The 104937-nt window shown below is 67.9% G+C and carries 133 protein-coding genes and 1 tRNA gene (1 of these 134 only partly in view); 84 read left to right on the forward strand and 50 right to left on the reverse strand.

The window, feature by feature from the left end; translation table 11 throughout:
- Positions 1–104 precede the first annotated feature (104 nt).
- The 5 genes from ACTIEF_RS13555 to ACTIEF_RS13575 all read right to left on the reverse strand — a co-directional run bounded on the left by ACTIEF_RS13555 (position 105) and on the right by ACTIEF_RS13575 (position 4758).
- Positions 105–1142 (reverse strand): hypothetical protein, encoded by a 1038-nt coding sequence (locus ACTIEF_RS13555; RefSeq protein WP_439472679.1) that lies wholly within the window; start codon positions 1140–1142, stop codon positions 105–107.
- 73 nt (positions 1143–1215) lie between these two features.
- Positions 1216–2586 carry a hypothetical protein gene (locus tag ACTIEF_RS13560; RefSeq protein ID WP_439472680.1) on the reverse strand — a complete coding sequence of 457 codons (1371 nt, stop codon included), beginning with the start codon at positions 2584–2586 and terminating at the stop codon, positions 1216–1218.
- A 118-nt stretch (positions 2587–2704) separates the two neighbouring features.
- Positions 2705–3733 carry a L,D-transpeptidase family protein gene (locus tag ACTIEF_RS13565; protein ID WP_439472681.1) on the reverse strand — a complete coding sequence of 343 codons (1029 nt, stop codon included), beginning with the start codon at positions 3731–3733 and terminating at the stop codon, positions 2705–2707.
- 75 nt (positions 3734–3808) lie between these two features.
- Entirely contained in the window at positions 3809–4576 is a 768-nt protein-coding gene (locus ACTIEF_RS13570; RefSeq protein ID WP_439472682.1) for an SGNH/GDSL hydrolase family protein, read from the reverse strand.
- Between the two features lie 14 nt (positions 4577–4590).
- The gene (locus tag ACTIEF_RS13575) at positions 4591–4758 is read right to left on the reverse strand and encodes a hypothetical protein (protein WP_439472683.1); all 168 of its coding nucleotides are present in this window, start codon (positions 4756–4758) and stop codon (positions 4591–4593) included.
- A 151-nt stretch (positions 4759–4909) separates the two neighbouring features.
- On the opposite strand from ACTIEF_RS13575, the gene ACTIEF_RS13580 reads away from it, so the two are divergent.
- From ACTIEF_RS13580 to ACTIEF_RS13590, 3 genes are all read left to right on the forward strand, one after another.
- A complete protein-coding gene (locus tag ACTIEF_RS13580; RefSeq protein WP_439472684.1) occupies positions 4910–6061 on the forward strand; it encodes a GNAT family N-acetyltransferase in 1152 nt (383 codons plus the stop codon).
- An 8-nt stretch (positions 6062–6069) separates the two neighbouring features.
- Positions 6070–6990 carry a cupin-like domain-containing protein gene (locus ACTIEF_RS13585; RefSeq protein ID WP_439472685.1) on the forward strand — a complete coding sequence of 307 codons (921 nt, stop codon included), beginning with the start codon at positions 6070–6072 and terminating at the stop codon, positions 6988–6990.
- Positions 6991–7134: 144 nt separating this feature from the next.
- Positions 7135–8028: a GIN domain-containing protein gene (locus ACTIEF_RS13590; protein WP_439472686.1), complete on the forward strand. Its 894-nt coding sequence runs from the start codon at positions 7135–7137 to the stop codon at positions 8026–8028.
- A gap of 141 nt (positions 8029–8169) precedes the next feature.
- Here the strand turns inward: ACTIEF_RS13590 and ACTIEF_RS13595 are convergent, their stop codons facing one another.
- Complete coding sequence (locus tag ACTIEF_RS13595; protein ID WP_439472687.1) at positions 8170–8922, reverse strand: porin; 753 nt, start codon at positions 8920–8922, stop codon at positions 8170–8172.
- A gap of 276 nt (positions 8923–9198) precedes the next feature.
- Positions 9199–9972 (reverse strand): porin, encoded by a 774-nt coding sequence (locus ACTIEF_RS13600; protein ID WP_439472688.1) that lies wholly within the window; start codon positions 9970–9972, stop codon positions 9199–9201.
- 247 nt (positions 9973–10219) lie between these two features.
- Between ACTIEF_RS13600 and ACTIEF_RS13605 the strand changes: the two genes are divergently transcribed.
- The gene (locus ACTIEF_RS13605; protein WP_439472689.1) at positions 10220–10801 is read left to right on the forward strand and encodes a hypothetical protein; all 582 of its coding nucleotides are present in this window, start codon (positions 10220–10222) and stop codon (positions 10799–10801) included.
- Here ACTIEF_RS13605 and ACTIEF_RS13610 read toward each other — a convergent pair.
- Positions 10798–11496 (reverse strand): hypothetical protein, encoded by a 699-nt coding sequence (locus tag ACTIEF_RS13610; RefSeq protein ID WP_439472690.1) that lies wholly within the window; start codon positions 11494–11496, stop codon positions 10798–10800. The two genes, ACTIEF_RS13605 and ACTIEF_RS13610, sit on opposite strands and share 4 nt — an antisense overlap.
- A 347-nt stretch (positions 11497–11843) precedes the next feature.
- Between ACTIEF_RS13610 and rpsJ the strand changes: the two genes are divergently transcribed.
- The 30 genes from rpsJ (at position 11844) to ACTIEF_RS13760 (ending at position 28908) form a co-directional block, all read left to right on the forward strand.
- A complete protein-coding gene (rpsJ, locus tag ACTIEF_RS13615; protein WP_003164367.1) occupies positions 11844–12149 on the forward strand; it encodes a 30S ribosomal protein S10 in 306 nt (101 codons plus the stop codon).
- A gap of 20 nt (positions 12150–12169) precedes the next feature.
- On the forward strand, positions 12170–12925 hold the full coding sequence (gene rplC, locus ACTIEF_RS13620) for a 50S ribosomal protein L3 (protein WP_439472691.1): 756 nt from the start codon (positions 12170–12172) through the stop codon (positions 12923–12925).
- Positions 12925–13563 (forward strand): 50S ribosomal protein L4, encoded by a 639-nt coding sequence (rplD, locus tag ACTIEF_RS13625; protein WP_439472692.1) that lies wholly within the window; start codon positions 12925–12927, stop codon positions 13561–13563. The genes rplC and rplD overlap by 1 nt, the downstream gene beginning before the upstream one ends.
- Complete coding sequence (locus ACTIEF_RS13630; protein ID WP_141626254.1) at positions 13563–13868, forward strand: 50S ribosomal protein L23; 306 nt, start codon at positions 13563–13565, stop codon at positions 13866–13868. Before rplD ends, ACTIEF_RS13630 begins: the two co-directional genes overlap by 1 nt.
- A gap of 4 nt (positions 13869–13872) precedes the next feature.
- Positions 13873–14706, forward strand: coding sequence for a 50S ribosomal protein L2 (gene rplB / locus ACTIEF_RS13635; protein ID WP_439472693.1), 834 nt, complete (start codon positions 13873–13875; stop codon positions 14704–14706).
- A gap of 3 nt (positions 14707–14709) precedes the next feature.
- Complete coding sequence (gene rpsS, locus ACTIEF_RS13640; RefSeq protein WP_439472694.1) at positions 14710–14988, forward strand: 30S ribosomal protein S19; 279 nt, start codon at positions 14710–14712, stop codon at positions 14986–14988.
- A 3-nt stretch (positions 14989–14991) separates the two neighbouring features.
- Positions 14992–15372: a 50S ribosomal protein L22 gene (gene rplV, locus ACTIEF_RS13645; RefSeq protein WP_092309758.1), complete on the forward strand. Its 381-nt coding sequence runs from the start codon at positions 14992–14994 to the stop codon at positions 15370–15372.
- Complete coding sequence (gene rpsC / locus ACTIEF_RS13650) at positions 15372–16130, forward strand: 30S ribosomal protein S3 (RefSeq protein ID WP_439472695.1); 759 nt, start codon at positions 15372–15374, stop codon at positions 16128–16130. The genes rplV and rpsC overlap by 1 nt, the downstream gene beginning before the upstream one ends.
- Before the next feature lie 3 nt (positions 16131–16133).
- Positions 16134–16574, forward strand: a complete 441-nt coding sequence (gene rplP, locus ACTIEF_RS13655) for a 50S ribosomal protein L16 (RefSeq protein ID WP_141626259.1) — start codon at positions 16134–16136, stop codon at positions 16572–16574.
- Complete coding sequence (rpmC, locus tag ACTIEF_RS13660; RefSeq protein ID WP_183203627.1) at positions 16574–16771, forward strand: 50S ribosomal protein L29; 198 nt, start codon at positions 16574–16576, stop codon at positions 16769–16771. Before rplP ends, rpmC begins: the two co-directional genes overlap by 1 nt.
- 9 nt (positions 16772–16780) lie before the next feature.
- Positions 16781–17032 carry a 30S ribosomal protein S17 gene (rpsQ, locus tag ACTIEF_RS13665; RefSeq protein ID WP_141626261.1) on the forward strand — a complete coding sequence of 84 codons (252 nt, stop codon included), beginning with the start codon at positions 16781–16783 and terminating at the stop codon, positions 17030–17032.
- Between the two features lie 18 nt (positions 17033–17050).
- On the forward strand, positions 17051–17419 hold the full coding sequence (gene rplN / locus ACTIEF_RS13670; RefSeq protein WP_055832151.1) for a 50S ribosomal protein L14: 369 nt from the start codon (positions 17051–17053) through the stop codon (positions 17417–17419).
- 2 nt (positions 17420–17421) lie between these two features.
- Positions 17422–17730, forward strand: coding sequence for a 50S ribosomal protein L24 (gene rplX, locus ACTIEF_RS13675; RefSeq protein ID WP_439472696.1), 309 nt, complete (start codon positions 17422–17424; stop codon positions 17728–17730).
- The gene (gene rplE / locus ACTIEF_RS13680; RefSeq protein ID WP_439472697.1) at positions 17730–18290 is read left to right on the forward strand and encodes a 50S ribosomal protein L5; all 561 of its coding nucleotides are present in this window, start codon (positions 17730–17732) and stop codon (positions 18288–18290) included. Before rplX ends, rplE begins: the two co-directional genes overlap by 1 nt.
- Before the next feature lie 19 nt (positions 18291–18309).
- Positions 18310–18615: a 30S ribosomal protein S14 gene (gene rpsN / locus ACTIEF_RS13685; RefSeq protein WP_291837526.1), complete on the forward strand. Its 306-nt coding sequence runs from the start codon at positions 18310–18312 to the stop codon at positions 18613–18615.
- 15 nt (positions 18616–18630) lie between these two features.
- Entirely contained in the window at positions 18631–19029 is a 399-nt protein-coding gene (gene rpsH / locus ACTIEF_RS13690; RefSeq protein ID WP_141626265.1) for a 30S ribosomal protein S8, read from the forward strand.
- A gap of 1 nt (position 19030) precedes the next feature.
- A complete protein-coding gene (gene rplF, locus ACTIEF_RS13695; RefSeq protein WP_439472698.1) occupies positions 19031–19564 on the forward strand; it encodes a 50S ribosomal protein L6 in 534 nt (177 codons plus the stop codon).
- A 3-nt stretch (positions 19565–19567) separates the two neighbouring features.
- Positions 19568–19924 carry a 50S ribosomal protein L18 gene (rplR, locus tag ACTIEF_RS13700; protein ID WP_439472699.1) on the forward strand — a complete coding sequence of 119 codons (357 nt, stop codon included), beginning with the start codon at positions 19568–19570 and terminating at the stop codon, positions 19922–19924.
- Positions 19925–19936: 12 nt separating this feature from the next.
- On the forward strand, positions 19937–20548 hold the full coding sequence (rpsE, locus tag ACTIEF_RS13705) for a 30S ribosomal protein S5 (RefSeq protein ID WP_439472700.1): 612 nt from the start codon (positions 19937–19939) through the stop codon (positions 20546–20548).
- A gap of 3 nt (positions 20549–20551) precedes the next feature.
- Complete coding sequence (gene rpmD, locus ACTIEF_RS13710; RefSeq protein ID WP_439472701.1) at positions 20552–20749, forward strand: 50S ribosomal protein L30; 198 nt, start codon at positions 20552–20554, stop codon at positions 20747–20749.
- Positions 20750–20975: 226 nt separating this feature from the next.
- Complete coding sequence (rplO, locus tag ACTIEF_RS13715) at positions 20976–21566, forward strand: 50S ribosomal protein L15 (protein ID WP_439472702.1); 591 nt, start codon at positions 20976–20978, stop codon at positions 21564–21566.
- 105 nt (positions 21567–21671) lie between these two features.
- The gene (secY, locus tag ACTIEF_RS13720) at positions 21672–23060 is read left to right on the forward strand and encodes a preprotein translocase subunit SecY (RefSeq protein ID WP_439472703.1); all 1389 of its coding nucleotides are present in this window, start codon (positions 21672–21674) and stop codon (positions 23058–23060) included.
- 21 nt (positions 23061–23081) lie between these two features.
- The gene (locus ACTIEF_RS13725) at positions 23082–23642 is read left to right on the forward strand and encodes an adenylate kinase (RefSeq protein ID WP_439472704.1); all 561 of its coding nucleotides are present in this window, start codon (positions 23082–23084) and stop codon (positions 23640–23642) included.
- Between the two features lie 81 nt (positions 23643–23723).
- Positions 23724–24452, forward strand: a complete 729-nt coding sequence (locus ACTIEF_RS13730; RefSeq protein WP_439472705.1) for an energy transducer TonB — start codon at positions 23724–23726, stop codon at positions 24450–24452.
- Positions 24453–24545: 93 nt separating this feature from the next.
- Positions 24546–25319: a TonB family protein gene (locus ACTIEF_RS13735; protein ID WP_439472706.1), complete on the forward strand. Its 774-nt coding sequence runs from the start codon at positions 24546–24548 to the stop codon at positions 25317–25319.
- 121 nt (positions 25320–25440) lie between these two features.
- Entirely contained in the window at positions 25441–25809 is a 369-nt protein-coding gene (rpsM, locus tag ACTIEF_RS13740; protein ID WP_331046916.1) for a 30S ribosomal protein S13, read from the forward strand.
- A 10-nt stretch (positions 25810–25819) separates the two neighbouring features.
- Positions 25820–26209, forward strand: a complete 390-nt coding sequence (gene rpsK, locus ACTIEF_RS13745) for a 30S ribosomal protein S11 (RefSeq protein WP_439472707.1) — start codon at positions 25820–25822, stop codon at positions 26207–26209.
- Between the two features lie 85 nt (positions 26210–26294).
- Positions 26295–27314 (forward strand): DNA-directed RNA polymerase subunit alpha, encoded by a 1020-nt coding sequence (locus ACTIEF_RS13750; protein WP_439472708.1) that lies wholly within the window; start codon positions 26295–26297, stop codon positions 27312–27314.
- A 107-nt stretch (positions 27315–27421) separates the two neighbouring features.
- Complete coding sequence (gene rplQ, locus ACTIEF_RS13755; RefSeq protein ID WP_141626277.1) at positions 27422–27841, forward strand: 50S ribosomal protein L17; 420 nt, start codon at positions 27422–27424, stop codon at positions 27839–27841.
- A 188-nt stretch (positions 27842–28029) separates the two neighbouring features.
- Positions 28030–28908, forward strand: coding sequence for a hypothetical protein (locus tag ACTIEF_RS13760; protein ID WP_439472709.1), 879 nt, complete (start codon positions 28030–28032; stop codon positions 28906–28908).
- Here the strand turns inward: ACTIEF_RS13760 and ACTIEF_RS13765 are convergent.
- Entirely contained in the window at positions 28880–29740 is an 861-nt protein-coding gene (locus tag ACTIEF_RS13765) for a hypothetical protein (protein ID WP_439472710.1), read from the reverse strand. The two genes, ACTIEF_RS13760 and ACTIEF_RS13765, sit on opposite strands and share 29 nt — an antisense overlap.
- Positions 29730–30638 (reverse strand): ABC transporter ATP-binding protein, encoded by a 909-nt coding sequence (locus tag ACTIEF_RS13770; protein WP_439472711.1) that lies wholly within the window; start codon positions 30636–30638, stop codon positions 29730–29732. The genes ACTIEF_RS13765 and ACTIEF_RS13770 overlap by 11 nt, the downstream gene beginning before the upstream one ends.
- A gap of 136 nt (positions 30639–30774) precedes the next feature.
- Between ACTIEF_RS13770 and ACTIEF_RS13775 the strand changes: the two genes are divergently transcribed.
- The 3 genes from ACTIEF_RS13775 to ACTIEF_RS13785 all read left to right on the forward strand — a co-directional run bounded on the left by ACTIEF_RS13775 (position 30775) and on the right by ACTIEF_RS13785 (position 34868).
- On the forward strand, positions 30775–32028 hold the full coding sequence (locus ACTIEF_RS13775; RefSeq protein ID WP_439472712.1) for an ectonucleotide pyrophosphatase/phosphodiesterase: 1254 nt from the start codon (positions 30775–30777) through the stop codon (positions 32026–32028).
- A gap of 80 nt (positions 32029–32108) precedes the next feature.
- A complete protein-coding gene (locus ACTIEF_RS13780) occupies positions 32109–33419 on the forward strand; it encodes a TCR/Tet family MFS transporter (RefSeq protein WP_439472713.1) in 1311 nt (436 codons plus the stop codon).
- Between the two features lie 75 nt (positions 33420–33494).
- Positions 33495–34868: a trypsin-like peptidase domain-containing protein gene (locus ACTIEF_RS13785; RefSeq protein WP_439472714.1), complete on the forward strand. Its 1374-nt coding sequence runs from the start codon at positions 33495–33497 to the stop codon at positions 34866–34868.
- Here the strand turns inward: ACTIEF_RS13785 and ACTIEF_RS13790 are convergent.
- Entirely contained in the window at positions 34865–35284 is a 420-nt protein-coding gene (locus ACTIEF_RS13790) for a VOC family protein (protein WP_439472715.1), read from the reverse strand. The two genes, ACTIEF_RS13785 and ACTIEF_RS13790, sit on opposite strands and share 4 nt — an antisense overlap.
- A gap of 71 nt (positions 35285–35355) precedes the next feature.
- Here ACTIEF_RS13790 and ACTIEF_RS13795 point away from each other — a divergent pair, with 71 nt between their 5' ends.
- The 5 genes from ACTIEF_RS13795 to ACTIEF_RS13815 all read left to right on the forward strand — a co-directional run bounded on the left by ACTIEF_RS13795 (position 35356) and on the right by ACTIEF_RS13815 (position 39172).
- Positions 35356–36660: a replication-associated recombination protein A gene (locus ACTIEF_RS13795; protein WP_439472716.1), complete on the forward strand. Its 1305-nt coding sequence runs from the start codon at positions 35356–35358 to the stop codon at positions 36658–36660.
- Positions 36661–36786: 126 nt separating this feature from the next.
- The gene (locus tag ACTIEF_RS13800) at positions 36787–37236 is read left to right on the forward strand and encodes a hypothetical protein (RefSeq protein WP_439472717.1); all 450 of its coding nucleotides are present in this window, start codon (positions 36787–36789) and stop codon (positions 37234–37236) included.
- Between the two features lie 58 nt (positions 37237–37294).
- A complete protein-coding gene (locus ACTIEF_RS13805; protein ID WP_439472718.1) occupies positions 37295–37714 on the forward strand; it encodes a hypothetical protein in 420 nt (139 codons plus the stop codon).
- On the forward strand, positions 37711–38436 hold the full coding sequence (locus ACTIEF_RS13810) for an RluA family pseudouridine synthase (RefSeq protein WP_439472719.1): 726 nt from the start codon (positions 37711–37713) through the stop codon (positions 38434–38436). Before ACTIEF_RS13805 ends, ACTIEF_RS13810 begins: the two co-directional genes overlap by 4 nt.
- A gap of 232 nt (positions 38437–38668) precedes the next feature.
- Entirely contained in the window at positions 38669–39172 is a 504-nt protein-coding gene (locus tag ACTIEF_RS13815; RefSeq protein WP_439472720.1) for a CC0125/CC1285 family lipoprotein, read from the forward strand.
- A gap of 79 nt (positions 39173–39251) precedes the next feature.
- Here the strand turns inward: ACTIEF_RS13815 and ACTIEF_RS13820 are convergent, their stop codons facing one another.
- A complete protein-coding gene (locus ACTIEF_RS13820) occupies positions 39252–40478 on the reverse strand; it encodes a hypothetical protein (RefSeq protein ID WP_439472721.1) in 1227 nt (408 codons plus the stop codon).
- Positions 40479–40662: 184 nt separating this feature from the next.
- Here ACTIEF_RS13820 and ACTIEF_RS13825 point away from each other — a divergent pair, with 184 nt between their 5' ends.
- Complete coding sequence (locus ACTIEF_RS13825) at positions 40663–41028, forward strand: hypothetical protein (RefSeq protein ID WP_439472722.1); 366 nt, start codon at positions 40663–40665, stop codon at positions 41026–41028.
- Positions 41029–41037: 9 nt separating this feature from the next.
- On the opposite strand, the gene ACTIEF_RS13830 is transcribed toward ACTIEF_RS13825, so the two are convergent.
- Positions 41038–41382 carry a hypothetical protein gene (locus ACTIEF_RS13830; RefSeq protein ID WP_439472723.1) on the reverse strand — a complete coding sequence of 115 codons (345 nt, stop codon included), beginning with the start codon at positions 41380–41382 and terminating at the stop codon, positions 41038–41040.
- 47 nt (positions 41383–41429) lie between these two features.
- On the opposite strand from ACTIEF_RS13830, the gene crcB reads away from it, so the two are divergent.
- From crcB to ACTIEF_RS13860, 6 genes are all read left to right on the forward strand, one after another.
- Positions 41430–41816 carry a fluoride efflux transporter CrcB gene (gene crcB / locus ACTIEF_RS13835; RefSeq protein ID WP_439472724.1) on the forward strand — a complete coding sequence of 129 codons (387 nt, stop codon included), beginning with the start codon at positions 41430–41432 and terminating at the stop codon, positions 41814–41816.
- A gap of 8 nt (positions 41817–41824) precedes the next feature.
- Positions 41825–42871, forward strand: coding sequence for an RluA family pseudouridine synthase (locus ACTIEF_RS13840; RefSeq protein ID WP_439472932.1), 1047 nt, complete (start codon positions 41825–41827; stop codon positions 42869–42871).
- Positions 42868–43536 carry an HAD-IA family hydrolase gene (locus tag ACTIEF_RS13845; RefSeq protein ID WP_439472725.1) on the forward strand — a complete coding sequence of 223 codons (669 nt, stop codon included), beginning with the start codon at positions 42868–42870 and terminating at the stop codon, positions 43534–43536. Before ACTIEF_RS13840 ends, ACTIEF_RS13845 begins: the two co-directional genes overlap by 4 nt.
- A 14-nt stretch (positions 43537–43550) precedes the next feature.
- Positions 43551–44315, forward strand: a complete 765-nt coding sequence (locus ACTIEF_RS13850) for an ATP12 family chaperone protein (protein WP_439472726.1) — start codon at positions 43551–43553, stop codon at positions 44313–44315.
- A 139-nt stretch (positions 44316–44454) separates the two neighbouring features.
- A complete protein-coding gene (locus ACTIEF_RS13855) occupies positions 44455–44904 on the forward strand; it encodes a hypothetical protein (RefSeq protein WP_439472727.1) in 450 nt (149 codons plus the stop codon).
- On the forward strand, positions 44901–45191 hold the full coding sequence (locus tag ACTIEF_RS13860) for a winged helix-turn-helix domain-containing protein (protein WP_439472728.1): 291 nt from the start codon (positions 44901–44903) through the stop codon (positions 45189–45191). The genes ACTIEF_RS13855 and ACTIEF_RS13860 overlap by 4 nt, the downstream gene beginning before the upstream one ends.
- 172 nt (positions 45192–45363) lie before the next feature.
- Here the strand turns inward: ACTIEF_RS13860 and ACTIEF_RS13865 are convergent, their stop codons facing one another.
- Complete coding sequence (locus ACTIEF_RS13865; protein ID WP_439472729.1) at positions 45364–46068, reverse strand: hypothetical protein; 705 nt, start codon at positions 46066–46068, stop codon at positions 45364–45366.
- Positions 46069–46259: 191 nt separating this feature from the next.
- Between ACTIEF_RS13865 and ACTIEF_RS13870 the strand changes: the two genes are divergently transcribed.
- The 3 genes from ACTIEF_RS13870 (at position 46260) to ACTIEF_RS13880 (ending at position 47457) form a co-directional block, all read left to right on the forward strand.
- Entirely contained in the window at positions 46260–46457 is a 198-nt protein-coding gene (locus ACTIEF_RS13870) for a hypothetical protein (protein ID WP_439472730.1), read from the forward strand.
- A gap of 300 nt (positions 46458–46757) precedes the next feature.
- Positions 46758–47093 (forward strand): GIY-YIG nuclease family protein, encoded by a 336-nt coding sequence (locus ACTIEF_RS13875; RefSeq protein WP_439472731.1) that lies wholly within the window; start codon positions 46758–46760, stop codon positions 47091–47093.
- 82 nt (positions 47094–47175) lie between these two features.
- The gene (locus ACTIEF_RS13880; protein WP_439472732.1) at positions 47176–47457 is read left to right on the forward strand and encodes a hypothetical protein; all 282 of its coding nucleotides are present in this window, start codon (positions 47176–47178) and stop codon (positions 47455–47457) included.
- A gap of 33 nt (positions 47458–47490) precedes the next feature.
- Here the strand turns inward: ACTIEF_RS13880 and ACTIEF_RS13885 are convergent, their stop codons facing one another.
- Both ACTIEF_RS13885 and ACTIEF_RS13890 read right to left on the reverse strand, forming a co-directional pair.
- Complete coding sequence (locus ACTIEF_RS13885; protein ID WP_439472733.1) at positions 47491–48153, reverse strand: hypothetical protein; 663 nt, start codon at positions 48151–48153, stop codon at positions 47491–47493.
- Positions 48154–48588: 435 nt separating this feature from the next.
- Entirely contained in the window at positions 48589–48984 is a 396-nt protein-coding gene (locus tag ACTIEF_RS13890) for a MerR family DNA-binding protein (RefSeq protein ID WP_439472734.1), read from the reverse strand.
- A gap of 70 nt (positions 48985–49054) precedes the next feature.
- Here ACTIEF_RS13890 and ACTIEF_RS13895 point away from each other — a divergent pair, with 70 nt between their 5' ends.
- Both ACTIEF_RS13895 and ACTIEF_RS13900 read left to right on the forward strand, forming a co-directional pair.
- A complete protein-coding gene (locus ACTIEF_RS13895; protein WP_439472735.1) occupies positions 49055–49798 on the forward strand; it encodes a MauE/DoxX family redox-associated membrane protein in 744 nt (247 codons plus the stop codon).
- An 87-nt stretch (positions 49799–49885) separates the two neighbouring features.
- Positions 49886–50131, forward strand: coding sequence for a hypothetical protein (locus ACTIEF_RS13900; protein WP_439472736.1), 246 nt, complete (start codon positions 49886–49888; stop codon positions 50129–50131).
- On the opposite strand, the gene ACTIEF_RS13905 is transcribed toward ACTIEF_RS13900, so the two are convergent.
- Complete coding sequence (locus ACTIEF_RS13905; RefSeq protein WP_439472737.1) at positions 50132–50581, reverse strand: MarR family winged helix-turn-helix transcriptional regulator; 450 nt, start codon at positions 50579–50581, stop codon at positions 50132–50134.
- A 79-nt stretch (positions 50582–50660) separates the two neighbouring features.
- Between ACTIEF_RS13905 and ACTIEF_RS13910 the strand changes: the two genes are divergently transcribed.
- Positions 50661–51338: a glutathione S-transferase family protein gene (locus ACTIEF_RS13910; RefSeq protein ID WP_439472738.1), complete on the forward strand. Its 678-nt coding sequence runs from the start codon at positions 50661–50663 to the stop codon at positions 51336–51338.
- A gap of 1 nt (position 51339) precedes the next feature.
- Complete coding sequence (locus ACTIEF_RS13915) at positions 51340–51870, forward strand: dihydrofolate reductase family protein (RefSeq protein ID WP_439472739.1); 531 nt, start codon at positions 51340–51342, stop codon at positions 51868–51870.
- On the opposite strand, the gene ACTIEF_RS13920 is transcribed toward ACTIEF_RS13915, so the two are convergent.
- Together ACTIEF_RS13920 and ACTIEF_RS13925 are read right to left on the reverse strand one after the other, a co-directional pair.
- A complete protein-coding gene (locus ACTIEF_RS13920; protein WP_439472740.1) occupies positions 51867–52622 on the reverse strand; it encodes a pseudouridine synthase in 756 nt (251 codons plus the stop codon). The genes ACTIEF_RS13915 and ACTIEF_RS13920 overlap by 4 nt on opposite strands.
- Before the next feature lie 28 nt (positions 52623–52650).
- Complete coding sequence (locus tag ACTIEF_RS13925) at positions 52651–53286, reverse strand: DUF938 domain-containing protein (RefSeq protein ID WP_439472741.1); 636 nt, start codon at positions 53284–53286, stop codon at positions 52651–52653.
- Positions 53287–53495: 209 nt separating this feature from the next.
- Here ACTIEF_RS13925 and ACTIEF_RS13930 point away from each other — a divergent pair, with 209 nt between their 5' ends.
- On the forward strand, positions 53496–55340 hold the full coding sequence (locus ACTIEF_RS13930) for a phosphoenolpyruvate carboxykinase (GTP) (RefSeq protein WP_439472742.1): 1845 nt from the start codon (positions 53496–53498) through the stop codon (positions 55338–55340).
- A gap of 56 nt (positions 55341–55396) precedes the next feature.
- Positions 55397–56434, forward strand: a complete 1038-nt coding sequence (locus ACTIEF_RS13935; protein WP_439472743.1) for an NAD(P)/FAD-dependent oxidoreductase — start codon at positions 55397–55399, stop codon at positions 56432–56434.
- Here the strand turns inward: ACTIEF_RS13935 and ACTIEF_RS13940 are convergent.
- Entirely contained in the window at positions 56403–57143 is a 741-nt protein-coding gene (locus tag ACTIEF_RS13940; RefSeq protein WP_439472744.1) for a TonB family protein, read from the reverse strand. The genes ACTIEF_RS13935 and ACTIEF_RS13940 overlap by 32 nt on opposite strands.
- A 172-nt stretch (positions 57144–57315) precedes the next feature.
- On the opposite strand from ACTIEF_RS13940, the gene ACTIEF_RS13945 reads away from it, so the two are divergent.
- Positions 57316–58122 carry a transglycosylase SLT domain-containing protein gene (locus ACTIEF_RS13945; protein WP_439472745.1) on the forward strand — a complete coding sequence of 269 codons (807 nt, stop codon included), beginning with the start codon at positions 57316–57318 and terminating at the stop codon, positions 58120–58122.
- 78 nt (positions 58123–58200) lie between these two features.
- Positions 58201–59343 (forward strand): DUF2336 domain-containing protein, encoded by a 1143-nt coding sequence (locus ACTIEF_RS13950; protein ID WP_439472746.1) that lies wholly within the window; start codon positions 58201–58203, stop codon positions 59341–59343.
- 20 nt (positions 59344–59363) lie between these two features.
- Here the strand turns inward: ACTIEF_RS13950 and ACTIEF_RS13955 are convergent, their stop codons facing one another.
- From ACTIEF_RS13955 to ACTIEF_RS13970, 4 genes are all read right to left on the reverse strand, one after another.
- On the reverse strand, positions 59364–59999 hold the full coding sequence (locus ACTIEF_RS13955) for a DUF4145 domain-containing protein (RefSeq protein ID WP_439472747.1): 636 nt from the start codon (positions 59997–59999) through the stop codon (positions 59364–59366).
- A 69-nt stretch (positions 60000–60068) separates the two neighbouring features.
- Positions 60069–60545 carry an Hpt domain-containing protein gene (locus tag ACTIEF_RS13960; protein ID WP_439472748.1) on the reverse strand — a complete coding sequence of 159 codons (477 nt, stop codon included), beginning with the start codon at positions 60543–60545 and terminating at the stop codon, positions 60069–60071.
- Positions 60546–60612: 67 nt separating this feature from the next.
- Positions 60613–61395 (reverse strand): NAD kinase, encoded by a 783-nt coding sequence (locus ACTIEF_RS13965; protein ID WP_439472749.1) that lies wholly within the window; start codon positions 61393–61395, stop codon positions 60613–60615.
- Between the two features lie 31 nt (positions 61396–61426).
- Positions 61427–62572: a DUF2336 domain-containing protein gene (locus ACTIEF_RS13970; protein ID WP_439472750.1), complete on the reverse strand. Its 1146-nt coding sequence runs from the start codon at positions 62570–62572 to the stop codon at positions 61427–61429.
- Between the two features lie 160 nt (positions 62573–62732).
- Here ACTIEF_RS13970 and ACTIEF_RS13975 point away from each other — a divergent pair, with 160 nt between their 5' ends.
- The 4 genes from ACTIEF_RS13975 to ACTIEF_RS13990 all read left to right on the forward strand — a co-directional run bounded on the left by ACTIEF_RS13975 (position 62733) and on the right by ACTIEF_RS13990 (position 68743).
- Positions 62733–63497 (forward strand): class II aldolase/adducin family protein, encoded by a 765-nt coding sequence (locus ACTIEF_RS13975; protein WP_439472751.1) that lies wholly within the window; start codon positions 62733–62735, stop codon positions 63495–63497.
- The gene (locus ACTIEF_RS13980; protein WP_439472752.1) at positions 63494–64276 is read left to right on the forward strand and encodes a hypothetical protein; all 783 of its coding nucleotides are present in this window, start codon (positions 63494–63496) and stop codon (positions 64274–64276) included. Before ACTIEF_RS13975 ends, ACTIEF_RS13980 begins: the two co-directional genes overlap by 4 nt.
- 103 nt (positions 64277–64379) lie before the next feature.
- Entirely contained in the window at positions 64380–65513 is a 1134-nt protein-coding gene (locus tag ACTIEF_RS13985; protein WP_439472753.1) for an efflux RND transporter periplasmic adaptor subunit, read from the forward strand.
- The gene (locus ACTIEF_RS13990) at positions 65513–68743 is read left to right on the forward strand and encodes an efflux RND transporter permease subunit (RefSeq protein ID WP_439472933.1); all 3231 of its coding nucleotides are present in this window, start codon (positions 65513–65515) and stop codon (positions 68741–68743) included. Before ACTIEF_RS13985 ends, ACTIEF_RS13990 begins: the two co-directional genes overlap by 1 nt.
- A 3-nt stretch (positions 68744–68746) precedes the next feature.
- Here ACTIEF_RS13990 and ACTIEF_RS13995 read toward each other — a convergent pair whose 3' ends face one another.
- Both ACTIEF_RS13995 and ACTIEF_RS14000 read right to left on the reverse strand, forming a co-directional pair.
- On the reverse strand, positions 68747–69484 hold the full coding sequence (locus ACTIEF_RS13995; protein WP_439472754.1) for a metallophosphoesterase family protein: 738 nt from the start codon (positions 69482–69484) through the stop codon (positions 68747–68749).
- On the reverse strand, positions 69481–70005 hold the full coding sequence (locus tag ACTIEF_RS14000) for a c-type cytochrome (RefSeq protein ID WP_439472755.1): 525 nt from the start codon (positions 70003–70005) through the stop codon (positions 69481–69483). Before ACTIEF_RS14000 ends, ACTIEF_RS13995 begins: the two co-directional genes overlap by 4 nt.
- 155 nt (positions 70006–70160) lie before the next feature.
- On the opposite strand from ACTIEF_RS14000, the gene ACTIEF_RS14005 reads away from it, so the two are divergent.
- The 3 genes from ACTIEF_RS14005 to ACTIEF_RS14015 all read left to right on the forward strand — a co-directional run bounded on the left by ACTIEF_RS14005 (position 70161) and on the right by ACTIEF_RS14015 (position 72881).
- Positions 70161–70427: a FeoA family protein gene (locus ACTIEF_RS14005; RefSeq protein WP_439472756.1), complete on the forward strand. Its 267-nt coding sequence runs from the start codon at positions 70161–70163 to the stop codon at positions 70425–70427.
- Positions 70427–72310, forward strand: coding sequence for a ferrous iron transporter B (gene feoB / locus ACTIEF_RS14010; RefSeq protein ID WP_439472757.1), 1884 nt, complete (start codon positions 70427–70429; stop codon positions 72308–72310). Before ACTIEF_RS14005 ends, feoB begins: the two co-directional genes overlap by 1 nt.
- A gap of 88 nt (positions 72311–72398) precedes the next feature.
- Positions 72399–72881, forward strand: a complete 483-nt coding sequence (locus ACTIEF_RS14015; protein WP_439472758.1) for a hypothetical protein — start codon at positions 72399–72401, stop codon at positions 72879–72881.
- Positions 72882–72892: 11 nt separating this feature from the next.
- Here the strand turns inward: ACTIEF_RS14015 and ACTIEF_RS14020 are convergent.
- Positions 72893–72968 (reverse strand) — tRNA-Thr (locus tag ACTIEF_RS14020).
- Between the two features lie 61 nt (positions 72969–73029).
- On the opposite strand from ACTIEF_RS14020, the gene ACTIEF_RS14025 reads away from it, so the two are divergent.
- The gene (locus tag ACTIEF_RS14025; protein ID WP_439472759.1) at positions 73030–73383 is read left to right on the forward strand and encodes a DMT family protein; all 354 of its coding nucleotides are present in this window, start codon (positions 73030–73032) and stop codon (positions 73381–73383) included.
- Here ACTIEF_RS14025 and ACTIEF_RS14030 read toward each other — a convergent pair.
- Complete coding sequence (locus tag ACTIEF_RS14030) at positions 73380–73814, reverse strand: HIT family protein (RefSeq protein ID WP_439472760.1); 435 nt, start codon at positions 73812–73814, stop codon at positions 73380–73382. The two genes, ACTIEF_RS14025 and ACTIEF_RS14030, sit on opposite strands and share 4 nt — an antisense overlap.
- 101 nt (positions 73815–73915) lie before the next feature.
- On the opposite strand from ACTIEF_RS14030, the gene ACTIEF_RS14035 reads away from it, so the two are divergent.
- Positions 73916–74272, forward strand: a complete 357-nt coding sequence (locus ACTIEF_RS14035) for a phage holin family protein (RefSeq protein ID WP_439472761.1) — start codon at positions 73916–73918, stop codon at positions 74270–74272.
- On the opposite strand, the gene ACTIEF_RS14040 is transcribed toward ACTIEF_RS14035, so the two are convergent.
- The 3 genes from ACTIEF_RS14040 to ACTIEF_RS14050 form a co-directional block, all read right to left on the reverse strand.
- Positions 74269–75420 carry a GNAT family N-acetyltransferase gene (locus tag ACTIEF_RS14040; RefSeq protein WP_439472762.1) on the reverse strand — a complete coding sequence of 384 codons (1152 nt, stop codon included), beginning with the start codon at positions 75418–75420 and terminating at the stop codon, positions 74269–74271. The genes ACTIEF_RS14035 and ACTIEF_RS14040 overlap by 4 nt on opposite strands.
- 172 nt (positions 75421–75592) lie before the next feature.
- Positions 75593–76051: a RidA family protein gene (locus ACTIEF_RS14045; protein ID WP_439472763.1), complete on the reverse strand. Its 459-nt coding sequence runs from the start codon at positions 76049–76051 to the stop codon at positions 75593–75595.
- Between the two features lie 147 nt (positions 76052–76198).
- A complete protein-coding gene (locus ACTIEF_RS14050) occupies positions 76199–77443 on the reverse strand; it encodes a DNA polymerase IV (protein ID WP_439472764.1) in 1245 nt (414 codons plus the stop codon).
- A gap of 312 nt (positions 77444–77755) precedes the next feature.
- Between ACTIEF_RS14050 and ACTIEF_RS14055 the strand changes: the two genes are divergently transcribed.
- From ACTIEF_RS14055 to ACTIEF_RS14070, 4 genes are all read left to right on the forward strand, one after another.
- Entirely contained in the window at positions 77756–78109 is a 354-nt protein-coding gene (locus tag ACTIEF_RS14055; RefSeq protein ID WP_439472765.1) for a hypothetical protein, read from the forward strand.
- 205 nt (positions 78110–78314) lie between these two features.
- Positions 78315–78680 carry a response regulator gene (locus tag ACTIEF_RS14060; RefSeq protein WP_291838517.1) on the forward strand — a complete coding sequence of 122 codons (366 nt, stop codon included), beginning with the start codon at positions 78315–78317 and terminating at the stop codon, positions 78678–78680.
- Between the two features lie 6 nt (positions 78681–78686).
- Positions 78687–80051, forward strand: coding sequence for a PleD family two-component system response regulator (locus ACTIEF_RS14065; protein ID WP_439472766.1), 1365 nt, complete (start codon positions 78687–78689; stop codon positions 80049–80051).
- A 124-nt stretch (positions 80052–80175) separates the two neighbouring features.
- Entirely contained in the window at positions 80176–80424 is a 249-nt protein-coding gene (locus tag ACTIEF_RS14070) for a hypothetical protein (protein WP_439472767.1), read from the forward strand.
- Between the two features lies 1 nt (position 80425).
- On the opposite strand, the gene ACTIEF_RS14075 is transcribed toward ACTIEF_RS14070, so the two are convergent.
- Positions 80426–80602, reverse strand: a complete 177-nt coding sequence (locus ACTIEF_RS14075) for a hypothetical protein (protein ID WP_439472768.1) — start codon at positions 80600–80602, stop codon at positions 80426–80428.
- An 88-nt stretch (positions 80603–80690) separates the two neighbouring features.
- Positions 80691–80858, reverse strand: coding sequence for a 50S ribosomal protein L33 (gene rpmG, locus ACTIEF_RS14080; RefSeq protein ID WP_029417689.1), 168 nt, complete (start codon positions 80856–80858; stop codon positions 80691–80693).
- Between the two features lie 130 nt (positions 80859–80988).
- Between rpmG and ACTIEF_RS14085 the strand changes: the two genes are divergently transcribed.
- Positions 80989–81555 (forward strand): hypothetical protein, encoded by a 567-nt coding sequence (locus ACTIEF_RS14085; protein WP_439472769.1) that lies wholly within the window; start codon positions 80989–80991, stop codon positions 81553–81555.
- Here ACTIEF_RS14085 and ACTIEF_RS14090 read toward each other — a convergent pair.
- Genes ACTIEF_RS14090 through ACTIEF_RS14110 form a run of 5 tightly spaced genes read right to left on the reverse strand, consistent with a single transcriptional unit; the run spans position 81552 to position 85689 of the window.
- Complete coding sequence (locus tag ACTIEF_RS14090) at positions 81552–81962, reverse strand: DUF5990 family protein (protein WP_439472770.1); 411 nt, start codon at positions 81960–81962, stop codon at positions 81552–81554. The two genes, ACTIEF_RS14085 and ACTIEF_RS14090, sit on opposite strands and share 4 nt — an antisense overlap.
- A 6-nt stretch (positions 81963–81968) precedes the next feature.
- Positions 81969–82676, reverse strand: a complete 708-nt coding sequence (locus ACTIEF_RS14095; protein WP_439472771.1) for an NUDIX hydrolase — start codon at positions 82674–82676, stop codon at positions 81969–81971.
- On the reverse strand, positions 82673–84979 hold the full coding sequence (rnr, locus tag ACTIEF_RS14100; RefSeq protein ID WP_439472772.1) for a ribonuclease R: 2307 nt from the start codon (positions 84977–84979) through the stop codon (positions 82673–82675). Before rnr ends, ACTIEF_RS14095 begins: the two co-directional genes overlap by 4 nt.
- A complete protein-coding gene (locus ACTIEF_RS14105) occupies positions 84980–85432 on the reverse strand; it encodes a type II toxin-antitoxin system VapC family toxin (RefSeq protein WP_439472773.1) in 453 nt (150 codons plus the stop codon).
- The gene (locus ACTIEF_RS14110) at positions 85429–85689 is read right to left on the reverse strand and encodes a type II toxin-antitoxin system Phd/YefM family antitoxin (RefSeq protein ID WP_439472774.1); all 261 of its coding nucleotides are present in this window, start codon (positions 85687–85689) and stop codon (positions 85429–85431) included. Before ACTIEF_RS14110 ends, ACTIEF_RS14105 begins: the two co-directional genes overlap by 4 nt.
- 117 nt (positions 85690–85806) lie before the next feature.
- On the opposite strand from ACTIEF_RS14110, the gene ACTIEF_RS14115 reads away from it, so the two are divergent.
- From ACTIEF_RS14115 to ACTIEF_RS14125, 3 genes are read left to right on the forward strand one after another with little or no spacing between them, the layout of a single operon-like run.
- Positions 85807–87210, forward strand: coding sequence for a pyridoxal-phosphate dependent enzyme (locus tag ACTIEF_RS14115; protein ID WP_439472775.1), 1404 nt, complete (start codon positions 85807–85809; stop codon positions 87208–87210).
- A 9-nt stretch (positions 87211–87219) separates the two neighbouring features.
- Positions 87220–87969 carry an alpha/beta hydrolase family protein gene (locus tag ACTIEF_RS14120; protein ID WP_439472776.1) on the forward strand — a complete coding sequence of 250 codons (750 nt, stop codon included), beginning with the start codon at positions 87220–87222 and terminating at the stop codon, positions 87967–87969.
- Positions 87966–89129, forward strand: coding sequence for a cystathionine gamma-synthase (locus ACTIEF_RS14125; protein ID WP_439472777.1), 1164 nt, complete (start codon positions 87966–87968; stop codon positions 89127–89129). The genes ACTIEF_RS14120 and ACTIEF_RS14125 overlap by 4 nt, the downstream gene beginning before the upstream one ends.
- Positions 89130–89208: 79 nt before the next feature.
- Here the strand turns inward: ACTIEF_RS14125 and ACTIEF_RS14130 are convergent, their stop codons facing one another.
- The 5 genes from ACTIEF_RS14130 to ACTIEF_RS14150 form a co-directional block, all read right to left on the reverse strand.
- Positions 89209–89421, reverse strand: a complete 213-nt coding sequence (locus ACTIEF_RS14130; protein ID WP_141626345.1) for a cold-shock protein — start codon at positions 89419–89421, stop codon at positions 89209–89211.
- A 164-nt stretch (positions 89422–89585) separates the two neighbouring features.
- On the reverse strand, positions 89586–89798 hold the full coding sequence (locus tag ACTIEF_RS14135; protein ID WP_439472778.1) for a hypothetical protein: 213 nt from the start codon (positions 89796–89798) through the stop codon (positions 89586–89588).
- A 31-nt stretch (positions 89799–89829) separates the two neighbouring features.
- Complete coding sequence (locus ACTIEF_RS14140) at positions 89830–90528, reverse strand: TorF family putative porin (RefSeq protein WP_439472779.1); 699 nt, start codon at positions 90526–90528, stop codon at positions 89830–89832.
- A 34-nt stretch (positions 90529–90562) separates the two neighbouring features.
- The gene (locus ACTIEF_RS14145; protein WP_439472780.1) at positions 90563–91495 is read right to left on the reverse strand and encodes an NAD(P)H-dependent flavin oxidoreductase; all 933 of its coding nucleotides are present in this window, start codon (positions 91493–91495) and stop codon (positions 90563–90565) included.
- Positions 91496–91670: 175 nt separating this feature from the next.
- Positions 91671–92159, reverse strand: a complete 489-nt coding sequence (locus tag ACTIEF_RS14150; RefSeq protein ID WP_439472781.1) for a hypothetical protein — start codon at positions 92157–92159, stop codon at positions 91671–91673.
- 253 nt (positions 92160–92412) lie between these two features.
- Between ACTIEF_RS14150 and ACTIEF_RS14155 the strand changes: the two genes are divergently transcribed.
- The 4 genes from ACTIEF_RS14155 to ACTIEF_RS14170 all read left to right on the forward strand — a co-directional run bounded on the left by ACTIEF_RS14155 (position 92413) and on the right by ACTIEF_RS14170 (position 95215).
- Positions 92413–93564 carry a M24 family metallopeptidase gene (locus ACTIEF_RS14155; protein ID WP_439472782.1) on the forward strand — a complete coding sequence of 384 codons (1152 nt, stop codon included), beginning with the start codon at positions 92413–92415 and terminating at the stop codon, positions 93562–93564.
- Positions 93565–93595: 31 nt separating this feature from the next.
- Positions 93596–94057: a preQ(1) synthase gene (gene queF, locus ACTIEF_RS14160; protein WP_439472783.1), complete on the forward strand. Its 462-nt coding sequence runs from the start codon at positions 93596–93598 to the stop codon at positions 94055–94057.
- 79 nt (positions 94058–94136) lie between these two features.
- Entirely contained in the window at positions 94137–94847 is a 711-nt protein-coding gene (locus tag ACTIEF_RS14165) for an FRG domain-containing protein (protein WP_439472784.1), read from the forward strand.
- An 8-nt stretch (positions 94848–94855) separates the two neighbouring features.
- A complete protein-coding gene (locus ACTIEF_RS14170) occupies positions 94856–95215 on the forward strand; it encodes a hypothetical protein (protein WP_439472785.1) in 360 nt (119 codons plus the stop codon).
- 58 nt (positions 95216–95273) lie between these two features.
- On the opposite strand, the gene ACTIEF_RS14175 is transcribed toward ACTIEF_RS14170, so the two are convergent.
- The 3 genes from ACTIEF_RS14175 to ACTIEF_RS14185 all read right to left on the reverse strand — a co-directional run bounded on the left by ACTIEF_RS14175 (position 95274) and on the right by ACTIEF_RS14185 (position 97475).
- A complete protein-coding gene (locus ACTIEF_RS14175) occupies positions 95274–96284 on the reverse strand; it encodes an aldo/keto reductase (protein ID WP_439472786.1) in 1011 nt (336 codons plus the stop codon).
- A 25-nt stretch (positions 96285–96309) separates the two neighbouring features.
- Positions 96310–96606, reverse strand: a complete 297-nt coding sequence (locus ACTIEF_RS14180; protein ID WP_439472787.1) for a putative quinol monooxygenase — start codon at positions 96604–96606, stop codon at positions 96310–96312.
- A 71-nt stretch (positions 96607–96677) separates the two neighbouring features.
- Positions 96678–97475, reverse strand: a complete 798-nt coding sequence (locus ACTIEF_RS14185; RefSeq protein ID WP_439472788.1) for a type 1 glutamine amidotransferase domain-containing protein — start codon at positions 97473–97475, stop codon at positions 96678–96680.
- Positions 97476–97589: 114 nt separating this feature from the next.
- On the opposite strand from ACTIEF_RS14185, the gene ACTIEF_RS14190 reads away from it, so the two are divergent.
- Complete coding sequence (locus ACTIEF_RS14190; RefSeq protein ID WP_439472789.1) at positions 97590–98498, forward strand: LysR substrate-binding domain-containing protein; 909 nt, start codon at positions 97590–97592, stop codon at positions 98496–98498.
- A 67-nt stretch (positions 98499–98565) separates the two neighbouring features.
- Here the strand turns inward: ACTIEF_RS14190 and ACTIEF_RS14195 are convergent, their stop codons facing one another.
- Complete coding sequence (locus ACTIEF_RS14195; RefSeq protein ID WP_439472790.1) at positions 98566–99450, reverse strand: oxidoreductase; 885 nt, start codon at positions 99448–99450, stop codon at positions 98566–98568.
- A gap of 143 nt (positions 99451–99593) precedes the next feature.
- On the opposite strand from ACTIEF_RS14195, the gene ACTIEF_RS14200 reads away from it, so the two are divergent.
- Complete coding sequence (locus ACTIEF_RS14200) at positions 99594–100490, forward strand: AraC family transcriptional regulator N-terminal domain-containing protein (RefSeq protein ID WP_439472791.1); 897 nt, start codon at positions 99594–99596, stop codon at positions 100488–100490.
- A gap of 4 nt (positions 100491–100494) precedes the next feature.
- On the opposite strand, the gene ACTIEF_RS14205 is transcribed toward ACTIEF_RS14200, so the two are convergent.
- On the reverse strand, positions 100495–101778 hold the full coding sequence (locus tag ACTIEF_RS14205; RefSeq protein ID WP_439472792.1) for a hypothetical protein: 1284 nt from the start codon (positions 101776–101778) through the stop codon (positions 100495–100497).
- Positions 101779–101925: 147 nt separating this feature from the next.
- Here ACTIEF_RS14205 and ACTIEF_RS14210 point away from each other — a divergent pair, with 147 nt between their 5' ends.
- Entirely contained in the window at positions 101926–103515 is a 1590-nt protein-coding gene (locus ACTIEF_RS14210; protein WP_439472793.1) for a phytoene desaturase family protein, read from the forward strand.
- A 45-nt stretch (positions 103516–103560) separates the two neighbouring features.
- Here ACTIEF_RS14210 and ACTIEF_RS14215 read toward each other — a convergent pair whose 3' ends face one another.
- Positions 103561–103938 (reverse strand): response regulator, encoded by a 378-nt coding sequence (locus tag ACTIEF_RS14215; RefSeq protein WP_439472794.1) that lies wholly within the window; start codon positions 103936–103938, stop codon positions 103561–103563.
- Positions 103935–104937, reverse strand: partial view of a sensor histidine kinase gene (locus ACTIEF_RS14220; protein WP_439472795.1) — the 3' portion only. The gene runs 509 nt beyond the window's last position; the window shows 1003 of its 1512 coding nt (coding positions 510–1512); its start codon lies off the right edge, out of view; its stop codon occupies positions 103935–103937. The genes ACTIEF_RS14215 and ACTIEF_RS14220 overlap by 4 nt, the downstream gene beginning before the upstream one ends.

The following is a 104937-nucleotide window of genomic DNA, read 5'->3' on the forward strand; positions in this document are numbered from 1 at the left end:
CGAGACCGCCAAGCACCAAAGACAGAGACGGCCCCCGGAGCGATCCGGGGGCCGTTTTGCTATGCGCGTCCGTTGTGATGAACCTCCCCGCCCCACGCGTCGCCCTATCCCGCGATCTGCGGGCAAAGCGGAGTCAGGGCGCTGGTCCAGGCGACGATCTGGCAGAGGGACGAGGTGGCCGTGGTGATGGCGGTGGTGGAGGGGGCGTCGACGCTGAGGCCGCCTTCGTGGTCGCTGAGGGCGAAGCCCTCGAAGGCCAGGGGGGTTCGGTTCGCCGCCGCCTCGGACAGCCTCATCTGATCCGCCGGCGCCCAGTCGGCCTCGAGCCGGACGTCCACCGCCAGATAGAAGCCCGTGGTCAGCAGGGGCAGGACGCCATCGTTCTTGATGATGTCGCCGCTGGAATAGAAGCCCGCCGGCTGGCCGCCCAGATAGACATCGCCCATGGCCAGCAGGGCGGGGTTCAGCCAGGGCCGGGACAGGGTCACCAGCAGGGCGCGGAAGGTCAGGGTCTTCAGCCGGGTCGCGGGGGACAGGGGCGCCGAGCCCTGCGGCGTGGTCCAGGCGGGCGTCGGACCGTCGATGTTGGGGCCGCCCGGCGTGGCGTAGGGGCCGGTTAGCTGGCCTCGGGCCGACAGGTCGATGGTCACGGGACTGAAGGCGTCGTCCGTCACCGCATACCAGTCGGAGGGGGTCGCATAGACCGGCAGCCAGGGCGTCATGGTCGGCGTCAGGTCGGCCATCTGCTGGGCGGCGTTGGTGCGGCGGGCGTTGGCGAGGGCGGACTGGGCGAAGGCGGAGCCGTCGCGCACGGCGGCGCCGTTGCAGAAGTCGATCCAGGCGCTCTCCGTGGACTGTCCGCCCGGGGCGTAGAGGGCCGAGAATCCAGGAATCGGGTCGACCAGATTGCGGAAGGCGGCGAGGGCGGCGAGCGAACCGCCCGGATTACCGGCGGCCATGGCGTTGGCGTAGTCGGCGCGGTTGATCACCGTCGGCATGGCGGACAGTTGCAGCACGGGGCGCGAGCCCAGGGCGCCGGGGGCGGCGCCGACGCCCTGCAAATGCGTGGGTCCGTGGGAGCTGGCCCATAGGTCGACGTCGGGCGGCGGCAGGGCCGCGGCCACCAGATCAGACAGATTCATTCACGGTCTCCCGAAAGGCATCGGGGCCGCCCCGCCCGAAATGGCGAGGCGGCCCCGACCGGAGCGTACGGGATCAGGGCTTGGACAGCGGCGGAGCGCTGGGCGTGGCCGTGCAGAGGAAGGCCAGCAGTTGCAGACCCGGCAGACGCAGGGTCCCGCCGTTGAAGGTCGAACTGAAGGTGTCGTTGCTGTCCGAGTGGGAATAGCTGCCGCTGACCGAGAAGGGCCCCCAGCCGACGCTGCCGCCGGCGCTGGTCGATTCCGCGAAGTGGCTCTTGTCCTGCTCGCTGAAGTTGGCGGTAATGGCCACGTTGCGCGCCACCACGAAGGAGGTCGGCACCAGCGGCATGACCGTGTCGGCGGACAGGCCGCCCGCGTCATAGCCGTTGACCCACCAGTCCTTCATCGAGAACAGCAGCGGGTTGAACCACGGGCGCATGATGCGGACCTGGATCAGCTCGGCCGTCAGGGTGAAGTCCGTGGCGTCCATGTGGGAGTTGGTTTGCTCGTCGCTGTGCGAGTAGGAGGCGCTGCCGCTCCACAGGCCCCAGGAGGCGCCGGCGCCGCTGGAATAGCTGCTCGCCTGCGCGCTGGAGGTCTCGTTGAGATAGCTGCTGCGCAGGGTGAGCTGGGCTGCCTGGGACGTGGCGTTCATCCAGTCGCTGGCCATGCCGTAGGACAGCAGCCAGCCGGGATCGGTCGGCAGGGCGCCGGGCAGCAGGCGCGAATCCTGCACCAGACCCTGGGCCTGGGCGATGGCGGCGGCGACGGCGTCATTGATGGTCGATTGCAGGGCGTTCTGGGCCTGCTCGACCTGCTGCTTGCCCTGACGGGTCCAGTGGTTCCAGGTCTGGTCGACGAGGTTCTGCAGGCCGGGCGCGACGGCGTTCCACGCGCGCTGGTCGGCCGGCTGGCTGAGGTCATAGCCGTTGTAGGCGGTGCGATAGCCGGTGACAGCCGAGATATAGGCCGACTCGTTGTCGTCGTAGGTCTGGGCGATCGGCGACGGCTGCAGGGTGGTGGTCGAGGTGCCGTCGAAATTGGCGATCGTCTGATTGACGTTCAGATAGTTGAACGCCTGATCGTAGATCTTCTTCTGGTTTGGATCGACCTGGTTGCCGGTGTTCGCCCCCTTGACCGCGTTGATGTAGGTGTCCGAGACCTTGCGGCCGCTGTCGACCCACAGCGGGGACTGGCTGACATCGGGAATGGCGTCGACCATGGCCGAGAACATCTGCGCGGCGTTCTGGTTGGCCTTGGTCCCCGGATTGATCGGGCTGAGCGCGTTGGTGAAGTCGGCCGGATTGAGGACCAGATTCTTGGCCATCAGCATCACCGGCTTGGCGTCCAGACCGGTGGCGCGACCGGGCGGCGAGTAGGTGATGGCGTCGTAGAGACGGTCGTACAGGCTCTCCAGAACCTTTGCTTCGGCGGCGGCGTCCATGGTTTCAGCTCCCCTCATGCGAAATCGCGCTTAGAGGGAAACATGGCTGATCTACACGTGCAAATTATATATCCACGTTCGCAGAGCAACGTTGTTGAACATTGTCCTGGCTCGGAGCTCAGACGAACCGGACGGTGACGCCGGGCTTCACCGCCGCCGCCAGCTGCCAGGCGTCCCAGTTGGTCAGGCGGACGCAGCCGTGTGAGGCGGTCTTGCCGATCGTCTCCGGATCGGGCGATCCGTGGATGCCGTAGCTGGGCTTGTTCAGATCGATCCAGACCACGCCGACGGGATTGTTGGCGCCAGCCGGGACGACCACGCGCCCGCCGCCTGGACCGTAGCTGAGCTTGGCCGGATCATAGACATAGTCGGGATTGCGGGCCACGCCATTGACCCGGACCGTGCCGCTGGGCGTGGGATTGTCGCCGCTGCCGATGGTGGCGGGATAGTAGGCCAGCAAGCGGCCGTCCTCGGCGAAGGCGCGGACCGAGCCCTCGGCCTTGTCCACCACGATATGATCGACGTCGGCGGGCAGGGGGGCGGCGCCGATGGCCGGGACGGTGATGCGCTGGCCCGCGCGGCGGAAGTCGACGCCGGGGTTCAGGTCCTGCAGCAGGTCCTCGGTGATGTGGAAATGCTCGGCGATGCGCTCGCGCGGGCTGGTGTAGCGGACGCCGTGCTCGGCCTGCTCGGCCAGTTCGCCCGGCGGCGGGCTGAAGGGGCCGGCCACGTCGGCGGCGGTCAGGGTGTAGGCGGTCATCGCCGGGCGGTCGTCGGTCGAGGCCAGCCGCTCCAGAAGCTCGGCGTCTATGGCGTCGCCGGTCAGGCCGTTGGCCTGGCGATACGCCGCCACGGCCTGACGCAGGTTGGAGCCGGACACGCCGTCGATCACGCCGGGCGAGAAGGTGGAACGGTCCAGCAGGACCTGCAGCCGGATCAGGGCCGGATCCGGCTGGACCGGGCCGGTGGGAGCCGCGTCCGGCGAGGGCGGCGCGACGGGGGTGGTGATCCGGGCGTCGTTGATCTGATCCGCCGTCAGGGACGCGGCCTGCGTGGTCCCGGCGGGTGCTTCGGCGGGACGGTCCGGCTGGCCGCAGGCGGCGAGGGTCAGGACCGTGGTCGAGGCGAGGATCAGACGAAAGGACATGCGGGCTCCGGACCGTGACAGGTCCGAAGCCAACCCGGCGCGACGCCGCTTGTTCCCGAACGCGGGTCGGCGGACCTAGCGCAGGCGAGGCGCCAGGCCTTCGGCGGTGACCTCGGCCCAGCAGGCGTAGCCCGCATCGTTCAGGTGCAGGTCGTCGGGGCCGACGCCGCCGCGATCCAGACCACCCCAGTTCGCCATGGCGTCGAAGCGGCGCAGGACGGCGTAGCCGCCACGACGGCCCTCATCGGCGATGCGCTTGGCCATGTCGCCGAGCGCCGGATTGCGGCCGCGGAACGACATGTTGGTGGTGGCCTCGGGCAGGCGCTGCGGGTCGATCAGCAACACATCGACGTCGGCCGCCTGCAGCACGGCCTCGCCGCGATGGAAGTCGGCGAAGACGTCGTCGAACACCCGGTCGCGCAGGACGTCATTGGTGCCCAGCTGCCAGATGACCAGATCGACGCGACCGGCGGCCAGTTCGCGCTCGAGCCGGTCGGCGGTCTCCTTGGCCGTCTCACCGCCGATGCCACGGTTGATGACGGTGACGTCCACGCCCGGCATGCGGCTTTCCAGACCGGCCTCCAGAAGGGGGGCGAAGCCCAGCTCGCGGCGGCTGGCCCCGATGCCCTCGATGGAGGAGGAGCCGACCGCCAGAATGCGCAGACGCCCCGCGCGGACCGCCGCCCGGCTGCGGGTCAGGCCGCCGTTGTCCGCGACGAAGCCGGTGTCCAGCGGGCAGACCGCGATCGGGGCGCCCGGCGCGATGGCGGGGCGCGGCGGCGTCTGGGCCCTGGCCGAGACCGGCAGGGCGGCTCCGACGGTCAGGGCGACGGCGGCAAGCATATGGACGGCAGTCTTCAAGGATTGGGCTTTCCGGTGGCGGGGTCGGTGGCCGTTTCGCCCGGGTTCGAGGAGCCTTCCGAACCCTTGGGCTCGGTCGCCGGGCGGGGCGGCTGACCGTCCGGCCCGGGGCGCAGGTTCTCGTTCTCGGTCTCGCGGCTTTCGGGGCGATGGGGGTCGGTCATGAGGCTCTCCTGAGGTTCGGGCAAGGTCAACGTTCGGTCCGCGCGGGGGCTCCGCGAACACAAGTCGTTAAGGATGAACGCTCACCGGGCCGAAACGGGGGCTGTGTCATGAGGGAGGCTGCAACTGCCCCGAGAGGGCGAAGGACGACGGATGACCGGGTTCAAGGTCGACATCCTCAAGGCGGACCAACTGGGCGAGGCCGAGTGGGCGGCATGGCGGGCGTTTCTGGCCGCCAATCCGGCGCTGAACAGCCCCTATTTCCGGCCCAGCTTCACGCGCGTGGCCTGTCAGATCAGCCCGAACGCGGCGGTGGCCGTGTTCAGCAAGGGCGGCGAGATCGTCGGCTTCTTCCCGCACCAGAAGCGCGGCGCGGCGATCCAGCCGCTGGGCGCGCCGATGAACGACTATCACGGCGTCATCGCCCGTCCGGACGAGGGGCCGACCCTGTCCGAAGTGGCGACGCTGCTGGGCGGGGCCCGTCTGAACGTCACCGCCTGGGTCGGTGAGACGCCGCTGGGCGAGGACCGGCGCACGGTGCAGGTCCAGCTCGGCGACGACGGCTATGACGGCTGGTACGCCGAGCGACGGCAGACCTTCGGCAAATTCTTCAAGGACAAGGAGCGCGCCCGGCGCAGCATGGAGGCCGAGCTGGGGACCCTGCGGGTCGAGCGCGGCCTGCATGATCCCAAGCTGCTGGACTGGCTGCTGAACCTGAAGCGCGACCAGTACAAGCGCACCAATCGCCACGACATCTTCGCCTGCGGCTGGACCGCCGAGCTGCTGCACCAACTGCTGCAGACTCAGGGCGAGAACGGTTTCGGCGCCTCCATGGCCGGGCTGTGGGCCGGGGACCGCCTGACGGCGCTGGAGTTCTCGCTGCACGCGGGCGACCAGTATCATTTCTGGTTCCCGGGCTATGAGCCGTCGCTGGCGCGCTGTTCGCCGGGCATCCTGCTCAGCATGGACACCATGCGGCTGGCGGCAGAGCTGGGCTACCGCACCTTCGACTTCGGCTTCGAGGGCGAGCACTACAAGAAATACTTCTGCAACGGCCACCACATCGTCCGCGAGGCGATGGTGCTGAAGCCGGGGATTGGCTCGGCGGTCAGTCAGGCGGCGGTGAAGGCGCTGGATCTGGCGGGCGAGGGGCGCGGCGAGAAGCTGCGCGCCAGCGTGCGCCGTCGCTGGGCCGCCATCGAGGCCTGCGAGGTCACGCCGGCCAACCGCTTCAAGGGCGCCATGCAGGCGGCGGGCGCCGCGCTGAACAAGGCGCGCAACTCTTCCAGCAGCGCTTCGGCCTGAGGATCAGCATGCCCTACGACACCACTTCGACCCGCACCCGCTACTCCGGCCCGATCAAGCAGGCCGAGGCCCATCCGCACAGTCTGGTGGAGCAGGGCTTCGCCACGGATGAGTCGCTGGCGGCGATCCTCGACCGCTATCCGGCCGAGCTGTTCGACATCAACCTGTATGACTACGACGACGAGGGGCAGGTCTCGCTGCGCACCGGCGCGCGCGGTCGTCTGGACGGCGCCGAGCTCCTGGCCGCGATCCAGCAGGGGCGTCTGTGGGTGAACATGCGCGAGGTCGAGACCGGCTGGCCCGAGCTGTGGGCCGCCGCCATGGCCGAGTTCGCCAAGGTGCAGGCGAAATATCCGGGGATGAAGGCCGTGCGGAACGCGGGCCAGCTGATCCTGTCGTCGCCCAAGGCGCGGGTGCCCTATCATTTCGACGCGGCGGGCGTGGTCCTGTTCCACATGCGCGGGCGCAAGCGCGTCTATGTCTATCCGGGCGACGAGGCGCACCTGCCCGAGAAGAACATGGAGCAGGTGGTCGCGCGCCAGACGACCGAGGAACTGCCCTACACCCTGGCGTTCGAGCAGGACGCGCAGGTGATGGACCTGGAGCCCGGTCAGGCCCTGACCTGGCCCATCTATGCGCCGCACCGGGTGGAGAATCTGGATCGGTTCTGCGTCAGCCTGTCGATGGATTTCCAGACCTGGCCGTCGCGGTTCCGCAACGGCGCGCTCTATACCAATGCCGTGCTGCGCAGCCGGGGCGGGCGTCCGCGCATGACCGACCGGATGGCGACGCCGGAACTGGCCGCCCGCTGGGCCGCCTCGCTGGCGCTGAAGAAGACCGGGGCGCTGAAGAGCCGGCTGGAGCATTTCGAGCGCGATTTCGAGCCGGAGGTCGGCGCGGCGGACGGCGCGGGCCAGCTGCGCGCCTGAATTTCCCGACAGGAAGGACCCGCGCCTCAGTGGTGGCGGGCCTTTCGACCGGCATTCTTACAACGGGGTCATGACCTCGTTTTAAAGTGACTCAGGCCCCCGGCGGTCGCACCCTTTCCTCACATTCAGGACTGGGAGGTCACCATGAAACTCGCAATCGCCACCGCCGTATCGGCCGTCGCCCTGGCCGCCATGGCCGGGCCCGCCTTCGCCGGAGAGCCCAACGTCGAGATCCGCTACGCCGTGGCCCGGGTGGCCGTGGTGGTCGAGGATCGCGCTGACGTCGCGGTCGAGGTCGAGCAGGGCTCGTCCCGCCTGCCGCGCGTCGAGGTCACCCGCGTGGGCGACGAGATCCGCGTCAACGGCGGCCTGCGTCGCCGCAGCGGTCTGTTCAACGGCGGCAGCGACGGCATCAACAACTGCCACAACGGGCCGGACAGCGGTCGCGCCGGTGAAGGCGCCTCCGTCGAGGTGCGCGGCATCGGCCGCGTGAACGTCTCGGACGCCCCGCTGATCGTGATCCGCACGCCGCGCAATGTGGATGTGAACGCCTCGGGCGCCATCTATGGCTCGGTCGGTCGCGGCGCCCGGTCGCTGGATCTGGGCCACGGCGGCTGCGGTCGCTGGGATGTGGCCAATGTCGATGGCCCGGTGTCACTGAGCATCGGCGGTTCGGGCGATATCCGCGCGGGGACCTCGGCCTCGCTGGAAGTGGCCATCGGCGGCTCGGGGTCGGTCACCGCCGGCGCCACCCGTGATCTGGACGTCTCCATCGGCGGTTCGGGCGATGTGATGGTCTCGCGCATCGACGGCCCGCTGGAGGTCGCCATCGGCGGCTCGGGCGATGTGGACGTGCGCGGTGGCAATGCGCCCAAGGTGGACATCAGCATCGCCGGTTCGGGCGACGTCAACTTCGGCGGCGTGGCCGGGGACGTGGACGTCTCCATCGTCGGCGGCGGTGACGTTGCCATCGCCCGCGCCACGGGTTCTGTCAGCCGCTCGATCATGGGCGGAGGTGACGTGCGGATCGGCAACTGAGTCCCTGCAGTCGCCGTAAAGGGAGAGGCCCGGGGATGTGGACCCCCCGGGCCTTTTTCATGTCCGCAGTTCAGCGCAGCAAAAAGCCCCGGCGGATCGCTCCGCCGGGGCTTCTCTTATGCGATCAGGATCGCCGGGTGCTTAGAGGGCGCCCAGGATGCTCGAGATGCCAGCGCCCGGCAGGGCGGCGCCAGCGCGGTCGCGGGCTTGCAGGCCGCCACCGAAGCTGTAGCGCAGGCCGACGGTCCAGGTGTCGACCTTCAGGTCTTCCAGGTCGCCGCGGGTGTAGCCGCCGACAACCGAGAACGGGGTGTTGGCGATTTCGTACTCAGCGCCCACGCCGTAGGTCCACAGGTCGGCGCCAGCGCCGGCGAAGTCGACGTCCGAGTAGCTGACGCCGGCGTTCAGACGCAGGTTGGCCATCGGGTAGATCGCGGCGTCGGCGCCGACGGTCCAGGCGTCGACGTCGATGTCGTCGGCGGTGGTGTAGGCGACGGTGCCGGTCAGGGTGGCGTTGGCCAGGTACTTCTGGACTTCACCGCCGAACGACCAGGCGGTTTCGCTGCCGGCGTCGGTCGCGCCGACGAAGCCGCCGAAGCGCAGGTCCGAACCCGACAGGGTGGTCAGGTGAGCGGCGCCCGACACGCCGGTGTCGTTCGAGTCGTCGTTGTGCGAGATCGAGCCGGCGAAGGTGGCGGTCCAGCCCTGGAACGCGTCAACGGCGACCACGCCGTCCACACCGTAGCTGTCGCTGTCGGCCTTCAGGCCGCCCAGCTTGGCTTCAGCGTTCGAGTAGGTCACGCCGACCGAACCGACCGGGCCCGATTGGGCGAACGCCGGAGCGGCGAAGGCGGCGGCGGCGACGGCCGAGACGAGCAGGAGAGACTTTTTCATTTTTTGATTCCTTAGTCTCCGCACCGGCGGGGGCCGCTGCGGGACGGGGGAACTAGCAGTCACGCTTGCCACATGGCCATTACAAACCCGTCACAAAATCATAGGGTTGTGAGTTGTTGCGGTGCGGTAACGGATTGCGGCGCCGCAGTGGCGACAAGGAGGCGAGTCGCCTTATCTGGGTCACGAAGTGGGCCGAGGTCTTGATCCGTTCGGGAATGAAAAAGGCCCCGGCGGATCGCTCCGCCGGGGCCTGAATCAGTTTCGCTTTGTAAGGGCTTAGAGGCCCAGGGCGAAGATGCCGGTCGGGCTGACGACCGTACGGGTCAGGTTGGCGCCAGCGCGGTCGCGCTGTTGCAGGTCGCCGCCGAAGTTGAAGCGAAGGCCCACCGACAGGGTGTCAACGTCGACGTCGACGAAGTCCAGGGTGGTGCGATCCCACGAACCGTAGACGCTCATCGGCGAGTTGTTGATCTGGTACTCGGCGCCGGCGCCGTAGCTGTAGGCGTCGATGTCGTTCTGGCCGAGGTTGACCTTGCTCAGGGCGACCGAGCCGTTCACGCGCAGGTTCGGCATGACGTAGTAGCCGGCGTCCACGCCACCCGACCAGATGTCGCCGTCGATGTTGCTGACGGTGCCGTAGGTCAGGGCGGCGGTGATGGTGGCCTTGTCGAAATACTTCTGCATTTCGGCGCCGAAGGTCCACAGGGTCGAGCTCTTGCCGGCGTCGGCAGCGCCGATGAAGCCGCCGACGCGCATGTCGTCAGCCAGGGTGCGGGTCACGTGGGCTTCGCCCGAGAAGGTCTTGCTGTGGTCGAAGTCGCCGTCGGTCCAGGCGCCTTGGACGCCCAGGGTGACGGTCCACTCGCCGGTCAGCGGGCCGGCGACGACGCCGTCGACCGAGTAGCCGTCGGCTTCGAACTTGCCGCCATCGGTCTTGGCTTCGACGTTGTTCCAGGTGACGCCGACCGAGCCGGTCGGCGCGGTTTGGGCCAGGGCGGGGGCCGCGGCGAAAGCGGCGACGGCGGCGGTGGCGAGGAAGAGAGTCTTCATTGAGCACACTTTTCGTTGGCAGCTGCGGGGAGTCGCGCTGCGATGAGGCGGACGGCTATCAAAGCGTCTCCGAACTTTGCCATTACAAACCCGTCACGAATGCGGGTCGGTGAACGGATGTGTCTGGCGGGTCACGCATTGTGGCGGATATGCGGCAGCCTGCGGGAGGTTTGGGGCGTCGTCAGAAACTGGCGGTATCGTCTCGCGGGGTGTGCATAGCAGGGGGGCGCGCGAGAGGGAGGACGCGATGACACTGAGTCGGATCATGATGAGCGCGGCGGCGGCGCTGGTCGCGGGGACGCTGGCGGGGGAGGGCAGGGCCCTGGCCCAGGACGCCGCCCAGAGCGCCGCGCAGACGCCGCCTGAGGGGTTCAGCTGGTATGTGCTGAATGAGCTCAATGGCTTCTACCTGGACATCGAGGACCCGACGAACCGTCCGCCGCTGATCACCGAGGTCCCCGAAGGGGTGATCGAACCGGTGGACCTGAACATGGATGGTCGGACGGACTGGCTAATCCGCTGGCCGGACTCGACCCGGTTCTGCGGCACGGGCGGGTGCCGGACCACTCTATATATATGCGGCGAGGACGGCTTCGTTCGCGCCTTTGATCGGCAGGCCCTGCGGTTCGAGATCAAGGTGATCGACCGGGAGCAGCGGGTCGAGGCGACGCTTCATACCGTCAACTGTCGGGAAGGCCGGGAGGAGTGCACGCGTGTGTGGGTTTGGGACGCGGCGGCGAAGCGGCTGCGTGTTGTGGCGTCCAGCGACGGGGGCGAGAACTGGAACGAGCCGCCACCCGTAGAAGACGCCGGCCAAGGCGCCGACTAGAAGGGTGCGGGAATACGCCGAAGCAACTCCAGTCGGTCCCCGGTCAGGCGAATATCCCACATGGGATCGCCGGGCTCCCCATCGGTCGCTCCAAAGATCAGTGCATCCGCGCCGGGCTGGCGCCCGATCCAGTAAATCCGGGCGAGGGGTAGTTGGGCGAACAGGGCATCTGCATCCTGGGGGCAGCGGAAGCCCTGCTGTTCACTGCGGCAACTGATGACGACCCCGGCGGGCCGCCCGGACTGCAGACGTCTTTGAATCTCGATAAGCCTCGACAGTTGGTCTGCCGCGAGATCGGCGTCTTCCGGTCTGACGGAGGCGAAGCGCTGGCGGATATCCGGCTCGCAATCTGGAGCGACGCCCAACTCTGTAATGTGTTGGACCGGTCCCCGCTGCTGCACGTCACCGTCTCGCTGCGCGACGCGGACCACCGCCGCGTCACGACGACATACGCCCGTCTCTGACGACGTCGCGGCATAGAAGAAGCGGGCTGTACCCTGAAAGCTGATGCCCGGTGGCGGCGGAGGGCCCATCCGATCGGCGGGCTTCACTTCATGCCAGAGGACGGCGTCGGCGTCGGGAATCGAAAAGGTGCGCGCCAGATCCGCCGTGGGCTGCTGAAACAGGGTGTCGGGAAGCGGGCCTTCCTGGGGGGCGGCGAGGGACAGGAAGAGGGCGAAGGCGGGCATCGTCATCCGGCGAAATCTCCTGTTCGGGAAGGCGACCCTACCGGCCCCGCTTGCGCCCCGCAAAATCAGGCCCTGACACAGTTTCGCCGCTTGACGGATCGGGACTCAATAGGCATAAGCGCCCACTCTTGTTGGACCGGCTGTGCAGAGCAATCTGCAGACGCGGTTCGCAGGAACGACCTAAGTGCCTGTTCTTTGCAGTTTCTTGGGACTTCAACGGCCTTCGCGGGGGACTGCGTGGGCCGATCGTTTTTGCGAAGTGCGTACTCTGAAGGCCTTTTTGGCCTGAAGGCTCCGGTCTTTGAAATGGTTCACAGGGACGCAGGTTCGCCTGCTTGGGAATAACAACCGATATGGATCAGAGCATCCGCATCAGGCTCAAGGCCTTCGATCACCGCGTCCTCGACTTTTCGACGCGCGAAATCGTCAATACGGCCAAGCGCACCGGCGCGACCGTCCGCGGTCCGATTCCGCTGCCGACCCTGATCGAAAAGTTCACCGTGAACCGCTCGCCGCACGTCGACAAGAAGTCGCGCGAGCAGTTTGAAATCCGCACGCACAAACGCGTGCTCGACATCGTCGACCCCACTCCGCAGACCGTGGACGCGCTCATGAAGCTCGACCTCTCTGCCGGCGTGGACGTCGAGATCAAGATCTAAAAAGAAAGAGGCGGGATCCGATGCGCACGGGCGTGATCGCCAAGAAGCTGGGCATGACCCGCGTGTTCGCCGATGACGGCGCGCACGTTCCGGTCACTGTGCTGCAGCTCGACGGCTGCCAAGTCGTCGGCCAACGTACCCAGGAGCGTGACGGCTACGTCGCTCTCCAGCTGGGCGCTGGCACCAAGAAGGCCAAGAACACCAACAAGGCTCAACGCGAAGCTTTCGCGAAGCTGTCGGTGGAACCGAAGGCCTATGTCACTGAATTCCGCATCGATGCGGACGCCATGATGGATGTGGGCGCCGAGTTCTCGGCCGATCACTTCGTCGCCGGCCAGAAGGTCGATGTCCAGGCCGAGACCATCGGTAAGGGCTTCGCCGGCGCCATGAAGCGCTGGAACTTCGGCGGTCTGCGCGCCACGCACGGTGTTTCGGTTTCGCACCGCTCGCACGGTTCGACGGGTAACCGTCAGGACCCGGGCCGTACGTTCCCGGGCAAGAAGATGGCCGGCCATCTCGGCCAGGAAGTCGTCACCACCCAGAACCTGACCGTCTTCCGCGTCGACGCGGAACGCGGCCTGATCATGATCAAGGGCGCCGTCCCCGGTCACGAGGGCACGTGGGTCAAGATCCGCGACGCCGTGAAGAAGGCCCGCCCGGCTGAAGCCCCGTTCCCCGGTGGCGTGAAGTCGTCGGCCGCTCCGGCTGCTCAACCCGCTGAGACGCCGGCTGAAGAAGCCCCGGCCGTCGAAGCGACCGAAGGCGGTGAAGCGTAATGAAACTCTCGGTCATCAAACTCGACGGCAAGGCCTCGGGCGACGTTGAACTGTCGGACGCCGTCTTCGGCATCACCGACATTCGCGGCGACCTGCTGGCCCGCTACGTCAACTGGCAGCTGGCCAAGCGCCGCGCCGGCACCCACAAGGTTCAAACCCGCAACGAGAACTCTCGTACGGGCAAGAAGATGTACAAGCAGAAGGGCACCGGCGGCGCTCGTCACGGTTCGCGCCGTGCTCCGCAGTTCGTCGGCGGCTCGCGCGCCTTCGGCCCGGTCGTTCGCGACCACGGCTTCTCGCTGCCGAAGAAGGTCCGCGCCCTGGCCCTGCGTCACGCGCTCTCCTCGAAGGCCAAGGCCGGCGAGCTGGTCGTGGTCGACAGCGTTTCGGTCAAGGACGCCAAGACGGCTTCGCTGCGCGAAACCTTCGGCAAGCTGGGCTGGACCAAGGCTCTGATCATCGCTGGTCCGGAAGTTGAAACCAACTTCGGCCTGGCCGCTCGCAACATCCCGCACATCGACGTGCTGCCGAACGCCGGCCTGAACGTCTATGACATCCTGCGGGCCGACAAGCTGGTGCTGACGAAGGCTGCTGTTGAAGCCATCGAAGCCCGCTTCGCGAAGAAGGAGGCCGCGTAATGGCCGGCGCTCAACCGACCGCGCGTCACTACGACACCATCCTGGCTCCGGTGATCACCGAGAAGGCCACGATCCTGTCGGAACAGAACAAGGTCGTCTTCCGCGTCGCGGAAAACGCCTCGAAGGACGAGATCGCTGCCGCGGTCGAGGCCCTGTTCAAGGTCAACGTGCTGAAGGTCAACACCCTCGTTCAGAAGGGCAAGACCAAGCGTTTCCGCGGCATTCTGGGCCGTCGGGTCGACATCAAAAAAGCGATCGTGACGCTGGCTGAAGGCCAGTCGATCGACGTCACCACGGGGCTCTAAGCAGATGGCTTTGAAGACCTACAATCCGACTTCGCCGGGCCGTCGCGCCCTGGTGCTGATCGACCGCTCGGAGCTCCACAAGGGCCGTCCCGAGAAGTCGCTGACCGAAGGCCTGACCAAGTCGGGCGGTCGTGGTCAGGGCGGTCGCATCGCTGTCCGCTTCCGCGGCGGCGGCGCCAAGACCCTGTACCGCAAGATCGACTTCAAGCGTCGCAAGTTCGCCTCGGCGACCGTCGAACGCCTGGAATACGATCCGAACCGCACCGCCTTCATCGCCCTCATCGTCTATGAAGACGGCGAAAAGGCCTACATCATCGCGCCGCAACGCCTGAAGGCGGGCGACACGGTGGTCGCTGGTGAAAAGGTCGACGTGAAGCCGGGCAACGCGATGCCGCTGCGCTCGATCCCGGTCGGCACGATCATCCACAACGTTGAAATGAAGCCGGGCAAGGGCGCCCAGCTGGCCCGCTCGGCCGGCGCCTACGCCCAGCTGGTCGGTCGCGATCAGGGCTACGCCCAGATCCGTCTCGGCTCGGGCGAGCTTCGCATGGTCCTGGACGGCTGCATGGCCACGGTGGGCGCGGTTTCGAACCCCGACCACATGAACCAGAACCTCGGCAAGGCCGGCCGCAAGCGTCACATGGGCTTCCGCCCGCACGTCCGCGGCGTCGCCATGAACCCGATCGACCACCCGCACGGTGGTGGTGAAGGCCGGACCTCTGGTGGTCGTACCCCGGTTACGCCGTGGGGCAAGGACACCAAGGGCACCCGCACCCGCAAGAACAAGGCGACGGACAAGTACATCATCCGTACCCGTCACGTTAAGAAGGCTCGCTAACCGATGGCCCGCTCCTCCTGGAAAGGCCCGTTTGTAGACGGGTATCTGCTCAAGAAGGCCGACGCTGTTCAATCGTCGGGCCGCAAGGACGTGATCAAGACCTGGTCGCGCCGCTCCACCATCCTGCCGCAGTTCGTCGGTCTGACGTTCGGCGTCCACAACGGCCTGAAGCACGTGCCGGTGATCGTCTCGGAAGAGATGGTCGGCATGAAGTTCGGCGAGTTCGCCCCGACCCGGAACTTCCCGGGCCACGCGGCGGACAAGAAGGCCAAGAGGAAGTAATCCATGGCCCAGACCAAGAACCCCCGTCGGGTCGGTCAAACCGAAGCCCGCGCCAAGCTGGTGAACGTCCGGATCAGCCCCCAGAAGCTGAACCTGGTCGCCGCCTCGATCCGCGGCCTGCCGGTCCAGAAAGCGCTCAACGAGCTGGAATTCAGCCGTAAGCGTATCGCCACCGACGTCCGCAAGGTCCTGTATTCGGCGATCTCGAACGCCGAGAACAACCACAACCTCGACATCGACAACCTGGTCGTCGCCGAGGCCTTCGTGGGCAAGAACCTGGTGATGAAGCGTTTCGCGAGCCGCGCTCGTGGTCGCTCGTCGCGCATCCTGAAACCGTTCAGCGAGATCACCATCGTGGTCCGTGAAGCCGGCGAGGCCGCCTGATGGGTCAGAAAATCAATCCGATCGGTTTCCGCCTCGGCGTGAACCGCACGTGGGACAGCCGCTGGTTCGCCGACGGCGCCTCCTACGCCCGTCTGCTGCACCAGGACCTGGCGCTGCGCACGTGGCTCAAGGAACGCCTGCAAGCCGCCGGCGTGTCGCGCATCATCATCGAGCGTCCGCACAAGAAGTGCCGCGTGACGATCTACGCCGCCCGTCCGGGAGTCGTGATCGGCAAGAAGGGCGCCGACATCGAGAAGCTCCGCAAGGACATCTCGGCCCGCACTGAAGGCGAAGTTCACCTGAACATCGTCGAAGTCCGCAAGCCGGAAACCGACGCCCAGCTGATCGCCGAGAACATCGCGCAGCAGCTGGAACGCCGTATCGCCTTCCGCCGCGCCATGAAGCGCGCGATGCAGTCGGCCATGCGTCTGGGCGCCAAAGGCGTCCGGATCAACGTTTCGGGTCGCCTCGGCGGCGCTGAAATCGCCCGCATGGAATGGTACCGCGAAGGTCGCGTGCCGCTTCACACCCTGCGCGCCGACATCGACTACGGCTTCATCGAAGCCAAGACGACGTACGGCATCATCGGCGTGAAGGTCTGGGTGTTTAAGGGTGAAGTGCTCGAGCACGACCCGATGGCCCAGGACAAGCGTTGGGCCCAGGAAGCCTCGGGTCCGTCGTCGAACGAAGGCCGTGAGCGCGGCGGTCCCCGTGGGGATCGTGGTCCGCGTCGCGACCGCGGACGTGGTGAGAACTAAGTCATGCTGCAACCGAAGAAAACCAAGTACCGGAAGGCCTTCAAGGGCCGCATCCACGGTTCGGCCAAGGGCGGCTTCTCGCTGAACTTCGGCTCGTACGGCCTGAAGACGGTCGAGCCGGAACGCATCACCGCGCGTCAGATCGAAGCGGCTCGCCGCGCGATCACCCGCCAGATGAAGCGTCAAGGCCGCGTCTGGATCCGCGTATTCCCGGACCTGCCGGTCACCGGCAAGCCCGCCGAAGTCCGGATGGGTAAGGGCAAGGGCGCCGTGGACCACTGGGCCGCGCGCTGCCACCCGGGCCGTATCCTGTTCGAAATCGACGGCGTGCCGGACGATGTGGCGCGTGAAGCGCTGCGCCTCGGCGCCGCCAAGCTGCCGGTCCGCACCAAGGTGGTCACCCGCCTCGACGCCGGCATCGCTCATGTGGAGGCTGCTGCCTGATGACCAAGATCGCTGATCTCCGGTCCCAGACCCCGGACCAACTGGCCGACGAGCTGCTGAAGCTCAAGAAGGAACAGTTCAACCTGCGCTTCCAGGCCGCCACCGGCCAAATGGAAAAGACCCACCGGGTCTCGGAAGTGCGCAAGGACATCGCTCGCATCAGCACGCTTCTGCGTGCGAACCGCGCGGCGGGTTAAGGAACGAAAATGCCCAAGCGAATTCTCGAAGGCGTGGTCGTCTCTGACAAGGGCGACAAGACTGTCATCGTCAAGGTCGAGCGCACCCTGCTGCACCCGGTCCTGAAGAAGACCGTGCGTCTGTCCAAGAAGTACCACGCTCACGACGAAGCGAATGCCCTCAAGGTCGGTGACCTGGCCCGCATCGTCGAGTGCGCCCCGAAGTCCAAGCTGAAGCGCTGGGAAGTCCTGTCGGACGCCTCGGCCGCCTCGGCCTCGTAAGAAGAAGGATCGGATCCCATGATCCAGATGCAAACTAACCTGGAGGTGGCCGACAATTCGGGCGCTCGCCGGGTCATGTGCATCAAGGTGCTTGGCGGCTCGAAGCGCCGCTACGCCTCGGTGGGCGACACCATTGTCGCCTCGGTGAAGGAAGCGATTCCGCGCGGCCGCGTGAAGAAGGGCGACGTCGTTCGCGCCATCGTCGTGCGCACCGCCAAGGACATCATGCGCAAGGACGGCTCTGTCATCCGTTTTGACAAGTCGGCCGCCGTCATCGTCAACAAGCAGAACGAGCCTGTCGGCACCCGTATCTTCGGGCCGGTTCCGCGCGAACTGCGCGCCAAGAACCACATGAAGATCATCTCGCTGGCTCCGGAGGTCCTGTAACCATGGCCGCCAAGATCAAGAAGGGCGACAACGTCGTCATCCTGACCGGCAAGGACAAGGGCCGCACTGGCCAGGTCCTGAAGGTCCTTCCGACCGAAAACCGCGTCCTGGTTCAGGGCATCAACATGGTTCAGCGCCACACGCGTCCGACCCAGGGTGACCCGCAGGGCGGCATCAAGAACAAGGAAGCCTCGCTTCACCTGTCGAACGTCGCGATCGCCGACGCCAACGGCAAGGCGACCCGCGTCGGCTTCAAGGTTGACGGGGACAAGAAGGTCCGCGTCGCCAAGACGACGGGAGACGTCATCTGATGGCCGACACCAAGTACACCCCCCGCCTGAAGACGGAATACGTCTCGCGCATCCGCGGCGAGATGAAGACCAAGTTCGGCTACACCAACGAGATGCAGATCCCCAAGCTGGACAAGATCGTCCTGAACATGGGTATCGGTGAAGCTGTCGCCGACTCCAAGAAGGCCACCGCGGCCCTCAAGGACCTGACGGCCATCGCTGGTCAGAAGGCTGTGCCGACCAAGGCCCGCAACTCCATCGCCGGCTTCAAGCTGCGCGAAGGCATGGTTGTCGGCGGCAAGGTCACCCTGCGCGGCGACCAGATGTACGAGTTCCTGGACCGGTTCATCACGATCGCGCTGCCGCGCGTGAAGGATTTCCGTGGTCTGAAGGGCACGTCGTTCGACGGTCGCGGCAACTACGCGACCGGCCTCAAGGAACACATCGTGTTCCCGGAGATCAACTACGACCAGATCGATCAGATGTGGGGCATGGACATCATCGTCTGCACCACGGCCAAGACCGATGAGGAAGCCAAGGCTCTCCTCACCGAGTTCAAGTTCCCGTTCGTGACGAACTGAGCGGGAAGGGAAGAGAACAATGGCTAAGAAGTCCGCTGTAAACCGTAACGAGAAGGTCAAGGCCCTCGTCGCGAAGTACGCCGACAAGCGTGCCGCCCTAAAGGCGACCGCCAACAACGAGTCCCTCCCGCTTGAGGAGCGCTTCGAAGCGCGCCTGAAGCTGGCGGAACTGCCGCGCAACTCCGCGCCGAACCGCATCCGCAACCGCTGTGAGGTGACCGGTCGTCCGCGCGCCTACTATCGCAAGCTGAAGATGAGCCGGATTGCCCTGCGTGAGCTGGGCAACCTGGGTCAGATCCCCGGCCTGACGAAGTCGAGCTGGTAAGGGGGAGATACAGTCATGATGATCAACGATCCCCTGAGCGACATGATCGCCCGCATCAAGAACGCTGCGACCCGCAAGCGTTCGAAGGTGCTGACCCCGGCCTCGCGTCTGCGCCAGCGCGTCCTCGACGTGCTGCAGGACGAAGGCTACATCCGCGGCTACAACCTGGTGCAAAACCCGGGTGAGTTCCCGCAGTTCGAGATCGAGCTGAAGTACTTCGACGGCCAGCCGGTGATCGCCGAGATCGCCCGCGTGTCGAAGCCCGGCCGTCGCGTCTATTCGGCTATCAGCGACCTGAAGCCGATCAAGAACGGCCTCGGCATTTCGATCCTCTCGACGTCCAAGGGCGTCATGTCGGACGCTGCTGCCCGCGACGCGAACGTCGGCGGCGAAGTCCTCTGCAGGGTCTACTAAGATGTCCCGTATCGGCAAGAAAACCATCGCGATCCCGAAGGGCGTCACTGTCGCCCTCGACGGTCAAACCGTCTCGGTGAAGGGTCCCAAGGGCGAACGCACCTGGACCGTCGCTGAAGAAATCGAAGTCAAGCAGGAAGGCGACGAACTGTCGCTGACCCCGCGCTCGGACACCCAACGCGCCCGCGCGATGTGGGGCCTGTCGCGCACGCTGGTCGACAACATGGTCACGGGCGTCACCACCGGCTTCGACAAGACGCTGGAACTGGTCGGCGTCGGCTATCGTGCGGCGATGAAGGGCAACCAGCTGTCGCTGCAGCTCGGCTTCTCGCACGACGTCGACATCGATCCGCCGGCTGGCGTGACCTTCGCTGTTCCGAAGCAGACCGAGATCAAGATCTCGGGCCCGGACAAGCAAGCCGTCGGTCAGATCGCCGCCGTCATCCGCAAGCTGCGTCCGCCGGAGCCCTACAAGGGCAAGGGTGTCCGCTACGCCGGTGAAACCGTGCGTCGCAAGGAAGGCAAGAAGAAGTAAGTCATGGCTCTTTCTCTTCAACAGCAAGCCAAGCGCCGCGCCGAGCGCAACCGTCGCCGCCTGAAGGCTGTCGCCAACGGTCGTCTGCGCCTTTCGGTCTACCGTTCGGACAAGAACATCTCGGCCCAGATCATCGACGACGCCCAGGGCGTCACGGTGGCCGCCGCCTCGTCGCTGGAAGGCGGCAAGGGCAAGAAGGGCTCGGACGTCGCCTCGGCTGCCGCCATCGGCAAGCTGATCGCCGAACGCGCCATCGAGAAGGGCGTCAAGGACGTCGTCTTCGACCGCGGCCAGTACATCTATCACGGACGGGTGAAGGCGCTGGCGGAAGCCGCGCGTGAAGCCGGCCTGAATTTCTAAGGGACGCGACAGATGGCGCAACAACCCCAGCGCGGCGGACAAGGCGGCAACGACCGCAACCGTCGTGACAACCGTAACGCTCCCGCTGTCGACGGTCCGGAATCGGACATCGTCGAGAAGCTGGTGCACATCAACCGCGTCGCCGCCACCGTGAAGGGCGGTCGTCGCTTCAGCTTCGCCGCCCTGATGGTCGTCGGTGACGGCAAGGGCCGCGTCGGCTTCGGTCACGGCAAGGCGCGCGAAGTGCCGGAAGCCATCCGCAAGGCGACCGAAGAAGCCAAGAAGACCATGATCAAGGTTCCGCTGCGCGAGAACCGCACCCTGCACCACGACGGCGCTGGCCGTTGGGGCGCCGGCAAGATCATGATGCGCGCCGCCCCTCCCGGGACCGGCGTCATCGCGGGCGGTCCGATGCGTGCGGTCCTCGAAACCCTCGGCGTCCAGGACGTCGTCGGCAAGTCGACCGGTTCGTCGAACCCCTACAACATGATCCGCGCGACGTTCGAGGCCCTCAAGGTACAGTCGTCGCCGCGTCAGGTGGCTTCGAAGCGTGGCAAGAAGGTCGCTGACCTGATGGGCCGCCGCAACGACGGCGCCTCGGCGCCGGAAGCTGTGGAGTCCTAAGTCATGGCCAAGACTGAATCGAAAGCCACCGTCACCATCCGCCAGACCGGTTCGCCGATCCGCCGCAAGGCCGACCAGCGCGCCACCCTGTCGGGCCTGGGCCTGAACCGCGTGGGTCGCGAGTCGACCCTCGAGGACACCCCCTCGGTCCGCGGCATGATCGCCAAGGTCGCGCACATGGTCGAAGTGGTCGAAAAGTAAGACTGAAGATCTCCCTCCCCCTCGCGGGGGAGGGATGTCGTCGTTCACGGCGACAGGGTGGGGGCGGCTCAGTGAGCGGCCCTCATTGCAATTGGAGGACGGATCGCTTAGCCGTCCCCACCCGGTCGGCTTCGCCGACCACCCTCCCCGAATGGGGAGGGAGAGAATCGAGATTAACGCCGAGTCCGGATCACTCCGGGCGCTAGAACCCGAAAGGATCAGGCACATGAAACTGAACGAAATCCGCGACAACGAAGGCGCCCACAAGAAGCGCATGCGCGTCGGCCGTGGCCCGGGCTCGGGCAAGGGCAAGACCGCCGGTCGCGGCGTCAAGGGTCAGAAGTCGCGTTCGGGCGTCGCCATCGGCGGCTTCGAAGGCGGCCAGATGCCGCTGTACATGCGTATGCCGAAGCGCGGCTTCAACAATCCGAACGCGCTGAAGCTGGCTGAAGTGAACCTGTGGCGCCTGCAAGACGCCATCGATGCCGGCAAGCTGGACATCAAGGGCGAGATCAAGGGCGACGCCCTGGTCGCCGCCGGCGTGATCCGCCGCGTCAAGGACGGCGTCCGTCTGCTGGGCACCGGCGAGATCAAGGGCAAGCTGAACCTGGTCGTCTGGTCGGCCTCGGCCGGCGCCAAGGCCGCCATCGAAGCCGCCGGCGGTTCGGTCGTCGAGCAACGCATCGAAGCGGAAGCCAAGGCCGCCGCTCGCGTCGAGAAGCGCAACGCCGCCAAGGGCAAGGCTCCGGCCCCCAAGGCGCCGAAGGGCGACGCCAACAAGATCTCGGCCCGCGCCAAGCGCACGGCCGCGAAGTAAAAAGACTGAGGGGCGCCCTCGCCATGAGGGCGCCCTTCTCCTATCTGGACGCAGGCGCGGACTCGTCGTCCGATGCGCCGCGTTCTGATCAGTCGGGGTGACACTATGGCTTCGGCCGCCGAACAACTCGCAGCAAACATGAACATGGGCTCGTTCGCACGCGCGACCGAGTTGCATAAGCGCCTGCTCTTCACCGTGCTGGCCATGGTCGTGTTCCGTATCGGCTGCTACGTGCCGATCCCCGGCATCAACAACGAACAATTCCTGGCGTTCTTCCAGAACCCGGACGGCCAGCGCGGCATCCTGGACATGCTGAACATGTTCTCGGGCGGCGCCGTCCAGAACATGGCTGTCTTCGCGCTGAACGTGATGCCGTACATCTCGGCCTCGATCATCGTGCAGCTGATGGGCGCGGTGTATCCGCCCTGGGAAAAGCTGCGCAAGGAAGGCGGCGAGAGCGGCCGCAAGCAGCTGAACCAGTACACGCGTTACCTGACCGTCGTCCTGGCCGTGGCCCAGGCCTTCGGCATCGCGACGCAGCTGAACGGCCAGCCTGGCCTGATCGACGAGCCGGGCCTCTTCTTCATCATCACCACCACCACCTGCCTGACCGCGGGCACCATGTTCCTGATGTGGCTGGGTGAGCAGGTGACCGCGCGCGGCGTCGGCAACGGCATCTCGCTGATCATCTTCGCCGGTATCGTGGCGGTCCTGCCGGGCACCATCGGCCGTATGTTCGGCCTGACCCAGCAGGGTCAGATGTCGCCCTTCGCCCTGCTGGCCATCGTCGGGCTGGCGGTCGGCGTGGTGATCTTCATCGTCTTCATGGAACGCGCCCAGCGCCGCCTGCTGATCCAGTATCCGAAGCGCCAGGAAGGCAACCGCATGGCCGGTGGCGAGCGTTCGTTCCTGCCGCTGAAGGTCAACACCGCGGGCGTGATTCCGCCGATCTTCGCCTCGTCGCTGCTGATGCTGCCGACGACCGTGGCCCAGTTCACCAACCAGGCGAACCTGCCCGCGTGGCTGAGCTGGCTGCCGACCTTCGCGGCCCAGATGCAGCATGGCCAGCCGGTGTTCACCGTGCTGTACGCGATCCTGATCATCTTCTTCTGCTTCTTCTACACCTCGATCACCTTCAACCCCGAGGACACGGCTGAGAACCTGCGCAAGTACGGCGGCTTCCTGCCGGGCATCCGTCCGGGCAAGCGGACGGCGGAATATCTGGACTACGTCCTGACCCGCCTGACCGTGATCGGCGCCGCCTACATCACCGCCGTCTGCGTTCTGCCGGAGATCATGGTCGCCAACCTGGGCCAGAGCTTCTACTTCGGCGGCACCTCGGTGCTGATCGTGGTCTCGGTGACCATGGACACCGTGGCGCAGATCCAGTCGCAACTGCTGGCGCACCAGTACGAAGGCCTGATCAAGAAGGCCAAGCTGCGTGGCCGTGGGCAAGGCAAGGGCAAGGGCGTGACCGCGCCCGCCCGCCGCTGATCTGATCGCGAGGGGGAAGCGATGAACCTGATCCTGTTCGGACCGCCGGCGGCGGGCAAGGGCACCCAGGCCAAGCGCCTGGTCGAGACCCGCGGCATGATCCAGCTGTCGACCGGCGACATGCTGCGCGAGGCGATCGCCTCGGGCTCGGAGCTGGGCCAGGAATGCCAGGCGATCATGTCGCGCGGCGACCTGGTGCCCGACGCGGTCGTGATCGCCCTGATCGAGGCCCAGCTGAAGGCGGCGGAAGACGCCGGCGGCGCCATCTTCGACGGTTTCCCGCGCACCCTGGCCCAGGCCGAGGCGCTGGACGCCATGCTGGCCAAGCTGGGCAAGAAGATCGACCACGTGGTCCGCCTTAAGGTGGACGACGAGGCCCTGCTGGCGCGCGTGGCCAGGCGCTTCGCCGACCAGGGCCGTCCGGACGACAATCCCGAGAGCTTCAAGGTCCGTCTGGACGCGTACAACCGCAACACGGCGCCGCTGCTGCCCTACTATGCGGACAAGGGCCTGCTGACCGAGGTCAACGGCATGGACTCGATCGAGGCCGTCTCGACCGCCATCGACGGCGCACTGGCCTGATCCAGATCTGAGGTCCGTCCGGAAACGGGCGGACCATCTCCTGTTGGCGCGCGTTCATGTCCCATGTGGCAGAAGGCGAGCGTGACACCGGGACATCCCTTCCTGAAAGACCGCCGGGTCCGCAATCTCGGCATCGCCGCAGGCATCCTCGCGGCGCATTTCGTCGTGGCCGTCGCCGTGGGCCGTGGCGGCCCGACCGGGCCTCTGGTGCCGCCGACCCCGCCGCTGGAGGTGCTGCTGTTCCGCCCGACGGTCCCGCCGCCTCCGCCCCCGCCCCCGCCTCCGGAACAGCCGGTGCGCAGCCAGGGGGGAGGGGCGCCCGCCGCGCCCTCGCGCGTCCATGTCTCGCCGCGCCCGCCCGAGATCCCGCCCGAAATCGCCGCCCCGATCACCCCCGCGCCCGAGCCCGCCCTGACGGTGGGAGTGGCTCCCATCGCCTCGCCGGAACCCGGCATGGGGCGGGGTGGGCAGGGGACCGGCACGGGGACGGGCGTCGGCGCCGGCAACGGCCCCGGCTCGGGCGTCGGCCCCATCATCCTGAGAGGAGCCAGCGCGCGCGAGATCTTCGAGGACACGCCGCGCGAGTTGCGCCGCCGGGCCCGGGGCGTGGACGTGACCGTCAACTGCCGGATCCGCCTCGACGAGCGGCTCGAGGCCTGCCGCGTGGTGGACGAACGTCCGGCGGGGTCGGGGTTCGGCGCGGTGGCCGTGCGGATCGCCGAGGGTCGCTTCCGCATCCGCCCGGCGCGCTCCCCCGCGGGCGATCCGGTGGCGGGCGGCCGCATCACCATCGGGGTGATCTGGCCCTGACGCTCCGGTTGCCGGAGACTTCCGTTCAACGAATGGGGTTGCGGTCGCGGAAATCCGGTCGATAGTCTGATCAGACAGCCGGGGAGGGCCGCCATGCATGTGATCGATCACCGACCGCCGCGGGCCTCGCGCACCTCGCGCACCACCGCCTTCCTGATCGTGCTGGCCCTTCATGCCCTGGTGCTGCTGTGGCTGGCGCTGGAGCGGGCAGGGGTCTTCCCCCCGGAAATCCCGGCCATCGAGGTGACCCTGTTCTCGGGCGGAGGCGGGGGAGCCCCCAGCGACGGCGCGGAGGCGACCAAGGTCTCGGCCCGCCGCGCCGCGCCGTCGTCGCTGCACGTGCCCGAGGTGGCCACGCCCCAGCCGGACAGCCCGGCCGCCCCGACCGAGACCGCGCCCCCGACCCTGATTCCCCCGATGAACCCCGGCATCGAGATCGCCGCCGAATCCGAGTCGGCGCCGTCCGGCGGCGTCCAGGGACTGACGGGCGCCGGGACAGGCACGGGCGGCGGCGTCGGCTCGGGCACAGGCACGGGGACCGGCGAGGGCGCCGGGGCGGGCAACAGCCCCTCGCGCTGGGTGCGCACCCTGACGCCGGCCGAGCGTGACGCCCACTATCCGCGCGACGCGGCCCATCGGCGGCTGTCGGGGCAGGTGGTGCTGAACTGCGTGGTCTACGCCAGCACCCGGATCGAACGCTGCCGGGTCCGCTCGGAATCACCGGGCGGGCAGGGATTCGGTCAGGCGGCCCTGCAGGCGGTGCGACTGATGCGGCGGCAGCCTCCGACCGTGAATGGACGCGTGAAATCCTCCCACCGCGAGGACCTGCTGATCATTTTCGCGCCCCCGGCGGCCCCTGCGGCATAACCGACCCGTTGACGGAAGCTGAATCCCCTGTATAAGGCCCGCTTCCGCGAAGGGCGCGCACGCTCCTGGTCTGTTGACCGGAGCGTTTATTGCGTCCGCACACGCGTATCTGGAGAGCTTCGTGGCCCGTATTGCTGGCGTCAACATCCCGACCAACAAGCGCGTTGAAATCGCGCTTCAGTACATCCATGGCATCGGCCCGGCGGCCGCCAAGGACATCACCGAGAAGGTCGGCATCGAATCCGCCCGTCGCGTCAATCAACTGACCGACGCGGAAGTGCTGCAGATCCGCGAGACGATCGACCGCGATCACACCGTGGAAGGCGACCTGCGCCGTGAGACCTCGATGAACATCAAGCGTCTGATGGACCTGGCCTGCTACCGCGGCCTGCGTCACCGCAAGGGCCTGCCGGTCCGCGGTCAGCGCACCCACACCAACGCCCGCACCCGCAAGGGTCCCGCCAAGCCGATCGCCGGCAAGAAGAAGTAAGAGCTGACACATGGCCAAGGAACCGGGTCGCGTTAAGAAGCGCGAGCGCAAGAACATCACCTCGGGCGTCGCCCACGTGAACGCCTCGTTCAACAACACGATGGTGACCATCACCGACGCTCAAGGGAACGCGATTTCCTGGTCGTCGGCCGGTCACATGGGCTTCAAGGGTTCGCGCAAGTCGACCCCGTACGCCGCCCAGATGGCTGCCGAAGACGCGGGCCGCAAGGCTGCCGAACACGGCGTCAAGACGCTGGAAGTCAACGTCTCGGGTCCGGGTTCCGGCCGTGAGTCGGCCCTGCGCGCCCTCCAGGCCGTCGGCATGACCATCACGACCATTCGCGACGTCACCCCGATGCCGCACAACGGTTGCCGTCCGCCGAAGCGCCGCCGCGTCTAAGCGAACCGCCGCCGACTCTATTCTCCGTCGCTCCCGAGACGCCTGACGAGGCGGGGAGCGGCGAACACCGACTCGAGGGACATCCATGATCGAACGAAACTGGCAAGAGCTGATCCGTCCCGAGAAGCCGCAGATCGAGGCGAGCTCCGACCCCCAGCGCAAGGCGCGCCTGGTCGCTGAGCCCCTGGAACGCGGTTTCGGCGTGACGCTCGGCAATGCCCTGCGCCGCGTTCTCCTGTCGTCGCTGCAAGGCGCCGCGGTGACCGCGATTCAAATCGACGGCGTCGTCCACGAATTCTCGTCGCTGGAAGGCGTGCGCGAAGACGTCGTCGACATCGTGCTGAACATCAAGCAACTGGCGCTGCGCATGCACGCTGAAGGTCCGAAGCGCATGACCCTGCGCGCCACGGGCCCCGGCGTCGTCACGGCCGGCCAGATCGACGTCCCCGCGGACATCGAGGTTCTGAACCCGGATCACGTCATCTGCACCCTGGATGACGGCGCTTCGGTCCGCATGGAACTGACCGTCCAGAACGGCAAGGGCTATGTGGCTTCGGAGTTCAACCGTCCGGAAGACGCCCCGATCGGCCTGATCGCCGTCGACGCCCTGTACTCGCCGGTCAAGCGCGTCGCCTATCGCGTCGAGCCGACCCGTCAGGGCCAGTCGCTGGATTACGACAAGCTGGTGCTGGAAGTCGAAACCAACGGCGCCGTCTCGCCGGTTGACGCTGTGGCTTACGCCTCGCGCATCCTGCAAGATCAGCTGCAGATCTTCATCACCTTCGACGAGCCGAAGAAGGCTGTTGAGCAGTCGGACGGCAAGCCCGACCTGCCCTTCAACCCGGCCCTGCTGAAGAAGGTGGACGAGCTGGAGCTGTCGGTCCGTTCGGCCAACTGCCTGAAGAACGACAACATCGTCTACATCGGCGACCTGATCCAGAAGACCGAGGGCGAAATGCTTCGCACCCCGAACTTCGGCCGCAAGTCGCTGAACGAGATCAAGGAAGTTCTCGCGACGATGGGCCTCAGCCTCGGCATGGATGTGCCGAACTGGCCGCCCGAAAACATCGAAGATCTGGCCAAGAAGTTCGACGACCAGATCTAGTTTCAACCCTCCGCCCATGACCCTTTCGGGATCGCGGAGCGGTTAGAATGAGAGAGCCCAAGGTCCACAGGTATGGTGGAAACCAGGGTTGAGTAGGAGAGACCCCGATGCGCCACGGCGCCGCCTATCGCAAGCTCGGCCGTACGGTCAGCCACCGCCAGGCCATGTTCGCCAACATGGCTGCTTCGCTGATCAAGCACGAGCAGATCACGACCACCCTGCCGAAGGCGAAGGAACTGCGTCCCTTCGTCGAGAAGCTGGTCACCCTCGCCAAGAAGGGCGACCTGCACGCTCGTCGTCAGGCCATCAGCCAGGTCCGTGACGTGCCGCAAGTCGGCAAGCTGTTCGAAACGATCGGCCCGCGCTATGCCGAACGTAACGGCGGCTACATCCGCATCATGAAGGCCGGCTTCCGTCACGGCGACAACGCCGCCATGGCCGTGATCGAGTTCGTCGACCGCGACGTCGACGCCAAGGGCCAGGACTCGGGTCCGGTCTATGAGATCGAGGGCGACGACGAAGCCTAAGCTTCGCTCGTTGGGGCAAGTGAAGGGGCGGCGGGCGAAAGCCTGCCGCCCCTTTCTGCGTTTGGCGGTCCGGTGCGGGCCACCGCCGATATGGCCGTGACGAGGCTGACGAAAGCTGACCGTGACGGCGTGGCGCTTGAAACCGGTCGCCACCATCCGTCAGGGTGAGAGAAACGGGAGTTTCTCGCATGCGCACAGGCTTGCTCGTTCTGACCGCCGCGCTGACCGCTTCCGTGGGCCTGACCGCCTGCTATCCGGCGAAGATCATGCAGTACGACCGGCCCGACACGCGGCTGGTGCTGGATCGGGTGCGCGCGGGGGAGGCGGACCGAGCTCAACTGGCGGATGGTCGGACGGTCGATCTGGCCCAGGCGGTGACCGCGGGCGAGCTGATCTGTTCGGTGCGGCTGGAGCCCGCCTGCCTGTCCGCGGCGCAGGTCGTGCGTCTGGAGACGAGCGAGGCGCCGGACACGCCCCTGTGGGTCTATGTGGTGGCGGCGCCCTTGACCCCCATCGTTCTGGCCAATGAAGCGATGGAGGGGCTGGATCGCGCCCTGACCGGCGGGCCGCAGACCTATAGCCTCGGCTGGGCGGCGAACTCGGGCAATCCCTGCCTCCCGTTCGTCCAGCGGGCGGACGGCGGCGCCTGGCCTTCGGACCAGAAGATCCGCGCCGACCTGTATCGCCGCCGGGCGGAGCTGGACGGCGCCTGTCTGATGCAGTTGGGGCGGGAGTACGCCATTCCGGTCCCGGCGCGGCGGCGGTTGCATCTGACCGGCCAGATCCGCGCCCGGTTCGAGGCCTTCGCCTGCGCCCGGCCGCGCCCGGAGGCCGAAGCGGACGCGCCTCGGGTCTTTGCCCCGCTGGGGCGGATCCACACCGAGGGACGCGAAGTCGGCTGGCCCCGCGAACTGGCGGGCCTGCTGGACGATCCGGCGACCTGGGCGACCTCCCCGGCGCTGACACAGGCCTGCACCGGAGCCGGAGGCGTGGCTCCTGATCCGGCGCCGGCGATGGCGCGCGCGCGCGAGGCCTGGCCTATTCCTTCGACAGGTCCTGCCGCTTGAACCAGACCAGCGCGCCGCCCAGCGGGACTAGGGTCCACAGGGCGAGGCCAGTCAGCGACCTCCAGATCACGGCGCCGGTCAGAGGCGCCTCCAGCGGGCCTTCCACCGCCGCCTTCAGCGTGTCGTAGGCGAGGCCCGGCAGGAGCAGTTGCAGCGTCCAGCCGCCGGGGTCCATGCCCAGCAGGGCCGGTCCGATCTGGCCGAAGATGCTCTGGATGAAGCCCAGCGCCCACGGCACGATCAGCGCCGCCAGCAGAGACCGCGTCATCACCGCCGCCAGCAGGCCAACGAGGGTGAACTGGACGATCCGGATATAGGACAGCAGCCAGGTCAGGGCGATGCCGCCCACATCCCCGCCATTGACCGAAAAGCTGAGGCCTCGGCCATAGACGAAGGCCTGGGCCAGCAGGAAGCAGAAGCTGGCGATCAGGAAGAACAGGCTGCCGACGATGGCGACGATCTTCACCACTCCCACCTTGGCGAGGATAAGGGAGGTGCGGTCGTTGCGGGCGCTGATCAGACGCCAGGTCTCCCATCGATAGTCCCCCGCATAGATGGTGGCGGCGGCGATCAGGACGCAGATCAGGACGAAGCCGTTGGCGCACGCCCCGGCGGCCAGACCCAGGGCGTCGCCCAGGTTCACGGCCTCGGAGGGCAGGTTGATATCCAGGTTTGCGGCCTTGGCCGCTTCGTCGCCCTTGGTCTTGGTGATCCAGTGGAACAGCACGCCGCCGATGGCGAACAGGACCGGTGTCAGAAGGGTCGACAGAACAACCAGCACCCGGTTCAACGAGAAGCGGTAGCCCTCGGCTCTTAGCGCATCAACGAGCATGGTCGGCCTCCTGAACGGCGCCCGTCTCGGTGAAGAAGATGCTCTCAAGGTCGGCGCCGACCCATTTGGCTTCGTGAATGTCGACGCCCTGTTCGACCAGGGCGCGGATCAGGGCGGGGCCGTCCTCGCGGCGGATCTCGGCCAGCACGGCCTCGCCGTCGCGGGTCGCCTTGACGCTGAGCGCGCCCAGCACCTTCTCGACCGGCGTGCCGATCAGGCGCAGTCGCTCGCCGCCGGCGGCGGTCAGTTCGCTGACCGCGCCCTCCAGCACCAGCTTGCCCTTGTTCATGATGGCCACGCGGTCGCAGATGCGCTGGACTTCGCTGAGCTGGTGGCTGGCCAGAACCACGGTCACGCCGTCGTCGGCGGCCAGCGACCGGATCAGGCCGCGCATCTCCTGGATGCCGGGCGGGTCCATGCCGCTGGTCGGCTCATCGAGGATGACGAGGTCGGGCCGGGTCATCAGTGAGGCGGCAATGCCGAGGCGCTGCATCATGCCGACCGAGAAGCCGCGCACCTTGCGGTCCGCCGCCCGGGTCAGGCCGACCCGCTCCAGCCAGTAGGGGATGTCCGCCTCGCCGCCGTGGCCATGCTCCAGCGCCAGCCAGCGCAGAACCATGCGGGCGGTCATGTAGGGCGGGAAGCGCGGGGTCTCGATCATTGAGCCCATCCGGCGCATGGCGGCCACGTCGCCGACGGGCCCGCCCATGACGGTGGCCGAACCGTCCGTCGGCTGGATCAGGCCCAGCAGGATGCGGAACAGGGTCGACTTGCCGGCGCCGTTCGGCCCCAGCACCCCATAGACCCCGCCCTTGGGAATCGTCAGGTCCAGGCCGTCCAGGGCGCGGACGTCGCCATAGGTCTTGGTCAGACCGCGGGTTTCGATGACAGCGTTCATAAAGCGAAGGTTGAGCGTGTGTCGGGGCGGCTGGCAAGGCGGGTTCGCATTAAGCTTTTGCAACCGCGACCGGGGTTCGTCGTGTGACTGTCGTCCGGGGAGGCTAGGCAGGCCGCTTCGCTGTCCAGAGCCCGTCATGTTCCTTCGCGCCCTGTTCCTGACCCTCGGCGCCGTTTCGGCGCTGGCGACGGCCCCGATGCCGGCTCAGGCCCAAGCTCAGGGCCAGACTACGGCCGCGACCCGCGAGCGTCCGGTGATCCTGATCGGCGTTGACGGCTTCCGCGCGGACTATCTGGACCCGGCGCGGACCCCGACCTTGTCTCGACTGGCCGCCGAGGGCGTGCAGACCGTGGACGGCATGCGTCCGTCCTGGCCCAGCGTGACCTTCCCGAACTTCTATACGCTGGTGACCGGCCTGCATCCGGACCACCACGGGCTGGTCTACAACTCGATGCGGGACGCCAACCTGCCGGACCGCCGCTTCTCTCTGGGCAACCGCGCCGAGGTGATGGACCGGGTCTGGTACGAGGGCGGCGAGCCCATCTGGGTGACGGCCCACAACGCCGGCCTGCGCAGCGCCGCCATGTTCTGGCCGGGCTCGGAGGCGCCGGTGCGCGGCGTGCGCCCCGACTACTGGGTGCCCTATGAGAAGGGCGTGCCGTCGCTGTCGCGGGTGAACATCCTGCTGGGCTGGCTCAGCCTGCCGCCGGAAGAGCGCCCGGCCATCTCGACCCTGTATTTCGACATTGTGGACACGCAAGGCCACACCTTTGGCCTCGCCGCGCCCGAGACCCTGCAGGCCGTCGCCGACGTTGACGCGGCGATCAAGGCGCTCGTCGAAGGGCTTCAGAAGCTGAACCTTGAGGCCGATCTGGTCATCGTGGCCGACCACGGCATGGCGGCCCTGTCGCCCGATCGGGTGGCCTATCTGGACGACATGGTCGATCCGGCGGCGATCAATGTGCTGGGCGCCGGGGCTCTGGTCCTGCTGGATCCCGTTCCGGGCCGCGAGGCCGAGGTCGAGGCGGCCCTGCTGGGCGTGAAGCCGCACATGGAATGCTGGCGCAAGGGCGAAGTCCCGGCGCGTCTGGTCTACGGGACCCACCCGCGCGTCCCGGCCATCGTCTGTCTGGTCGAGACCGGCTGGACCATCGGCGCCCGCGACCGCACCCGCGCCGAACGGATGACCGGCGGCGCCCACGGCTATGACAATCAGGCGCCGGAAATGCGCGCCCTGTTCATCGCCCACGGCCCGGCCTTCGCCCCGGGCGTCCGCCTGACGGAGATGGACAGCATCGACGTCGAGCCCCTGCTGGTCCGTTTGCTGGGCGTCACCGGTCCCGCCGTGGACGGCCGCGCCGAGGACACCCTGCCGGCGATGGCGCGCTGAGGGGGGGCGACTGCTGCCAGGTCCCGGCTGACCCGCGTCACCGGATGGGCTAGAAGGCGCGTCCTTCTGAAGGTCCGACCATGAACGCCCTCGACGATCTGAAAGTCCGCCGCGCGGCCATCGCCTTCATTCTGGTGACGGCGGTGCTCGACATCGTGGCCATGGGGATCATCATCCCCGTCCTGCCGCACCTGATCGAGGAGTTCGTCGGCTCCAACGCCCAGGCGGGCTGGATCAACGGGGTCTTCGTGGCCCTGTGGGCGGGGATGCAGTTCCTCTGCTCGCCCATCATCGGCTCCCTGTCGGACAAGTACGGGCGTCGTCCGGTCATCCTGATCAGCTGCGCCGGGCTGGCGCTCGACTATGTGCTGATGGCCGTGGCGCCGAACCTGTGGTGGCTGGCGGCGGGGCGGATCATCGCCGGGATCACCTCGTCCAGCTTCACCACCGTCTTCGCCTATATGGCCGACATCACCGAGCCGGAGAAACGCGCCAAGGCCTATGGGCTGATCGGGGCGGCCTTCTCGGGCGGCTTCGTGCTGGGGCCGGTGCTGGGGGGCTTCCTGGGCGAGCTGGGGCCGCGCGTGCCTTTCTGGTTCGCCGCCGTCCTGTCGGGCGTGGCCTTCATCTACGGCCTGTTCGTCCTGCCCGAGAGCCTGGCGCCCGAGAAGCGGATGGCCTTCAGCTGGAAGCGGGCCAATCCCGTCGGCGCCCTGATCCTGCTCAAGCGGCACGCCGAACTGGCCGGGCTCGCGGTCGTGAACTTCCTGCTCTACTTCGCCCACCACGTCTTCTCGGCGGTGTTCGTACTCTACGCCGCCCTGCGCTATGGCTGGGGACCGGTGCAGGTCGGCCTGCTGCTGGCCCTGGTCGGCGTGCTGGACATGATCGTGCAGGGGCTGCTGGTCGGGCCGGTGTCCAAGCGGCTGGGCGAGCGCTCGACCCTGGTGCTGGGCCTGTTCGGCGGGACCATCGGCATCAGCCTGATGGGCTGGGCGCCGACCGGCTGGGCTTTCATCGCCGCCATGCTGCCCAACGCCCTGTGGGGGCTGGCCATGCCGACCATTCAGGCCCTGATGACCCGCCGCGTCGGCGAGGACGAGCAGGGCCAGCTGCAGGGCGCCAACAACAGCGTCGGCGCCATCGCCGGCGTGCTGTCGCCCCTGTTCTTCGGGTGGATCTACACCCACTCCACCGGCGGCCATTTCCAGGGTGTCGCGACCTGGATCGAAAGCTGGGCGGGGCACGGCCCGGCCTCGCGCCTGCTGGTCGGCGGCCTCTACGATCCGGGGCTGGCCTTCTATCTGGCCGCGGTCGTCCTGTTCCTGGCCGGGATCATCGGCTGGATCGTCGGACGGAATGCCACGCGGGCCGAGGCTGCAGAAGCGTAACAAACCGGCCTTGATCCGGCCCGAAAGACGGAGCCGTATGGGAACGTCCTTCCCGCCTTTGCTTTACGGATGACGATGAAGACCGGCTCTATCGCGATCGCGCTCGCCCTTACGCTCGCCGCCTGCGGACAACCCAACAGCTCCAAGGCCCAGGAGGGGGTGTTCTCCGACAACCGGGTCGTGCCCGGCGACGCCATGGCGATGAAGTCCAGCTTCGCGCCCGTGGTCCGCGCCGCCGCGCCCGCCGTCGTCAACATCGCCGCTCGGGGCGTGCAGCAGGTCCGGGATCCGTTCTGGGGGATCCCCGGCCAGCGCGAGACCGGCTCGGTCGGCTCCGGCGTCATCGTCCGCGACAACGGGGTGGTGGTGACAAACTACCATGTCATCAACGGCATGAGCTCCATCCGGGTCATCCTGAACGACCGACGCGAGTTCGACGCCCGCGTGGTGCTGGGCGACGAGCGCTCAGATCTGGCCGTGCTCCAACTGCAGGGCGTCAATGAGCGCCTGCCGACGCTGAACATCGACGACCGCGAGGAACAGCAGGTCGGCGATCTGGTGCTGGCCATCGGCAATCCGTTCGGGGTGGGCCAGACGGTCACCAACGGCATCATCTCGGCCCTGAACCGCACCGAGACCAACATTTCGGACAGCGGCTCCTTCATCCAGACCGACGCGGCCATCAACCCGGGCAACTCGGGCGGGGCGCTGGTGGACATGGACGGCGACCTGATCGGCATCAACTCGGCCATCTTCTCGCGTTCGGGCACCTCATCCGGCGTCGGCTTCGCCATCCCCGCCGCCCAGGTGAAGCGGGTGGTGGACACCGCCGTTGGCGGCGCGACCGCCGTTGTGCGCCCCTGGCTGGGCGTGAAGGGCGAGACGGTCAGCGCCGACATCGCCCGCAGCCTGGGCCTCGAGCGTCCGCAAGGCGTGCTCGTCACCAATGTCTGGACCAACGGTCCCGGCGCGCGGGCGGGCATTCAGGAAGGCGATCTGATCACCTCCGTCGACGGCGCCGAGGTCAATGATCAGGGCGGGCTGAACTTCCGCGTCGGCCTGCATGCGCCCAATGAGACGGTCGAGGTCGGCATCCTGCGCGACGGTCGCCGCCAGACGCTGAACGCCCGCATCAGCCCGCTGCCGGGCGATCCGGACACCGACAAGGCGACCCTGATCCAGCAGGGCGGCTTGTCCGGCGCCCAGGTGCTGGCGCTGAACCCGGCCCTGGCCGACAGCCTGGGCGGCGATCCCTTCCTGACCGGTGTCATCATCGGCGGCGTCCAGCGCGGCAGCTACGCCAACCGCGTCGGCTTCCAGGGCGGCGATGTCATCACCGCCGTCAACGGCCGCGCCGTCAGCAGTGTCGCCCAGCTCAGCAACGTCGGACGCGGCGCCGAGGTGACCATCAACCGCCGCGGTCGCGTGATGACCGGGACAATCCGCTAGGGCTTCAGCGGGCCGCCGATCGACCAGGTGTGGCCGAACGGGTCCTTCAGCTGGCCGTAGCGGTTGCCCCAGAACTGGTCCGCCAGCGGATAGAGGGGCACGCCGCCGGCCAGGATGGCGCGGTTCCACCATTCGTCGGCGTCGTCGACCTGCAGGTGCAGGGTCACGCCGGTGGGGACGCTGTCCTGCACGCCGTTGAACTCGGGGAACTCGTCGGCCAGCATCACCGGGCCGCCGTTGATGTGAAGATAGGCGTGCATCAGCCGCTCGCCGTCCTCGGCCAGCAGGCGCCGCTCCTCCACCGCCCCGAAGGCGCGCTGGTAGAATTCGATGGCCGCCTGACCGCCACGCGAGGGGATGGTCAGGTGGGGCGTCACGCCCGTGATCGGTCCCTGCGGCGTCTGATCGTCGGCCATGTCACTCTCCTTGGCGGCTGCACACAGTAACGCGTGAAATGCGCGCCGGTAACGCCTATCTCTGACCGCCTATGACCGACCTGTTCGAAGCCTCCGGCATCCATCCCCCCGACGCTCCGCTGGCCGACCGCCTGCGGCCTCAAACGCTTGCGGAGGTGGTCGGGCAGGATCATCTGCTGGGCGAGGGCGGCCCGATCCGCCGCATGATCGAGGCGGGCCGTCTGGGCTCAATGATCCTGTGGGGACCGCCCGGCACCGGCAAGACCACCATCGCCCGTCTGCTGGCGAAGGCGGCGGGCTATCAGTACCAGCAGATCAGCGCCGTCTTCTCCGGCGTCGCCGACCTGAAGAAGGCGTTCGAGCAGGCGCGGATGCGTCGCGCCGCCGGGCAGTCGACCCTGCTGTTCGTCGACGAAATCCACCGCTTCAACCGCGCCCAGCAGGACGGCTTCCTGCCGTTCGTGGAGGAGGGGATCGTCACCCTCGTCGGGGCCACGACCGAGAACCCCTCGTTCGAGCTGAACGGGGCGCTGCTGTCGCGGTCACAGGTCTATGTACTGAAGCGGCTGGACGATGCGGCGCTGGGTCAACTGTTGATCCGGGCCGAGGCGATGGAGGGCAAGAGCCTGCCCCTGACGCCCGAGGCGCGTCATGCCCTGCTGGCCCTGGCCGACGGGGACGGGCGATACTTGCTGACCATGTCGGAGGTGCTGTTCGACCTGCAGGGCGTGGAGCCGCTGGACGTGCAGGCGCTGGCCGGCATCCTTCAGAAGCGGGCGCCCGCTTACGACAAGAGTCGAGAAGAGCACTACAACCTCATATCCGCGCTGCATAAATCGGTTCGCGGGTCAGACCCGGATGCGGCCCTCTACTGGCTGGCGCGGATGTTGAACGGGGGCGAGGATCCGTTGTATCTGGCCCGCCGGATCGTGCGGATGGCGGTCGAGGACATCGGTCAGGCCGACCCCCTGTCCATCCTCGTCGCCAATGCGGCCAAGGACACCTACGACTTCCTGGGCAGTCCCGAGGGCGAACTGGCGCTGGCCCAGGCGGTCGTCCATCTGGCCACCGCGCCTAAGTCGGTCGGCGTCTATGAGGCCTACAAGGCGGCGAAGCGGGCGGCGGCGGAAACCGGCTCCCTGATGCCGCCCGCCCACATCCGCAACGCCCCGACCAAGCTCATGAAGGACCTCGGCTACGGCAAGGGCTACCAGTACGACCCCGACGCCGAGGACGGCTTCTCGGGCGCCAACTTCTTCCCCGAGGGGATGGAGCGCCGCGTCTTCTACAAGCCCAAGGGCGAGGGCCACGAGGCCAAGGTCAAGGAACGGCTGGAACGTTGGGCCGAGATGCGGGCGCGGAAGTCGGGGCTGTAACCCTCTCCTCAATGCGACCGTCATCCCGGACTTCGTCGGGATGACGGTAGCGGGTTGGGTCCCACCGTTGCCGTAACGCCGGTTCCGGAGCATGCTCGCCCCATCACATGACCTTGGGAGGGGACCATGACTGATACTGGCTCGATGACCGTGAAGACGCCCTGGCACCTTTGGGTGGTCGGGATCGTGGGCGTGCTCTGGAACGCCTATGGCTGCTTCGACTGGACGATGACCAATACGCAGGGCGAGGAATATCTGCGCGGCTACGGCATGACCGAGGCCCAGATCGCCTATTTCCACGCCATGCCCGCCTGGACCCATGCGACCTGGGCCCTCGGCGTCTGGGGCGGCATGCTGGGGGCGATCCTGCTGCTGGTCCGCAAGAAATGGGCGTTGCACGCCTTCATCCTGTCCTTCGCCGGCTTCCTCGGCGGGCTGGTCTACAGCTACGGGATGTCCAACGCCTCGGAGGTGATGGGCGAGGGCTCGTGGATCATGCAGGTGGTGATCGGCGCGGGCTGCGTCTTCTTCATCTGGTACGCCTGGTTCGCGACCAGGCGCGGCGTGCTGCGCTGACAGGAACGGCTTGGGCCAAGCTCTTGGGTAAGGTGCGGATCGTGCTAAGCGGTCGCGCATGCAGATCGTCGCCCACCGCCGCACCCTGACCCTCGCCGCCGCCTGCCTGATCGGGGCGGGCGTGCTGATCCAGTGGCTGCTGGGCTATCGCCTCAACGCGGGCTCGGCGCCGATGGTCGAGATCGGGGCGCTGGTCCTGTACGGCGTCGCCATCCTCCTGATGGCCGTGCCGCAGGGGCGGGGACGGCCGCTGATGGCCGCCGGGCTAGGCTTCATCCTGATGTGCTGGGCGGTGCACCTGAACGCCCGCCTGTCCGTCTTCCTCGAGACCGAGGCCGGCGGCCACGTCATCGCCGCCCACCGCATTCTGCTGGCGACCCTGTTCGCGGCGCCGCTCTGCGGCCTCATCGTCGGGGCGATCGCAGGCATTCTGGTGCGCGGCGACCGCATCCGCTTCGCGCCGAAGGCGTCGTCGTGAGCCCGCGCGTCCCCGTCGAGCTGGCCCCCGAGGAGATCGCCGCCGTCCGCTCGTGGGTGATCCACGAGGACGAGCATGTGCTGGCCTTCAACAAGCCGTCCGGCCTGTCCAGCCAGGGCGGGCGGATCCAGGCGCATACGCTGGACGACCTGCTGTGGGCCTTCATGCGCTCGAACGGCAAGCGGCCCGAACTGGTGCATCGGCTGGACCGCGACACCTCCGGCGTCATCATCGCCGCCCGGACCAAGCCCGCCGCCGGCTTCCTTGGCAAGGCCATGCAGGCGCGGCGGTTCAAGAAGACCTATCAGGCCCTGATCGCCTCGGCGCCCGAGCCGCGCGCCGGGACCATTGAGGCGCCCCTGCTGCGGCAGGAGGTCGGGCGTGAAAGCTATATGCGCGTCGTGGCGCCCGACACGCCGGGCGCTCAGGCGGCGCTCAGTCGCTATCGCACCCTGGCGTCGTCGGAAGACGGCGCGCTGGTCGAGCTGGACCCCGCCACGGGCCGGATGCACCAGCTCCGCGTCCATATGGCCTCCATCGGCCGTCCACTGGTGGGGGACGTCCGCTATGGGGGAGCCTTGACCTTCGCCGGACGAGGGGCGTCACGCCTGATGCTGCACGCCTCGAAGCTGGTCTTCCCGCATCCGTCCGGCGGCTATGTCACCGTGGAAGCCCCGCTGCCCGAGGACTTTGTGGCGCTGAAGGCGGCGGCGGGACTCTGAGCTTTCCTCCCCGTTCGCGTTGCGAAGGGGGAGGTGGCGCGCTTCGGATACGAAGCGTGGAGGGGGCGGCTCCGGCTTTTGAAAGCCGTCCGCCCAAACCCTCGCTGCCCGCGCCGCCCCCTCCGTTTCCTCGCGATACTCGGAGCCACCTCCCCATCGCGGACCGCGACGGGGAGGAGACAGGAACCTCTATTCGCCGCTACGGTTACCCTCCCGAACACGGAGTTGCGTCATGAAGCGTCTCGCCCTGCCTCTGATCCTCGCCGCCGGCCTGGGCCTGTCGGCCTGCGCCAGTCTGGCCCCCTACGGCGCCCAGCAGGGGCCGCGCGGGCAGGGCTATTCCGAGCAACGGATCGAGAGCAATCGCTACCGCGTCACCTACAACGGCGTCGGCGCGCCCGGCCCGGTGGCCGATTACGCCCTGCTGCGTGCGGCCGAACTGACCACCCAGGAAGGCTATGACTGGTTCGAAGTCACCCAGCGCTGGACCGACGGCCGTCCCGACAGCGCCGGCGGTGTCCGCCCCAGCGTCGGCGTCAGCTATGGCTCCGGCCGGTCGTCGGGTCGCTACGGCAGCTATTCCAGCTCGGGCGTGGGCGTCGGCCTAGGCCTGAACTTCAGCGGCCCGTCTCCGACCTCGACCTCGCTGGAAGTGGTCATGGGGCGGGGCGCGAAACCGGATCGGCCTGAGGCGTATGACGCGCGCGGCGTGAGGGATGCGCTCCGCAGGAATTAGGGAGTAGGAACTGGGAATTGGCCGGGAGTGGCTGGAGCAGGCGCAGTCGCCCTAATTCCTACTCCCTAAGCCTTAATTCCTACCGCCCCCGCGTCAGCGCCCGGTATTCCACCAGCCGCTCCTTGTCGCGACGAACCTGATCGGCGACGGCGTTGTCCACGTCGAGCGAGGCGTAGCGGACCCAGCCCTCGACGCCCAGCTTGTCCTGAACGGCGGCAACCGGGGTGCGCCAGCGGAAGTAGGACAGCCAGCTGACCGCCGCACCCAGCGCAACGGCCAGGGCCTGCAGCGCGCGGAAGGCGCCGGCGTCGTTCGGCGCGGGCTCCAGCAGGAACAGAGCCAGCCAGACGATGAAGACCAGCGGCGTCATGATCCGCTGCGCCCAACGCATCCAGTAGCGCTCGCGCCGGACGCGCCACAGCTCCATCTGGACGTACTTTTCCAGGTACTCCATCCGCGCCCCGATCCACATGGTCAGGCGGGTCAGATACAGGGCGCGTTTGCCCCAGCCCTTGCCGTCCATCTGGTACTGGGTCTCGGCCTGATCGGCCATGGCGCGGGCGCTCGTGAACAGGTTCTGCAACTCGCGCGTCCGCGTCACGATCTCGCGCGACAGCTCGTAGGAGTCGTTCTCCAGCTGGAACCGGTACTGGATGAACAGGATCGCCTGCGCGGCCCAGAAGACGCCGACCACGGCCAGCATCGCGGCGAAGGCCAGGCCCAGACCCATCGGCGGCGAGCCGGTCCAGCTCGAGAACCAGGTCGGCCCCAGAGTCGCCAGCAGGGTGAAGCCGATCAGGGCGGCCAGCTGGCTGCCCCGCTTGACCGAGACGTGCACCACCAGCGCCCGGAAGACGCGGCGGCCATAGTCGTGGATCAGCTTGCGGATGTCGCTGTCGACCGGGAAGCGCTCCTCGATCTGGCGGCTGAACAGGACGTGGAAGCGGTCCGGCTTGCCCTCGCTCTCCCAGAAGGGGAACAGGTCCAGCGGCTGGTTGAAATACTCGTCGATATGGCTCGACACCGCGGCCACCGAGGCCGGGTCGTACGAGAAATACTCGCTGTCCTGGATCGGGCGCAGGATGCCGTCGGCGCTGCGCAGCGGCGGGGCGGCGGTCTGTGAAGTCGGCTGCGGCGCTTCGCGGTTCGGGCTGTCCTGGGCGCCGGGCGGGGGCGGGTTGGCCGTCGCCTGCAGGCGCTGGTCATGCCCGTGACCCCCGTGGCCCCCATCGAAGGGCTGGGGTTCAGGCGCATTGTGCGGATGCGCGTGCGGGTCGGGGGCGTGGTTGTGATCGTCGTGCGACATGGCGCTTCGGCGGTCCTTGCGAGTCTCGATGCCCGACTATGGCAGATCGCGCCGCCGGGCGGACGGCGTTCTCTCACGACGCGAAGCGCCGCCGCTCAGCTATCGCCGTTAACCTTGCCCGGGGGCAAGTGAAGTTTCGGTCAGAAGTGTTGTCGGCGAGCCCGGAGGAGGGCACTCTTCCGCCATGAGCTGGATCGCCGCCCTCCTTCTGTCATCCACCCTGGCCAGCGAGCCGCAAGCCGCTCCGCCGTCCCCGGCGCCTCAGCCCCCTTGCGAGAACAGGTTCTACGGTCAGGGTCGTTTGCTGGTGGCGACGGAGGAGACGGCGGAAGCGATCTTCCTGGCCGTGGAGGCGGAGATCTTCCCCGGCGCGAACAAGGCCGAGTTTCCGGTGGTCGAAGCCTTTGAGGCGCCGGGCGATCCGGGGTTTTGGACTGTGATCCGTACCCGGGAGCGCGAGCCTCTCGTGGTCTATAAAGGAGGCGGGCAACTGGAACTGCGCATCGCCAAATGCGATGGTGCCATCTCGCACGTTGCTCTGTCGCGCTGAGCCCTCTGTTCAGTTCGAGAACCGCACCCCGTCGCAGTCGTAGGCGGTGACCGCCGGAACCGGCTCGCGGAATGCCGCCTGGTCGCCCGCCACATAGTCGATCTGGTCTAGCGTGGACCTGAAGGTGCACCGGGCGCCGATCTCCGGCAGGGACTGCCCCATGTAGAGCACATAGTGCTTCGCCACCCGCCCATCATCGGTCCGGCCCGTCGCCCAGAAGGTCACGAACAGATAGCCGGAATCGAACTCGGGCTTTGGACCGACCGCTTCGATGGTCAGGGTCGTTTCGACGGGGGAGGCGGCGGGCGGCTCCTGCGGCAGGGCCAGCGCAGCCAGAAGTGTAGCAACGATCATCCGTCAGACCCTCAACAAAGCCGTGAAACCGCTATAGAGCGCGCACCATGACACGTTTTCTCATCGTTGCAGCCGGGGGCGCGCTCGGCGCCATGGCCCGCTACGGGCTGGGACGATGGCTGCCCGTCACCGGCGGCTGGCCGTGGCCGACGCTGGCGGCCAATGTGGTCGGTGGGCTGCTGATGGGCGCGCTGACCGGCTGGCTGGCCTTCCGGGGCGGAGCGCATGGGGAGAGCCTGCGCCTGTTCGCCGCCGTCGGTGTGCTGGGCGGTTTCACCACCTTCTCGGCCTTCTCGCTGGAGACCGTGCTGATGATCGAGCGCCGTCAGTTCGCCATGGCCGGGGGGTATGTCGCGATTTCGGTGGCCGCCTCGGTGATCGCCCTGTTTATCGGCCTGATCCTGGCCCGCCGCGCTTTCGGAGCCGCGATTTGACTGACGACATCTACAATCCCGCTGACAGCGACGACGCCGACGCGCCGAAAGACGCGCCCAAGCGGGAGGTCCAGACCATCTATGTGGCCGAGGCCGAGGACGGCATCCGGCTGGACCGCTGGTTCCGCCGCCGCTGGCCGCACCTGTCCAACATCCAGGTGCAGAAGATGGCCCGCAGCGGCCAGATCCGCGTCGACGGCGCCCGCATCAAGCCAGAAGGCCGCCTGACCGCCGGCGCCGCCGTGCGCGTGCCGCCGATCCCGGACGACACATCCAGACAAGCGGGCGATCCCCATGCGCTGTCCGAGAAGGACATCGCCTTCGCCAAATCGCTGGTCCTCTATGAGGACGACATGGTCATCGCCCTGAATAAGCCGCACGGTCTGGCCGTGCAGGGCGGCACCAAGACCAGCCGCCATGTCGATCGCCTGCTGGGCGCCTGGGGCGAGGGGATGGAGCGCCCGCGTCTGGTGCACCGTCTCGACCGCGACACCTCCGGCGTGCTGCTGCTCGGCAAGGGACCGGAGGCGGCCAAGCGGCTCGCGGGGGCCTTCGCCCGGCGTCAGGCCAAGAAGACCTATTGGGCCATCGTCATCGGCAATCCCAAGCCGTCGGCGGGCCAGATCGACATGCCGCTGAAGAAGACCGGCATCAACGACTTCGAGATGATGCGCCCGGCCGAGCGCAAGGACCCGCGCGCCGAACCGGCCGAGACCGCCTTCACCACCATCAGCCGCGCCGCCCACCGCGCCGCCTGGATGGCGCTGCGCCCGTTCACCGGCAGGACGCACCAGCTGCGCGCCCACATGGCGGCCATCGGCCACCCGATCCTCGGCGATCCCAAGTACGGCGACGACAAGTCCCGCGAACTGTCCGGCCCGCTGAAGCTGCAACTGCACGCCCGCCGTATCGAGCTGGATCACCCGGCGGGCGGCAAGCTGATCGTCGAGGCGCCGCTGAGCCCCGAGATGAAGGCCGGCTTCGCCCACTTCGGCTTCGACCCGCACGAGGCCGACGGCGAGGACCCGTTCGAGGGAGTCCGCCGCCAACGATGAGGCCCCTCGCAGTTTTCGATATCGACGGCACCCTGGTCGACAGCCGGGCCTCCATCCACCGCGCGGCGGTCGAGGCGGCGCGGGACATGGGCCTGCCGGAGCCGGAGTATGATCGGGTCCGCATGATCGTGGGCCTCAGCCTGCACAAGGCCCTGCATACGCTGGAACCCCAACTGACCGACGCCGAGCTGGCCGACTTCGTCGCCGGCTTCCAGCGCAGCTTCCACCGCATGTACGAGGCCGGGCACGAGGAGCCGCTGTACGACGGCGCCATGGATCACCTGCGCCGTCTGCATCGCGACGGCTGGCGGCTGGCGTTGGCGACCGGCCAGAACCGGCGCGGCGTCGCCCGCAATCTGGCCCGCGTCGGCTGGGCCGAGATCTTCCTCTCCAGCCACTGCGCCGAGGACGGTCCCGGCAAGCCCGATCCGGCCATGCTGAACGCCGCCATGGCCGCCTGCGGGGCGGATGCGTCCAGCACGGTGATGATCGGCGACACCGCCCATGACGCCACCATGGCCGTCAACGCGGGCGTCCTGCCGCTGGGCGTCGGCTGGGGCTTCCATACGCCTGAGGAACAGATCGTCGGCGGCGCCCGCCATGTGGCGAAGAGCTTCGGCGAACTGAATGTGGTGCTGGACGGCTTCGCCCGCGCCACCGCCTGATTGCGAGAGTTCTGATGTCCCACATCCCCCCGCTTGATCCGATGGTCGCCGCGAAGAAGGGCTTCCGCGAGTCCGAGGAGCGGCTGAAACGCTTCTGGAAGGCGGTCGATGTATCGGAAGGGGAGGGAGGCTGGACCGTCCTGCTCGACGGTCGCGCGCCCAAGACTCCGGCCCATGCAAAACTGACCCTGCCGACCGAGGCCGCCGCCCGTCTAGTCGCCGACGAGTGGGCCGCGCAGGGTGAGTTCATCGACCCCGCCACCATGCCCGCCACCCGTCTCGCCTCGACCGCCATCGACCGGGTGTCGCAGGTGCGCGAGGCCGTGGCCGACGAGGTCGCCGCCTACGCCGGGTCCGACCTGCTCTGCTATCCCGCCGAAGCCCCGACCTCTCTGGTCGAACAGCAGGCCCGCGAGTGGGGCGTGTGGCGCGACTGGGCGCGGGATCTGGGCATCCCGCTGGAACTGGCCGAGGGCATCACCCACAAGCCGCAGGACCCCGCCGCCATCGCCCGCGTCCGCGAACTGGCGCTGGAGCTGGACGACTTCGCCCTGACCGGTCTGGCCGCCGCCGTGCCCCTGCTGGGCTCGGCCGTGCTGGGTCTGGCGGTTCAGCGCGGCGCCCTGAACGGCGACCTGGCCTTCGACCTGTCCCGCATCGACGAGGCCTTCCAGGAATCCCGCTGGGGCGTCGACGAGGAAAACGCCGCCCGCACCCAAGCCCGCCGCGCCGAGGCCGTTCTGTTCGACCGGTGGTTCCGCAGTCTCCTCCCCGCCTGACGGGGAGGGGGACCGCGCGTAGCGTAGTGGAGGGGCGCCGACGGCATCCCTGATCCCCACTTTCCAATCTGGAAAATTATCACTTGCCATCGTGGAAAGTGACGTCTAGCTTTCCAATATGGAAAGTGAGGAGGTCGCCATGACGGAGAACCCAACCCCTGAGGAAGCCCTCGCCGCCATCAAGGCCGCGCGCGGCGAGGTGGGACGGTCGCTCGACTATCACCCCATGTGGGACGTGGTCGGCGGCATACCGATCGCCATCATGGTCGGCGGGCAGGGCCTGCCGCCGCCGTGGAGCACCCTGACGGTGGTGTTCGGCCTGCTCGGCGTCGTCTGGTCGATGAACGCCTGGAAGGCCCGCTTCGGCTGGTGGGTCAACGGCTACAGCCCCAGGAAGGCCCGCTGGGTCTCCTTCGCCCTGGTCGCCCTGATCATGCCCCTGATGCTGGCGGGCCTGTGGACCAGCCTCTGGGACGGCCCGCGCTGGCTGCCGCTGGTCAACGCCGTCATCGCCTGGATCATCATGGCCATCGGCAGCCGGGTCTGGATGAAGGTCTACCGCAGGGAACTGGCCGAGGCCGACGCATGAGCGACCTCCCCGTCTTCGACCCGATCCTGCACGCTCCCGGCCGCCTGCAGATCGGCGCCATCCTGTCCCGCGTCGACGAGGCCGAGTTCGCCATGATCCGCGACGCCATCAAGGTCTCGGACTCGGTCCTGTCCAAACACCTGAAACAGCTGGAAGAGGCCGGCTACATCAAGCTGACCAAGGCCGCCCAGGACGGGCGGCAGCGGACGTGGATCAGCTTCACCATGGCGGGCAAGCTGGCCTTCAGGGCCCATGTGGCGGAGTTGCAGCGGCTGGCGGGGGGATGATCTCATCTTGCCATCGTCATCCTAGGGGGGCGCGCAGCGAACCCCGGGACCCAGCGGCGCGCGTGCGCGCGAAGCTGTCGAGAACTCAGGCCTCCTACGGCCGGTGTCTCGCCGCCGTCGCGGCACCGCTGGGGCCCGGCTTTCGCCGGGATGACGATAGCGAAGGGTGTGATCAATCCCGCGGATGCGCGACCGCGGGCAGGCGGTCGCCGCCCAGGACGGTGGCGAACCGCTCCAGCCGCGCCTGCGCCGCCGCGCAATCGGCGGGCAGGCAGGCGGTGTTCAGCTTCAGGAAGGTGTCCTGCTGGCCGATGTAGAGGCCGATCTCGGTCACCTGTTCGCCGTTGAAGGCGGTGGTGGCGCGGCAGGTCAGCTGGCGCAGGGCGCCGACGGTCGTCTCCTGACAGTCCAGCGAGGCCGGGTCGCGGTGCAGGGCCATGCCGGCGCCGGCCAGCGCCCGGCCCGCGTCGTCCGGCATCTGGGCGAAGCCGTTCATGTCGGCCTCGAAGGTGAAGATGACGAAGGCGGGCGCGCCGTCGGCGCAGGCGTAGAAGCCTCGTCCGCCGCGATCCAGTGAGGCGAAGCCGCCGCCCTGCGGCAGGCCGTTCAGCCATTGCAGGCTGCAGCCGCCCTCCGTACGCGGCAGGGTCAGGCCGGTGGCCACATGCTCGACCGCCGCGTCCGAGACGCGCACCGCATTGTCCAGCGGGTTCTCCGACAGGTCCGGCGCCCGGCTCGCATTGAAGATCGGCGAGCCCAGATACCGGCTCCCGTCCGCCCGCGTCTGGACCTGATAGGGCTGGGGTCGCGTCTGGGCCACGGCGGTGGCGCTGGAGACGCCCAGCGCCATCAGCAGGGCGGCGGTCAGAAGGCGCATGCGACGGGTCTTTCGTGAGAATTTCCGACCCTAGGCAGATTGCATGTCAAACGCGATACAAGGCGCGTGATCAGCCCCCTCTTCCTCTGCTCCCGCAACCGCCTGCGCTCGCCGACCGCCGAGCAGGTGTTCGCGCGTCATCCCGGCGTTGAGGCCGCCTCGGCCGGGCTGGCGCCGGATGCGGAGGGGGGGTGCTCGTTCGAGCTGGTCGAGCCAACACCGACATCATCTTCGTCATGGAGAAGGCGCACCGGTCGAAGCTGCAGCGCCGCTTCCGCCACCACCTGAAACCCGCCCGCGTCATCTGCCTCGAAATCCCCGATGACTACGCCTTCATGCAGCCCGAGCTGGTGGCGCTGCTGGATCGGAAGGTGGCGCGGTATCTGTAGCGCCGACGCCAAGTGATTTCGCTCTTGTCATCCCGGCCGAAGCGAAGCGGAGAGCCGGGACGGGGTGGCGCTTTCAACGCTTCCCGCCCGGAAGCTGCGCAGCAGTTATCCGGGCGACGGTCAGCCTTCATCGCGGCGTCATGGCGAGAGCGTGCGGAACTCTGCTTCCGGCTCAGCCCTGCGGGCTGTCCGGAAGGGATGGTTTTATGTTCCGCGCGTCCCGGCTCTCCGCTTCGCTTCGGCCGGGATGACAGGAGGGGCCTCTTGCGAACGCACTGGGATGCATCCGAAGGTTGCATCATGCGCGACCCCGACCAGAGCTACTGGGTCTACATCGTCGCCAGCGGGCCATGCGGCTGGCTGTATGTCGGCATGACCAACAATCTGATCCGTCGGATTGATGAACACCGGCACGGCCAGATCGACGGGTACAGTCGCGAGCGCGGGACCGACCGGCTGGTCTGGTACGAACAGCATCGCTACGTCGATCAGGCCATCCTGAGAGAGAAGCGGATCAAGCGATGGCTGCGGCCGTGGAAGTTCGCCCTGGTCGAGGCGGCGAACCCGCATTGGGCGGACCTCTATCCCGATCTCCTCCCCGTCGACGCCCGTCAACTCCTGATCCCCATCCATTAACTTCACCAAACTTTGAGTTGTGATGCTCGCCCCCGAGGCGTCCCCTCCGTTCGCGCACCCAAGCGCAATCAGGGAGGATCGTATGTTCAACAGGATCAAGAGCCTGGCTGTCGTCTCCGCCGTGGCCTTCGCCGCTGTGGGCCTCACCGGCGCGACCGCGGTCGACTATCCGCCGGAAGACACCGGCTACATCTACGAGTGGTACTACGACGCCGCCAAGACCCAGTACGGCGGCACGGTCACCGACTACGGCTGCGGCGGCTGGGGCCAGAACCGCTGGGTCCAGCGGGCCTATGTGCCGTCCGGCTATTACGACACCTATGTCGCCTTCTACTGCGGGCCGTACGGCATGGAGCCGATCTGAGGCCGGGTGAGGGGCGCTCGAACCGGGCGCCCCTCACTCCAGCAGGATGTTCGCCCCCAGTACCACGCCGGTGGTGAGAATGAACACGCCGGCGGCCCAGAACGTCGCGCGCCAGCCGGTCATGCCCGGCACGGACATCAGCCAGCGCCGCTGAATGGCGATGTACCAGACCGTGCTGATCACGACGACCAGCGCCCCCAGCACCGTCGTCCACTCGGCGGAATCGCGCACCGCCATCGAGCCGAGGCTGACCAGGATCGAGGTCGCGCCCGACAGATAGCACTGGGCGAAGAAGGGTGGGCGCAGGGTGTCGCGGTCGATCTTGCGCCCCGACAGCTTCAGCCAGGCCCAGGCGAAGACCAGCGGGTGCAGGCTGAACATCAGGGCGCGGAAGATCAGCAGGTTCTCGTCGCTGGATGTCACCAGCCGGCCCAGCCCGTCTCGGTACTGCTCGACCCCGTACCCCAAAGCCATTTCCAGCCCGTGCGCCAGCAGGATGCTGAGCACCAGGAACATCGGCGGGCTCAGGGTCTCCAGATACTGCTTGTCCGGCTTGTCGCGCTGCTCGGCGTCCGAATAGCGCATGGTCTTCAGCGGACGGGTCAGCGTCATGAACAGCGTCCGCGGATAGAAGAGCAGCCACGACATGACCTCGTAGAGCAGCTCTTCCACCGAGCGCAGGATGGTCAGGAACATGGGCGGGGCCTTACGGGTGGAAGGGGAGAGTAGCGCGGAATTCCAAACGATCCCTCACTTCTTCATGGCGAAGCTCTTGTCATCCCGGCCGAAGCGACGCGGAGAGCCGGGACGGGTCGGGACACCACTCTCATCCCTTCCAGACAGCCCATCGGGCTGAGCCGGAAGCAGGGTTCGGCCCGCTTGATGTGCCAGTCGGCCATCCGCCGCCCTTCGCCCGGATAACTGCTGCGCAGTTTCCGGGCGGGGAGCATTGAAACGCCATACCGTCCCGGCTCTCCGCTTCGCTCCGGCCGGGATGACAAGGGCCGTTGGCCGCACGTCCAATAACGACGCATCGGCCTGCTAGAGTGCCCGTTTCAGGTCTTTGACATCGCATCCAACGTAGACGGCATAGACGGCATAGACGGTGTATTTCGACCGTCTATCGGGGGCCTACCCCTCGAACGCCGTGATGATCGGGCACGGCCCTGCCGCCTCCTCGCCGCAGGCCTTCGCCAGCCGTCGCAGCGCTGACCGCGCCGTCTCCAGTTCGGCGATCTTGGCGTCCAGTTCGGCCAGCCGGGTCCGCGCCAGGTCGCGTGCCCGGGCCCGGTCCTGACCGGCGTCCAGCGCCAGCAGTTCGCCGATCTGGTCCAGCGTGAACCCCGCTGTCCGGGCCGAGCGGATGAACCGCAGCCGCCGCGCGGCCTCGGCCCCGTAGCGCCGGACCCCGTCGCCCGATCCTCCGCTGGGCGGCGTCTCCAGCAGGCCGCGCCGCTGGTAGTAGCGGACGGTCTCCACACCCACGCCGCCTTGGCGGGCGAGCCCGCCGATGGTCGGATCGCGCATCCCTTGACTCCGTACCATGGTACGGACCCCAGATAGGGCGCGGGCCGTTGTGAACAAGCCGGAGATCCCGATGTCTGACCCTCGTAAGACCGCCGTCCTCTACCGCATGGTCATGCCCGACCATGTCTGTCCCTATGGGCGGAAGGCGCTGTGGCTGCTGAAGCGCAAGGGCTATGCGGTCCAGGACCATCATCTGAAGACCCGCGCCGCGACCGACGCCTTCAAGGCCGAACACGGCGTCGCCACCACGCCCCAGACCTTCATCGATGGCGACCGGGTGGGCGGCTACGACGACCTGCGCCGCTTCTTCGGCCAGAAGGTCCCGGAGGCCGGCGCCACCAGCTACGTCCCCGTGCTGGCTGTCTTCGCCGTGGCCCTGCTGCTGGCCGGGGTGGTGGTCTGGTGGATGGACGGCCCGGTGCTGGCCAATCTGCCGCCCGCCTTCATCGCCCTCTCCATGTGTCTGCTGGCCATGCTGAAGCTGCAGGACATCGAGAAATTCTCGACCATGTTCCTCAACTACGACCTGCTGGCGCAGAAATGGCCGCCCTATGGCTACATCTATCCCTTCGCCGAACTTGGGGCCGGGGTGCTGATGCTGGCGGGCGTCCTGACCTGGCTGTCGGCGCCCGTGGGCCTGTTCATCGGCGGCGTCGGCGCGGTGTCGGTGTTCAAGGCCGTCTATTTGGACAAGCGCCATCTGAAATGCGCCTGTGTCGGCGGCTCGACCAATGTCCCGCTGGGCTTTGTCTCCCTGACCGAGAACCTGATGATGATCGCCATGGCGGTCTTTATGTTCGCCAGCGGGCACTGAGGTGACTGCAGGCGCGAATCAGCGCATCGATGATACACGTATAGCGAGTAATCGCGGTTTCTGGTCCAGTATGGCCAGGGAGGCGGCATGTGGATGCAAGGACTTCACGGAGCCGTCCGGGTGCGTTGCCCGGAGTGTTGCGAGGCCGACTGGCGCACGGTGATCGAGCTGGACAGCGGCCGTCCGTTCACCTGCTACATGTGCCTTTCCCGCAGCCCCAAACCCTTGCCCGCCCGGGGGCTGAGCGAAGGCTGCGCCACCCGCCTGTCCACCGTCAGCCGCCGCTTCCGCAGTCTGTTCCGCAAGCGGGGCGGACAGGACGCGGTGGTCTGATCAGCGGCCCAGCAGGCGGCGCAGGTCCCCGCGCACCCGGTCGCCGCCGCCGCTCTCGAGCTCGGCCTCGACCTGTTTATGGGTCTCGACCCACAGCGGCGTCGCCCGAGCCAGCAGGTCTCGCCCCGTGGCCGTCAGCGCAACCCGACGCCCGCGCCGGTCATCCGGATCGACGGTGCTGATGACCGCGCCGGACCGTTCCAGCGGCTTCAGATTGGCCGTCACGGTCGAGCGATCCATGGCCAGGGTGTCGGCTACCTGACCGATGGTCGGCGGGGCAGGGCGGTTCAGGCTGTTCAGCAGCGAGAACTGGCCGCTGGTCAGGCCCAGAGGGCGGAACACCTCATCGAACCGCCGCGACAGCGCCCGCGCCGCCTGCTGGGTGTGCAGGCACAGGCAGTGATCCCGGATGTGCAGGGTCGTCGCGAAGGGCTCGGGCACGTTTGACATGCGCTCAGATAGGTTGATATCAACTCAAACGTCAAGAAATGACCCGGCCTTCAGAGCCATCGGCACAAGGAAACGCCCCATGATCCAGGTCACCGCCTTCAAATGGGTGCCGCCCTTCGCCCAGGGCTCGGTGCGCGACATCCGGGTGCGCTGGGCGCTGGAAGAGGCCGGGCTGGGCTATGACGACCAGCTGATCGGCTTTGAGGATCAGGCCACGCCCGCCTACCGGGCCCAGCAGCCCTTCGGCCAGGTCCCGGCCTATCGCGACGACACGGTCGAAATGTTTGAAAGCGGCGCCATCGTTCTGTGGATCGCCCAGAACTCCGACCAGTTGATGCCCGCCGACGACGCGGAGCGGGCCATGGTCCTGACCTGGCTGTTCGCCGCCATGAACAGCGTCGAGCCCACGGTGGCCGAGCTGGCGACCATTGATCTGTTCAACGCCGACAAGGACTGGGCGAAGGCCCGCCGCCCCGAGGTCGAGGGCTTCCTGCGCAAGCGGCTGGGCGATCTGCAGACGGCGTTGGGCGACCGCCGCTGGTTCGCCAATGACCGCTTCAGCGCAGCCGACATCCTGATGACCCATGTCCTGCGCGACCTGCGCCACACCGACATCCTCGCCGACTTCCCGGCCCTGGCCGCCTATGTCGCCCGCTGCGAGGCCCGCCCGGCCTTCAAGCGCGCGCTGGCGGATCAGCTGAAACCGTTCAAGGCGGCGGAGGCCAGGAACCCGGCCCTGACCGGCGGGGCCGCCTGACATGGCCCGGCTCGTCTTCGGCATGAACCAGTCGCTGGACGGCTACGTCGACCACGACGCCTTCGCGCCCGACGCCGTCCTGTTCCGCCACTTCATCGATCAGGTGAAGGGGCAGGCGGGCAGTCTCTACGGCCGCCGCCTCTACGAGATCATGGCCTACTGGGACGACGATCATCCCGAATGGACGGCCGACGAGCGCGAGTTCGCCGAAGCCTGGCGCGCCCATCCGAAATGGGTCGTGTCGCGCTCGCTCAAGTCCGTCGGTCCCAACGCCACCCTGATCTCCGACGATGTCGAGGCGGCGGTCCGCAAGCTCAAGGCCGAGGTCGAGGGCGAGATCGAGGTGGGCGGTCCGAAGCTGGCCAAGAGCCTCGGCGACATGGGCCTGATCGACTCCTACCGCATCTACCTCCACCCCTACGTCACCGGCGGCGGCGCGCCCTTTTTCATCGGCCCCCGGCCCAAGCTGCGTCTGGTGGACAGCGAACGCATCGGCGCCGAGGCGATCCGGCTGACCTACGTTCCGGCCTAACCGCCTACCAGCGCCTCACGCTCCTCGGCTGTCAGCATCCGCCATTTGCCCTCGGGCAGGTTGTCCAGCTTCAGCGGGCCGATGCGGACGCGGAGCAGGTCGGTGACCTCCAGGTCGACCATCTCGCACATGCGACGAATCTGGCGGTTGCGGCCCTCGCGCAGGATGAATTTCAGCCGGTGCGACTCCATCCGGCTGACATAGGCGGGCTTGAGCTGGCGTCCGTCCAGCATCAGGCCGTGACGCAGCATCTTCAGCTTCTTCTCGGTGATGTCGCCGGACACCCGGACCAGATATTCCTTGTCCAGATCGGACTGTGGCCCGATCACCGCCTTGGCCACCACCCCGTCCGACGACAGCATCAGCAGGCCCCGCGAGTCCTCGTCCAGCCGTCCGATGGGGGGCAGGGAGACGTCACCCGGAACCTCGCCCGGCCCGACCTGGGTGCCCGCGCTGATCAGGCGGATGGCGGGCAGCTTGTCCGGTTCCGGCTGGCCGGAGACATAGCCGACCGGCTTGTGGATCACCACAGTGACGCCCTCGGCCAACTGGGCCGTGGCCGCGTCGCTCAGCGTCAGGGTCTGGCCCGGCTCCAGCTTGCGGCCCGCATCGCGCACCACCTCGCCGTCGATGGACACCAGCCCGTCGGCGATCAGGGCGTCGGCCTCGCGCCGCGAGCAGACGCCCGACTGGCCCAGCCACTTGTTGATGCGAACGGGCTCGGCGCCGTCATAGGTCTTGGTGAAGCTCATGGGGCGGCCTCTAGCACGTCGCGCGCCGTCACACCGCCCGGAACAGCAGCATGATGTTGTTCGCGGGCATCTCCACCCGCCGGGTCAGGGCCAACCCCGCCGTCTTCGCCTCGGCTGCGACCACGTTCCGGTCGCGCAGGCCCCAGTCGGGGTTGCGGCTCTTCAGGCTGACATCGAAGTCGGCGTTGGATGGGGCCAGGTCGACCTCCGCCTCCCGATAGGGGCCGTAGACGGCCAGCAGGCCGCCGGGACGGACCAGCGACCGGCCCGCCAGCCGCATCAGGCCTTCCGTCGCCGCCCACGGGCTGATGTGGATCATGTTGATGCAGACCATCGCCTCGAAGGGGCCGGTCGGCCAGCCGGTCTCGTCCAGCATGTCCAGCGCCAAGGGCGGGTTCAGGTTCGGCAGCTTCGCGTCGCCGGCCCAGGCGGCCATGCTGGCCCGCGCCTCGGCGGACGGGTCGCTCGGCGTCCAGTCCAGACCGGGCAGGGCGCCGGCGAAGGCGACGGAGTGCTGGCCGCTGCCGCCCGCGATCTCCAGCACCCGGCCGCGCGCGGGCATGTGGGCTTTCAGCACCTCGAGGATCGGCCCGGCGTTGCGGAGCGAGGCGGGGGAGTTCAGCCCGCCTTCGGGAGTCGCGTTCAGGGCGTCCATCGTCTGCATGGCCGCCCGATACCCCGCCCACGCCGGGATCGCGACCGGAAATGTGCAGATCGCCCGGCGTCGGGGCCTCGCGAGAGGTTGAAACTTGCATCGGTTGACGACGCTCGGCCTTCGGTGTCATTCCGGCTGAAACATAGCGTGATCACACGCACAGGGAGGGGCCACGGCGGCGATCAGATCACCGGGCCTTCACGGTTCAGGAGACCAGCGTGACCCAATCGATTCCCGGCCTTCACCCGGCCCCGACCAACCATGCCGGTCTGGTCGCCTGGGTCGAGCAGATCGCGGCGCTGACCAGGCCCGCGCGCGTCCACTGGTGCGACGGCTCGGACGCCGAGAAGGAGGCCATCGTCGCCGACCTGATCGGCAAGGGCACGCTGAAGGCGCTGGACCCGGTCAAGCGCCCGGGCAGCTACTACGCTGCCTCGGACCCCAAGGACGTCGCCCGCGTCGAAAGCCGCACCTTCATCTGCTCGGCCAACCAGATCGACGCCGGTCCGACCAACAACTGGGCTGATCCGGTCGAGATGCGCGCCCGCATGGACGGCCTGTTCGACGGCTGCATGACCGGTCGCACCATGTATGTCGTGCCCTTCTCGATGGGGCCGCTGGGCTCGAAGATCAGCGCCCTCGGCGTCGAGATCACCGACAGCGGCTATGTCGCCGTCTCCATGGGCATCATGACCCGCATGGGCCAGCCGGCGCTGGACGTGCTGGGCGACGACGGCGTCTTCGTGCCCGCCGTCCACACCCTCGGCGCTCCGCTGGCCGAGGGACAGGCCGACGTGGCGTGGCCGTGCAATGAGGACAAGTGGATCGTCCACTATCCCGAGACCCGCGAGATCTGGTCCTACGGCTCGGGCTACGGCGGCAACGCCCTGCTGGGCAAGAAATGCTACGCCCTGCGCATCGCCTCGGTCATGGCCCGCGATGAGGGCTGGCTGGCCGAGCACATGCTCATCCTCAAGCTGACCAATCCGGAGGGGCAGGCGAAATATATCGCCGCCGCCTTCCCCTCGGCCTGCGGCAAGACCAACCTGGCCATGCTCCAGCCCGCCATCCCCGGCTGGAAGGCCGAGACGGTCGGTGACGACATCGCCTGGATGCGCTTCGGCGACGATGGCCGCCTCTACGCCGTGAACCCGGAAGCGGGCTTCTTCGGCGTGGCCCCGGGCACCAGCCGCAACACCAACCAGAACGCGCTCGCGACGCTGGCGAAGAACACCATCTTCACCAACACCGGCCTGACCCACGACGGCGACGTCTGGTGGGAAGGCCTGTCCAAGGACGCCCCGGAAGGCCTGACCAACTGGAAGGGCGCGGCCCACGATCCGGCCTCGGGCGAGCCCGCCGCCCACCCGAACGCCCGCTTCGCCGCCCCGGCCCATCAGTGCCCGACCATCGCGCCCGAGTGGGAAGACCCGCGCGGCGTGCCGATCGACGCCATCCTGTTCGGCGGCCGCCGCGCCTCGGCCGTGCCGCTGGTCACCGAGGCCTTCGACTGGGAGCACGGGGTCTTCATGGGCTCGTCGGTCGCCTCTGAAGGCACCGCCGCCGCCGAGAACAAGGTCGGAGAGCTGCGTCGCGATCCCTTCGCCATGCTGCCCTTCTGCGGCTACAACATGGGCGACTATTTCGCCCACTGGCTGGCCATGGGCGGCAAGACGGACGCGTCGAAGCTGCCGCGCCTCTACTTCGTCAACTGGTTCCGCAAGAACGAGGACGGCAAGTTCGTCTGGCCGGGCTTCGGCGACAACGCCCGCGTCCTGAAATGGATCGCCCAGCGTCTGGACGGCCAGGCCGAGGCCGTGGACACCCCGGTCGGCCGCGTCCCGTCGGTCGAGGCGCTGGACCTGTCGGGCCTGACCCTGTCGGACGCCGATCTGGCCACCCTGCTGGACGTCGACGCCGAGGTCTGGGCCGAGGAAGCCGCCCTGATCCCCGCTTTCTACGAGACCTTCGGCGACCGCCTGCCCAAGGCCCTGTGGGACCAGCACGCGGCCCTGACCGCCCGCATCGACGCCCGCCGCGCAGCGGCTATCGCCGCCGAGTAACGCGCGGACAGAACGTCCACTTGCAAAACAAGCGCGGCGGGTCGATGTGACCCGCCGTGTCTTCTTCCCCGAATGTGATCGTCATCGGCGCGGGGGTGCTGGGTCTGTCCAGCGCCGCCGAACTGGCCGCGCGCGGCCATGCGGTGACCGTGCTCGATCCGGGCGGCCCCAACGCCTCCTCGGCGGCGGCTGGGATGATCGCCCCGGCCATGGAAAGCCTGATCGACGGCCTGTCGCCGGACCATGCGGCCCTGCTGAAGCGCGGGCGCGACCTGTGGCCCGCCTTCGCCGGTCAGCACGGCCTGACCCTGCATCTGGACGGCGCCGAGTGGCGCGGCCCTGACCCGGACGCCGCCGTCGTGATCCTGCGTCGGCTCGGCTTCGCCGCCGAACGGGCGGGGGAGGGGCTGTTCACCCCCGACGACTGGCGCATCGAGGCGCAAGGGGCGCTGGCCCAGCTCTCGGTCCTGCCCGGCGTGGCCCGCGTAGAGGCGACGGTCGCGCGCCTGTTCCACGCCGACGGCCTGTGGACGGTGGTTTCAGCCGATGGACGCCAGTGGACGGCGCCGGCGGTGGTGCTGGCCACCGGCGCGGCGACGGCCCTGCCGGGGCTTCCTGAGGCTGTTGCGGCCCTGGTGGACGCCATCGAGCCGATCCGGGGGCAACTGACCCCCATCGTCTGCGCGGCGCCTCAGCGGGTCCTGCGCGGCCCGGGCGGCTATGCGACCCCGACCGCCGACGGCGCCCTGTGCGGGGCCACCATGCAGTCGGGCGAACGCAGCACCGACCCGGACATGGAGATCGCGGCCAGACAGGTCGCCAACGGCGTCGCCCTGATCGGCGGCGAAGGCCAGGCCGGTCAGCCGCGCGTTGGCATTCGCGGCGCGTCGCCCGACGGCCTGCCGATGGCGGGACCGTCCGGCGCGCCGGGCCTGCATCTGGCGCTGGCCCCCCGTCGCAACGGCTGGCTGCTGGGGCCGATGGTCGGGGCGATCGTCGCGGACGGGATCGAGGGCCGCGCGCCTCTTGCGGACGCGTCGGCCCTCTCGCCCCTCCGGGTCTTTACTCAGCCGGCGGCACGAAGCGCAGGTTGATAGCGACCCGGGACCCTTCCGCCGCACCGTCAACGGTGCGGGGGTTGATCCGGAAGTGACGCGACAGCCGCTGGGCCGCCGCGCCGAAGCCGGCGCCGCTGGGCGTCTCGCCGGTGACGGCGCAGTCCGAGACCCGGCCATTGGCGCCGACCAGGCAGTTCAGCGTCGCCGATCCGGCCAGTCCGCGCTGCAGCGCCGTGTTCGGATAGGCCCGCATCATCTGGTCCGCATTTGGCTGGCTGATCCAGCTGGGGTTGCGGATGACGCGGACGGCGGGCGGTTCCGGCTGAGGCTGGGTCGCCGGCGGGGCGCGATCCACAGGATTGTCGACCGGCGGGAAGCTGATCGTCGGACCGTCGCTCGGCCGGGCGTCCGGGTTGATCGGAACCGGCAGGGTGTCGGTGGGGGTGACCGGCGCGGGCGTGGGATGAATCCGGGGATTCGGCGCCACGGGCTTCGTCACCTCGGGCTTGGGCTCGACCTTGGGCGGGGGCTCCAGCGTGATGATCGGACCGGTGATGGTCGGCGGCTCGTCCATCACCATCTGCTTCAGCTCAAACCGCTGATAGTACAAGGCGATCCCGACCGCGGCGTGGGCCGCCGCCACGATGGCGATGGCGGTCCAGGTGGAGCGCGACAGGCGTCGCGTCTTGCGTTCGTGGAAGTCGATGGGGCTCACCAGTCCGGGGCCCCCGGCAGTACGGATCATCATGGTCTTCGTCCCAGTCTTTCACTGTCCCCACAGCGTCCCTGACGAAAATGGAGCGCTGCCGTTGGGGCGGGTTTGCGGCGAGGATCGGGCCGGATTGGACGGGTGAAAGAACGTGACTTTCCGGTCACGTTAAGGGCTCGTTAACCAGAGTTCGCCAGCGTTAACGATTATGACCATCAGGGCGATTCCATCGTCAGGCGGGGTAGAGGCGGCCATCCGGCGTGCGTCCAGCGCAACGGGTGTGGACGCCGACTTCCTCGTGCGCACAGCGCGCCGCGAAAGCGCGATGAATCCGAATGCGCGCGCGCCGACGTCCTCGGCCTCGGGTCTGTTCCAGTTCATCGAGCAGACCTGGCTGGGCACGGTGAAGGCCCATGGCGCCAAGCACGGCTACGGCCAGTACGCGGACCTGATCTATCGCGGCTCGGACGGGCGCTGGCGGGTCGAGGGCTCGGCGCGCAATGTCGTGCTCGATCTCCGCTTCGATCCTCAGGCCGCTTCGACCATGGCCGCCGAGCTGACGGCCCAGAACGCCGCCTATCTGCGGGGCCGCACCGGACGTGAACCGGGGGCGGGCGATCTCTACGCCGCCCACTTCCTCGGACCGGCGGGGGCGGCCCAGCTGATGGAGGCCATGGACCGCCGTCCGGGGGTCAGCGCGGCGTCGATCTTCCCTGAGGCGGCGGCGGCCAATCGCTCCATCTTCTATCGTAACGGCCGCCCGGCGACGGTGGCCGAGGTCCACGCCAATCTCCAGCGCTCGGCGGGCGAGGGGGCTCCGGCGGCGGGCGCGGGTTCGGGCGACCTGCTCGGCGGCCCGCCCATCCTGTCCGAGCGCGACCAGATGCTGGCGGCGCGACTGGATCGGCTGAAACAGGATCAAAGCCTGCTGGCCCTGCTGCTGGGTCAGGACGGCGACGGCAAGGCGGGCGGCTTCGGCGGCGCCTTCGGGCCGGGAGAGAAGTCGGACGTCTGAGGCCGAATCCGGCCATGGTGAACCGCCCGTTAACGATGGTGGCCCGATGGTGCTCCAAAGCCAGACCCTGAGCGTCCCATGACCGCCTTTCGCGCCCGCCTGACCGAGATCGACATCCGTCGCCTGATCCAGTCCGCGGATGAGGATGAACGCGCCGCCGCCGCCCACAAGCTGTGTCGCAACATGGACAAGGCGCCGCTGGACGAACACGAGCGCGCCGCCGCCCAGAAGATCCTGCGCCTGATGGCCAATGATGCCGCCGAACTGGTCCGCCGGGCCATGGCGGTCACGCTGAAGTCCTCCGACCTGATCCCGCGCGACGTGGCCCGCCGTTTGGCCGCCGACGTCGACAGCGTCGCCCTGCCGATGATCAATTTCTCGCCGGTCTTCTCGGACGAGGATCTGATCGAGATCGTTCAGGCCGGATCGGTCGTGCGTCAGACCGCCGTGGCCTCACGCCCGCGCGTCAGCCGCGACGTCGCCGCCGCCGTGGCTGAGGTCGGGGCCGAGCCCGCCGTGCGCGCCCTCGCCGCCAATGACAACGCCGACATCGCCGAGGCCGCTCTGGGCCGCTGCGTCGACCGCTTCGGTGACCGGCCCGAGATCGTCGCCGCCCTGGCCTATCGTCAGGTCCTGCCCCTGTCGGTGACCGAGCGTCTGGTCGAGATGGCCTCCGAGGCCGTGCGCGAGCATCTGGTTACCCGCCACTCGGTCGCGCCCGAGACCGCCATCCGGCTGGCCTCCTTCGCCCGCGAGCGGGCCACCGTCGATCTGGTCGATCAGGCGGCCAACCATGCCGACCTGCCGCAGTTCGTGGCCAGCCTGCACGCTCGCCGCGCCCTGACCGGCTCCCTGCTGCTGCGGGCGCTGGCGCGAGGCCAGATGGCCCTGTTCGAGCATGGTCTGGCTGAGCTGGCGGGCGCCCCGCACCAGCGCGCCTGGCTGATGATCCACGACGCCGGTCCGCTGGGGCTCAAGGCCATCTACGATCGCGCCGGCCTGCCGCCGCGCCTGTTCCAGGCCTTCCGCGCCGGTGTCGACACCTGGCGCAACCTGCAGGCCGAGGGCGTGGACACCACGAACGACGCCTTCCGCGAGCAGATGCTCGAACGCTTCCTGACCCAGCGCCCCAACGCCCCGCGCGAGGACCTGGCCTATCTGATGGAACGCCTCGATCAGGCCCCCATGCCTCCCCGCAAGATGGCCGGCGTCGCGGCGTAGCTCTGTCCGATTTTCCCGATCTATTCCGGAGGGGGAGGTTCGGTCTGTTCTCGATAGCGCGAAACTTCGCCAGGCAACTCAAACGCGTATTTCAGGAATGTCTCAGTAAAGAGGCGAAGTGGCTTTGCATCGGCTTCCGTAAATTCGTCCGGTTCGTGTAGCGCCTCGTTGCCATCGATCCGGACGTGATCCGCCCACGCGCGCATTTCAGGCGTGATGCGATGTTCTTCGTGAAGCCACTGCAGGCGTTGATAGAAGGTAAGGCGCGGTGGCACGCCGTCCATTCCTTTGGTGGCGATATCCAAGGCAGAGCGATACATGGCGACGGCCGCGTTCCAGTTGCCTCTTTGATAGGCCTCTTCACCTTCTATGAAGCGTTTGGCAACGCTCGCGGGAGTATGTTCTGGTGCTGATAGTGAGACGATCTCAGGCCAAGTCTGCCTAATTTGCCAATAGTCGTGCGTGATGTCTCCGACGGATTTCACGAAATCCGTATCATACCCAGCTGTATTGACTGCGCGTCCGCTGATCGGGAGGTGGCATGCGCCGCAACGCGCAAGGAAAAGCTTCCCGCTCGGGTTTCCTTCTTGCCACGCAATGTTGGCAGCCACATGGGCGATCCCACAATGTGGACAGTCGATTTTAACCAAAGCCATGAGCGCCTCCCTGAACACCGTTAGGGCGGGGGAGCTGGCAATGTCTAGAGGGTGCGGCGCCGGGCGTGATCAGCCCTGATGCTGGGCCACCTTGGCTTCCAGCGTCTCGGCCAGGATCTTGCCGGTCGGGTGGTCGTCGGTCTGGATCTGGTCGCGGACCACGGCCTTGATGGCGTCGATGTGGGCGTCGATCAGCATCAGCGGCGCGGCCATGCGCTTGGCCGGATCATCCATCATCTTGCACAGCGAACCGGCCAGACGGGTGACCAGCGGATACTGGTAGGTGGTGCCCAGGCCCTTCAGGTCGTGGGCGCGGAAATACAGGTTCTCGGCGGTCTGGGCGTTGTAGCCCTGGACGCGGATGTCCGACTGGGCCTTGTCCAGCTTGACGATCTCGTCCTGCAGCCATTGGCCGAACTGGGCCGACATGGCCTTCAGCGCTTCCTCGGCCTTGGCGATGGCGTTGGCGTCGATGCCGCCGAACGCGCCGCCGACCTTCATGCGAAGGGTGTTGGGCGGACGAATGACCTGGGCCGAATTGCTCACCGGGCGCTCCCGTAAATTGACTGGCGATCACGGTCGCACGGACGACCTTAAGAAGCCGTGCACAGCCTCAGGAGGCGAACTGCTCGGCCAGCACGCGTTCCTCGAACGAGCGTCCTTCGTCGAACAGCATGGTCAGGGCGATGTCCCGCCGCTCGCGCACATCGACGCGCACCACGCGCCGGACCTCGAAATTGTCGGCGGTGGCGCTGACCGGCCGCTTGTCGGCCTCCAGGATCTCGAAACAGACCGTCGCCTGATGCGGCAGCAGGGCCCCGCGCCAGCGCCGGGGGCGGAAGGCGCTGATCGGGGTCAGGGCCAGCACGCGCGAATCCAGCGGGATGATCGGGCCGTGGGCCGACAGGTTGTAGGCGGTCGATCCCGCCGCCGTGGCCACCAGGCAGCCGTCGCAGGCCAGTTCCTCCAGCCGCACCCGACCGTCAACGCTGATCCTCAGCTTTGCGGTCTGCCGCGTCTGACGCAGCATGGAGACCTCATTGATGGCCAGCCCGCTGTGCACCTGACCGCTCTCGGTCCAGGCGTCCATCTGCAGCGGGTGGATGACCGCGCGACCCGCCCCGGCCAGCCGCTCCAGCAGGCCGTCGTCCTCGTAGTCGTTCATCAGGAAGCCGACCGAGCCGCGGTTCATGCCGAACACCGGGGTGCGGCGCTCCATGACCGTGTGCAGGGTCTCCAGCATGAAGCCGTCGCCGCCCAGGGCCACGATCACATCGGCCTGATCCTCGGGGACCGAGCCGTAGCGTTCGGCCAGACGCACGCGCGCCTCCTGCGCCTCCGGACGGTCGGAGGCGGTGAAGGCCAGGCGAAGGGAACGATCAGAAGGCGAGGTCACGACCGCACGCAAGCCGAGCCGAACGGTGAAGTCAAACGGCGATGCGCTGTTGCTCGTCCTGATCCGGGCCGATGATGGCGCGGAAGGCGCGGGCCGCCGAGGTCGGCGACAGCGAGCCGCGCTGCCACACCGGCTTGCCAAGGTCGCCCGGTAGGCCGTGGTTCAGCTTGCGTAGCTCGACCAGCAGGCTGGGGAAGACCGCCCGGTCGATGCCGACCGAGGAGCAGGCGTAATACAGGGCTTCCGGCGTCGGGCTGTTCAGCGCCTGCCGGATCTGATTGACCGTATAGCCGCCCAGGGTGGCCAGGCCGTGCACCAGCAGGCTCATGCGGCGCTCGCGCACGGCGCGGATCAGCATGGCGGGCTTCAGCTGGCCCGCGGCCTGCAGCTTGGCGACCAGGCGACGCTCCATCTCCTCGCGCTCGGGCGTGTCGGGGGCGAAGTCTTCCGGTCGGGCCTGGCGCAGCACGCCCTCGACGGCGTCATAGACCGCCGTGCCCAGCTTGCGCTCATCGACCTGGAAGCGGGTGGTGATCGACTCGCGCAGGGCCGAACCGACCCAGTGATACATCTGCTCGGCCAGCGCCTGGCTCAGGCCGGGGTGGCGCGACAGCGGGCCGCGCAGGGCGGCGATGCGGCGCGAATGCTCGACCAGACGGCGGAAGCCTTCACCGCTGATCTGGGCGGTGCGGTTGGTGGCCAGCGCGGTCAGCACGGCGGGAACGGCGCGTTCGATGACGGCGTCGGCGATGCGGCCGCTGATCTGCGGGCGGCGGGCCACGGCGATCTGGTGGTCCAGCGAGGCCTCGATCAGGATCTGCAGCAGGTCGTCATCCTGCAGCACCGGGCTGGAGGCCAGGATGGGGGCGGCGATCTCGATCTCGTCCAGCGCCAGCACATTGACCAGCGCCGGCGGCGCCCAGTCGGCGTGGGCCAGACGGTCGGCCAGGGCCTTGCGGATGTCGCGTTCGGCCTGCCGGGCCAGGAACAGGAAGATCTCGCCCAGGATGGGAGACATCTGGCCGTCCGGCGGGCTGGCGTCGCACAGGGCCAGCACGCCCAGCAGCAGCCGCTGGCGCGCGTCGGTACTGTTGTTGCGGGCTAGGGCCAGCAGGTCTTCCGCGCGCGGCGCGCGCTCCGGCATCCGGGAGGAATTAAGCTGGACGAGGACGGTCACAAACGTCTCCGGAAAACCGACATGGTTTCGGCGGGCTTTACCGTAACGTTCGCAAGTTAAAGACGCGGTTAACGGAACCTGAATCTTGACGCGGATCAACGTGCGCGCGAGCGTGCCGGCCCATAAGGCCGATAACGATAATCAGGCGAGGACTACAGCTATGGCGGACGGCGCGATCACATCGATCCGGTCGAGGGTTTCAGAGGCGGAATGGAAGGCGCGCGTCGAGCTCGCGGCGCTCTACCGGCTCGTCGCCCTGCACGGGTGGGACGACATGATCTTCACCCACATCTCGGCCCGCGTGCCGGGACCGGAGCATCACTTCCTCATCAACCCCTACGGCTGGTATTTCGAGGAGATGACGGCCTCCTGCCTGGTGAAGGTCGATCTGGACGGCAACATCGTCCAGGAGACGGACAGCTTCATCAATCCGGCGGGCTTCACCATCCACTCGGCCATCCACGGGGCCCGGGAGGACGCGCATTTCGTCATCCACCTGCACACCGTCGCGGGCGTCGGCGTCGCCGCCCAGAAGGAAGGCCTGCTGCCCATCGGCCAGAACGCCTGCCTGCTCCAGCATCAGGTCGCCTACCACGGCTATGAGGGGCTGGCCCTCGACCACGAAGAGCGCGAGCGCCTGATCGCCGACATGGGCGACAAGCCGCTGATGCTGCTGCGCAACCACGGCACCCTGGCGGTCGGTCAGACGGCCGCGGCGGCCTGGCTGGGCATCTTCTTCCTCGAACGCGCCTGCGCCCAGCAGGTCGCGGCCCTGTCCGGCGGGCGCGAGCATGTCCTGTTCGCTCCCGACGAGGCGCAGGACGTGACCAGGGAGCAGGGCAAGGGGATCAGCTTCATTTCGGCCCTCGCCTGGCCGGGCGCGTTGCGTATGCTCGACAGGAAGTCGCCCGGCTACGACACTTGAAGCCGACCGGGGGGCTGCTGCTGACGCTGGCGGCCCTCGCGGTCGCCGCCCCGGCTACGGCCGGTCCCTGGACCCTGCCCAAGGGCGACGGGCAGGTGATCGTCAAGCTGGAGGCCATGCGCGCCGATCAGGGCTTCGACCCGAACAGCGACCTGCTCCCGCTCCCCGCCGAGCGCCGTGACACGGCGGTCTCCCTCTTCGCCGAATACGGCCTCACTTCCCGCCTGACCGTCCGGCTGAAAACAGACTGGCAGTCGGGCGAGGACGCCTTCGTCGATTACGAGGGCCGTGGTCCGCTGGAGATCGGCCTGAACTGGCAGGTCTGGCGCGACGACAAGACGGCTTTAGCCCTCTACGGCGGCGTCGCTGACGGCGGGGAGGGGCGCAACGCCGGCTACGCCGACCCCGGCATCGGCGGTCAGGACTGGGAGGTCCGCGCCGCCCTGGGCCGTTCCTTCGGTCCCGGCCGCTGGATGGGACCCGGCGCCACTGGCGGCTTCGTCACCCTTGAGGCCGCCCGGCGCCTGCGCGGCGGCCTGCCGGACGAGACCCGCGTCGACGCCACCCTTGGCGTCCATTTCGGCGAAAAATGGATGGTGCTCAATCAGGCCTACGCCGGTCAGGCCGATGGCGGCGGGCCCCGCTGGCTGTCGGTCGAGACGTCTCTGGTGCGGCATTTCGGCCCGTGGGCGGTCCAGTTCGGCTGGCGGGAGGCTCTCAGCGGGCGCGAAACCCCGCGTTCCGGCGGTCCGGTGCTGGGCTTGTGGCGCCGGTTTTAAGCGCGACGGAATCCGAAACAGCGCCCGTTACATGAACTTAAGTTGCGTCGACGGCGGGAGCCGCTAAGTCGGCACGTCCCCAGATTCCCGGAGCGCACGCCGCGTGGTCAAGCGTCACTTCTTCCTCGTCGCCGCGGCGATTGTTCTGGCCCTGATGGTGGTCGCCGTGGTCATGCGCATGGCCTTCGCCGACGATGAAAAGGGCGGCGGCGCCGGTGGTCGGGGCGGAGCGGGCGGACGCGGCCAGACCGTTTCGGAAGCCGTCGCGTCTCCGCGCGAGTTCAGCGACCGCATCCGCGTCCTCGGCGTCGCCCGCGGCCGTCGCTCGGTCAACATCACCTCCTCGACCAGCGAACTGATCACCCGCGTCATGTTCACCGACGGCCAGCGCGTCGCCGCCGGGACCCCGCTGGTCCAGCTGCAGGCCCGCGAGGAGGACGCCTCCATCGCCCAGGCCCGCGCCCAGGTGGCCCGCGCCCAGACCCAGTACGAACGCTACAAGACCCTCAGCGAGCGCGGCTTCGCCTCCGCCGCCATGGTCGAACAGTATGAGACCGAGCTGGAATCGGCCCGCGCCTCGCTGGAGGCCTCGCAGGCCCGCGCCGGCGACCGCACCATCCGCGCCCCCTTCGCGGGCGTTCTGGGTCTCAGCACCGTCACGGCGGGCACCCTGGTCAACCCGGGCGCCGTCATCACCACCCTGGACGACATCGACGTCGTCCGCGTCGATTTCCCGGTCCCAGAGCGTTACCTGTCGGTCCTGCGCGCCGGGACGCCGATCATCGCCACCATCGACGCCTATGGCGACGAGGTCTTCACCGGTCGCATCGCCCTGATCGACACCCGGGTGAACGAGGCCTCCCGCTCGATCACCGCCCGCGCCGAAATCCCCAACCCCGGCGCCCGCATCCGGCCGGGCATGGCCGTCCGCGTCGCCGTCCAGCAGGGCCTGCGTCAGGCCGTCTCCGTGCCCGAGGCCGCCGTCCAGTATGAGGGCGAGGGCGCCTTCGTCTACCGCATCGTCAACGGCGAGCGGGGCTCCACCGCCCAGCGCGTCACCGTCGAGACCGGCGCCGTCGAGGGCGGCTTCGTCGAAATCCTGACCGGGCTGAACAACGGCGACCGTGTCGTCGGCTCGGGCCTGAACCGCATCCAGCCCAACGCCCCCGTCCGCGTCGGCGGCGGCGAGCGAGGCGCACAGGGCCGCGCTCCGGCCCAGCAGGGCGCCGCCCGATGATGCTCTCCGACGTTTCCGTCCGCCGCCCCGTCATGGCGGCGGTGGCGGCGATCGTGCTCTGCGTGATCGGCGCCGCGGCCTTCTTCTTCCTGCCCGTGCGCGAGCTGCCGGACGTCGATCCGCCGGTCGTCTCGGTCAGCACCAGCTACGCCGGGGCCTCCGCCGAGGTCATCGAAAGCCGGATCACTGAGCCCATCGAGCAGCAGATCGCCGGCATCCAGGGCGTCGAGCGCATCACCTCGTCCAGCCGCGACGGCCGCTCCAATGTGAACATCGAGTTCTCGCTGGACCGCAACATCGACGACGCCGCCAACGACGTCCGCGACCGTGTCAGCCGCGTCGTCGGCCGTCTGCCGGATCAGGCCGACCCGCCGGAAGTGGCCAAGGCCGACTCCGACAGCCAGCCGATCATCATCCTGTTCCTGCGCTCGACCAATATGAACCGGCTCGAGCTGACGGACTACGCGGACCGCTATCTGATCGACCGTCTGGCCACCGTGCCGGGCGCCGCCCAGGTCCAGATCTATGGCGAGCAGCGCTACGCCATGCGCATCTGGCTGGACGCCGCCGCCATGGCCGCGCGCGGCATCACCGTCACCGACGTCGAGACGGCCCTGACCGCCCAGAACGTCGAACTGCCCGCCGGTTCGCTGGAGTCCGGCCAGAAGGACTACACCGTCCGCGTGGCGCGCACCTACGCCCGCGCCGAGGACTTCCGCCAACTGCCCATCGGCACGCGCGGCTCGGCCTCCAACGCCGCCGCCTCGAACAACACCAGCGGCCAGGCCTCCAACGCCAACGCCCTGCCCAGCGGCGCCACCGGCGCCATCCAGGGCCAGGCCGCCTATGTCACCCGTCTGGGCGACATCGCCCGCGTGGTCGAGGCCCCCGCCGAGGACCGCCGTCTGTTCCGCGGCAACGGCATGGACCAGATCGGTCTGGCCGTGACCCGTCAGGCCCAGTCGAACGACCTGGCCATCTCGGACGGCGTCAAGAAGATGATCGAGGAGATCCGCCCCAGCCTGCCGCAGGGCACCGAACTGGTCGTCGGCTCCGACAACTCGGTCTTCACCAGCCACGCCATCGACGAGGTCTGGATCACCATCGGCATCTCCATGGCGCTGGTCGCCCTGGTCAACTTCATCTTCCTGGGCAGTCTGCGCGCCGCCCTGATCCCGTCCGTCGTGGCGCCCATCTGTCTGCTGGCCACCTTCATCGTGCTGGCCCCGCTGGGCTTCTCGCTGAACCTGCTGACCCTGCTGGCGCTCGTGCTGGCCATCGGTCTGGTGGTCGATGACGCCATCGTGGTGGTCGAGAACATCCAGCGTCGCCTCGACCACGGCGAACCGCCTCTGGTCGCCGCCGAGCGTGGGGCCCGCCAGGTCTTCTTCGCGGTCGTCGCCACCACCGTGGTGCTGCTGGCGGTGTTCGCGCCCCTGCTGTTCCTGCCTGGCTACGTCGGTCGCCTGTTCGTCGAACTGGCGGCGGCCATCGCCGCGGCCGTGGCCTTCTCGGCCTTCCTCGCCCTCAGCCTGTCGCCCATGCTGGCGTCCAAGATTCTGAAACCGGCGCACACCGGCGGCTTTGTCGCGCGCCGCGTCGACTGGGCCATGGACAAGCTGAAGACCTCGTACGGCAACTCGCTCAGCATGATGCTGGGCGCCAGGGCGGCGGTCATCGGCGTGGTCGCCCTGATCCTGCTGATCGGCGCCGGCACGGCGGTCATGTTCGTCTCGCTCCCCGAGGAGCTGGTCCCGGCCGAGGATCGCGGTCGCGTCCAGATCCGCGTCTCGGGTCCCGAGGGCGCGGGCTTCGACTACACCCGCAACATCATGATGGGCGTTGAGCCCCTGCTCGCCGAGTACAAGCAGAGCGGCGAGGCCGATAGCTATCTGATCTCCGCCCCCGGCTTCGGTGGCGGCAGCTACAACTCCGGCAACGGCAGCCTGATCCTGGCCGACTGGTCCAAGCGCACCCGATCGGCCGACGAGATCGCCCAGGAACTGAACGGCAAGCTGCGCGGCCAGACCGACGCCCAGGTCAACGCCTCCACCCCCGGCGCCTTCCAGCGCGGCGGCGGCAACTCCAACTCCGTCGAGATGGTCGTCACCGGCTCCGAGTACGAGGAGATCTACAACTGGCTGCAGCCGGTTCTGGCCGCCTCGCTCGAAAACCCCGGCTTCTCGCGCCCGCGTCTGAATTATGAGCCGAACGCGCCGCGCCTGCTCGTCGACGTCGATCCGGAGAAGGCCGCCGCCCTGGGCGTCTCGTCCCAGTCGATCGGCCGGACGCTGGAGACCATGTTCGGCTCCCGCCGCGCCACCACCTATCTGCGTGGCGGTCAGGAGTACGACGTCATACTGCAGACCGAGCGCGACAACCGCCGCAACGTCAGCGACCTCCAGGCCCTCTACGTCAACACCGGCTCGGGCCAGCTGGTGCCCCTGTCCGCGGTGGTCAACACCCAGACCTCGGGCGACACCCCGGACCGTCGCCGTCTGGACCGTCAGCGCGCCATCACCCTCAGCGCCGACCTGGCGCCGGGCTACACCATCGCCGACGCCACCCAGTTCCTGACCCAGACCGCCGCCCAGCAGCCGCAGGGCGTGGTCACCACCCAGTGGGGCGGCGCGGCGCGCGACCAGCAGGAAGCCGGCGGGGCGGTCATCGCCGCGTTCGGCCTGGCCCTGCTGCTGGTCTTCCTGGTTCTGGCGGCCCAGTTCGAAAGCTGGATCACCCCGGCGGTGATCATGCTGACCGTGCCGCTGGCCGCCGCCGGTGGTCTGTTCGGCCTGACGATGGCGGGCTCCAGCCTGAACATCTACTCGCAGATCGGCCTGATCATCCTCATCGGGGTCGCCGCCAAGAACGGCATCCTGATCGTGGAGTTCGCCAACCAGCTGCGGGATCAGGGCCGATCGATCCGCGACGCGATCATCGAAAGCTCGACCCTGCGTCTGCGCCCGATCATCATGACCTCGATCGCCACCGCCTTCGGCGCCCTGCCGCTGGTCCTGTGGCAGGGTGCGGGCGCGGGCAGCCGTCAGACCATCGGCGTGGTCATCTTCGCCGGGGCCATGTTCGCCACGGTCCTGACCCTGTTCGTGGTGCCGGTGATCTACGGCGTCTTGGCGCGCTTCACCAGGTCGCCGGAATACACCGCCCGCAAGATCGAGGAATGGGAAGCCCAGGAAGCCGTCGCCAACGACAAGCTGGCGGCGGCGGAATAGGGATCAGACGCGGCCCGTGCCCAGCGCGCGGGCCCAGTCTTCCCGCCCGTTGGCGCGAGCTACGCGGGCGGCCTCGTCCCAGTCATAGGCGACCGCGAGAAGCTGCGCGGACCAGCCGTCCTCGCGGGTTTCGATGATGGCGTAGCGGGCATGCGGCGTTCCGGTCTCCACCACGTGCGGGAAAGGCCGGTCATCGTCGTAAGCGGGCAGGCCCACGCTGCCCGGATTGACCACCAGCGGCCCGCCGTCGATCTGCACGATGCGCGGAATGTGGGTGTGGCCGCACAAAACGACAGTCGCCTCGACGCCCTCGGCGCGGGCGCGGATTTCGGCGGTGGTGGCGGGGCGCAGCCCCGCCGGCTCGACCGTCTCCATCCAGTATTCGACGTCGCTGCGCGGCGTGCCGTGAACCATCAGCACGTCCTCGGTCAGGCGGAGTTGGGCCGGCAGGCTGCCCAGCCAGTCGATCTGGTCCGGACGCAAGGTGTCGAGGGCATGCCGGTCGGACAGGCCCATTCGATCTCGGGGCAGGGTCAGCACCTGCCGCTCGTGGTTGCCGCGAATGCTCGGCAGGTTCAGCGCCATCAGTCGGTCAGCGGTCTCGCGCGGGTACAGGGCCCCCGAGCAGATGTCGCCCAGATTGACGATCTGATCCGCGCCCCGGCGAGCGATATCGGTCAGCACGGCTTCCAGCGCGGCCAGGTTGCCGTGGATGTCCGAAACGACGGCGATCCGCCTCATTGGGCCGGTGCGGGCGCCGCCTCCGCTGCAGGCGGCACATACCCCGTCTCCACCTTCAGCCAGGCGATCACATCGCGCCGGTCCGTCGGCTCGGACAGCCCGGCGAAGCTCATCTTGGTCCCGCGCAGGAAGGTGTGCGGGTTCTCAAGCCAGTGATCCAGCTTCTCGGCGTCCCAGACGAAGCCCGCGGTCTTCACCGCGTTGGAGTAGTTATAGCCCTCCACGCCGCCCGCCTGACGGCCGAACACGCCGTACAGGTTCGGACCCGTCATGTTCGGCCCGCCCTCGCTGACCGTGTGGCACGAGCGGCAGCGGGCGAAGACGCGGCGGCCGTTGTCCAGATCGCCCTGATTGTAGGGGGTAGGCAGGGCGGCCAGCAGCGCCGCCTTCTGCTCCGCCGTGAGCTCCGGCTTGGGCGGAGCCGCCGGTTTGGCCGGTCCCGATGCGCCGCCGTCGCCACAGGCGGACAGGCCCAGAAGGGCGGTCGCGGCGGTCACGGCGAGAAGGGCAGGGCGGCTCATGGTTCGGCTCCGAATTCCGCCGCCAGTGATAGCCCAACCGCGCGCCCGAACAACCGTCCTGCGACGCTTGGCCGGGGTGGACGCTAAGGCTTCGCACCTGATAATCACTGTCAGCAAGGGCGCGCCTTTCCGCGCCGAGGCTTTCTACGAGTTCCATGTCCGACACCCTCAAACTGAGCGAGGCCCGCAAGGGCGCCCGCGGCGTCATCGTCAAGGTCGGCGAGCACTGTCACCACCAGAGCGATGCGGTCGAGCTGGAGCGCCGCCTGATCGAGCTGGGCTTCGTCGAGGGCGCGCGGGTGGAGCTGCTGCACGAGGGCCTGTTCGGCCGTGATCCCATCGCCCTGAAGGTCGACGACATGCGCGTGGCCCTGCGCCGTCACGAGGCCGCCAGCCTGATCATCCAGCTGGACGCCGCCTGATGGACGTCGCGCTGAAGACCGCCCGCATCGCCCTGGTCGGCAATCCGAACAGCGGCAAGACCGCCCTGTTCAACGCCCTGACCGGTTCGCACCAGAAGGTCGCCAACTACGCCGGCGTCACCGTCGAGCGGAAGGAGGGCTTCATCCGCTCGGCTTCGGGCCGTTCGATCTCGGTGCTGGACCTGCCGGGCACCTATTCCCTGCGCGCCCGCAGCCCGGATGAGGAAGTCACCCGCGACGCCGTTCTGGGCAAGCTGGCCGGCGAGACGCCGCCGGACGTCATCATCGCCGTGGCCGACGCCACCAACCTGCGTCTGGTCCTGCGCCTGATCCTCGAGATGAAGGCCATCGGGCGTCCGATGGTGCTGGCGCTCAACATGTTCGACATCGCCCAGCGTCAGGGCCTGCGGATCGACCTCGACGGCCTGCGCGCCGAGCTGGACGTGCCGATCATCACCACGGTCGCCACCCGTCGCCGCGGCGTCGACGATCTGGTCGCCCAGGTCGAGGATGTCCTGGCCGCCAACGCCAGCTTCGGCGACAGCGACTGGGCCGCCCCGGACGCCGAGGCCCTGCGCGGCAAGGCCCGCGAGGCCGAGCGCATCATGAAGGCCTATGTCCTGCCGCCCGAGCGGCCGGACACCCTGACCGGCAAGATCGACAGCGTCCTGCTGCACCCGGTCGCCGGTCTGGTCATCCTGCTGGGCATCCTGTTCGTCATGTTCCAGTCGGTCTTCGCCTGGGCCGCCCCGGCCATGGACGGGATCGAGGCCGGGATCGGTCTGGTGGGGCAGGGCGTCGCGTCCGTCATCCCCGACGAGGGGCTGTGGGGCCTGTTCCAGAGCCTGCTGGTCGACGGCCTGATCGGCGGCGTGGCCAGCGTTCTGGTCTTCCTGCCGCAGATCCTGATCATCTTCGCCTTCATCATCGCGCTGGAAGACTTAGGCTACATGGCCCGCGCGGCCTTCCTGATGGACAGGATCATGGGCGGCGCGGGGCTGCACGGCCGCGCCTTCATTCCCCTGCTCAGCAGCTTCGCCTGCGCCATTCCGGGCATCATGGCCACGCGGGTGATCGACAACCGTCGCGACCGCCTGACCACCATCCTGGTCGCGCCCCTGATGACCTGTTCGGCGCGCATCCCGGTCTATGTCCTGATCATCGCCGCCTTCATCCCGAACGAGACTGTCTGGGGCTTCGTCAACCTGCAGGGGCTGGTCATGTTCGGCCTCTACGCCGCGGGCATCTTCAGCGCCCTGACCGTCTCCTTCGTCATCCGCAAGATCTTTTGGAGAGGCTCGACCGAGCCCTTCATGATGGAGCTCCCGGCCTACAAGATGCCGGACATCAAGAACGTCCTGTTCAATCTGTGGCTCCGGGCCAGGATCTTCATCAACCGCGCGGCGCGGATCATCCTGCCGCTGATGATCATCGTGTGGTTCCTGTCGACCTTCCCCTATCCGCCGGAAGGCGCCACCGGACCGGCCATCGACTATTCCTTCGCGGGCATGATCGGCCATGCGCTGGAGCCCCTGTTCCGTCCCATCGGCTTCAACTGGCAGATGGTGGTGGCTCTTGTGCCCGGCATGGCCGCGCGCGAGGTGGCCGTCGCGGCCCTGGGCACCGTCTATTCGGTCGCCGACGCCGAGAACGCGACCAGCGCCATGGCCGGGGTCCTGGCCGCCAACTGGTCGCTGGCCACGGGTCTGGCCTTCCTCGCCTGGTACATCTTCGCGCCCCAGTGCATGCCGACCCTCGGCGTCGTCCGTCGCGAGACCAACTCAATGAAGTGGACCTGGATCATGATCGTCTACATGTTCGGTCTGGCCTATCTGGCGTCCTTCGTGACCTATCGCGTCGCGGTGGCTCTCGGCGGAGGCTAAACCCTCCGCCGTCGCGCGCCTGTCAGGCGAACGATGGTTGACAAGCTGTTCAGTATGAGTCGATTTCCCGGGCTCCGGGGGATGGATCATGCGCACGCCACTCAAGCCGCTGCTTTGCAGGCACGATTATTTCTGGTCCGAGCGCCATCAGGCGGACCGTTGCCGTCGCTGCGGCAAGCTGAACGCCGATGTCGTCGCCGCCGACCCGGTGGTCATCCCCGCCATGGTCTCGGCCGAGCCGATCCTCGCGCCCCGTCCGCCCGCGCCCGAGATGGGGCCGCCGGCCGAGGACAGCTTCCTCGACATCCCGGTCTTCCACGACCCGTTGCCGCCCAAGCGCGCCGCCGCCAGCGACAAGGTGCTCAAGGCCCAGGCCCGCCTGCGCCGCGACGCCCTGCTGGGCCTGCTCGACCGTCTGGCCGAGGGCAGGCAGCCCTCGCGCGAGGAGGCCATCGACGCCGTGCTGGGGGTGATCGAGGACGCCCATTCGGCGGACCCGGTCCTGTTCGGCGACGCCGCCGCCAACCACTTCGCCCGTCTGCACGAGGCCCGCGCGGGGCTGATCTTCTGATTTCAGGAGAGTGGTGCCGGTTACAGGAATCGAACCCGTGACCTTCGGTTTACAAAACCGCTGCTCTACCAGCTGAGCTAAACCGGCGTCCCACTTGACGGGCGGTCCTTATGCTGGCGCAAGGGGCGATACGCAAGCGGGGGCCGTCGTGCCGATCTCCATTCCCCATCTGGCGCCGGTGCTGATGCTGGTCGCCTCCAACGTCTTCATGACCCTGGCCTGGTACGGCCATCTGAAATTCGGGTCCAAGCCGCTGTGGATCGTGGTGATCGTCAGCTGGGGCATCGCCTTCTTCGAATACTGCCTGGCCGTCCCCGCCAATCGCATCGGCCATCAGGTCTATTCGGCCGCCGAGCTGAAGACGATGCAGGAGGTGATCACCCTGATCGTCTTCGCCGTCTTCTCGATCACCTTCCTCGGCGAGAAGCTGACCCTGAACCACGCCGTCGGCTTCGCCCTGATCATTGGCGGAGCGTGGTTCATCTTCCGGGGACCGCTCTAAAGCGCCGCCGCGATCCGATCCGCCAGCCCCCTCAGCACCGCCGCATCAGCCATCGGCGCATGCCCATGGCCCTTCATCGCGCGATCCGCCCAGCGCGGGATGATGTGGAAATGCAGGTGATAGACGGTCTGCCCACCCGCCTCGCCATTGTACTGCACGACCGAGAATCCCTCGGGTTTCAGCGCCGCCTCGATGGCCTTCGCCGTCCGCTGCGTCGCCGCCATGACCTTGGCCAGCGGCTCCGGCTCCATCTCCAGCAGGTTCCGCGCGGTCGAGGTCTTGGAGATGACCAGCGTATGGCCCTCCGACTGCGGGAAGACGTCCATGAACACCAGCACGTCGTCGTCCTCCCACACCTTCACCGACGGGATCTCGCCGCGCAGGATCTTCGCGAAGATGTTGTCGGGGTCGTAAGGGGCGTGAAGGGTCATGGGAGGCTCCGTCAGACGCGCACGCTAGCAATCCTCGCGCGGAGAGGGGAGCCCTCGCGGCGCTCAGGTGTTATGGTCAAGGTTCACCCACGGAGTTCGCCATGGTCCGCCTGATCGTCCAGTTCCTCGTCACGTGTCTGGCCCTGTGGCTGGCGTCCCGGCTGGTGCCGGGCGTGTCGTTCAGCGACAACGGCTCGCTCGCTTTGGCCGCCATTCTGCTGGGCGTCGCCAACGCCGTGGTGCGGCCGATCCTGACGGTGCTGACCTTCCCCCTGACCATGATCACCTTCGGCCTGTTCCTGCTGGTGGTGAACGCCGCCGTCATCGGCCTGGTCGCCTGGCTGCTGGACGGCTTCGCCGTCGCGGGCCTGGGCGCCGGCATCGGCGCGGCCATCGTCACCGGCATCGTCAGCTGGATCGCCGGCTGGTTCATCGGCGGACCAGAAGCCGCGCGCTAACCCAGATCCTTCCGGAACGGCGACAGCTCTTCCGCCATGGCGTGCATCTCGGCCTCCATGGCCGGGCGCTCCCGCTCCAGATAGTCCGCCACCGGCCCGCGCAGCGCCGGGTCGGCGATGAAGTGCGCCGAGTAAACGGGGGAGGGCAGGTAGCCGCGCGCGATCTTGTGGTCGCCCTGCGCTCCGGCCTCGACCCGCGACAGGCCATGCTGGATCGCGAACTCGATGGCCCGGTAATAGCAGAGCTCGAAATGCAGGAAGGGGACCTCGTCCAGCGCCCCCCACTGCCGCCCGTACAGGGCGTCGCGGCCGATGAAGTTCAGCGCCCCCGCCAGCGGCTCACCGTCCCGGAACGCCATGACCAGAGCGATCCGCTCGGCCATGGTCGCGCCGATCCGGCTGAAGAAGTCCCGCGTCAGATAGGGCCGCCCCCACTTCCGGTCGCCCGTGTCCATGTAGAAGCGGAAGAAGGCGTCCCAGTGCTCTTCGCGGATCTCCGCCCCGGTCAGCACCCGGATATCCAGCCCCGCATTGGCCTCGCGCCGCTCGCGCTTCACCGTCTTGCGGCGGCTCGACGACAGGGCCGACAGGAAGTCCTCGAAGGTCGCATAGCCGCCGTTGCGCCAGATGTACTGGATGTCCTGCCGCTTCAGCAGCCCGGCCTCGCCCATGGCGTCCCAGTCGGCCCGGTCGGGGAAGTTCACATGCAGCGAGGACACGCCCAGCCGCTCGACCACCGCCAGCGCCCCCTGGATAAGGGTCTCGCGCACCGTCGCCGCGTCGGCGTCCGGATGGCTCAGGAAGCGCGGTCCGGCCGCCGGGGTGAAGGGCACGGCGCCCAGCAGTTTGGGATAGTACCGGCCCCCGGCGCGCTCATAGGCATCGGCCCAGCTGTGGTCGAAGACGTATTCGCCCTGGCTGTGGGCCTTCAGCCAGAGCGGCATGACGCCGATCACGCGCCCGTCCTCGTCCTCCAGCGCCAGATGCCGCCCGGCCCAGCCCTCGCGCGGAACCGCGCTGCCCGAGGTCTCGCAGGCGTCCAGGAAGTCATAGCTGACGAACGGATCGCCGGTCGGGGCCGCGCAGGCCTCCCACGCGTCGCGGCCGATATCGGCGATGGTGTTGTGGACGCGGATCTGGAAACTCATCGAATCCCTTCTCCCCTTGAGGGAGAAGGTGGGCGGCGGAGCCGCTCGGATGAGGGGTATGTTTCAGATCGCAGGTCGCGAGACGGTGAGCGGGGGGCCGCGAGCCCGCTCATCCGTCTCGCTCCGCGAGCCCCCTTCTCCCTTGAGGGGAGAAGGATGTTCAACGCTTGGCTCACTTCACCTCGACGATCGCATCAACCTCGACCGCGAAGCCCAGCGGCAGCTTGTAGACACCGACGGCCGAGCGGGCGTGGCGGCCCTTGTCGCCGAACACCTCGACCATCAGGTCCGAGCAGCCGTTGATCACGGCGGGGATGGCTTCGAAATCGCCGGCCGCCTGCACGAAGCCGCCCAGCTTCACCACGCGCACGACGCGCTCCAGATCGCCGTCCAGCGCCGCCGACATCTGGGCCAGCAGGTTCACGCCGCACATGCGCGCGCCCTTGACCGCGTCCTCCGGCGACACGTCCGCGCCGACCGTACCCTTCAGTCCGCCCGCGGCGTCGTTCGACAGCTGACCCGAGATGTGCAGCAGGTTGCCGGTCTGGACGTAGGGCACATAGTTGGCGACGGCCTTCGCCGGTTCGGGCAGCTGGATGCCGAGTTCGGCGAGGCGGGCGGCGACGGTCATGGGATTCTCCAGAAGGGATTTGGGGGCGGTTTAGCCTGAGGGAAGGTGTCGGGTGAAGAGTGCTAGTGAGCGAAGACGTGAGCCGCTGCGGTAGACGACGAGCACGATCCGCTCACCTCTTGCTCACTAGCACTCTTCACTCACGCCTCACTTCAATGCCCGCCCCGCCACCACAGCCGCCTTCCCGAACTTCAGCCGCAGCGCATCGATGGCCTTTTCGGTCTTCAGCGTCCGGGCCTCGGGGCTTTCGAACAGGGCGGCGGGGGCCTCCACGGCATCCACCACCTCGCCCATGCCGATGCCGATCAGCCGGTAGGGGATGCCCAGTTCGGGCGCCAGAAGCTCGCGCCCTGCGGCGAACAGGGCGCGCGCCGTCTGCACCGGTTCGGGCAGGCTGATCCGGCGGGTGATGATCTTGAAGTCCGTCTTGCGCAGCTTCAGCACGATGACCCGGCTGGCCACCCCGTCCGCCCGCGCCTTGGACGCCAGCTTCTCGCACAGCGGCCACAGCTCGTTCTCCAGATCGGCCACCGCCGTCAGGTCTTCGTTGAACGTCGTCTCGGCGCTCATCCCCTTGCGGTCATGCTCGGGCTTCACCGCCCGCGCGTCGCGCCCATGCGCCAGATCGTGCAGCCGCAGCCCCGTCTCGCCGTACCGCTTCACCAGATCGCGCAGGTCTGCCTTGGCCAGATCGCCGACGGTCGCATAGCCGTCGCTCTGCAGGGTCTTGCCGAACACCGGCCCGACGCCGGGCAGGATGCGCACCGACTTCGGCGCCAGCAGGGCCTGTGACTCCGCTCCGATCACCGAAAACCCGCGCGGCTTGTCCAGCTCCGACGCGATCTTGGCCAGGAAGCGGTTGGGGGCCAGGCCGATGGAGACGGTCAGCCCGATCTCCTCCTCGATGTATTTCTGTAAGCGGATCAGCTGGAACGCGGGCGGCCCGCCGTTCAGCCGCTCGGTCCCGGCCAGATCAATCCACGCCTCGTCCAGCGACAGGGTCTGCACCAGCGGCGTCAGCGCCCGCACCGCGCCGAAGATGCGCTCGCTCTCGGTCACATATTTGCGGAAGTCCGGCTTCAGCACGACCGCCTCGGGGCAGGCCTTCAGCGCCTTGAACATCGGCATGGCCGAATGCACCCCGTACATCCGCGCGATGTAGCAGCAGGTCGACACCACGCCCCGCTTGCCGCCGCCGACGATGACCGGGACATCGCGCAGTTCGGGCCGGTCGCGCTTCTCCACCGAGGCGTAGAAGGCGTCGCAGTCCAGATGGGCGAGGGTCAGGTCGGCCAGCTCGTCATGGCTGACCACCCGCCGCGACCCGCACGCGCCGCAGCGATCCAGCTTGCGCGCGTCGGTGGTCAGGCAATCGCGGCAGATGGATTTCATCTCGTCTCCTCGGCGGGAACTTAGGAGATGTGCGGGCGGACCGCATCCGAAGAACGCACGAGGTGAGGGGCTGCAGCCGCTTTCTGCTCCCTTCCCCCTCGACGGGGGGAAGGGCCGGGGATGGGGGTGAGGGCACGGTGTTGAGGTGAAGAACGCGTTCGGAGAGGTCGACACAGCCCTGCGAGGTCGTTCTGAACGTCACTGCATCCACCCCTCCCAACCCTCCCCATCGAGGGGAGGGCTTTTGCTCCGTCCCCACCTGCTCTCACCCATACGACCAATCCTGACGCACCGGCGTGTCATCCTGTCGGCATGACCTGCGATTTCGCCCTCAATGACGAACCGCTGCCCCTGCCGGATATGGAGGAGGTCTACCAGCTCGCCGCCGCCCGAGTGACGGATGCGGTGCAGCGGGGCCTTGTCGATCTGGCCCTGCGCTGGGGCCGCATCTTCAACCTCGCCCTGCGGGATCGCCAGATGCGCGCGCGCCTGCCGGTCACTCCTGATGAGGTGCGGACGCCGCCTCCGGACGCCCCGCCGCCATCACCCGTATTACACTCTTCACACCCTGTTTTTGAGACGCCGCCGGAGCCGGAGCCTCAGGCGGCCAAACCCATCCGCGCCGACCGCCGTCGCGCCTTCAGGGAGGCGCGGCGACGAGGATGAAGCGCTGCCAGTCCGAGATTCGTGCACCGGCTCACCTCTCCATCGCCCCTTCCAAGGCGATGGAGAGGTGAGTGCGTGGTCCCCGTTAACTCCTGAAAAACCCTCGCTTCACGCCAACTTAAGAGAAGCCGGGTGAGAGTATCCGGGAAGAGCACAAGCCCCCGGCGCGGACGCGTCCTGAGAGGGGTGAACAGGCCGGGTGGTGATGTCGAAGAAGGTCCTCATCGTCGAGGATAACGAGCTGAACATGAAGCTTTTTCATGATCTGCTCGATTCCCAGGGGTACGAGACCCTGCAGACCCGCGAGGGCTTGCAGGCGCTCGCCCTGGCGCGCCAGTACCGGCCCGACCTGATCCTGATGGACATTCAGTTGCCGGAGATTTCCGGGCTGGAAGTCACCAAATGGCTCAAGGACGACGAAGAGCTGAACCACATCCCGGTGGTGGCCGTCACGGCCTTCGCCATGAAGGGCGATGAGGAGCGGATCCGTCAGGGCGGCTGCGAGGCCTACATCTCCAAGCCGATCTCGGTGATGCATTTCCTCGAGGTCGTCCGGAAGCATCTGGGGTAGTCCGGCATGACGGCGCGCATCCTTGTCGTGGACGACGTCGAACCGAACGTTCGCCTGCTCGAAGCCAAGCTGACCCTCGAATACTATGAGGTGATGACGGCCATGGACGGCCAGACGGCGCTCGACATCGCCGCCGCCGAGAAGCCCGACATCATCCTGCTGGACGTCATGATGCCCGGCATGGACGGGTTCGAGACCTGCCGCCGGCTCAAGGCCGACCCGGTCACCCGCCACATCCCGGTCATTCTGGTCACGGCGCTGGACGGGCGCGAGGACAAGATCCGCGGCCTCGAAGCCGGCGCCGACGACTTCATCACCAAGCCCATAGACGACGTAATCCTGTTCGCCCGTGTCAAGTCGCTGGTCCGGCTCAAGGCCGTCATGGATGAGCTGCGCGAGCGCGAGGAGAGCGGTCGTCGCTTCGGCGTCGACACCGACGGCGCCGGCCGTCTGCGCGGCTCCGGCGGCCGGGTGCTGGTCGTGGACGACAGCGCGCTTCAGGCGGGCAAGATCGTCCAGCAACTGTCCGACGACCACCGCCCCTCGCATGAGCCTGATCCCGCCGCCGCCCTGATCGCCGCGCGCGGCCCGGTGGACCTGATAATCGTCAATGTCTCGGCGTCCGAGTTCGACGGCCTGCGCTTCATCGCCCAGGCCCGCTCGACCGAGGCTTCACGCCGGGTGCCGATCCTGGCGGTGGTCGATCCTGCCGACCGGCCGCGCCTGATCAAGGCGCTGGAACTGGGCGTCAACGACATCCTGCCCCGACCAGTCGATCCGGAGGAGCTTGACGCCCGCGCCCGCAGCCAGATCAAGCGCAAGCGCTACGCCGACTTCCTCAAGCAGAAGCTGGACTACAGCCTCGAGATGGCCGTCACCGACGCCCTGACCGGCCTGCACAACCGCCGCTACATGGCAGGCCAGCTTCAGGCTCTGATGGGCCGGGCCGGGCAGGGGGGCGACCCCGTCGCGGCTCTGGTCCTCGACATCGACCACTTCAAGTCGGTCAACGACGGCTTCGGCCACGACGCGGGCGACGAGGTCCTGCGCGAGTTCGCCGTCCGCCTCGCCACCAATGTCCGCGCCATCGACCTGCCCTGCCGTCTGGGGGGCGAGGAGTTCGTCGTCGTCATGCCCGGCGCTTCGCTGGACGACGCCACCCGCGTCGCCGACCGCATCCGCCGCGACGTGGCCTCCCTGCCGTTCCCGATCATGGGCGGGACCGAAAGCCTGACCATCACCGTCTCGGTCGGCGTCGCCTGCTCCAACGGCCCCGCCGACACCCCCGACGCCCTGCTCAAGCGGGCCGACGAAGGCGTCTACGAAGCCAAGAGCCGGGGCCGGAACCAGGTGATCTCAAGGGCGGCATAAATTCTGGGGAAGAAAAAGGATCGTTTCTTGCGAATCGATGTTTTCTGTATAAGCGACCTGTCTCCGGAAGCCCGATCCTTCGATCCGCACGGATGTCCGTAAGCGTCGCCGGAAAGGCGTCGTCATGGGCTACGCATCCTTCTCTCAGGCCATCGCACAGGTGTCCGACCTCAGTCAGAGCTACGACGAGGCGAGTTGGCGAGCGGTCGAGACCCTGGAACGCGTCATCCTTGACCATCGCCCGACCTCGGCCATGGAGGCGGTGGCCATGCTCGACGTGGTCATCTCGGATGTGATCGGCGGCGGCCGCGCCGACGGCCGGGACATCAAGGCGCTTCAGGCGATCCGCGCCATGCTGGACGACTGGGGCTGACCTAACGGGTCATCCACGGCTTGGACTTGCCTGCGGCGATGCGGGCGGCCTGCTCACGCTGGAACTTGCCGCCGCGCGGCGGTTGAGGCTTGGCGGCGATCTTCGCCTGCTTCAGGCGCAGCGCCTTCTGGGCCGGGGTCTCGTCGGCGGGAGCGGTATCGTCGGGCTGGTCGGTCATGGCGGTTCTCTACCACGCCGAAGCGGACAACGAAAAACGCCCGGTCATCGCTGACCGGGCGTTTTGAAATCGTCAGGCGATCAAGGGGTTACTTGATCTTGCCTTCCTTGAACTCGACGTGCTTCTTCACGACCGGGTCGTACTTCTTGACGACCATCTTCTCGGTCATGGTGCGGGCGTTCTTCTTGGTGACGTAGAAGAAGCCGGTGTCGGCGGTCGAGTTCAGGCGAATCTTGATCGAGGCGGGCTTGGCCATCGGAGTAATTACCTTTGCGGACGGCGAAAGCCGCGGAAATGAGAGGCGCGGAACATACTCAGGCGCGGCGGGAAGTCAACGGGCGCGACGACGCATTGAGCAAGAGACCACACAAGACCACCGTAGCCGTATGAAAACCCTGCTCCTCACGGCCTTCGCCGCCGCCGCTGTCCTGACCCCGCCCGCTTTCGCCCAGGAGGCCGCCGACCCGCAGGACGCCTTCCTGGCCCGCCTGACCGCCCTGTGCGGTCAGAGATTCGAGGGCCAGGTGGTCTCGACCGACGCGGCGGACGACTCGTTCAGGAGCCAGCGACTGGTCATGCATGTTCGCGACTGCGCCGCGGGCGAGGTCGGCATCCCCTTCGCCGTGGGCGAGGACCGCTCGCGCCGCTGGGTGATCACCCGCACCGCCGAGGGGTTGCGGCTCAAGCATGACCACCGCGACCCGCAGGGCGAAATACACGGCTGGCACATGTACGGCGGCGACACCGCCGAGCCCGGCACGGCGTCGCGCCAGCAGTTCCCGGTGGATCAGGAATCGATCGACCAGTTCAACGCCGGGGGCGCCCAGGTCTCGACCACCAACACCTGGGCCGTCGAGGTTCACCCGGAGCGGATGTTCGCCTATGAGCTCAGCCGCCCGGGCGGCCGCTTCTTCCGGGTGGAGTTCGACCTGACGAAGCCCCTGGCGGACTAGAGCGCGGCCCAGCCCTTAACGGGCCGCACGGTGGCGCAGGCGGGCGTGCCGTCCTTGCCCCGGCCCGGCAGGACGACTTCCAGCACGGCGCCTGCGCGGGCCTTGTCCAGCAGGGCGGGCGGGATGTCGTGGATGTCGATCTTGGCCCGGCGGCTCCATTCCGAGGCGTGGTCGCCCGCCGAGGTTCCGACGCGGATGTAGACGAAACGCCTCTCCTTGCCCTCGCGCCGGACGAAGGGGCCGAGGAAGCGTCCGTCGTCGGCCAGCCGGATCGGCACGTCGAACGACAGCGGCGCCTCCGTGGCCGTCACCGGCTCATGCGGGGCGTCGTCCAGTTGCAGGCTGTAGCGGACGCCGGGGACCGGATCGGCGATGGTCAGGCGCAGGGTGATTCCGGTGTCGGCCATGGCGTCCTAGTCCTGATGTTCGACCACATGCTGCCCGCGCACCATGCGGACGAAGGGCAGGGGGCGATTGGGGGCGTCGAGGCGCTCGGCGATCTCGCCCAGCACGAAGCGGGTGATGGCGGGCAGGTCCTGGGCGCGGGCCTCGTCCAGCGGCAGCCAGGCGATCTCGTCCAGTTCGCCGGAGCCCGCCGTCGGCTCCGGGTGCAGCAGGGCCGAGGCGTCGGCCATGAAGAAGCGGGCGTCGAAGCGGCGCGTCCGGCCCGGCGGGGTGATGGCCCGCGCCACATACGATAGGGCGGCCAGATCGGGCAGGGCGCCGACGGCGCGGAACTCACGCCAGCCCCCGGCGACCGAGGCGACCGGCGCGGGCTCTGCCAGCAGCAGGCCGGTCTCCTCGAAGGTCTCGCGCACGGCGGCCAGCGCCAGCGCCCGGCCTCGGCTGCGGGTCACCTCTCGCGCCAGCCGTCCGGCGTCGGCGGGCGACAGGTCGGTGGCGAAGGCGGCGAAGGCGTCGGACCGCTCGACCTTGCCGCCCGGGAAGACCCATTTGGAGGCCATGAAGACATGCCCCGGCGCCCGACGGCCCATCAGCACTTCCGCCCCCTTGGCGCCCTTGCGGGTCAGGATCAGGGTGGCGGCGTCCTTGGGCCGCTGACGCCCGCCGGTGCGGGGGGCGTCCTTGAGGTCCTGGGCGGCGTCGAAGGGCTGAGTCACCGCCGCTTGCCCTTGCGCACGCCCTTCAGCCCGCCGAGGGGCTTTTTGCCGTCGCGGACCTTGCCGCCGCCGCGCTTCGGATAACCGCCGTCCTTGGCGCCGCGCGCCCGCATGCCCAGACGGGCCGAGGGGGCGTTGGGGTCGCGGGGGGCGGGGTCGCTAAGCATTTCGAACAGCAGGCCGCCGGTGACCGGGGTCGCCTCACGCAGCTTGACCTCGACGGTCCGGCCCAGCGTCCAGCGCAGGCCCGAGCGCTCGCCGACCAGAGCGTGGCTGCGGTCGTCGTGGGTGAAATACTCATTGCCCAGCGAGGAGACAGGCACGAGGCCGTCGGCGCCGGTCTCATCCAGCCGGATGAACAGGCCGAAGCGGGTCACGCCGGTGATGCGGCCGGTGAAGGTCGCGCCGACGCGGTCCTCCAGGAAGGCGGCGATGTATCGGTCCATGGCGTCGCGCTCGGCGGCCATGGAGCGGCGCTCGGTCATGACGACGTGCTCGGCGATGGCCGGCAGTTCGGCGATCTCGCGATCCGTCAGCCCGTCCTTGCCCAGCCCCAGCGCCCGGATCAGGCCGCGGTGGACGATCAGGTCCGAGTACCGGCGGATGGGCGAGGTGAAGTGGGCGTAGCGGTCGAGGTTCAGGCCGAAGTGGCCGACGTTCTCGGGGCTGTAGATGGCCTGCATCTGGGTGCGCAGGACCACCTCGTTGACGACCTCGGCGTGCTCGCCCTCGCGGGTTTCATCGAGCAGCTTGTTGAAACGTTTGGTCGTGGCCGGTTCGCCCTTGGTCCACGGCTTGCCGATGGTGCCGAGGAAGTCGGCCAGGTTGAACAGCTTCTCCTGACTGGGCGCGTCGTGGACGCGGTACAGCAGGGGCGTCTTGTGCTTCTCCAGCGTCTCGGCGGCGCAGACGTTGGCCTGGATCATCATCTCCTCGATCAGCCGGTGGGCTTCGAGGGAGACGCGCGGCTCGATCGAGGTGATCTCGCCGTCGGTCATGCGGATGCGGCGCTCGGCGCTTTCGATCTGCAGCGGGCTGCGTTTCAGGCGGCCCTTCAGCATGGTGTGGTAGGCGTTCCACAGCGGATAGAGGATGGCCTCCATGATCGGGCCGGTGGTCTCGTCCGGAGCGCCGTCGATGGCCGCCTGCGCCTGCTCGTAGGAGAGCTTGGCATGGCTGCGCATCAGGCCGCGCACGAACTTGTGGCCGATCTTCTTGCCGTCCTTGTCGAAGACCATGCGCACGGCCATGGTCGCGCGGTTCTCGCCTTCCTTAAGGCTGCAGAGGCCGTTCGACAGCCGCTCGGGCAGCATCGGCTCGACGCGGTCGGGGAAGTAGGTCGAGTTGCCCTTGTCGCGGGCCTCGCGGTCCAGATGGGTGTTCGGACGGACGTAGGCGGCGACATCGGCGATGGCGACCCAGACGATCCAGCCGCCCTCGTTCTTCGGATCCTCGTCGCGCTGGGCGTAGACGGCGTCGTCGTGGTCGCGCGCGTCCGCCGGGTCGATGGTGATCAGGGGAATGTCGCGCAGGTCCTCGCGGCCCTTCAGCGAGGGCAGTTCCTGATCCCCGGCCTCCTGCTCCACGGCTTCGGAGAAGCCGGTGGGGACGCCGTGGCTGTGGATGGCGATGAGGGAGGCGGCGCGGGCGTCATCCTCGCGACCGATGGTCTCCAGGATCTTGCCGCGCTTGGGGCCGTAGCGCTGGACGCCCTTCTCAATGGCGGCCAGCACGAGATCGCCGTCCTTCAGGCCCTCGGCCTGGGCGTGGGGGACCAGCAGGACGTCCTTGGAGCGGCGGTCGACGGGCTCGACCCGGACTTCGCGGTTGGACTTGCGGATGACGCCGAGGACGCGGGAACGCTCGCTGTCCAGCTTCTTGACGAGGCGGGCTTCCCAGCCTTCGGCGCCCTTGCTGAACTTGACCAGCAGGCGGTCGCCCATGCCGGGGGCGGGGCCGGTGCGGCCCGAGTTGTCGGGCATCAGGACGGCGCGAGGGGCGTCCTCGGACGCCTCGACCAGCCGGACGTACATCTCGCCGTCCACGTCGCGCTCGACCACATCGGCCACGCCGACGGGGGGCAGGGCGCCGGAGGGGCTGAAGCCCTTCTTCCCGCGCTTGCCCAGTTCGCCGTCGGCTTCCAGTTCGCGGATCATCTCGCGCAGGGCGCGTCGGTCGCCGCCCTTCAGGCCGAAGTGGCGCGCGATATCGGTCTTCTCGGCCGAACCCGCGTCACGCAGGAAGGCCAGGAGGGTCTGTTTGTCGGGGAGGCCGGCGGGCGGCCTCTTGGGGGTGTTTTTCATCTAGTCTTTCAGGTCGCCGGGCGCGTCGGCCGCGGCGGGATTGATACAGGGGACGCCCAACAGGTCGGCAGCGCGCGCCATGCCCCTGTCGAGCGTCAGAAGGGTTGCGCCGATGCGTTGCGCAGCGGCGATGTGAATGGCGTCAGGGGCGCGGAGGGCGACGCCGGGAAGGCGGACGAAGTCGGTCGCCGTTGAGAAATCGCCCTGATCGACCGCCACAAGGTTCGAGGCGGTGGCGACCCAATCATCCAGATTGCGGAACAACTCGTCGGCTTCATCCGCGGTTCGCGTTCCGATGCGGACCAACCGTGCAATGGCTGAAGAACATTCCGCGATGCAGAAGTCGCTCACCATCGGCGGTTCGGACTGGTCGAGCAGGGTATCGATCTGGTGGCTCGTCGGTTCTCTCGTGATCAAGGCGACCAGAACGCTCGCATCGAGCCAGAAGGTCACTCAGGGTCACCGTCGCGCATGGCGCGGACCAGATCGGCCGCCGACATGCCCAGCGGAGGGCGGGCATCGCGACGACGGGCGAACTCTTTCATGAAGGCCCGCCGTTCATCGCCCGTCAGCCTCGGGGGAACGACGACACGAGACAGCTCCGCAATCGGCCTGCCGTGTTTGGTGATGGTGATGCGCTCGCCGTCCTGCACCCGCTCCAGCAGGTGGGTGAACTTGTTCTTGGCTTCCGCGACGCCGTAGCTTGTCATGCCTCGGTCTCCAATTCTGGCCAGAAATATAGCCATAAATCCTTTCTCTCGCCAGTCCGGGTTGTTCCGGGGGAGGGGCGAGCCTAGCTTTTGGGCCAAGCCCCCACGGAGTTTCTGATGCCCCTCGCTTCCCAACCGGTCCTGTCCGGTCCCGTCGGTTCGACGCTGGACCTGATCGGAAAGACGCCGATCGTGGAGGTGAAGAAGATCGACACCGGGCCGTGCCGCCTGTTCCTGAAGCTCGAGAGCCAGAACCCGGGCGGGTCGATCAAGGATCGCATCGCGGTGTCGATGATCGAAGCGGCGGAGCGCGAGGGCTTCCTGAAGCCCGGCGGCACCATCGTCGAAGCGACGGCGGGAAACACCGGACTGGCCCTGACCCTCGTCGGCCAAGCCAAGGGATATAAGGTGCTTCTGGTCATCCCGGACAAGATGTCCAAGGAAAAAATCCAGCATCTCAGGGCGATGGGCGCGGATGTTCGCCTGACGCGTTCGGACGTTCCGCATGGCCACCCCGAGTATTACACCGACATGGCCGAGCGTCTGGCGCAGCAGATTCCGGGTGGCTTCTACGTCAACCAGTTCGCCAATGATGCCAACTCCGAAGCCCATCTGAAGACCACGGGGCCGGAGATCTGGGAACAGTTGGGCGGTCAGGTGGATGCGCTGGTCGCCGGCATCGGCTCGGGCGGCACCATCACGGGCACGGCGCGGTATCTGAAGTCGGTCGGCTCGACCGCCCAGATCATCCTGGCCGACCCGGTCGGCTCGACGCTGGCGGGGATCGTCAATGAGGGCGTGCCGGGCCCCGACGGCAGCTACACCGTCGAGGGGATCGGCCAGAATTTCGTGCCGGACACCGCCGACATCACCCTGATCGACAAGGCCTATTCGATCCCGGATGCGGAAGCCATTTCGACGGTGCGCGAACTGCTGCTGAAGGAAGGCATTCTGGCCGGGTCGTCCTCGGGCACCCTGATCGCCGCCGCCCTGCGCTGGTGCCGCGAGCAGACCGAGCCGAAGACCGCCGTGACCTTCGTCTGCGACACGGGGGCCAAATACCTGTCCAAGGTCTATAACGACGCCTGGCTGGCCGATCAGGGCCTGGGCGAGCGCGAGCTGCACGGCGACCTGTCGGACCTCATCACCCGCAAATACACCAAGGGCGATGTGGTCGTGATCGGGCCTGAGGACACGCTGGACACCGCCTTCAAACGGATGAAGGGCTCGGACGTGTCGCAGTTGCCGGTGATCAATGACGGGCGGCTGGTCGGCATTCTGGACGAGAGCGATCTGGTCCATGTGATGAACACCGACGAGATCACCCGCAAGGAGCGGTTCGCCAAGCCGGTGTCGTCGGCCATGACCCGCGATCTGGACACGGTGCAGGTGTCCGAGCCGCTGGACGCCCTGATCCCGCTGTTCGACCGTGACAGGGTGGCCATCGTGCTGGACGGCGAGAGCTTCGTCGGTCTGATCACGCGGACCGACCTGATCAACCACCTCAGCCTTAATCGGTAACGCGCCGGGATGGACCGCAGGGGCCTGATCATCTGCGGAGGAGCGGCGCTCGCGCTCAGCGCGGTGGCGGCCCGGGCGCAGGAACAGGCCGCGCCGACCTATGAAGGCGTCACCTTCGAGAGCCACGGCAAGCCGATCCGCGCCATCCAGTATCGCCCCGTGGACGAGGGGCGGCGGTCGGCCATCGTGATGATGCATGGCTCGGGCGCGCGGATCACCAATCGCGGTCCGTGGCATGAGCTGGCCATGCGCTTCGCCGCCGACGGCTATCAGGTGCTGACTCCCCTGTTCACCGACGCCTGTCCCGACGACGGCGTCCGGCCCGAGCGGATGATGAACGCCTGGTGCGATGTCGGTGAGGACGCCATCCAGCGCCTTATCGACAGCGGCGTGGATCGGCGGCGGACGGCCCTGTTCGGCTATTCGCTGGGGTCCTATGTCGCCGTGGACGGGGCGCTGGGCGGCGGTCGGGCGGCGGCGGCCATCGGTCTGGCGGGCGGCGTCGATGTCTATACGCCCCGCTCGCCCCGGCGCCGGGTGCCGGTGATGATCATCCGCGCGGAGAACGACACCCACGTCCTGCCGCGCAACACCGCCCTCTGGATCGCCTTCCTGCGCGACAAGGGCATCAACGTCCGTGAGGAAGTGCTACCCGGCGCGGACCATCTGTTCACGCCGCCGCAATGGCTCGACATCTTCGAGCGTTCGGCGGCCTTCTACGGCGGCAATATCGGCCGCATCGACCAGGACGTCTCATGAGTTCGCTGAAGAACAGCCAGGGTTTCTCGACCCGCGCCATCCACGCCGGCCAGCGGCCCGACCCGACCACGGGCGCGGTGATGACCCCCATCTACGCCACCTCGACCTATGCCCAGGAAAGCCCGGGCGTGAACAAGGGCTATGAGTATGCCCGGGGCAAGAACCCGACGCGCGAGGCCTTCGAGGCCTGCCTGGCGGACCTTGAGGGCGGGGTGCAGGGCTTCGCCTTCGCCTCGGGCATGGCGGCGACCTCGACGGCGCTGGAGCTGCTGGACGCGGGCTCGCACATCGTCACCGGCGATGACCTGTACGGCGGCTCGTGGCGGCTGTTTGAGCGGGTGCGCCGCCGCTCGATGGGGCTGGACTTCAGCTATGTCGACTTCAGCGACCTGAACGCGGTCGAGGCGGCCATCACGCCCAAGACCAGGATGATCTGGGCCGAGACGCCCACCAATCCGCTGATGAAGCTGACCGACATCGCGGGCCTGTCGAAGATCGCCAAGGCGCATGGCCTGCTGCTGGTGGTCGACAACACCTTCGCCACCCCGTTCAGCCAGCAGCCGCTGCGGCTGGGCGCCGATGTGGTCATGCACTCGGCCACCAAATACCTGAACGGCCACTCCGACATCATCGGCGGGGCGCTGGTGACCGGCAGCCCCGACCTCGCGAAGGAGATCAAGTTCCTGCAGAATTCGATCGGCGGGGTGATGGGGCCGTTCGACGCCTTCCTGGCCAACCGGGGACTGAAGACGCTGGGCCTGCGCATGAAGGCGCACAATGAGAACGCGCTGGCCGTCGCTCGCTGGCTGGAGACCCGCAAGGGCATCGCCCAGGTCATCTATCCGGGCCTGATCAGCCACCCGCAGCACAGCCTCGCCGCCACCCAGATGAACGGCCGCTACGGTGGCATGGTCACCGCCATCATCGACGGCGACCTGGCGCGGACAAAGCAGGTGCTGGAGCGGGTTCAGGTCTTTACGCTGGCGGAATCTCTGGGCGGGGTCGAGAGCCTGGTGAACCACCCGGCCATCATGACCCACGCCAGCGTGCCCAAAGAGGTGCGCGAGGCGGGCGGGGTGACCGACAACCTGATCCGCCTGTCGGTCGGGGTCGAGGACATCGACGACCTGATCGCCGATCTGGATCAGGCGCTGCGTTGAACGGAATTGAAAACGGCGGCGGAGCCTGAGGTCCCGCCGCCGTTCAAAATCAGGCGTCGATCAGAACCGACGCGTGACCTCAGCCTTCGGTCTTCAGTTGACCAGCCGATTCCTTGCCCGAGCGACGATCGCGCTCGAGTTCGTAGGAAACCTTCTGGTTTTCATCCAGGCCGCGCAGGCCGGCCGCTTCAACGGCCGAGATGTGGACGAAGACGTCCTTGCCGCCGTCGTCCGGCTGGATGAAGCCGTAGCCCTTGGTCGAGTTGAACCACTTAACGGTGCCGGTAGCCATTTGAGACCTCCTTCTGGCATTGGCCGCAGACAATAGCGCCTGAAGCCTGTCGGGTCTGAAAGGAGCGGCTGGACCTCGGGCGAAAGCAGAGGGGTGGCGTTTCGCAGAGAGATCGACGTCAGCCCTTTTGGACTGTGTGAGGGGCGAAAGCAAGGCGCGCCGACTCAGCCCTCGGCGAGGTCGCCCGCTGGCGGGACGTAGTGCTGCTGGCACAGCTTGCGCAGGTCGGCGCTCAGCCTGGGGCCGTAGAGGGCGTCCTGGATGCGGTCATAGCCTTCCGAAGACAGGGCCTGTTTGATGTCGCTCACGGTGCGGCAGCGGCCCTCGCGCGCCAGCTGATAGGCGCGCTCAAGGGTGGTCAATCTCAGGGAAGTCATGACCCGATATGGGGGCTGTGCAGGGGGATTCCTAGAACGCGAAGCTCAATCCGGCCACGACGGCGTCGGCGTACTGCGGATTGTTGGCGTCCGCGTCGGTGTCGTGATAGCGGACCTCGGCCTCGATGTTGCGGGTCAGGGCGTAGGTGAAGCCCGCGTTCCAGCCCGTATAGTCGACGCTGTTGTCCTGCTCGCGGCGCCCCACCTCGGCGGTGGCGGTCAGCTTGTCCGAAAAGTCCCAGCCGCCGCGGACGGCGACCCAGGTCCAGGCGTCGGTCGAGCCGGTGCTGTCGGGCGAGTGCTGGAGACGCAGACGGGCGCTGGCCGGGCCGATGGAGCGTTTGACGTCGGCGGTGAACTCCCACGCGTCATCGTCCGCCCCCGGATCGGCGTCGATCTGCCACTTGTGCTCGACCTTCAGGTCGAGGTCGAACCCGGCCACCTCCGGACGAATGCCCGCGGCGAGGGCGACCTCGAAATCCGAGCCGGTGGACGCCTTGATCGTCTCGAAGGCGGGCGTGACGTAGAAGAAGCCGCTCTCGCTCTCCCACTCGGCCTCGCCCCAGACGAAGGCGTCGCCCTGCGACTTGGAGGCGTCTTTGGACCGGTTGTCGGTCGCCCCGCCGAACGAGAAGGACCAGTTCCTGTAGGCCGGGGCGGCATCTTGCGCCTGCGCGGCGCCGGCGAGCAGGAGCGAGGCCGCGAGGGCCGAAGTCAGAATACGGATCATAGGGCCTCCAGACGCGTAGCCGCGCGGGAGGTTCCTAGACGAAGGCGGTCTTCTTGGCGAACCGTTCCGTAGCCTGAGCGAATTCGTCGCGCAGGCGGCCGACCAGCTGACCGGCGGGCAGGATGTCGTGGATCGCGCCCGCGCCCTGACCGGCGGACCAGACGGTCTTCCAGGCCTTGGCCTCGTCGGCCATGTCGAGCTTGTGCTCGGGCAGGTGCTTGGGATCGATGCCGTTCTCGACCAGCGACTTGATCATGAAGTTGGCCGGGATGCCCGACACCGCCGGGGTGTGGACGATGTCCGCCGAGCCCGAGTCGATGATCATGTCCTTGTAGTGCTGCTGGGCGGTGCTTTCGGTCGTGTTGATGAAGCGGGTGCCCATGTAGGCGAAGTCGGCGCCCATCATCAGGGCGGCGGCGACGTCCGAGCCGGTGGACAGGCAGCCCGACAGGATGATGGTCCCGTCGAAGAAGCCGCGCACCTCTTCCACCAGGGCGAACGGGTTGACGATGCCCGCGTGGCCGCCGGCGCCGTTGGCGACGAGGATCAGGCCATCGACGCCCGCTTCCGCCGCCTTGCGGGCGTGGCGGACGTTGGCGATGTCGTGGAAGACCAGACCGCCGTAGCCGTGCACCGCATCGACCACGTCGCGGACGGCGCCCAGCGAGGTGATGATCAGCGGCACCTTCTCCTCGACCGAAACCATCATGTCGGCCATCAGGCGGGGGTTGGTCGGGTGGACGATGTGGTTGACGCCGAAGGCGGCGGCGTCGGGGTTCAGGCGGCCCTTGATCTCATGCAGCCACCACCGATAGCCCTCGGTGGTGCGCTGGTTCAGCGACGGGAAGGTGCCGATGGCCCCGGCGTTGCAGGTCTCGACCACCAGATCCGGTCCGGAGACCAGGAACATGGGCGCCGCGATGACCGGCAGCTTGAGACCTTTTTGAAGCGAAGCCGGAATGGCCATGACGTTTCCCCGGGTTGTCTTTCGCTACGGATAGCGGGCTGTCCCCGGGTAAGGCAAACCCGAAAAACAGGGTGTGAAGAGTGTAATCCGGTGAAGTCGCGCAGCCGCCGGGTTTGGCGCGCTGCGCTGCGGTCTGCCGTGAACTGAGGAGGCACAGCCTCGATCTTCTGGAGCCTTAGTCCTCAAAGCTCGACGCCGGTTCCCCCAGCGTAACCGAGCGAGTTTCGCTTGCCCCGAAATCATAGAAGGTTAGCTGCCACCGACCGAAAATCCGGACGGGAAATGGCGGGGTGCCGTTGGTGAAAGTCTGAAGGTTCACCACGACCGGACCCGCCGGGGACGACACGCGGACCCATGGGACGTTGTTCCCGTCCAAGATCAGATAGCCGTCTTTAGCGGCATCGGTGATGGGATACAGAACGTCTTCCGGGTCGCTGATTTTCAGCTTGCCATCGATCGGCCACGTAGGCTGATTGATTGAACTCGCTGGGCGCAGCACAACGGGAGCAGCGTCGTAGAAGACCAGCAGTTGGCATTCGTCGATCGCCTTGCCACGGACATCAACACGAAGGCCGAAGAGGCCGTCGTCAATGTAGAAGGCCGCTCCGGCCTCAGCGCTTGCCGGCAGTACCGGCGCCTCGAAACCCTCAACTTCGACCTGCACGACCATCTCCAAAAGTTGGCCCCGAACTTCGGGGCGGCTACGGGATATAGGAAGATGGATCTGTGTTCCTAGGTAGCGGCGTTACATGATCCCTAGAGGCGGGCGAAAAGCCTCTTACGAGTATGAGGCACCACAGGCCGCGCGCCTTTGAAAATGTCCGCTCATGCCTCTATCTCCCCCGACAGATCCCTGCCTCCCTCATGCCCCGGCGTGGCGGCGACAGGCACGCCGTTCCAACTCCACGAGACCGCCCATGAACCCGCCGCCGATCACCCTGCAGGAACGCCGTCAGCGGCTGGCCCGGCTCGAGGCGGCGATGGAGGCGCGGGGCGTGGCGGCGGTGCTGATCGATGCGACCACGAGCCTGCGCTATTTCACCGGTCTGGTGTGGGGACGGTCCGAGCGGATGATCGCGGCGCTGGTGCGGCCCGGAAAGCCGCTGACCTACATCTGCCCGGCGTTCGAGCTGGACAAGGTGGGCGGCTCCATCGGCGTGCCGGGCGAGTTCCTGACCTGGGAAGAGCACGAAAGCCCCTACAAGCTGGTGGCCGACGCAGTCCCGAACGGGGTGCTGGCCGTCGACGAGCAGGCGCCGGTGTTCGCCTGGCTGGGACTGGCCGAGGTGTTCGGCGTCGACCGGCTGCGCGGCGCGAGCGCGCTCATCACCCCGCTGAGGACGCGCAAGTCCGAGGCCGAGATCGCCCTGATGACCCGCGCCAAGGCGCTGACGCTGGAGGCGCATCGGCGGACGCACGGCGCCTTGCAGGCCGGGATGCGCAGTTCGGACGTCGTGGCCTTCCTCGACAAACAGCACCGCGCGCTGGGCGCGGACGGCGGCAACACCTTCTGCATCGTCTCGTTCGGCGCTGACACCGCCCTGCCGCACGGCGGGGAGGGCGACCCGGAGCTGAAGGACGGCGACGTGGTCCTGATCGACACCGGCTGCGCGCTGGACGGCTACAACGCCGACATCACCCGGACTTATGTGTTTGGCGAACCGACGACCGAGGTGCGGCGCATCTGGGAGCTGGAGCAGACCGCGCAGGCGGCGGCGTTCGAGGCGGCGCGGTTGGGCGAACCGTGCGAGGCCGTGGATGCGGCGGTGCGGGTGTTCCTGAAATCCAGTGGGCTGGGGCCGGATTATCAGGTTCCGGGCACGCCGCACCGCACCGGCCACGGCATCGGTCTGGACATCCATGAAGCGCCCAATCTGGTGCGCGGGGATCACACCCTGCTGGACGTCGGCATGTGCTTCTCCAACGAGCCGATGATCGTGGTGCCGGGCCAGTTCGGCATCCGGCTTGAGGACCATTTCCACATGACCGCCGAGGGGGCGAAATGGTTCACCCAGCCGCAGCCCAGCCTTGATGAGCCGTTCCGGGGCGTCGCCTCGCTGGCGGCGTGACGGACGCCACCGAAATCGCTAGAGCCAAGCCATGACCACCGACACCTCGGGCCTGCACCAGCTGGGCCAACAGATCGCCGCACCGACCAGCCCGGAGACCGCCGTGCTGGAGCGGGTGCCCAACCCGCATGCGGACACCCTCTATCTCGCGCGCTTCACGGCGCCGGAGTTCACCAGCCTGTGCCCGGTCACCGGCCAGCCGGACTTCGCCCATATCGTCATCGACTATGCGCCGGGCGACTGGCTGGTGGAGAGCAAGTCGCTGAAGCTCTATCTGACCAGCTTCCGCAACCACGGCGCCTTCCACGAGGACTGCACCGTCGCCATCGGCAAGCGGCTGGCGGACCTGCTGCAGCCGAAATGGCTGCGCATCGGCGGCTACTGGTATCCGCGCGGTGGCATCCCCATCGACGTCTTCTGGCAGACCGGTCCGGCCCCGGAAGGCCTGTGGCTGCCCGACCAGGGCGTGCCGACGTATCGCGGGCGGGGGTGATTCAGGGTTGTTGATCGGGCGCTCTTGAGGTTGCGCTTCGCTCGTGCAAGCTGAGCCTTCAGCAGCGGGGGCGGCTTTCATGGCGACGACGGTTGAAGAGCTCTGGGCGAATTTCTGGACGTGGACCGAAAGTCACGCGACGGGCGCCTATCTGTTCAGGGGACAGGCAGACACAAGCGCGATTTTGCCCAAGATCGGCCGGTCGGGGTACAATTTCGACTACGCTCGGGAACGGGCGCTGTTCGAAGCGTTCGAGCGAGCCGCCAGACCTTATCTCAAGAGCGAAATGTCGGCGTTCGAGCTATTGGCGTTGGCGCAGCATCATGGGGCGCCGACCCGTCTCGTCGATTGGTCGACCAGTCCTCTCGTTGCCGCCTGGTTTGCGGTGAGTTCTTTCCCGGAAACGACCGACGCCCAGATCTATGCGCTGGATGTGGTGCGGCCGGACATACTGGTGCTGGATACCAAGACCGGCGAGACGCGCGATGGGACGACTGTCAAAGGCCCTCTGAGTCCACGGTCCGGAGTTTATCTGATCGAGACGGCGCAAGTCTCGAACCGGATTACGACACAGCGCGGGATCTTCACCTTGCATGGTGAGCCCTTGACGCCGTTTGTTGTCCCTTCGGCCGAAACCTTCGAGATTCCATGCGCCCTGAGGGCCGGATTTCAATCTCGGTTGATGGATGTCGGCGTGGACGCTTCCCATATCTACCCCGATATCGACGGTCTCTGCAGAAGCCTCGACTATCGGTTCAAATCGGGCAAAACTCTCTCAGCATTCGCTTAGGACAGATCGTGGTCGCCGTAATCAAATCCAGTCCCGACCTCGTGCTCAACATCGTTGGCGCAAAGCCTGCGGGCGTGACCAACAAGGTCGCGAAGGAACTCGGGCGGGAAGTGGCTGAGGCCTACAAGGGCAAGGGACGACAGGTCCGCCTGAAGGGTGTGCGTTTCAACCCGTCCAGCAAGATGAGCCTTGGTCAGGGTCAGTTCGAGGTGTTGGCCAGCACGGTCGTCGAGGTCGAAGGGCAGGAGGGCCGTCCCGACCGGTCCGAGGCTGTCGAAGCTGTCGTGACGATCGGTCGCGACAAGGGACAGGTTCTACGCACCGTGAAGATTCCGGCGCTGAACTGGACAGGTCAGACGCCGCGGTAATCTTCGCATTGCCTGACAAAGCTGACGGCGGAGGCCTGAGCCCCCGCCGTTCTCTGGTTCAGGCGGGCAGGGGCGCCGCCGGGTTGACCAGTCCGGCCTCGCGCAGGTCGGTCCAGAAGGCCGCCGGGACGACTTCGTTCAAGGCGGCGCTGTCCTCGGCGATCCGCTCCGGGCGGCTGGCGCCGGGGATGACGGCGGCGACCGCCGGATTGGCCAGCGAGAACTGCAGGCCCGCGGCCTTCATGCTGACGCCGTGGCGGTCGGCGAGGGCCTTGATGCGCGCAATCCTGTCGGCCATCGGAGGTGTGATCGGGGCGTACTCGAAGTTCGGCCCGCCGACGAGGGCGCCCGAGCTGTAGGGGCCGCCGACCACGATCCCCAGACCGCGCTCGGCCACCTTGGGCATCACCCGCTGCAGGGCGCGGTCGTGGTCAAGCAGGGTGTAGCGCCCGGCCAGCAGGAAGGCGTCCGGCTTCGGCTCGTCCAGGTCCAGCAGCAGTTCGATAGGCTCGACCTTGTTCACGCCTAGACCCCAGGCCTTGATCACGCCCTCATCGCGCAGACGGTCCAGCGCGCGGAAGGCGCCCGTGCGGGCCTGTTCGAACTGGCCGATCCAGCGGTCGCCCCAGAAGTCCTGCGCCAGATCATGGACGAAGGCGATGTCGATGCGGTCGGTGCGCAGCCGCTTCAGACTGTCCTCGATGGACTTCAGGGTGGCGTCGTAGCCATAGTCATTCACGATCTTGTTCGGGCGACCGTATTTGAAGACGTCGCCCTTCTCGCCGTTGTCGCGGGCCGAGACGTCCTCGACCTCGTCCAGAATGACGCGGCCGACCTTGGTGGACAGGACGTATTCGTCGCGCGGCTTGCCCGCCAGCGCCTCGCCCATGCGCAGCTCGGCGAGGCCGGCGCCGTAGAAGGGGGCGTTGTCATAGTAGCGGACGCCGTCGGTCCAGGCGGCCTCGACGGTGGCGAGGGCTTCATCCTCGGGGATGTCGCGGAACATGTTGCCCAGGGGGGCGGCGCCGAAGCCGAGACGGCGGTCGGAGAGCAGGGTCTTGATGGACATGGCGGTGGTCCTTTCGAAAGGAAGGTCAGGCGACCGCGGCGGGTTCGAGCAGCAGGGAGGTGCGCTCGGCCAGGTCGTTGATGCGGGAGAGGTAGGCCTTGAAATGCGGGGTCTCGCGGTGGGCGGCGACGGCGTCGGCGTCCACATACAGTTCGTCCAGAACGAAGCGGGCGGGTTCGGCCGGGTCGCGCCAGACGTCCCAGCGCAGGTTGCCCGGCTCGGCCCGGCAGGCGGGCGCCATGCCGAACAGCAGGTCCCGCAGGGCGTCGGCCTGGCCGGCGCGGGCGACGAGGATGGCCATGATCTTCATGCGGGCGGACATGGGGACTGTTCCTTTCAGCGGAAGGGCGCCGGAGGAGCCCAGGCGCAAGGCCCCTCCGGTCATCCGGGTCCTCATTCGGCCAGCGAACGATCAAGCGCCGCGACCAGTTTGGCCGCCAGCAGGTGATCCGAAGCGGGGTTCTGGCCGGTGATCAGCTCGCGATCCTCGATCACATGCGGCGCGAAGTCCTCGGCGCCGGTGATCAGGTCACCCCCGGCGGTGGTCAGGGCGTCGACCATGTAGAAGTGCAGCCTGGCGTGCATCGCGTGCTCCTCGACGATCTTCTCCTCGCTGTTGGAGAAGATGGTCATGCGATAGCCGGCGTACTGCCAGCCCTTGGCCCATTCGGCCGCCTTGGCCGGATCGCCGGCGATCAGGGCCGCGCGGAACTCGCGGGCGTGGGGCAGGGCGGCGACGACGGCGGCCGGGCCATGGCACAGCAGGGCGGTCGGCTTGGACGCCTCATGGAAGTAGCGCAGGATTTCACCGGCTTCACGGTCCTGCATCAGGTCGACCACCGGGGCGTGGCCGCCGGGGAAGAAGACGCCGGCATAGTTGTCCAGACCCTCGGCGATCACCGAGGCCAGGGTGCGGGGATGAGTCATCGCCGGATCGGTGTCCCAGTAGCGGCGCGCGGCCTCATACGCCGCCACGTCGCCCTCGAAGTGGTCGGGGCTGTCGGAGGCCTCGTCGAGGGTCGGGCGCTCGCCGTTCGGCGTGGCCAGCACCACCTCATAACCGGCCTCGACCAAGGCCTGGGCGGGGATGACGGTTTCATTCAGATATTGGCCCGTCGGGACGAACCCGCCGCCCTGCACCTCAAGGCGCGTGGCGTTGGAACCGACGATGAGAACTTTTGCCTTGGTCATGACGACCTCCTTCAGCTGGGGTGTGTCCGTTGGGAACGAGCGGAAGGTGCGCTTCGCACAGCTATTCCAGAACTTTATTGTTCTGATTTCAGATATCATGCTGCATGATAAACCATGCGCTATGACCTGAACCTGATGCCGGTCTTCATCGCGGTGATGGAGGAGCGCAACATCACCCGCGCAGCCCAGCGGCTGGGCATGACCCAGCCCGCCCTGTCGAACGCCCTGGCCCGGCTGCGCGCGACGCTGAACGATCCGCTGTTCATCCGCGAGCGCTATGGCGTGCGGCCCACCGAACTGGCAGAGACCCTGGCGCCGGGCATCGCCGAGGCGCTGGCCAATATCGACGATGTAGTGCTGGGCCAGCAGGCGTTCGATCCCTCGACTGCCGAGCGGCTGTTCACCCTGGCGCCCAACAGTTTCGTCGAATTCGTCATGGCTCCGGCTCTGGTCAGCCGCCTGCGGGCCGAGGCGCCGGGCATCCGGCTGCGCCTCACCCCGTTTGGGACCGATCTGGCCGAGACGGGGGTGATGTCCGGGACCACCGCTCTGGTGCTGGGCCGTCTGATCGATCCGCCGGACAATCTGGTGGTCCAGCATCTGATGGACGAGGGGCTGGCCTGTGTCGTCCGGGCCGATCACCCCGAGGTCGGGGACAGTCTGTCGCGTGAACAGTACGAGCGGCTGAAGCACGTCAATGTTCTGCCGCCGGGCCGCCTGCGGGCGGGCCTGTTCCAGGCGCTGGACCAGAAGGGGCTGAAGCGCGAGGTGGCGGTGTCGGTGACCCACTTCCTCGCCGTGCCGGAGATGGTGGCGAGCACGGATTACTGCTCGACGCTGCCGATCTCGATCTGCCGTCGGCTGGCCCTGGATCCGCGCCTGAAGGTGCTGCCCGCGCCGGTCGATCTGGGGACCTTCCCGGTGCAGATGGGCTGGCACCTCCGCTACCGCCACGACCCGGCGCACCGCTGGCTGCGCGGGATCGTGGCGGAGGTGGCGGAGCAGATAGGGACTAGGGACTAGGAAGACGGCCCCGGATGTCGCGGCGCTTCCGGCCCACTAATCCCTCTTCCCCAATCCCTCCCGAGCCTCATCCCCAGGCGCTCGACCCGCTCTCCTCACGGAACTCAAAGTCGCCGTTGGTGCTGGCGGACAGGTCGCGCCAGGCGTCCAGTTCGGCCTGCAGGCTGTCGATCTTGGCCTGCACCATGCCCAGGGCGTCCGTGCCGGCGCACCAGCGGACCGGTGGGTTTTCGGCATTGGCCAGGGTGATCAGGGCCTGCGCCAGCTTCACCGGATCGCCCGCCTGGTTCTGGCTGCGGCTGTCGTAGAAGGCCTTCAGCGCCGCCGCCGTCTCGGCGTAGTCGGCGATGGGGTTGGAGCCGTGCTTGACCGAGGTCGCCTCGAGGAAGTCGGTGCGGAAGAAGCCCGGCTCGACGATGGTGGCGTGGATGCCGAACGGCGCGACTTCCTGCGACAGGGACTCGCTGAAGCCCTCCACCGCGAATTTCGAGGCGCAGTACAGGGTCCCGCTGGCGCCGCCGACGATGCCGCCGACCGACGAGACGTTGAAGATGCGGCCCGAGCGCTGGGCCCGCATGACCGGCAGGACCGCACGGGTGACGTGCATGAGGCCGAAGACATTGGTCTCGTACTGGGCGCGGGCGTCCTCTGCGGTGGATTCCTCGAACACCGACAGATTGCCGTAGCCGGCGTTGTTCACCAGCACGTCGATGCGGCCGAAGCGGGTCGTGGCGGCCTCGACGGCGGCGCGGACGGCGGCCTCGTCGGTGACGTCCAGCGACAGGGAGAGCAGGGCGTCGCTGTCGGCGCCGAAGGCGGTGGTCAGGGCGTCACGCTTGCGGGCCGTGGCGACGACGCGCTCACCGGCGTCCAGCAGGGTCCGGACGATGGCGGCGCCGAGGCCGCGCGAGGCGCCGGTGACGAACCAGACGCGGGGAGTATTGGAGGTCATGGGAAGTCTCCTTGGTTGGGAGCCCCGGTATGCGCCGCCGCCCCGTCGGACCCGTAGACGGATCGCGCCAGTCTCTTGCACAATCCCGCCAGTCGACTGCGGTCGTGCTTGCGAGTAGGGCCAGACGGGGCTTGAATGGCGCCATGAGCCGCTTGCCCGAACTCGCCAGTCTTGTCCGCGCCCATATGGGGGAGGAGTCACCCGAGGGCGTCGGCCCCATGACCGGGGCGGGCGTCCATCTGATCGCCAGCACCACGGTCACCGAGGCCCAGCAGGTGGTCTATGAGGCCATGGTCTGTCTGATCCTCGAAGGGGCCAAGACGACCACGCTGGGAACGGAGAGCTACCCCTATCGGGCGGGCCAGTATCTGGTGGTGACGGACGACCTGCCGGTCAGCGGCCGGGTGATCGCGGCGCCCTACCTGGCTATCGGCGTGCCGCTGGACCCGGCCACCATCACCGAACTGCTGCTGGAGAGCGAAGGGGCGATCCCGGAAGCCGCGCCGGTGCGCGGGCTGGCGGTCAGCGACATGGATGAGGATCTGATCGACGTCGTGATCCGCCTGGTCCGGCTGCTGGAGCGGCCGGAGGAGGCGCGGGTCATGGCCCCCATGATCCACCGCGAACTGGTCTGGCGTCTGCTGCGCGGCGAGCGGGCCGGGATGATGCGCCAACTGGCGGCCATGGACGGGCGGCAGGCACAGGTGAAGCGGGCCATCCGCTGGCTGCGCCGGAACTACGCCGAGCCCATGCGGATCGACCGTCTGGCCGAGGTGGCGGGGATGAGCGAGACCTCGCTGCACCGCCACTTCAAGGCCGTCACGGCCATGAGCCCGCTGCAGTACCAGAAGCAGATCCGCCTGCAGGAGGCGCGGCATCGCCTGCTGGCGCAGGGGCGCGACGTGGCCGGCGTGGGCTTCGCCGTCGGCTACGACAGCCCCTCGCAGTTCAGCCGGGAATACGCCCGCCTGTTCGGCCACCCGCCGGGCCGCGATCTGGAGCGGATGCGGGCTGATCCGGCGCTGGCGGTGGCGGTCTAGGCGATCAGCGCGAAGCCGCCGCCTCGTCGCCGAGCAGGCTGGTCGCGCTGAAGGTGGGAGCCAGGACGGCGATGTCGTAGGCCAGCGCCAGGTCACGCCATTCCGGCGGGGCGGAGGTCAGGCCCTCGGCCCGGAGTCGGCGCAGATCGACCAGCATCCACGATCCCGGCGCGGCGTCCGCAGGCTGGGCGAGAAGGACGTCCTTGCGCCAGTCCGCGCCTTCGTCGTTCGTCACGTCGAAGGCCTGGATCCGGGCGGGCCGTGCGACGCCGCCATAGCCGGCCAGCTCGCCCCGGACCCCTTCCACGAGGATGTGCAGGGCCGTGACGCCTTCGCCGTCGGCGCGCTCGGCCACCCAGGCGCCGAGGTCACGCTGGTTGAGCGGGTTGAGCGACTTGTAGACGTGCCAGCCGCCGAACTTCAGCAGCACCCGCGCGCCGGGATTTTCGGCGAGGTGGGCGGCCAGGGTGCGTTTCATCGCCCGTGCGCGGCGTCCGTTGGGGTCGCCCTGACGCGCCTGCGACGCCTGATAGATGGCGCGGCTCTCGGTCAGCAGGCCGAACAGGTATTGGACGCGCGTTCCGCCATCCTGCGCGATCGCGGCGGCGGCCTGATCGAGATCGGCCTGGGCGGCCGAGAGCAGGAACAGCTCCATCGGCGAGCCCGAGGCGCGGGCGACGGCGGTGGCGGCCTGCGACTTCGCGGCCAGATCGGTCAGGGCGGCGCGGGCGACGGGACCCGGCTCGGCGGCCAGCATTTCCTGAAGCAGGTGGTCCGCGGAGCCGAGGAATTCCTGATCGAGGCCCCAGAGTTCGAAGTCCGCTCCGGCGGCGGCGGCGCAGTCGCCCGCCGTCTCGACCTCATCGCTGCCACGGTAGAAGGCCACGCCGTCCGGATTGGCCTGCAGGAAATCGCCCACCCGGGTCGCGCGGTCGTCTGATCGCATGGCGCCGTCGATGACGCGGGCCGCTTCCGGACCGGTCTCGATGGCCATGGCGGTCAGGCCGCCCGGCGCCATCAGGCGGCAAATCTGGGTGGTGAAGGCCGGAATCTCGCGCGTCATGTGGGTCTCGCCGATCATGACATAGCGACTGGCGGAGACGGCCTCGGTCAGGACCGGTGCGCCCGCGCCCGACAGGCCGTTCGGGCCGACCTCCAGAGGGGTGATGACGCGGGCGAGGCGCGAGGAGAAGGACGGCGTCGCCGCCTCCTGAGCGACCGCGCCGGTCGCGAAGACGCCGAGACCGGCCAGAATGACCGCCGACAGACCCTGATGAACTCTACGCATACGCCCCTCCCGAACGACTCGACTGGGTACGGTCTAGCTTTGCGGGCGCCGGGACAGCCAGTGAATTTGCGTCCACCCTCGCTCTTGACCCGAGGGGCGGAGGCTGAGACCCCGATACAAGATGGACAGGACAGGCGGGGAGATCGCATGACCACCACAACCACCGACGTCGTCATCCTGGGCGGCGGTCATAACGGCCTCGTCTGCGCCTTCTATCTGGCGAAGGCGGGGTTGAAGGTGACGGTGCTGGAGCGGCGACATGTGGTCGGCGGGGCGGCGGTGACCGAGGAATTCCACCCCGGTTTCCGCAACTCGACCGCCAGCTACACCGTCAGCCTGCTGAACCCCAAGGTCATCGCCGACATGGACCTGCCGCGCCACGGGCTGCGGGTGGTCGAGCGCAGGGTGTCGAACTTCCTGCCGCTGGACGACGGTCGCCACCTGCTGGCGGGGGAGGGGCGGACGCACGGAGAGGTGGCGAAATTCTCGGCCAGGGACGCCGAACGCCTGCCCGAGTACGAGCGGCGGCTGGAGGTCGTGGCGTCGATCCTGCGCGACTGGATCCTGCGGAGCCCGCCCAATCTGACCGAGGGCGGCTGGCTGGCCCGGTTGCCGGAACTGGCCAGCGCCACGGCCCTGGCGCGGCAGGGGCTGGCGCTGGATGTCGAGGGCCGCCGCGACCTGCTGGACCTGTTCGCCAAGTCGGCGGGTGACTGGCTGGACGGCTGGTTCGAGAGCGACCCGATCAAGGCCCTGTTCGGCTTCGACAGCATCGTCGGCGCCTACGGCAGTCCCTATTCGCCCGGCTCGGCCTACGTATTGCTGCACCATGTCTTCGGCGAGGTGAACGGCAAGAAGGGCGTGTGGGGCCACGCCGTCGGCGGCATGGGGGCGATCACCCAGGCGATGGCGAGCGCCTGCGCCGAACTGGGCGTCGAGATCAGGTTGGACGCGCCGGTGGCGGAGGTCCTGACCGAGAAGGGGCGGGCCGTCGGGGCGGTGACCGAAGGCGGCGACATTGTCCGCGCCCGCGCCGTGGTGTCGAACCTGCACCCACGCCTGCTGTTCGAGCGACTGATGGACGACGCCGTGGTCCCCGCCGACTTTCGCGCCCGGATCGGCAACTACCAGTCCGGCTCCGGCACCTTCCGCATGAACGTGGCCCTGTCGGAGCTTCCGAACTTCACCAGCCTGCCGGGGCAGGGCGATCACCTGACGGCGGGCATCATCATCGCCCCGTCTATGGCCTATATGGACCGCGCCCACGCCAGCGCCCGGCTGGACGGCTGGTCGCGCGAGCCCATCGTCGAGATGCTGATCCCCTCGACGCTGGACGACAGCCTGGCCCCGCCGGGACAGCATGTGGCCAGCCTGTTCTGCCAGCACGTCTCGCCCGATCTGGCCGACGAACACCGCGACACGGTGGCTGATTTGATGATCGATACGGTCGACAGGCACGCCCCCGGCTTCAAGGCGTCTGTGATCGGGCGGCTGGCGCTGGGACCGCGGGATCTGGAGCGGCGCTTCGGCCTGGTCGGCGGCGATATCTTCCACGGCCGCCTGACCCTGGATCAGCTGTTCAGCGCCCGCCCCGTGCTGGGCCACGCCGATCACCGAATGCCGGTGCCGGGCCTCTATCTGTGCGGATCAGGCGCGCACCCCGGCGGCGGGGTGACCGGCGCGCCGGGGCATAATGCGGCCCGGGCCATTCTGAAGGAATTAGGGCGTAGGAGTTAGGAATTAGAAGCGGGCAGGGCCTCCCCTAAGCCCTAATTCCTTTTCTCAGGCCCTCGCGACCCCCACCGCCGCCATCAGCGCATCGCGCACGGCGGCTTCGGTGAAGGGCTTCTGGATCGTCGGCTGGCCGCGCCATTCGTCGGGCAGGCCGCCTTCGCCGTAGCCGGTGGAGAAGACGAAGGGCACGCCGCGCGCCTTCAGGGCCTCGGCCACCGGAAACACCTGACGGCCCGCCACATTGACATCCAGCAGGGCGGCGTCCAGCGCGGCGTCGTCGGTCGCCAGCGCCAGGCCTTCGTCGATATTGGCCGCCGGCCCCACGGGGGTGCAGCCCATGTCCTCAAGGATGGTCTCCAGCAGCATGGCGACGAGGGACTCATCCTCGACGATCAGGATGCGGCGGCCCGACAGGGGTTCGCTCATTCACTCTTCTCCTGGTCCAGCGGGACCATAAACTCCGCGGTGAAGCCGGAGGTTGCGTATTCGACCGTCACCTGACCGGCGAGGTCATGGCGGACATTGCGTTCGATCAGGCGGCTGCCGAAGCCGCGACGGGTGGGCTCGACCACCGACGGGCCGTCCAGTTCGCGCCAGGTCAGGTGCAGGACGGGGTTGGTCTGGTCGGCCACGGCCCAGTCGACCAGCACGCGCCCGTCCGGATTGGAGAGGGCGCCGTATTTGGCGGCGTTGGTGGCCAGTTCGTGGAAGATCATGCCGAACGACAGGGCGGCCGCGGGGCCCAGCGCCACCGGGGCGCCGTTCAGGCTGATCCGCTGCGCCCCGTGCGCCTCGGTCTCATGTTCCAGGATGGCGCGCAGGTCCGCGCCCTCCCAGTGGCTGCGGGTCAGCAGGTCGTGGGTGTGCGACACCGCCAGCAGGCGGGCCTGGAAGCTTTCGGCGAAGCTCTTCGGGTCGGTGTGCGAGCGCGCCGTCTGCATGGCGATCGACTGCACCGTGGCCAGGGTGTTCTTCACCCGGTGGTTCAGCTCGTCGATCATCAGCTTCTGGCGGTCGGCGGCCAGGACGTTATCGGTGACGTCGTGGCCCTGCACGAAGATGCCCGCCACCTTGCCCGCGCCGTCGCGGATCGGCTGGTAGATGAAGTTCAGATAGACGGTCTCCAGCGGTCCGTCGGGCGTGCGCTGAAGCTGGACCCGGCTGCCGCGCCCCTCGTGCGGTTCGCCGGTCTCGAACACCGTGTCGAGGAACTCGTAATAGCCTTGGCCGACCAGCTCCGGCAGGGCCTCGCGGATGGCCTTGCCGGTGATGGCGCGGTGCCCGATAAGCTGGCCATAGGCCGGGTTGTACATCTGGAACACATGCTCCGGCCCGCTCAGCACGGCGACGAAGCCGGGCGCCTGCATGAACATGTCGACCAGCTGATTGCGCTCGGTGGCGAGGCGCTGGTTGTCCGCCTGCATG

It is taken from the genome of Brevundimonas sp., assembly GCF_051858995.1.
GTDB lineage: Bacteria > Pseudomonadota > Alphaproteobacteria > Caulobacterales > Caulobacteraceae > Brevundimonas.

Bases quoted from the DNA above. Each gene is read 5' to 3' on its own strand.
- ACTIEF_RS14180 (WP_439472787.1), bottom strand. From the start codon at position 96,606: ATGTCCGCCCGCATGAAGATCATGGCCATCCTCGTCGCCCGCGCCGGC.
- ACTIEF_RS14075 (WP_439472768.1), bottom strand. From the start codon at position 80,602: ATGACCGACCAGCCCGACGATACCGCTCCCGCCGACGAGACCCCGGCC.
- rplR (WP_439472699.1), top strand. From the start codon at position 19,568: ATGGCTCTTTCTCTTCAACAGCAAGCCAAGCGCCGCGCCGAGCGCAAC.
- queF (WP_439472783.1), top strand. From the start codon at position 93,596: ATGACCACCGACACCTCGGGCCTGCACCAGCTGGGCCAACAGATCGCC.
- rplP (WP_141626259.1), top strand. From the start codon at position 16,134: ATGCTGCAACCGAAGAAAACCAAGTACCGGAAGGCCTTCAAGGGCCGC.
- ACTIEF_RS13605 (WP_439472689.1), top strand. From the start codon at position 10,220: ATGACACTGAGTCGGATCATGATGAGCGCGGCGGCGGCGCTGGTCGCG.
- ACTIEF_RS14140 (WP_439472779.1), bottom strand. From the start codon at position 90,528: ATGATCCGTATTCTGACTTCGGCCCTCGCGGCCTCGCTCCTGCTCGCC.
- rpsN (WP_291837526.1), top strand. From the start codon at position 18,310: ATGGCTAAGAAGTCCGCTGTAAACCGTAACGAGAAGGTCAAGGCCCTC.
- ACTIEF_RS14145 (WP_439472780.1), bottom strand. From the start codon at position 91,495: ATGGCCATTCCGGCTTCGCTTCAAAAAGGTCTCAAGCTGCCGGTCATC.
- ACTIEF_RS13950 (WP_439472746.1), top strand. From the start codon at position 58,201: ATGACCGCCTTTCGCGCCCGCCTGACCGAGATCGACATCCGTCGCCTG.
- crcB (WP_439472724.1), top strand. From the start codon at position 41,430: ATGACACGTTTTCTCATCGTTGCAGCCGGGGGCGCGCTCGGCGCCATG.
- ACTIEF_RS14205 (WP_439472792.1), bottom strand. From the start codon at position 101,778: ATGCGTAGAGTTCATCAGGGTCTGTCGGCGGTCATTCTGGCCGGTCTC.
- ACTIEF_RS13925 (WP_439472741.1), bottom strand. From the start codon at position 53,286: ATGCAGACGATGGACGCCCTGAACGCGACTCCCGAAGGCGGGCTGAAC.
- ACTIEF_RS14120 (WP_439472776.1), top strand. From the start codon at position 87,220: ATGGACCGCAGGGGCCTGATCATCTGCGGAGGAGCGGCGCTCGCGCTC.
- rpsK (WP_439472707.1), top strand. From the start codon at position 25,820: ATGGCCAAGGAACCGGGTCGCGTTAAGAAGCGCGAGCGCAAGAACATC.
- ACTIEF_RS13885 (WP_439472733.1), bottom strand. From the start codon at position 48,153: ATGTTCCTGACCATCCTGCGCTCGGTGGAAGAGCTGCTCTACGAGGTC.
- ACTIEF_RS13815 (WP_439472720.1), top strand. From the start codon at position 38,669: ATGAAGCGTCTCGCCCTGCCTCTGATCCTCGCCGCCGGCCTGGGCCTG.
- ACTIEF_RS14195 (WP_439472790.1), bottom strand. From the start codon at position 99,450: ATGACCTCCAATACTCCCCGCGTCTGGTTCGTCACCGGCGCCTCGCGC.
- ACTIEF_RS13845 (WP_439472725.1), top strand. From the start codon at position 42,868: ATGAGGCCCCTCGCAGTTTTCGATATCGACGGCACCCTGGTCGACAGC.
- ACTIEF_RS13895 (WP_439472735.1), top strand. From the start codon at position 49,055: ATGTCTGACCCTCGTAAGACCGCCGTCCTCTACCGCATGGTCATGCCC.
- ACTIEF_RS14065 (WP_439472766.1), top strand. From the start codon at position 78,687: ATGACGGCGCGCATCCTTGTCGTGGACGACGTCGAACCGAACGTTCGC.
- ACTIEF_RS13785 (WP_439472714.1), top strand. From the start codon at position 33,495: ATGAAGACCGGCTCTATCGCGATCGCGCTCGCCCTTACGCTCGCCGCC.
- ACTIEF_RS13880 (WP_439472732.1), top strand. From the start codon at position 47,176: ATGTTCAACAGGATCAAGAGCCTGGCTGTCGTCTCCGCCGTGGCCTTC.
- rplQ (WP_141626277.1), top strand. From the start codon at position 27,422: ATGCGCCACGGCGCCGCCTATCGCAAGCTCGGCCGTACGGTCAGCCAC.
- ACTIEF_RS13575 (WP_439472683.1), bottom strand. From the start codon at position 4,758: ATGACCGACCCCCATCGCCCCGAAAGCCGCGAGACCGAGAACGAGAAC.
- ACTIEF_RS14215 (WP_439472794.1), bottom strand. From the start codon at position 103,938: ATGAGCGAACCCCTGTCGGGCCGCCGCATCCTGATCGTCGAGGATGAG.
- ACTIEF_RS14165 (WP_439472784.1), top strand. From the start codon at position 94,137: ATGGCGACGACGGTTGAAGAGCTCTGGGCGAATTTCTGGACGTGGACC.
- ACTIEF_RS14185 (WP_439472788.1), bottom strand. From the start codon at position 97,475: ATGACCAAGGCAAAAGTTCTCATCGTCGGTTCCAACGCCACGCGCCTT.
- ACTIEF_RS13855 (WP_439472727.1), top strand. From the start codon at position 44,455: ATGACGGAGAACCCAACCCCTGAGGAAGCCCTCGCCGCCATCAAGGCC.
- ACTIEF_RS13750 (WP_439472708.1), top strand. From the start codon at position 26,295: ATGATCGAACGAAACTGGCAAGAGCTGATCCGTCCCGAGAAGCCGCAG.
- rpmD (WP_439472701.1), top strand. From the start codon at position 20,552: ATGGCCAAGACTGAATCGAAAGCCACCGTCACCATCCGCCAGACCGGT.
- ACTIEF_RS14210 (WP_439472793.1), top strand. From the start codon at position 101,926: ATGACCACCACAACCACCGACGTCGTCATCCTGGGCGGCGGTCATAAC.
- ACTIEF_RS13825 (WP_439472722.1), top strand. From the start codon at position 40,663: ATGAGCTGGATCGCCGCCCTCCTTCTGTCATCCACCCTGGCCAGCGAG.
- ACTIEF_RS13820 (WP_439472721.1), bottom strand. From the start codon at position 40,478: ATGTCGCACGACGATCACAACCACGCCCCCGACCCGCACGCGCATCCG.
- ACTIEF_RS13900 (WP_439472736.1), top strand. From the start codon at position 49,886: ATGTGGATGCAAGGACTTCACGGAGCCGTCCGGGTGCGTTGCCCGGAG.
- ACTIEF_RS13790 (WP_439472715.1), bottom strand. From the start codon at position 35,284: ATGGCCGACGATCAGACGCCGCAGGGACCGATCACGGGCGTGACGCCC.
- ACTIEF_RS13735 (WP_439472706.1), top strand. From the start codon at position 24,546: ATGCATGTGATCGATCACCGACCGCCGCGGGCCTCGCGCACCTCGCGC.
- ACTIEF_RS13765 (WP_439472710.1), bottom strand. From the start codon at position 29,740: ATGCTCGTTGATGCGCTAAGAGCCGAGGGCTACCGCTTCTCGTTGAAC.
- rplN (WP_055832151.1), top strand. From the start codon at position 17,051: ATGATCCAGATGCAAACTAACCTGGAGGTGGCCGACAATTCGGGCGCT.
- rpsJ (WP_003164367.1), top strand. From the start codon at position 11,844: ATGGATCAGAGCATCCGCATCAGGCTCAAGGCCTTCGATCACCGCGTC.
- feoB (WP_439472757.1), top strand. From the start codon at position 70,427: ATGGACGTCGCGCTGAAGACCGCCCGCATCGCCCTGGTCGGCAATCCG.
- rplX (WP_439472696.1), top strand. From the start codon at position 17,422: ATGGCCGCCAAGATCAAGAAGGGCGACAACGTCGTCATCCTGACCGGC.
- ACTIEF_RS14070 (WP_439472767.1), top strand. From the start codon at position 80,176: ATGGGCTACGCATCCTTCTCTCAGGCCATCGCACAGGTGTCCGACCTC.
- ACTIEF_RS13565 (WP_439472681.1), bottom strand. From the start codon at position 3,733: ATGTCCTTTCGTCTGATCCTCGCCTCGACCACGGTCCTGACCCTCGCC.
- ACTIEF_RS13920 (WP_439472740.1), bottom strand. From the start codon at position 52,622: ATGAGCTTCACCAAGACCTATGACGGCGCCGAGCCCGTTCGCATCAAC.
- rpsQ (WP_141626261.1), top strand. From the start codon at position 16,781: ATGCCCAAGCGAATTCTCGAAGGCGTGGTCGTCTCTGACAAGGGCGAC.
- rpsS (WP_439472694.1), top strand. From the start codon at position 14,710: ATGGCCCGCTCCTCCTGGAAAGGCCCGTTTGTAGACGGGTATCTGCTC.
- ACTIEF_RS13800 (WP_439472717.1), top strand. From the start codon at position 36,787: ATGACTGATACTGGCTCGATGACCGTGAAGACGCCCTGGCACCTTTGG.
- rplF (WP_439472698.1), top strand. From the start codon at position 19,031: ATGTCCCGTATCGGCAAGAAAACCATCGCGATCCCGAAGGGCGTCACT.
- rpsC (WP_439472695.1), top strand. From the start codon at position 15,372: ATGGGTCAGAAAATCAATCCGATCGGTTTCCGCCTCGGCGTGAACCGC.
- ACTIEF_RS14045 (WP_439472763.1), bottom strand. From the start codon at position 76,051: ATGACCGTCGCCGCCCGCCTCGCCGAACTCGGCATCCAGCTGCCCGAA.
- ACTIEF_RS13600 (WP_439472688.1), bottom strand. From the start codon at position 9,972: ATGAAGACTCTCTTCCTCGCCACCGCCGCCGTCGCCGCTTTCGCCGCG.
- ACTIEF_RS14110 (WP_439472774.1), bottom strand. From the start codon at position 85,689: ATGACAAGCTACGGCGTCGCGGAAGCCAAGAACAAGTTCACCCACCTG.
- ACTIEF_RS13905 (WP_439472737.1), bottom strand. From the start codon at position 50,581: ATGTCAAACGTGCCCGAGCCCTTCGCGACGACCCTGCACATCCGGGAT.
- ACTIEF_RS14175 (WP_439472786.1), bottom strand. From the start codon at position 96,284: ATGTCCATCAAGACCCTGCTCTCCGACCGCCGTCTCGGCTTCGGCGCC.
- ACTIEF_RS13580 (WP_439472684.1), top strand. From the start codon at position 4,910: ATGACCGGGTTCAAGGTCGACATCCTCAAGGCGGACCAACTGGGCGAG.
- ACTIEF_RS13555 (WP_439472679.1), bottom strand. From the start codon at position 1,142: ATGAATCTGTCTGATCTGGTGGCCGCGGCCCTGCCGCCGCCCGACGTC.
- ACTIEF_RS13725 (WP_439472704.1), top strand. From the start codon at position 23,082: ATGAACCTGATCCTGTTCGGACCGCCGGCGGCGGGCAAGGGCACCCAG.
- ACTIEF_RS14115 (WP_439472775.1), top strand. From the start codon at position 85,807: ATGCCCCTCGCTTCCCAACCGGTCCTGTCCGGTCCCGTCGGTTCGACG.
- ACTIEF_RS13560 (WP_439472680.1), bottom strand. From the start codon at position 2,586: ATGGACGCCGCCGCCGAAGCAAAGGTTCTGGAGAGCCTGTACGACCGT.
- ACTIEF_RS13585 (WP_439472685.1), top strand. From the start codon at position 6,070: ATGCCCTACGACACCACTTCGACCCGCACCCGCTACTCCGGCCCGATC.
- ACTIEF_RS13955 (WP_439472747.1), bottom strand. From the start codon at position 59,999: ATGGCTTTGGTTAAAATCGACTGTCCACATTGTGGGATCGCCCATGTG.
- ACTIEF_RS13830 (WP_439472723.1), bottom strand. From the start codon at position 41,382: ATGATCGTTGCTACACTTCTGGCTGCGCTGGCCCTGCCGCAGGAGCCG.
- ACTIEF_RS14035 (WP_439472761.1), top strand. From the start codon at position 73,916: ATGGTCCGCCTGATCGTCCAGTTCCTCGTCACGTGTCTGGCCCTGTGG.
- ACTIEF_RS13780 (WP_439472713.1), top strand. From the start codon at position 32,109: ATGAACGCCCTCGACGATCTGAAAGTCCGCCGCGCGGCCATCGCCTTC.
- ACTIEF_RS13770 (WP_439472711.1), bottom strand. From the start codon at position 30,638: ATGAACGCTGTCATCGAAACCCGCGGTCTGACCAAGACCTATGGCGAC.
- ACTIEF_RS13590 (WP_439472686.1), top strand. From the start codon at position 7,135: ATGAAACTCGCAATCGCCACCGCCGTATCGGCCGTCGCCCTGGCCGCC.
- ACTIEF_RS14135 (WP_439472778.1), bottom strand. From the start codon at position 89,798: ATGACTTCCCTGAGATTGACCACCCTTGAGCGCGCCTATCAGCTGGCG.
- ACTIEF_RS14090 (WP_439472770.1), bottom strand. From the start codon at position 81,962: ATGGCCGACACCGGAATCACCCTGCGCCTGACCATCGCCGATCCGGTC.
- ACTIEF_RS13860 (WP_439472728.1), top strand. From the start codon at position 44,901: ATGAGCGACCTCCCCGTCTTCGACCCGATCCTGCACGCTCCCGGCCGC.
- ACTIEF_RS13915 (WP_439472739.1), top strand. From the start codon at position 51,340: ATGGCCCGGCTCGTCTTCGGCATGAACCAGTCGCTGGACGGCTACGTC.
- ACTIEF_RS14000 (WP_439472755.1), bottom strand. From the start codon at position 70,005: ATGAGCCGCCCTGCCCTTCTCGCCGTGACCGCCGCGACCGCCCTTCTG.
- ACTIEF_RS13630 (WP_141626254.1), top strand. From the start codon at position 13,563: ATGGCCGGCGCTCAACCGACCGCGCGTCACTACGACACCATCCTGGCT.
- rpmG (WP_029417689.1), bottom strand. From the start codon at position 80,858: ATGGCCAAGCCCGCCTCGATCAAGATTCGCCTGAACTCGACCGCCGAC.
- rpsH (WP_141626265.1), top strand. From the start codon at position 18,631: ATGATGATCAACGATCCCCTGAGCGACATGATCGCCCGCATCAAGAAC.
- ACTIEF_RS13805 (WP_439472718.1), top strand. From the start codon at position 37,295: ATGCAGATCGTCGCCCACCGCCGCACCCTGACCCTCGCCGCCGCCTGC.
- rplB (WP_439472693.1), top strand. From the start codon at position 13,873: ATGGCTTTGAAGACCTACAATCCGACTTCGCCGGGCCGTCGCGCCCTG.
- ACTIEF_RS14005 (WP_439472756.1), top strand. From the start codon at position 70,161: ATGTCCGACACCCTCAAACTGAGCGAGGCCCGCAAGGGCGCCCGCGGC.
- ACTIEF_RS13865 (WP_439472729.1), bottom strand. From the start codon at position 46,068: ATGCGCCTTCTGACCGCCGCCCTGCTGATGGCGCTGGGCGTCTCCAGC.
- ACTIEF_RS13890 (WP_439472734.1), bottom strand. From the start codon at position 48,984: ATGCGCGATCCGACCATCGGCGGGCTCGCCCGCCAAGGCGGCGTGGGT.
- ACTIEF_RS14055 (WP_439472765.1), top strand. From the start codon at position 77,756: ATGACCTGCGATTTCGCCCTCAATGACGAACCGCTGCCCCTGCCGGAT.
- rplC (WP_439472691.1), top strand. From the start codon at position 12,170: ATGCGCACGGGCGTGATCGCCAAGAAGCTGGGCATGACCCGCGTGTTC.
- ACTIEF_RS14125 (WP_439472777.1), top strand. From the start codon at position 87,966: ATGAGTTCGCTGAAGAACAGCCAGGGTTTCTCGACCCGCGCCATCCAC.
- rpsE (WP_439472700.1), top strand. From the start codon at position 19,937: ATGGCGCAACAACCCCAGCGCGGCGGACAAGGCGGCAACGACCGCAAC.
- ACTIEF_RS13875 (WP_439472731.1), top strand. From the start codon at position 46,758: ATGCGCGACCCCGACCAGAGCTACTGGGTCTACATCGTCGCCAGCGGG.
- ACTIEF_RS13910 (WP_439472738.1), top strand. From the start codon at position 50,661: ATGATCCAGGTCACCGCCTTCAAATGGGTGCCGCCCTTCGCCCAGGGC.
- ACTIEF_RS13940 (WP_439472744.1), bottom strand. From the start codon at position 57,143: ATGATCCGTACTGCCGGGGGCCCCGGACTGGTGAGCCCCATCGACTTC.
- ACTIEF_RS13995 (WP_439472754.1), bottom strand. From the start codon at position 69,484: ATGAGGCGGATCGCCGTCGTTTCGGACATCCACGGCAACCTGGCCGCG.
- ACTIEF_RS13795 (WP_439472716.1), top strand. From the start codon at position 35,356: ATGACCGACCTGTTCGAAGCCTCCGGCATCCATCCCCCCGACGCTCCG.
- ACTIEF_RS14085 (WP_439472769.1), top strand. From the start codon at position 80,989: ATGAAAACCCTGCTCCTCACGGCCTTCGCCGCCGCCGCTGTCCTGACC.
- ACTIEF_RS13850 (WP_439472726.1), top strand. From the start codon at position 43,551: ATGTCCCACATCCCCCCGCTTGATCCGATGGTCGCCGCGAAGAAGGGC.
- secY (WP_439472703.1), top strand. From the start codon at position 21,672: ATGGCTTCGGCCGCCGAACAACTCGCAGCAAACATGAACATGGGCTCG.
- ACTIEF_RS13595 (WP_439472687.1), bottom strand. From the start codon at position 8,922: ATGAAAAAGTCTCTCCTGCTCGTCTCGGCCGTCGCCGCCGCCGCCTTC.
- ACTIEF_RS14060 (WP_291838517.1), top strand. From the start codon at position 78,315: ATGTCGAAGAAGGTCCTCATCGTCGAGGATAACGAGCTGAACATGAAG.
- ACTIEF_RS14030 (WP_439472760.1), bottom strand. From the start codon at position 73,814: ATGACCCTTCACGCCCCTTACGACCCCGACAACATCTTCGCGAAGATC.
- rplE (WP_439472697.1), top strand. From the start codon at position 17,730: ATGGCCGACACCAAGTACACCCCCCGCCTGAAGACGGAATACGTCTCG.
- ACTIEF_RS13945 (WP_439472745.1), top strand. From the start codon at position 57,316: ATGACCATCAGGGCGATTCCATCGTCAGGCGGGGTAGAGGCGGCCATC.
- rplV (WP_092309758.1), top strand. From the start codon at position 14,992: ATGGCCCAGACCAAGAACCCCCGTCGGGTCGGTCAAACCGAAGCCCGC.
- ACTIEF_RS13610 (WP_439472690.1), bottom strand. From the start codon at position 11,496: ATGACGATGCCCGCCTTCGCCCTCTTCCTGTCCCTCGCCGCCCCCCAG.
- ACTIEF_RS13990 (WP_439472933.1), top strand. From the start codon at position 65,513: ATGCTCTCCGACGTTTCCGTCCGCCGCCCCGTCATGGCGGCGGTGGCG.
- ACTIEF_RS14050 (WP_439472764.1), bottom strand. From the start codon at position 77,443: ATGAAATCCATCTGCCGCGATTGCCTGACCACCGACGCGCGCAAGCTG.
- rplO (WP_439472702.1), top strand. From the start codon at position 20,976: ATGAAACTGAACGAAATCCGCGACAACGAAGGCGCCCACAAGAAGCGC.
- ACTIEF_RS14190 (WP_439472789.1), top strand. From the start codon at position 97,590: ATGCGCTATGACCTGAACCTGATGCCGGTCTTCATCGCGGTGATGGAG.
- ACTIEF_RS14040 (WP_439472762.1), bottom strand. From the start codon at position 75,420: ATGAGTTTCCAGATCCGCGTCCACAACACCATCGCCGATATCGGCCGC.
- ACTIEF_RS14200 (WP_439472791.1), top strand. From the start codon at position 99,594: ATGAGCCGCTTGCCCGAACTCGCCAGTCTTGTCCGCGCCCATATGGGG.
- ACTIEF_RS13975 (WP_439472751.1), top strand. From the start codon at position 62,733: ATGGCGGACGGCGCGATCACATCGATCCGGTCGAGGGTTTCAGAGGCG.
- ACTIEF_RS13570 (WP_439472682.1), bottom strand. From the start codon at position 4,576: ATGCTTGCCGCCGTCGCCCTGACCGTCGGAGCCGCCCTGCCGGTCTCG.
- rplD (WP_439472692.1), top strand. From the start codon at position 12,925: ATGAAACTCTCGGTCATCAAACTCGACGGCAAGGCCTCGGGCGACGTT.
- ACTIEF_RS14015 (WP_439472758.1), top strand. From the start codon at position 72,399: ATGCGCACGCCACTCAAGCCGCTGCTTTGCAGGCACGATTATTTCTGG.
- rnr (WP_439472772.1), bottom strand. From the start codon at position 84,979: ATGAAAAACACCCCCAAGAGGCCGCCCGCCGGCCTCCCCGACAAACAG.
- ACTIEF_RS13760 (WP_439472709.1), top strand. From the start codon at position 28,030: ATGCGCACAGGCTTGCTCGTTCTGACCGCCGCGCTGACCGCTTCCGTG.
- ACTIEF_RS14155 (WP_439472782.1), top strand. From the start codon at position 92,413: ATGAACCCGCCGCCGATCACCCTGCAGGAACGCCGTCAGCGGCTGGCC.
- ACTIEF_RS14130 (WP_141626345.1), bottom strand. From the start codon at position 89,421: ATGGCTACCGGCACCGTTAAGTGGTTCAACTCGACCAAGGGCTACGGC.
- ACTIEF_RS13775 (WP_439472712.1), top strand. From the start codon at position 30,775: ATGTTCCTTCGCGCCCTGTTCCTGACCCTCGGCGCCGTTTCGGCGCTG.
- rpmC (WP_183203627.1), top strand. From the start codon at position 16,574: ATGACCAAGATCGCTGATCTCCGGTCCCAGACCCCGGACCAACTGGCC.